Here is a 115,343-nt window from a genome sequence, read left to right as displayed (position 1 = left end):
CGATTGGCGGCGGATTACGGCTCGAATATATCCCGAATCCGTGGCCTCTTTTTGCTAAAACTTATACACCTCCATGTGGCAGATAACAGTTAAGATTAATTGAAAGATTGGAAGGTTTAATGTATTTGTAAATAATCGGCCTGCGTTCGAGTTTGTCGAGAATGTCTGTGCGGTTGAGGACTATTTCTACCCATCCCATTAACGGTCGCTCATGCAACTTTTTGGTATTTTGGCAGCACCGCGTCCCGGAAAGCCTCAGCCACAACGACGTAGGTTTGAGAATTTTAGCGGCGGGTGGTTGGTCTTTCTCGGACACGAACTGATCGATAGCCGATCGAGAATCTGTGTACAATTGCGCGATCGAGCGATATCCCGGCATTACCGCAGTCAAATCTACTACATCTATTGTTGCGTCCATATCGGCTGACCTCAACTCCGACATTAGCTTGACAAAACTTAGTGTATCTATCTTAGGGCATAAATCACCTAATTTTTGATCGCCAGATCGAAAATTCCAATTGTCTGTTAATGAACAACATTTTATACTTTGGCGATCGCGATTAAAGCTTTTTACTTACGTATAAGTTTCTGCTGTTAATCTCAAATGCGATTCAATGAACGCGAAATACCGTAGAAACACTGCCTTATCATATATTGAAAAATACAATGGGTAATTAATTGAATTTAATATAGCTCGATCGCCCAAATTTCCGTTACGTCGGTCAAAAAGTTTTTATCTTAAAAAATCCAAATACAATCTCTAGAAATTATAAAGAATCCGTCGTGAAAAAAGTGGCATTCCAGTCCCCCCTAGAAAAGGACAGGGACGTTGGATTGTGCTGAAACCCCCCTCCACTCTACTTCCGGCCTAATAGCCCTCCCAGGGGTTAAAACCCAATCCAATATTAATAGGCAGTAGTCTTCACATGGCCGAAAGCATCCAGGATACAAGCCCCCGGATTCCTTCCTTCGCAGACTCAGGATCCAGAAATAAAAAACGTGTATCCGATGAAACTTGCCCCCCGAATTTATCCGTGGGGTCAATGCTTCAATTCTTTAATCTAAAATCTAAAATCTAAAATCCATTGATTTTACCTAGATTCCGACAGGGGTTTTAACCCCTGTCGGAATCTAGCTTCCCGAAAAGGAAACAGCGTTATTTGAGATTAGTCGTCTGTCGCTTTTTCAGCCGCTCGTTGAGTTCAGTCAGTATCTCAATTCACTTTCTAGCAAATATTGTCTGAGGCATCTTGAGCATTCTATCTTGCATCTCGTGCTGCATCATTGATATTTTCTTGGCCGCCGCTGGTATTATATCTCAGAGACTCAGTACCCTCTGCTGCTCTTTCTTTTGCTCCCTGCGTGGCTTCTTTAACAACATCTTTTGCTCCCTTCAAGCCTTCGCGAGTGTTTTCTTTAAGATTAGAAAATCCTTGTTTGGTTTTGTCGCCAAAGTTATCAGCTTTGCGCTGGGCGGTGCGAGCATCTTCCTTCACCTTTTCCCCAATTTGGCCTAGTTTCTCAGGTGCGTCATCCGCTACCCGCCGCACATTTTCGCCTACATTGTTGCTAGATTTCGTGTCAATGCGGTGCTGCGCTTGCTCTTTGAGAAGCTCAGCTTTTGCTTCTGTTGTGGTCATCTTTTTGTTTCTGGGATCGACCTCGCTATAGTCGTTCATCCCGCCTTTGAATTCGGACGTTACAGCCCCTGAAGGCACTTCTTCTCTAATTTTGTCGGCAGTTTTTCCTACCCTCGCATCAGCCTGTCCTGCCATCACATCAGTTTTTCCTGCCGTCACATCAGGGCGGCTACAGGCTGTACTCACTAATACTAAAATGCCAGCCAGAAACACTGTTAAGATTTGTACAGCTCGAATTTTTTTCACAAATGCAGTTAGTCTGTTCATAAAAATGCTCCTTTCTATTGTGAGATCCTCAAATGCCTTGTGGCTTTGTAGATGTCTAGCCTTACCAAATTAGGCACTTAAACACTTTTTAAGTATACGAATAGAAACCGTAGCTTTTCATCTATCCGAAGTTACATTCCTCAAGTTATAGTAGAAAGAAGAAGGAAGAACGAAGAAGGCTCTTCGGCTTTTCGAGCGGATAGAAATCAGCAATCAGTAAGAAGGAATGGACAATCCTCAATCTTCTACCAATTATTAAAAGTCGCAGCACCCCGCACCGGAGAAGGCAAAGTCGTTTCCATACATAGCTGTTTGGTTCTCCATGCGCGCACTATGTTGAAATATTGTGCGTGTTCGGCTCCAAAAAAAACCTTCTAGTCAGGAACTAGAAGGAAGGTGGTGTATGATCTCAAGTACAACAAGGTCTTTAATCGCAATTGTGGCGGCACATCCCGATCGCACACATCTGTCTAATGGCTGAAAGTATGTGCACACTTACTAAGCATTTTGAATCGCTGTTTTTAAACTCTTGCAGAATTCCCCGATCGCCTCTAAACCCTGTTCTGGAGTTCCTTGGGCCAAACGTTTGACAAAAGCACTGCCAACAATCGCAGCATCTGCACCCCATTCTTTCACTTGGCGAGCGTGTTCAGGTTGCGATATACCAAACCCGACGCCGATGGGTTTGTCGGTGACGGTGCGGAGTTCTTGCAGCAACTCTTTTGCTCTCGTTTCTAAGCCTTCGCGTACTCCCGTAACCCCCGTCACACTGACTAAGTAAATAAATCCTTGAGACTGACGGGCGATCGCTTCTATACGACTTTTGGGACTGGTGGGAGCAACTAATAATGTTAGTTCAATCCCTAATTTCTTGGCAGGTTGGATGAGACTGTCTGCTTCTTCTAAGGGCAAGTCTGGTACAACCAATCCCTGAACTCCAGCACTTTTAATTTGCTGCAAGAAGGTTTCTATACCTCGGTACAAAATCGGGTTGTAGTATGTGAATAGAATGATGGGCGATCGCAAATTCGGACTAACTTTCGCTACCATTTCAAGCACCGCATCTAACGTCGTTCCCCGCTGTAGCGCCCTTGTAGCAGCGGCTTGAATCACCGGCCCGTCAGCTAGCGGGTCAGAATAGGGAACGCCAAGCTCGATCGCATCTGCACCGTTATCATCTAAAATTTGCAGTGCTTTAGCCGTTGTCTCCAAGTCTGGGTCGCCAGCAGTAATAAAAGGAATCAATGCACATTGGTTGCTTTTTCGCAACGTTTCAAAACAATTAGAAATAGTCATTAGTTATTAGTCATCAGTCATTGGTCATTGGTCATCATAGGATGTCCCCTCGATCGAGCGCAATTAAATTTGTTTGTAGTGAGGACTTCATTCCTCATAAAACTCCCTCGGACTGAAGTCCTCACTACAAACCTATCGCGCTTATTTTAGGGAACGTGATATCAATCATCAGTCATTAAATTAGCAGTCAATATTACTATTGATGAGTTGTTATTCCCCAGTCATTAGTTCAGAGTTTATTGCTAATGACTAATCATTAATAACTCACTAATAACTAATGACTGAGGACTAAAGACTATTGACTAATTATCTTTTTCTTGCTCTATTTCGGCTTGAAGTTGGGCTAATTCTTCAGGAGTGAGTGCATCTAGCTGCTTCTGCAAGACAGCTTCTTTGTAGTCTTGCAATTGCTGACTGTAGGTCATATTTTGAGTCAGTGCTCGAAATAAATAAGTCACCAGCCAGCCAATCAAGCCGGCGACCAAAAACAACTGACTCCAAATCCCTGCATTCATGCTGTCTAGTCCGGCAAATTGCAGTAGCAAGTAGACAAACCCACCTGCTACAAAAAAGCCGACACTGATTCCAATTACGTCAATACGTCGCATTTAGGCTTCTATCTGCCGCCGTTTGGGCCGAAAATTCAAAAATGGAGCTAGGAGAAACATACCTGGGAAGAAGAAGAACATCAAGAAGTACATGAAGCCGCGCTCAAAAGAGGTAGCGACGTACCAGCGGCTGTTCAGGTAAGCGTAGGTGGCCGCGGGTACTACCAGGAGGTAGGCTCCTGCCAAGACGGCGTAAAGCAGTAAGGTAATATACATAGATTTGCTTTAGGGGAATAATAACACGGGTAAGTCAGTTGACACGCTCCGTTGGCTGGTTAACTATTGTACCGCTTGCGGAGATCCAGCGCGACTTTTGGGAATTTTTTGATTAGGGGTTGCGTAAATTCGGGTTTTGGCTGTAGAATAAAAGGCTGTTGCTGCTAGTAGCTCAAAACCACAGCAGCTTGACCAAAGGGGGGCGTGGCGGAATGGTAGACGCTACGGACTTAAAATCCGTTGACCCGAAACGGTCGTGTGGGTTCAAGTCCCTCCGCCCCCATAAAAATTTCGGAATTATACCTTGCAAGCGAGCGTCCCCGCTCGCTTACCATCATTGCGAACGGCAAATGCGAGCGTCCCCGCAAACAAAAACGAAGTCGCCCCGCGTTATAAACTTTTGCCCATCTAACTTTTACAGTCAAGTTTGATGAAATTCTTGTGGGGTGGGCGTCCCGCCCGCCCAAAAATACAATCTAGATTCGTAACAGCTTATTACGCAGCAACTGGCAAAGTAATCACAAATTCCGTGCCCTGTCCTATTTGAGAATTTACCTCAATTTTGCCTTGATGTTTGGCAAGGATTTGATAGGAAATAGCCAATCCCAATCCAGTACCTTTGCCGATCGACTTTGTAGTAAAAAATGGGTCAAATATCTGTTGGGTACTGGCGGACGCAATTCCCGGCCCGTTATCCCGAATCTTGACGGTGACAGTATTGTCGGCCGTAACTTCCGTGTTAACCCAAATCGTTGGCGAATAGCCTTTGTCTTCCTTTTTCACCTCCTCCAGCGCATCTATTGCATTACTAATAATATTCATAAATACTTGATTCAGTTGCGCGGGATAGCACTCAAGCGCCGGCAACTTGCCGTATTGTTTAATAACTTGAATACCTTGTTTGAGTCGGTGATTGAGAATGACGAGGGTGCTATCAATTCCTTCGTGAATGTCGGCTGATTTCATTTTTCCGTCGTCGGATCGCGAAAAATTCCGCATGGATACGACAATTTCGCGAATGCGATCGGCTCCCATTTTCATCGAAGAGAGGGTTTTTGGTAAATCTTCTCTGAGAAATTCGAGTTCAATGTCTTCGATGCGCTCTAGAATGGCATCTGGTGGGTTGGGATAATATTCTTGATAGAGAGTTACCAAACCTGCCAAATCTTCGATGTATTGATTGGCATAGTTAATGTTGCCGCCGATGAAGTTGACGGGATTGTTGATTTCGTGGGCTATCCCTGCAACCATTTGACCGAGAGATGACATTTTTTCGGTCTGAATTAATAGGGATTGAGTTTGTTTGAGTTCTTTTGTATACTCGCTAACTCGCTGAATCAATTTATTGAAAGACGCCGCTAAAACTCCGATTTCGTCGTTTGTTGTGACTGGTACTTGCAGGTTAAAATTCGATTCGCGAGCGACTTGCTGAGCCACATTAGTAACGGTTTCGAGGGGTTGGGCGATCGCGCGGCTGGTTTTGTCCGCTAGGGTGGCGGCGATGAGTGCTGAAATTAGCATACTTCCGATAATAATTCGGTTTCGCAAACTTCCAGCTTCTTCTAATGCTTGGGTTCCTTGCTGTTTGTGAATTTCTACTGTAGAAATTAGGTCAGTTAAACTTTGAGCAAGGTTATCTAGTACGATCGCCTCTTGGCCGCTGCTAGTCCTCAACATTTGTAGCTGTGCGGACTCAATGCTGTTGGGTGGCAAGTTCCAAACATCCGCTTCTTTTAACTGCAATTTAATTAGCTTACCGTAGTAATCAATGACGAGGGCTGATTTCTTCAATATAGCGTGCAATGCTGCCTCTTCTGTTGCTAGTCTCTTGGGATTTTCTAGTGCGAAAGATTCAATTTCTGAAATCAGGACTTTGGCCTGATTGATTTGCCCGAAAAACCGATCTTGTTCGTATTGCAGCGCCACAGTGTTTCCCAAAACGACTGGCAATCTCGCCGCGTGCGATCGGGCTTCAAATACGGTATTTTGCAAATTTTGCAGCATTTGCTGCTGCTGCCCAGCAACATTCACCTGAACTAAAGCTTGCTTGCGAAAGTAGTCTCCCAATCTCAGTCCCGCACCAGTTCCCAAAATCGCTATGCCGATAGCTAAAGCATAGCCATAGCTAATTTTTTGGCCGATCCGCAAATGGTTGCATTCTGCCTTTAGCCCAGTTAGATTAATAGTTGAAGTCGGTAACAAATGTTTTTGAGCATAGTGCTTTTGCTCTACCTTGCTATTTTTGGACTGACTGTGGGTAAATAATAACATGGGAAGTTCCTCCCAAACAAATTAGGAGTAATTGAGCGAATAAAAGCAGAATGCACTTATGCTGAAGGCGGAAAGCAGTTTTGAGTGTTGAATTTTGAATTTTGAAATCTTTATCTCACAACTTAACTCTTCCTCTAGTATCTCTATTTTTATACTAGAGTGTTTGTGATCTATATCAACTATTTATGTGATTATACGCAGAATGGCCAAATTTATGGTAACAGCGATTAGTATTTTTAGTCAGTTGTGACACAAGGCCCAACTATGGGTTCTCCCCGTTTTTCTTTTTTTGCCAGTTCTAGGTTTAATTCCAGCACTTTTGCTAAAATATTGTCGCGGTCAGTGAGTTTAAAGAGCTGACTTGTTAATTATTTAAAAAACTTGTTGTAAATGGGAGTAATTCCCCAGTGTTTGACTAACATTTTTTAAGTGCGGTACAGTGAAGTAGTAAGAGCGAAGCGCGATCGCCTTTCTCCTTCCTAAACGTTTTCCCTTTTAATACTGTAGCAGCTTTAATATGACTTAAATTATTCAGTTTAGGATGATGTTATCTTGACAAAGAAATAAGTATAAAATACTTCCTTGGCTCGCCAGGGACTTAAGTCCCTGTCTAATAGCAAAAGTAAGTTGAAACCGACTGAAATACTAATTTTCCCGTCCTATGCAAGAGGACTTCAGCTTTGAGGCAGGGGTTGAAATCCCTGCTTGAGTGTCGGATTGGCTCAGTGACCGATCATCCAAGGTCGTCCCCCTCGGTGTTCGCGATTCCGCAGCGGTTTAGGTTCCTCAGAACGCTTAACTACCTGCGGTTCCCGATTTTCTTGACCTTTCAAGCGCAGCTTTCCAGTTAGAATCATCGGCGGCGAAAAGATGCGTTTAGCAACTGTTTCGCAACTCGGGCAAAGCACCGGTGTATCTGCTTCTGCAAGAGGGCGCCACTTATCAAAAGTGCCGCAAGTTTCACACTTAAAATCGTAAAGAGGCATATGAATTTTTGATGGTAAATTTGGCTGCAATGACTAGGCGGCGGGCAGCGCCCGCCCTACTAATTGAGGACTTACGCAAGAAAGCAATTTTTAGACTATTTGTGGGGGTAAGGTGCGCTTCGGCGCACCCTACAAAAGCGAATCTGTGCGTAAATCCTGTAATTAAGATGGCAGAATATCCATCTGGAAAATTTCTGTCGGTAAAGCAATCGTGCAGCAAGCATTGGGAATATCCACAATGCCGCTGATGCGACCCTCAACCGGAGCACAGCTTAATAGCAAATACGCTTGTTCTCCGGTAAAACCAAACTTTTTCAAATATTCGATCGCATTCAAACAAGCTCGGCGATAAGCAACGTGGGCATCCATATAATACTGCTGACCCGTAAATTCATCAACAGAAATGCCTTCAAAAACGAGGTACTCAGAATAGCGGGGTTCCACCGGCCCGGGTTTGAAAATCGGGTTAACGATCGCGTATTTATCCATGCCACCTTTGATAATATCAACGTGGAGGTCGATGTACCCCGACATTTCAATTGCCCCGCAGAATGAAATCTCCCCGTCTCCTTGAGAAAAGTGAATATCTCCCATCGAAAGTTTCGCGCCTTCGACATAAACCGGGAAATAAATTCTCGAACCCCGCGACAGGTTTTTAATATCGCAATTACCGCCGTGTTCCCGGGGAGGAACAGTGCGCGCCGCTTCTGCCGCAACTCGCTCGAATTCTGCCCCTTGCAGCGACCCCAAAACTGCATTCTTGGGGTTCGGCAGTGCTGCTAAAGGCGGCACTCTATCGGGATTTGTTGCTACTAATTCCGCTTCCCGTTTGTTCCATTTATTCAACAATTGCTGAGAAGGAGCGCAGCCGATTAAACCCGGATGAGTAATCCCAGCAAACCTAACTTTTGGTATGTGTCGGGAAGCGGTATAAATTCCCTGAAAATCCCAAATTGCTTTAGCAGCAGTCGGAAAATGTTCGGTCAAGAAACCGCCGCCGTTTTCTTTAGCAAAAATTCCCGTAAAACCCCATTCGTCTCCTTGCAAAGCTCCGATGTCGAGAATATCGACTACTAAAATATCCCCCGGCTGCGCGCCGTTAACGTAAATGGGCCCGCTTAAAACGTGAACTACTGTTAAGTCTACATCGCGAATGTCGTCGGGACTGTCGTCATTTTTAATTTGTCCGTCTGTCCAGTCTTTGCACTCGATGCGAAATACATCGCCGGGATTGACGGAAACTACTGCTGGAATATCTGGATGCCAGCGATTGTGACCGACTAATTCCTGTTCTGACATCGGTTTGGTCAAATCAACTTTGAAGAGAACTTGAGGCATATTCTGCGCTCCTCTAGTTACTGATTTTTACATGGTACGCGCATCTTCGCCGATCTGATGGTTGATAAATGTAAATTCTTATACTAATAAGTGCAGAAACCAAAAATATTTCAGATAACGATTATCATTATTTCTTTAATTGCAGGGCAGCGCCGCAGTCGTGGTATGTTTTAGATTGGGAATGTTTTTAAATTAAAAAATTAGTGACTGAAAATTTGACCAAACAACATATAGATCAAGTTGAAAATGGATGGCACGGCCACCTGAATTTAGTCTATGCCAACCGCAGCGGTGCAACTCAAATCATTCACAATCAAATGCAAGCGCCCCTAAAGGTGCAGCGTCCGTTTTATCCTGAAGGGAAAGAGATTTGCCACAGCGTCATTTTGCACACGGCTGGGGGAGTTGTCGGGGGCGATCGACTTTCCAGCCATTTTCACCTCCAACCCAACGCCAAAGCCTTGATTACCACGGCAGCCGCTGGTAAAATCTATCGCAGCAGCGGACTAGAATCACAACAAAATATCGACATCAAACTAGAAGCCGATGCTAATTTAGAATGGCTGCCACAGGAAACAATAGTTTTTGACGGCGCAATATATCGGCAAAATTTGCGGGTAGAATTAGCACCAACAGCGAGGATTTTACTGTGGGAAATTACCCGCTTTGGACGCAGTGCTAGGGGCGAAAAGTTCTTGTCTGGAGAATGGATATCGCACACCGAAGTCTGGCAACAAAACAGCCCCTTATGGATTGACAGACAATTGCTCAAAGGTGGAGAAAAAATGCTCGAAAGTCCTCACGGACTCGCAGGAAAACCCGTAGTCGCCACCCTCGCTTGGGTAGGCGAACCCGTCACCACCGAACTCGTGGAAAAAGTGCGAGATTTGCCATCTGAGGCAAAAATTTATCCTGGTAATTCCACCGTCGGCGTGACTCGTATTCCTAACGGTTTGCTGTGCCGATATCGCGGTACATCCACAACCGCAGCTAGAGACTGGTTTGTCAATATTTGGCAGTTGCTGCGCTTGTCTTTTTCACAACGCCCTTGCTGTTTGCCCAGAGTTTGGATAAAATAGTATGATCTTTGAGTTTCAATGTATAGTTGCCCTCCTAACTAGATTATTCATCTCTCTCTTCTCTTCCTCTGCGCCTTTTGCGGTTTAATCGTTCATTCAGAAACAACCGTAAACGATATCATAACCAAATAATGCGATCGCACTTACAAGAATAAAAATGCAACTCACCCCCCAAGAAAAAGACAAGCTGCTGATTTTCACCGCCGCCCTGGTAGCAGAGCGCCGGAAACAAAGAGGTTTAAAATTAAACTATCCAGAAGCACTAGCCTACATTTCTGCAGCCATTTTAGAAGGAGCCAGAGACGGTCTCACCGTCGCCGATTTAATGAGTTATGGAACAACTCTCCTGACGCGGGAAGATGTGATGGAAGGGATACCAGAAATGATTCATGAAGTCCAGGTTGAGGCGACTTTTCCCGATGGAACTAAACTCGTTACAGTACACGATCCGATCCGTTAAAAAAATCAACCACACAGACTCACAGGAGGAAAAAATGATTCCAGGAGAAATGATTGTTTTAGCAGGCGAAATAGAACTAAATGCAGCGCGGGAAACAGTGCGGTTGCTGGTAGGAAATAAAGGCGATAGACCCATACAAGTTGGTTCACACTATCACTTTTATGAGGCAAACGAAGCCTTAGAATTTAATCGAGAACAAGCAAAAGGAATGCGATTGGATATCCCCGCAGGTACAGCAGTCAGGTTTGAACCCGGAGATGAAAAGCAAGTGCAATTAGTACCTTTTGTAGGTAATCGTGAAGTCTACGGCTTTAATGGAAAAGTGAACGGTAATCTGGATGCTGAAGTATGAAGCCAGAAGGTAGTTCACGATTGTTGAGTTTTGAATTTGAAACTTTTTAACTTAAAAGTCCAAGCAGTTTCCAAAAATAATGCAACTGTAGGGAATCTCCACACTATGATAGTGATCAGTCATCCCCAATCCCCCATCGAAAATGGTATCAATTCCAGCCCTACGCCTGGAGAGTGCTCAAGTAATTTCAAAACTGTTTCTATGCCTTCTGTATAAGTCCCTTCTGCCTTTCTTTTGTTAGTTAAATCTCATACTTTTGAGCGAGTTAAAATCTGCCGTTTGGGGTATACCGTAGTTGTTAAAATTGCCAAGATATACAGCAAAAGTGCGTGATGAACCCAAAATTAGTTGACCAGATAAAACAGACTTTGAAGCAGAGCTTGCTTGCAACATCAAGGCGTGTCTGGAGAACCCCGTTAGACCGGCGCACCAGCATCAAATTGTTAGATGACAGCATCGTTTATAAAAAGCAGCATGAACCCATTAATATACCCGCATTAACCTCGGTAAATAAAGTACCTTCTCGCTTTTTTGCCACGGAAAAAACCGTGTCTTTTGACCCAGATTATGTTTGGAAGATTTCCCTGAATCAAAAAATAAATTCTCTAACTATTTGTACCTCTGGCAACACGCTTTTGAATAACAAGTTGCTTTTAGACTTGGATTTTCGGATTAGCGGTGCGGGCATTCTGGAATGGCCTTACAAACCTAACCAAATTACCTATCCGCTGGTAGTTGCTCCTTGGTCGCATTTGTGGTGCAGTTATTATGATTATGTGATTTTTGTGCTGGCTAAACTTTGTCGAATTGAGGAGGCTTTAGGTAAGGAAATTTGGCAAGAAGCCAAAATTTGTTATCCTTTACGACATACAGATTTTGAGTTGGGCTTTATGACCAAACTCGGTATTCCGGAAAGTTCACTAATCGACACTAGGGCTAGAGATACGGGATATCATGGAGAAAGTCTGGTGGTGGGAAACAATCAAGACTGGTATTTTCCCAGTCCTTACGATATAGAGCTTTTGCGGAAAAAATTCTGTCTTAAGGAAAAAGTAAAGCCTTATAGAAAACTTTATCTGTCGAGAAGCGGCCGGCGCAAGGTTAAAAATGAAGTACAAGTGCGAGAGGTTTTGAAAGAATTTGATTTTGAAATTTTGGAAGATATCTCGCGCACTGTTGATGAACAAATTCGTCTGTTTGCAGAAGCGGCGGTGGTTGTCGGCCCTCACGGGGCTGGTTTTACAAATTTGCTGTGGTGTCAGCCGGGAACGAAAGTATTGGAATTCTTTTATGGAGGGTACACTCCGCCATATTTCTATTACATTTGTCAGCTATTGGGAATAGAATACTCGCGTATCGTTGATGACAACAATGTAGCGGAAGATTGGAGTTTCATTGGCATGGATATGACGGTAGATGTGGAGATTTTGAAAAGGGAAATCCAGAAAATGCTGGAGTAAATTTGCCCCTTCATAGCATTTGCGATTTTCGAGGGGCAGAATTGAGGACGATCGGGGTTTTAAAGCTTGCCTAATGTGGTATTTTTTTTACTGTTGCAGATTGAGGAAGTCGGCACATACTATAATTCAAGTGGGTCTCAACTGCTAACTAAAAATTTATTAATATTAGGAGCAAGCATGAGTTACAGAATGGATCGCCGCGCCTACGCAGAAACCTTCGGACCGACTGTGGGCGATCGCGTCCGGTTAGCCGATACAGAATTATTCATAGAAGTTGAAAAAGACTTCACAACCTACGGGGATGAAGTTAAATTTGGCGGTGGCAAAGTCATTCGCGACGGCATGGGACAGTCGCCTATTTCTAATGCAGACGGCGCTGTTGACACGGTGATTACTAATGCTTTAATATTAGACTGGTGGGGAATTGTTAAAGCAGATGTCGGCATTAAAGACGGCAAAATTGACAAAATTGGTAAAGCCGGAAATCCTTATATTCAAGATAGGGTAGATATTATTATCGGGCCTGGTACTGAAGTAATTGCGGGCGAAGGAATGATTCTCACCGCTGGGGGAATTGACACTCACATTCACTTTATTTGTCCCCAGCAAATTGAAGTGGCGATCGCCTCTGGAATCACGACAATGATTGGCGGCGGCACAGGCCCTGCAACGGGTACAAACGCCACTACCTGCACTCCCGGGCCTTGGCATATGTACCGAATGCTGCAAGCAGCCGACGCTTTCCCCGTAAATCTAGGGTTTTTAGGTAAAGGAAATAGCAGTCAACCGCAAGGATTAATTGAACAAATCTTTGCCGGTGCAATGGGTTTGAAACTCCACGAAGATTGGGGAACTACACCAGCAACGATCGACACTTGTTTGAGTGTTGCTGACGAGTACGACGTGCAAGTTGCAATTCACACGGATACTCTCAATGAAGCGGGATTTGTGGAAGCTACAATTGCGGCTTTTAAGAATCGTGCTATTCACACTTACCACACTGAAGGTGCTGGTGGCGGACACGCACCGGATATTATTAAAGTGTGCGGACAAGCTAATGTTTTGCCCTCGTCAACTAACCCGACTCGCCCTTACACTGTCAATACTTTAGAAGAACATTTAGATATGTTGATGGTTTGCCACCATTTGGATCGAGGCATTCCTGAAGATGTGGCTTTTGCTGAATCGAGAATTAGAAGGGAAACTATTGCTGCTGAGGATATTCTCCACGATTTAGGTGCGTTTAGTATGATTTCTTCGGATTCTCAGGCGATGGGAAGAGTGGGAGAGGTGATTATTCGGACTTGGCAAACGGCACATAAAATGAAAGTGCAGCGGGGACATTTACCCCCCCTAAGCCCCCCTTACCAAGGGGGGGAAACAGAGGAAATTAACGATAATTTTAGGGTGAAGCGGTACATTGCGAAATATACAATTAATCCGGCAATTACTCACGGAATTAGTCAGTATGTCGGTTCGGTGGAAGAGGGGAAATTGGCGGATTTGTGTTTGTGGCGGCCGGCTTTTTTTGGGGTGAAACCGGAACTGGTAATTAAAGGAGGGGCGATCGCCTACGGGCAGATGGGAGATGCTAACGCCAGCATTCCGACGCCGCAACCGGTGCATATGCGGCCGATGTTTGGCAGTTTTGGCGGGGCGATTGGGGCGACTTGTCTGACGTTTGTTTCGCAGGCTGCGCGCGATCGAGATCTTGCCGCACAGCTCGGTTTGCAAAAGCCGACTGTAGCAGTTTCCGGGACGCGACAAATTAGCAAAAGAGACATGAAACTCAACGATTATTTGCCACAAATGGAAGTCGATCCAGAAACTTATGAAGTTAGGGCGGATGGGGAATTGTTAACTTGCGAACCGGCAACAGTTTTGCCAATGGCGCAGCGATACTTTTTGTTTTGATGCTAAATCTGTTGTAAATAGGTGATTCGCTCATCAACCTCTTATTTCTCGTAGAAACGGGGTTGATGAGCGTAATTACTAACAAATAAAATGTCCTGGAGTTCGCAGGAAGTGAAGCAAGTATTCTGAATATGATTTTATTTTGATAAATTGAGCGATCGCACTATCAAACCCTGGCACAAAAACCAAAAATAAAGTGCAATATTAATTCCGCTCAATAGCTTCGGAATTCCCTCCAGCAAGCTCGAAATTATCTCGTTTTTTAAAGGCAGCGCTTCTGCAAAAAAGGCAACAAATAACAAACCAACGCCGCTCAGCAGTAAAGGATAGGGAGTCGAGCGAATTTGTCTCCGAAAAGCTAATCCGTATGCAATTGCCAGCACGGCGTAAAATATGACAATTGTGACTTTCGGAAAGCCCGCACGTCCCAGATGAACGTGGGTGCGAAAAACTTCATTGAACAGAAAGCAACCTGCAAACAGTCCCGAATATAAAATAAATCGATTTTCTGGGCGATCGGGTTGAATAATTCTCAGCAATCCAAAGGTAAAAGCGCACACCATTACCGATAAATAAAATAACATTTGAAACGCCAAAAAAAAGAAACCTGCACCCGGATACGTGGCAGAGCAAGGCGGCAAAAATAACCCTTTTACCGAAGAACTAAATAAACTCAGACACGCCGTCACTAGCCCCACTAGCACTAAAGTTAAACTATTGAACAACAATACAGTTCTGTAATTTGCCATAATTAATAACTAAAAGCCAACAACAGTATATTGCGCGTCAAGCCATTTTTTGCTAGGGCTTGTGCACGCCGGTTCAGAAACCGGATTTTTTACGAAAATACTGCGTTGTGACCCGCAAATTCGGTAAAAAACCCGGTTTCTCTGTCGGAGTGCATAAGTCCCGATCGCGTTCTTTGAGTAAAGGTGAAATATTCGGTAAAAGGACGAAGCGCCGTGCTGTGTTTCTACAGTAGGCAATTGAGAATCGGCAGATATCTAAACAGAGAGGAAATCTTCAGGGCCGATGAGGTTCCGAGCAACGCCTGTCAAAGCAGCTAAAACTTCACCGCTGCTGGCTACTCTAATTAATGTGCTGTTAGTTCCAGGAGAAATTGATAGCTGTCCGAAGGTCAAGCCATTGATTAATTGAATGGTATCTTGAGAGTTGCCGAAATCAGAGATGATATCAACTCCCAATCCCGCACCTAAAACAAATACATCGTTGCCCGCGGCGCCGACTAGATTATCGTCGCCCAAACCGCCGTTGAGGGTGTCAAAACCTTTGCCCCCAGACAGGTTATCGCTGCCGTCGCCACCATTGATGATATCGTTGCCCCGCAAACCACTCAGCAGGTCATCGCCTGCCAAACCGTTGATGGTGTCGTTGCCGGGAGTGCCTGTCAGGTTGTCGTTGCCGTTCGTGCCGTTGATGGCGTTTGGAGGGTTATTGATGCCGCCTGAAGTGTTGCCGATGTCAGAAACAAAGATGTCGGCGGTATTGTTGGTATCCCCCGGCACGAGGTTGGATGCACCAGATGCAAACACCACAAACCGCCGGTCGGCTGATATTGAGGGCCCAAATAATGCGTCGTCATACTGCCCCCGATCGCCTGCTGAATCTACAGAGACGCGGGTGATAGTATTGGTTGACAAGTCCCGCACGAAGATGTCCTGTTTATTGTTAGTGTCTCCCGGCACGAGGTTGGATGCAGCAGAAGAAAACGCCACAAACCGCCCGTCGGCGGAGATGGAGGGGTTGAAGGAGTTTTCGTCCCCCTGAATGCCTGCTGAGTTTACAGAGACGCGGGTGGTAGTATTAGTTGACAAGTCCCGCACGAAGATCTTAACTTGGTTAAAAAAATTGTTAGTGTCTCCCGGCACGAGGTTGGATGCCTGAGATTGAAACGCCACAAACCGCCCGTCGGCTGAGATGGAGGGAATGGAGGAGTCGCTGTTCCCCGGATTGCCTGCTGAGTCTACAGAGACGCGGGTGGTGGTATTGGTTAACAAGTCCCGCACGAAGATGTCGTCGCGATTGTTCGTCTCTCCCAATCGGTTCGAGGCATAAGAAGTAAACGCCACAAACCGCCCGTCGGCGGAGATGGAGGGGGTGAGGGAGTCGCTGTTCCCCTGATTGCCTGCTGAGTCTACAGAGGCGCGGGTGGTGGTATTGGTTGACAAGTCCCGCACGAAGATGTCGAACCGATTGTTCGTGTCTCCCGGCACTAGGTTGGAGGCATAAGATTGAAACGCCACAAACCGCCCGTCGGCCGAGATGGCGGAATTGTTGGACAAGGAGTTCCCCTGATTGCCCGCTGAGTCTACAGAGACGCGGCTGGTGGTATTGGTTAACAAGTCCCGCACGAAGATGTCGCTTTGATTGTTAGTATCCTCCGGCACTAGGTTGGAAAAAGATGCAAACGCCACAAACCTCCCGTCGGCTGAGATTGAGGGATTGAAGGAGTCGTTGTTTCCCTGATTGCCTGCTGAGTTTACAGAGACGCGGGTGGTAGTATTGGTTGACAAGTCCCGCACGAAGATGTCGTTTTTATTGTTGGTGTCTCCCGACCCGAGGTTGGATGCCTGAGATTGAAACGCCACAAACCGCCCGTTGGCTGAGATGGAGTAAGCGTTGGAGAAGCCGTTCGCCTGATTACCTGCTGAGTCTACAGAGACGCGAGTAATGGTCATAAGTCCTCACACTAAACTTGCACGTTTGATAAATTGACGAGTGTTCGATCGCCCGAAGCTTCTGACAAAACAGATTCGCGCGCTTGTAGGGCGATCGACTAATGTTTCTGAATAGACTTCTCCAAAAATTATATTATTGTGGCACAGGCATCCTGCCTGTTCAAGATTTGCATTTCTGGAGTGGCATTCATAGCGGGATATTCTGGTGCACAATAGTTCGGACCATTCACTCAACACGCTCTAATTTAATCGCGACTCTCCTGGATTTGTGGTGGAAACAGTAGTTAGCGTTTCGCTAACCCAGGTAAAATGCCCCCACCAAAGCAAGTTTTATTTTTATTTATTATCACCTCAAACTCAGGAGAGTTTTAATCGCTCGGTAAACTCAATTTTAATACCTGTCCAACTGATACCTCGTGCTTGTGCGTCGCTACTACCACGGCACCTTCTAATCGCGGATCGTAACATCCAACCCAAGCCGCAGGATGACATTCGTGTACTAAATACCCGTAAAGCCAAATTGCTCCTCTACCTTCAATGACAATTCCTTGGCTCAATTGAACGTCTTGAGGAAGTTTCAAACCTTGTAAATCATTTGGCGTGATGATACCGTCTTGAGTTGTAATACGCAAGCGCAAATGTTGGTAAGCTAAACCGTCTTGAGTTTGATGGGGAATTATTTTTAATTCAATAGGATTCATTGGATGCACAAATGTTGAAGGCTGCGATAAAATCATATACCTTTTAGGGTAAATTGGGAATCCGATCGCCAACTTTCAGTCCCAATTGGGCCGCCCTTCCGCCTCTTAGTTCGATCACTCCGTCAACGGGAACATCCGGGCCGTAGTTGGGGCAGGTTTCGCTCAAACACGGCGGTACGTTAGGAATTATTGCCTGCACTACGCCTTCCCGCAGAAAAACCATATCGAGCTCAATAAACACGTTTTTCATCCAAAAACGCACGTTTCGCGCGGGTTCGATCGGGAAAAACATTCCTCTGTCCTCCGGTAATTCTGTCCGAAACATTAAACCTGTGGCTTGTTCTTGGGGAGTTTGCGCCACTTCCAGTCCGATCGCGCGATCGGCTATAATCGTGTTAACCGAAATTGGCAAAAGCTGACCCCTATCTAGTCCGCCAAACAGCGAAATAAAGTTGGATTCAGTCAGATTAGAATTTCCCGAAACAACTCCTAAATATTTGCCCGAATCTTTATCTTTCATAATAGTTTGGTTGTCAGAAACAGAAAGCTCTAAATCGCTAAACTTCATGCCTTCTGTCAAGACAATTTTATCATTGCCGTTGCCAAAATCTGTAATTATATCGGCTTCAGTAATAGTAGATGCGGCGACGGTTTTTTCCATCACAAATAAATCATCCCCCGCGCCTCCTGTTAAGACATCCCCGCCTTCGCCGCCTATTAGCAAATCGTTACCCCGATCGCCAAACATCCAATCGGAGTCTTGTTCTCCATAGATTGTATCGCTTCCCTGACCGCCAGACAGCGTATCAGCGCCTTCATTTCCTGCTAGCAAATCATTTTCCCGATCGCCAAAAATTCGGTCGTTTCCCCCCAAACCTTGAACAGTATCATTACCCGCAAATCCTCTAATCGTATCGTTGCTGAGAGTTCCCAGGAGAAAATCGAAGCCGAAACTACCGTCGATGTTAACCATTTTGCGTTTAATGATGCGTTTAATAGAATGAAGATTTGGCGATCGGCATCCGCCAACCGGTACCAAAAGCTCGATCGCTAATTTTCAAACCCGGGGCTGCTTGTCGCCGTTTAAACTCTGCTTGCCTCACTAATTTTACTACACGTTTAACCACGGCTTCCTCGTGTCCTGCAGCGACAATTTGTTGGGCAGATTCGTGATTTTCTATTAACCGCTGCAAGATGTCATCCAAAACATCGTAATCCGGCAAAGAATCTTGGTCAATTTGTCCCGGTTTCAGTTCAGCACTCGGCGGCTTAGTAATAATATTAACCGGAATAATGTCCTTTCCAAAGTCAGCCTGATTTTTAATTTTCTCACTCCCAGAATTCAGCCACCGACAAAGCGAATACACGCGAGTTTTCGGCACATCAGAAATCACCGCCAATCCCCCATTCATATCGCCGTAGAGAGTGCAGTAACCCACCGCCATTTCCGACTTATTGCCAGTCGAAAGCAGCAAATGTCCGAACTTATTAGAAATTGCCATCAACAGATTGCCTCGAATCCGCGATTGAATATTTTCCTCAGCAATCCCAAAAGTTGTATTGGCAAACAAATCGGCGAGAGTGCGATCGTAAGTTTTCATCAAATCGCCGATCGGCAATAGTTCGATCGCGATGCCCAGATTTCGGGCTAATTCCAAAGCATCATTAACCGAATGATCTGAACTGTAAGGAGAAGGCATCAACACCCCTAGAACATTTTCGGGCCCGATCGCGCAACTGGCGATCGCGGCCACCAAAGCCGAATCTATCCCGCCACTCAAACCGAGTACAACCTTAGAAAAACCGCATTTGCGAACATAATCTCGCACTCCCAAAACCAAAGCCGCCCAAATTTCTGCATCTCCCTCGGCAGGATAAAAACTCAACGGCGTCGCCTTAATTCCTGCTGCATTTTGCTGATGGCTGCCAACTAAATCTTGTTTAGTTGCGTCATATTCCAGCACCGCAAAACCCGTTTCAAAAGAAGCTAATACCTGAATTAAATCACCCTTGCAATTCACAGCAAAACTGCTGCCGTCAAAAATAATATCGTCATTTCCCCCTACCTGATTAGCGTAAATAATCGGTATCCCACAGCGGATGACGCTGTGCTGCAACATCGCCGATCGCACTCCCCGCTTCCCCGCAGAATAAGGCGATGCCGACAAATTCAGCACTAAATCTACACCCAATTTTGCCAAATCGGAAACAGGATCGCCTGCGTAACTGCGTTTACCCCAAAATTCCTCATTGTTCCACAAATCTTCACAAATTGTCACGCCGATTTTGAGTTCGCCAATAGAAAAGTAATTGCTGTTTTCTCCCGGTTCAAAATATCTATCTTCATCAAATACATCATAAGTAGGCAACAAGCGTTTATGAAAAACTTGTTTGACGGCGCCATTTTGCAACAAAACAGCGCTATTAAACAATGATTTTCCGCCGAGTTTAACAGCATTAGCATTAGGTAAGGCAGTACCTGCTATGACTGCCAACTCCGGCGGCAAAGCTTGCGCCAGTTGCAGCAACTGTGCACCTGCATCTGCAATAAAACTCGGATTGATTAACAAATCGCGCGGCGGATAACCGATCAGGGAAAGTTCCGGTGTTAGCAATAAGTTTGCGCCCTCAACCTCAGCTTGTTTCGCAGCCTCCAGAATTAGGTTGGAGTTGCCAAAGATATCACCAATAGTAGGATTGAGTTGTGCGATCGCAATTTTCATATCACCAAATCACTTAATAAATATTGCTAACAATCCGCCCGCGCGGACTCACTTTCCTATAGTCCTAGATTTGAATGTAGCGAAAAATCACTTAGATTTGTAATGTTTCAACTCTTCCTCAATATAATAATTTACCAAATCCCGGTAAATATTTTCAACCACATCAGGATTCAAACCCGATTCTTGAGCCCACTCGCGCCGCTGCTGTAACATAGCCTGAAAGCGCTCCGACGATCGAACGCTAGCTTCACTCGTTTTGAACCTTGCTGCCGCGATGACGTATTGAAATCTTTTGCTCAAAGCATCGATCACTTCTCGATCGATAATATCAATTTCCTCCCGAACTTCGTGAATATTAGCGCATTCATCAGGGTCTTTCATCGTCTGCACTCCTTAATAGCTTCTATTCTAATGTTACTAAATTGATCCCCGAATGTCATCCAAGGAACAGCTAGATAAACACCAGCGGCTTATTTTTGAAAGGAGCAAAAGCGGCCGCATCAAAGCGGTACAAACTAGCAGGGCGGCCAGCCCCGCGCGAAACCTTAACACCGGTATCGCACAAAAAACCCAATTTCAACAATCGAGATCTAAAATTAGAATAATCAGAAAAGCTTTCCCCCAAAATAGTTGTATAAAGTTGGTACAAATCGCTCAAAGTAAAAAGTTCCGGCAAAACTTCAAAAGCTACCGGACTGTATTCAAGTTTGTTACGCAGTCGCCGGTATCCGTATTCGAGAATTTGATTGTGATCGAAGGCAAGCTGTGGAACTTGTTGCACGGGATACCAAGCAATGCCGCCGACGCGGTGGCCCACACCCGCCACTACACTCCCAGCAATTAACTCAGCTTCCTCAAAGCGAACCAAAGCAAAATAACTCACCGAAAGATAGCGATCGCCCCTGGTATACTCTCGAGGATCGCGCCCCGGTTCTCCGAAAGTATACAATTGCTCCAGATACAAATTTTTTACCCGAATTTTCTCAGACAAAATCCGGTAAGCCGCATTTTCAAGAGACTCGCCCTGACGCACCAAAGTACCGGGAAGACTCCAAGAATCGATAAACGGTTCGTCTTGCCGCATTACCAACAGCACCAACAAGCGGTTCTGCACGGCATCGACGGAGAAAATCACATTATCTACTCCTACTTTAAAGTCAGCTAATGAGCAACCTTCGCCCTTTTTCGTGCCTCGTGCCATGCGTACAAATGCTCCCTATTTATGTAATCTTCGATGGTCGGAGTCAGAGCTTCCCTGTCTCCTGTTTCCCGATAGGAAGTAGAAGAAACATTGGGAGCACTCAAAGATGCGATCGCCACGTCTGCACCCAGGCGCCTCAACTGCCACAAATCTAATTGCTCTGACGGATAACCGGGTCGCGGTACTATCAGTAACTCCACTTGTTTTAACAATTGTTCAAATTTGTACCACCGAGACAGTTGCCCCACCAAGTCCGAACCTATTATCAGCGTCAAATCTGCATTCGGCCACAGCAATCTTGCTTGTTCCACAGTTTCCACCGTCCTCGGACTGCTGAGTTCTGGATGCAAGCAAAGATTGTGTCTGGGCGAATTAATTTCTTGAATCATTAACAGCAGCATTGCCGATCGGTGTTCTAGAGAAGTTTGGTGCGACTTAAAAGGATTGTCCGACGCCCAAACTGCTACCCAATCAAAATGTTGCGAAAGCCAACTCAGAATTGTTTTGTGTCCTGCTGTGGGTGGATCGGCACTGGTTCCAAAAAGAGCAATCTTCTGCATAGGGAATCGGTAATGAGTAATGGGTAATTGTTGACTGTTGACTTTTGACTAATGACTACTGACTCTTTTTGGTTTTTTGGGTGAGACTCTGCAAATCTGGAGAAATTTCCACCTGCGGCGAAATTGGGTTGTCAAGTTGGCGAGTTTCGGGTCGAAGACTGGCGACAGAAGCAGCAGTTCGTTTGGCGATATCGTCCAAACTTTCCTGGTTCTGGACTCGTTTGCCGTCCTTGACAACCAATTTCATTAATGGTATAGAATCGCAATTATTAATATTTTCTCCGGACAATGCCAAACAATCTCCGAGAATTTGCCCATTTTCAATATGTCTAAAAATTTGCTTTCTTCCTGGATATGTTACCTTGCCGCTTGCCTCTTTCATCACCGGAATTCCGTCAATTTCCACCAACTTATAAACACCGTTGACAGGGGAACCGCTGACCAACTTGGTTCCCAAACCGTAACCGTCAATGCAAGCGCCGCTACTTTTTAATTTAGCAATTTCTCGATCGTCCAAATCGCCGCTAGCAAAAATTGGAACGCCCGGAAGGATCGATCGAACTTCCCGAGACAGCACCCCCAAATCGCCCGAATCCAGCCGCACGCCTTCCAACTGCATTTCACCGCTGTTTACTCGATCTGCCAACATCCGCGCCGCCGCCACAGTATCATAAGTATCGATCAGCAGCGGCGCCCCCGGAAAATAGCGGTGAAAAGCTGCAAACGCCTGATTCTCGCTGCCTTCGAGGGCAGCCACAGCCATTACCAAAGCATGGGCGATCGTACCGACAGGCTTGCGGCCCAACTTCAAAGCAGCCAAAACATTAGAAGTTCCGTCGAATCCCGCAGCCAGGGCAGCCCTAGCCGCCCAAACAGCAGCTTGAGGCCCAAAAGCCCTGCGCGTCCCGAATTCAAGCAACTTAGCCTCCGGGCCCGCCACATCGCGCAGCCGCGCTGCCCGCGTCGCAATCAAAGTTTGATAATTTATGGCATTCAATAAATAAGTTTCCACCAACTGAGCCTGCCACAGAGGAGCCTCAATTCGCAGCAGAGGCTCGTTGGCAAACACCGCCGTCCCCTCCGGCACCGCCCAAACATCGCCAGTAAAGCGGGCTGTGGCGAGTAAAGTCCAAAATCGCTCCGGGGCGCCGGCAAAAATCCCACTGGACTGCAAAGCCTGAATTTGCGCCGGCGAAAACCGAAATTTCTCCAAATAATCGAGAACTTGAGCCAAACCCATGGCGATCGCGTAGCCAAAACCCTCTGGCAGCCTGCGCGCGAATAATTCAAAACTTGCTGCCCGCCCGTCGAGTCCTTCCCCGACATAACAAGCGGCCATCGTTAGCTGGTAGAGATCGGTCAAAAGGCTGTAATCTGCTGAAGAAACCGTTAGTTCCCGGTCTTCTAAGATTTCTTCAAAACCTGTGAGCTGCAGGCTTTCTGTCGCAGTTTCCATAAGAAAAACCCCGAACAAACTTCTTTTTTTTAATTATAGTGACAAATACCATATCTTTTTGTAAATATTTGATAAAGATTGCAGATATTTGTCGGAGAAATTCGCTGATTATGCCCTTTCATAGCGGATTTCGGTTAATTTGTACATTAATATTATGGTAAAACCAATATAAATATTTAATTTAACAAACTCAGGAATTAAGCACAAACACTCAAGCGTTCCGGGTTTTTTGCGAAAATATTTCCTTGCAGCCTTTGAATAGAGTTAGACAACCCGGTTTTTGAGCGTCGAGAGGGCGATCGCCACTGATTGAGTTGAGCAAGGAAAAATCTACCAGCAAAAGGTCGATCGTCCAAAAATGCGTAATTCCTAAAACCTTCAGCTTGCTTCAATGTTGCAGACCAATAAGTAATTCAAATAAATATTGCTAAACTCATCCACAGCCCAAAAATCAGGGTAATATTAAAAGTATCAGAACCCAGATAAGAGAGGCAGATTCTATGAATCTTTCTAAATCTTTGGCAAACGCGATGCGTTACGTTTCGGAAGCAGCGGTGCGGATTTTTAGCCCCAGTGATGACAACTATCCAAATAGTGGAGTTCAACCTTTTGAGGGTAAGCTCTCCAAAAGTTCTAAATCGAGAGAATGAACATCCATTCAGGCAGTTTCTAGCGAGTTCGGCAGAGGCATTCAGTTTAACAGTCAACAGTTAACAATTAATTGTTGACTGTTGACGTTTGGCTTTGAGTTTGACTGTTAATAGTAATTGTAGGTGGGGTTTCCCTTCCTTCTACCCCACCTACAATTACCAATCACCAATTACACTGAACTTCCCCAACTGACAAAAAGCATATTCAGTGTAGTAAGCTTTTGAAATAAAGATTTTTGCCCCCGGTTTACTGCGTATAAATTAGAGAAACACCAAGCAAAACTAGAACCTTTTGTTGCACTAGGGTGGGTTCAGTAATCTTATCAAAAATCAAACTATATAGGAATCCTTGCAGCAATCGTAAATGTTTTACGCCACCCCAACTCTCCTGGAACTCGCGGGGAGGGAGTAAGAAATTCACAAATGATTTAAAATTGCTATGTAGCTGAACAAAAAGAATTAGCTTTAGACTCAGTTGAGTATTTGGCTGAACCCCACAATCTGGATTTAGGAATAGTCCAGCGATCGCAAAAACCTAAAAATCGGCTAATTGTTTCCCCTTTTTCTGCTACTGGGCGAAGTCCTGAACAGCTTTTTTTCTAACCGCCTTGAACAAATCGCACCACATTTTAAGTTGCTACTTCGATAGCTTAGAGTAATTCTACTCATTGACAAAAGTGTTTTTAGCTTAACTGGTTACAATGTGTAGGCACTGGCTGCGGGCGATACCTAGCCGAAAGTTCTGGTAATTCCCCCGTCGGAAGATCGGCTGCAAGCTGGTCTTTTTGTTAGCTGAAAACTCTACTGTTAGTTAGGTCTTACGAGGGTTAATTGTCGTAAAGTGATTTTACAGGCAGGCTGCAAACAGGAGTGAGAAGATTCAAGTAATTGCACGGAAGCTTTGAAAGTTTGTTGGGAAATTGTTTGTGCCTCAATTGACTTGCAAGGAATTTCCCCTTCAAATACACCCCTGCTGACAGCGCGATCGCACTCTCGAAAGGAATAGCTGATGCAGGTAAAACAAAACAAACTTTTCACTACCGAAGCGATCGATCGCTTATCTTCACCGGAACGCCTCGACGAAATGATGCAGGTGGTTAGTCCTCGATCGTGGCTGCCACTAACTGCAATTGGCTGTTTAGTTGTTGCTGCGGGGGTTTGGAGTGCGATCGGGCGAATTCCGCTGACTGTTTCCGGTCAAGGCGTGTTGCTTCAACCCCGCCGCGTCGTGCAATTTCAAGCTGCTAGTTCCGGTCAATTGCTAAAGCTAAATATCAAGCCGGGAGATATTGTTAAACGGGGTCAAGAAATCGGCACAATAAATAAACTAGACCTCAAGCAGCAACTAGAACAAGAAAAAGCGAAATTAGCCCAACTGCAAGGGCAAAAACAAGATACTAATAAGCTGCAAAAACAGCAGATTGCCCTGGAATTAAAAAGCCTCGAACAGCAGCAAAAAGACCTTCAAGAAAGCTTGAAGAGGGAGTCAGTTGCGCCGATATTGCACCAGCAAAGTATGGCTGCATTAGAGCAAAAACGCCAAAGTTTGGAGGAAAGTTTGCGCCGCGAACAAATTGCGCCGGTACTGCGGCAGCAAACTCTGACAGCATTAGCAGAAAAACGCCAAAGTTTGGAAGAAAGTTTGCGGCGAGAACAAGTTGCGCCGATATTGCGGCAGCAAACCCTGGCCGCGATCGCCAAAAAACGCGACAGTCTTTTGCAGCGAAAACAGCACATCACTTCTTTGGTGGAAACATTACAGCAGCGGTTTGAAACTCGCCGCGTTCTTTACGAACAAGAGAGGGCGATCAGCGAGGATGTAATGCTGCAAGCGAGACAGGAATTTGCGGACTCTCAGATGCAACTGGCGGATATTGAAACGCAGTTAAAGGAACTCGACGTTCAGAAAACGAATAGCGATCGCGAATTCCTGCAAAATCTCAATAAAATTGACGACCTCAAAAACAGCCGGCAGCAACTCAAGGTAGAAGCTACCAATACCGAACGAGAGTACCTGCAAAATCTCAACCGCCTTAACGAAATTAAAAACAATCTCCAAGAACTTAAAGTTCAGAAAAGTAACGCCGAACGAGATAATCGGCAAAACCTGAACAAAATTGACGAAATCAAAACTAAAATTAAAGACATAGAAACCCAAGCTGTAAAACTAGCTCAACAAGATTTAGAGAAGTCGATCGCCCAAACCAATCAAATTCAGGAAGTTAAACGTAAGATTGCCCACTTGCAGAATCAGTTGAGCGCCGACAGCAAAATTACCAGCCAATATGACGGTCGCGTCTTAGAAGTTAGCGCCGTTGCAGGTCAAATGCTGAACATCGGTACAAGAATCGGGACAGTTGAATCTGAGAATTATCGCGAAAAAATGGTCAGTCTTGTTTATTTTGCTGACAGAGACGGCAAGCAAATTAAATCGGGAATGACTGTACAAGTTACCCCTAGCGTCGTCAAGCGGGAACGCTACGGTGGCATTGTCGGCAAAGTAACCCAAGTTTCTCCTTTTCCGGTTACTAATCAAGATATGTCGTCAATTATCGGCAATGAAAATTTGGCTGACAGCATCGCAAAAAGCATCGCTGGCGGCGGTGCTCCCGTGCAAATCTTTGTGGAATTGCAACAAGACCCGAACACTGTCAGCGGTTACAAATGGTCTTCCTCGAACGGGCCTCCTCTCAAGATTTCCCCCGGTACTACGGCGCTAGTTCGGGTTCAAATCGGGCAGTTAGCGCCGATTTCTTACGTGATTCCTATTTTTCGGTCTTTGACTGGGGTTTATTAACAGTTGACAGTTGACAGTTGACAGTTGACAGCGGTCACGCTCGCTTTCTCGTTCCCAGGCAGAGCGTGGGAATGCCGATCAAGAGGCTCTGCCTCGCACCATGCGTTCCTAGGCAGAGCCTGGGAACGAGAGTTAACGAGAGTATTAGTCAGCATTCATCAGTCATTTTACCCATTAATAGCCAATGAAAATTCCCTGGATTGACAAGTTTTTTACGCCGCGCAACTTAAGGCGAGTTCGTACTCCCACACTGCTGCAAATGGAAGCAGTAGAATGCGGTGCTGCTGCTTTAGGAATTATTTTGAGTTACTGCCAACACCCAGTACCTTTAGCCCAATTGCGGAGCGAGTGCGGCGTTTCTCGCGATGGCAGTAAAGCTTCTAATATCCTCAAAGCAGCCCGAATTTACGGCTTAGATGCTAAAGGGTTTAAAAAAACTGTCGAAGAGTTGAAAATTGTACCGCCGCCTTTTATTGTTTTTTGGAATTTCAATCACTTTTTGGTGGTTGAGGGGATGAAGAAAAAGCGCGTTTACCTTAACGACCCCGCATCGGGCCCGAGGACTGTTTCTCTAGAAGAATTTAAGTCTGCTTATACTGGCGTTGTTTTGACTTTTGAGCCTGGGCCGGAGTTTAAAAAGGGTGGGAAAAAACCGAGTATTGCCAGTGCTTTAGATTCCCGATTGCAAAGTTCCCGTTGGGCGATCGCATTTTGTTTAATTGCTGGTTTATTACTGACTGTTCCCCGTTTGGCTGGCGCGGCATTTACCCAAATTTTTGTGGATGAAATTCTCGTCGAAAACCGTCACGAGTGGCTGCGGCCTTTAATACTGGGAATGCTGTTGGCGGCGGCCGTCCAAGGGCTGCTAGCGCGGATGCGGCTTTTCTATTTGCGGCGGCTGGCAAACAAGCTTGCGATTTCGATGTCGGGACAGTTTCTATGGCATACTTTGCGCTTGCCTGTGGGATTTTACGCCCAGCGGTTTGCAGGTGAAATTAGCAGCCGCTGCCAAGTTAATGACAAGGTTGCTGAAATTTTATCTGGAAAACTTGCTGCAACTGCGATCGACGCGGTGATGATGGTTTTCTATGCAATAATTATGGTGATGTACGACTGGGTATTGACCAGCGTTGCCGCTGTTTTTGCAGCCTTAAACTTTTTGGCACTGCAATCTTTATCCCGCAGCCGCGTCGATGCTAACACCAGATTAGCTCAGGAAACAGGTAAGGTTGGCGGTGCTGCAATTGCAGGCATTCAATCTATTGAAACTGTCAAAGCTAGCGGTTTAGAATTCGATTTATTTTCTAAGTTTGCCGGGTACTATGCCAAAATGAGCAACGCCCAGCAAGAATTGGCTTTGCCCACTCAAATATTGTCAATATTACCAGCATTTTTAACGGCATTAGCTGCAACTGCTATCTTAGTTGTCGGGGGCTTGCGGGTGATGAACGGCGGTTTGAGTATCGGGATGTTAATTGCCTATCAAAGTCTCACTCAACAATTCCTCCGACCCGTCAACAATCTAGTCAACTTTGGCAGCACTCTGCAAGAATTAGAAGCCGATTTAAACCGACTTGATGACGTTCTGCAAAACCCGATCGATCCCGAAGCAGATCGCGATGCTTTTAATAGTAAAAACAGCCGCACCGCCATCGCACCAGATGCTTTTCACCTGCAAGGAAGCATTGAATTGCGCGGTGTCAGTTTTGGCTACAGCCGCTTGGAAGCGCCGCTAATTGACAACTTGAACTTAAGTGTAAAACCTGGTCAACGCGTAGCGTTAGTGGGGGGCAGCGGTTCGGGTAAATCTACTATTGCCAAACTTGTGACCGGGCTTTACGAACCAATGAATGGCGAAATTTTATTTGACGGGGTTCCTCGCAATTTGATTCCCCGTTCTATCCTACCAAATTCGCTGGCAATGGTCGAACAAGAGATATTTCTATTTGCCGGCACTGTTCGGGAAAATCTGACGCTTTGGGACCCGACAGTACCGGAATCTGATTTAGTGCAAGCGTGCATTGATGCGGCAATTCACGAACTTATCTTGAATATGCCGGGAGGATACGATGCTCAACTCACTGAAGGGGGTACAAATATGAGTGGCGGACAGCGGCAACGTTTGGAAATTGCGAGGGCGTTAGTAAGAAATCCGGCGGTGTTGGTGCTGGATGAAGCAACGAGTGCTCTGGATGCTGAAACCGAGTTAATTATCGATCGCAATTTGAGGCGTCGCGGTACTTCTTGTATTGTGGTTGCTCACCGTTTGAGCACGATTCGAGATTGCGATGAAATTATTATGCTAGCAGGTGGAAAAGTAGTTCAGAGAGGCACTCATGAAGAGTTGCAAAAGCTGGGAGGAGCTTATGCTCTTTTGGTTGGCAACGAACAATAAACAGAAATACCGAACTTTGCAGGTAAGGTACAGAGTCCTTGTAGGGACACGGCATTGCCGTGTACCTACGGGTATCGATCAATCAGATAGATGTGTACTTCATAAACTTGCAATCTGCTGTATAAGCAACTAACCAGACTTGATATTACTAATTACCAATTACTAGCTATGCTCGATCTAAATCCTGTTAAGAAACTGCACCGAATTAAAGGAAATGAACCGCTGCTGCTGAATGACCCGCATCAGGTATGGATTGTTCGATCGGGCGCGATCGCAGTTTTTGCAGCCCAGATACAAAGTGAGAAGCCTGCGGGAAACCGCTATTATCTGTTCAGCGTCAGTTCCCGCGAGGCTTTGTTCGGCGCAGCTACCCCCCCCAACCCCCCCTTGCTAAGGGGGGGAGAAGGAGAAGGGGGGGGAGAAAATTTAAAACCAGGTTGGGGACTTCTGGCGATCGCGATCGCCGAAACGGAACTGGAACCGATCGCGCTCGCAGATTGTGCCGCTTTAGTTGCTGCTGGTGACGGCAAAACGAGATCCCTTGTGGAAGGGTGGATACAGCATTTGGGAGAACGAGTAATTCCCTACGGGATAGATCCGCTTCACGCCCCCGATGAAAAAGTTGCGCCAGAAACTGTTGTTTTAGCAGCCTCGCAGCAGATATCGCTACTTCCCGGTCAAATTCTGCGATCGCCCCCGGGAACAGTTGTCTGGGTGCGCGTCTCGTCGGGTGATGCGAGTGTCGGGGAATTGAACTTAAATTCCGCTTCCCCAGCGTTTCCCCTGACTGGGAATATGCTGCTGGTGGCATCCGGGGAAGTTGAGGTGCAAATTTTCTCAACAGCAGAGGTGGAAAATGCCGACTGGCTGCGCCCGAGTTTAGCTTTGCTGCACGAGTATTTCTGCTGCTGCTTGAACTTGCTGGTTTCCCAACAAAAAGCAGAGGAATTCCGCCGGTTTCAGGAACGCGAACAGCTAAACCGCCAAGTGACTCAGACAGCTTTGGGAGAGTTAACTGAGGTGCTGCATCCCCGGAAAACTGAGGTGTCTGAGGAAGGAACGCCGCTGTTAATCGCTGCTGGGGCTGTAGGTAAGGCACAAGGTATAACTGTCAATCCTCCGGCGGGTTCGGAAGACTTCAGCCGAGTTAAAGATCCGATGGAGGCGATCGCGCGATCGTCCCAATTTCGCACCCGCCGCGTCCTCCTGGCTGGGGATTGGTGGCGGCAGAACTGCGGCCCGCTCTTGGCTTATACTAAGTTCGGCAACCGTCCTGTAGCTTTGTTGCCCGGTAAGGGAGATCGTTATACTTTGTTCGACCCGATCGACCGCAGCCGTCAACGGGTAACTAAAGCAATCGCCCAAGAGTTGTCGTCAGAAACTATCATGTTTTACCGACCCCTGCCGCTATTAGTTCGCAACGCTGCGGAACTGTTTCGGTTCGGAACAAAGGGCTACGAAAAAGATATTATCATTGCTTTCGGGCTGGGGATATTGGGAACGCTGCTGGGGATGGTGACGCCGCAAGCTACCTCGATTTTGGTCAATGATGCTATTCCTGACAGCGATCGTTTGTTACTGTGGCAGTTAGGGCTGGTATTGTTAGTTGCCGCGAGCGGACGGGCTGTATTTAGCATGGCCCAAACAATTCTGACACTGCGGATCGAAAATGCTGCCAGCAGCACTCTCCAGCCGGCAGTTTGGGATCGATTGCTGAGATTAAAACCGGCGTTTTTTCGCAGCTATTCTTCTGGCGACTTGCTGACTCGCTTATTAGCAGTTAATCAAATTCGCGCCCAACTCAGCGGCGCGACGCAGCGGACACTTTTGAGCGCCATATTTTCCCTGCTGAATTTGGGGCTGATGTTTATTTACAGTCTGCCGCTGGCTTTAGTCGGAATTGGTTTAACTTTTCTGGCGGTTATAGTAACAGTCACATCCAGCTTGCTCTTAATCCCAAAAGAGCGGCAGATGGAAACAGGAGAAGGGGACATTAACGGGCTGACTGTAGAACTAATTAACGGAGTATCAAAGTTGCGGGTAGCGGCTGCAGAAGGGCGAGCCTTTGCAGCTTGGGCGAAAAAATACAGCCAGCAAATTAAACTAAGAACAGAAATTAAACGAATTGACGACAGCGTTTCTGTGTTTAACGAAGCGCTGCCGTTAGTAAGTTCTATTCTGATGTTTTGGTTTGCAATTCAGTTTATGCAAACCCCTCAAACAGAAGGCGGCGGACTGAATATGGGGACGTTTCTTGCTTTTAATTCCGCCTTCGGAACCTTTCTTTCCGGCGTCACTGACTTGAGCAATACCCTAACTGATATTTTAGGAATTGTACCCCTGTGGGAGCGAGCCAAACCGATCGTCCAGGGCATCCCGGAATCTGACCCGACAAAAGCCGATCCCGGCCGCTTGCAAGGTCAAATTACTGTCGATAGGGCAACTTTCCGCTACCGGGAGGACGGCCCCCCAATTTTAGATGATGTCAGCATCAATATTCAACCGGGGGAATTTATCGCGATCGTCGGGCCGTCTGGTAGCGGCAAATCAACTTTATTTCGGCTGTTATTGGGATTTGAAATAGCACAAAGCGGCACTGTTTATTACGACAATCAAGATTTAGCAGGTCTCGACGTTCAAGCTGTGCGACGGCAGTTAGGAGTAGTGCTGCAAAACGGCAGAATTAATGCCGGTTCGATGTTTGACAATATTACCTGCGGGGCTATGGTAACGCAGGAGGAAGCTTGGGAAGCCGCGCAAATGGCCGGTTTAGCCGCCGATATCGAACAAATGCCGATGGGAATGCACACGGTTGTCAGCGAGGGCGGCACGAATCTTTCGGGAGGACAGCGGCAGAGATTGTTAATTGCCCGCGCAATGGTTGTCAAACCAAAGGTGATCCTGATGGATGAAGCTACGAGTGCTTTGGACAACCGCACGCAGGCGATCGTTACTGAGAGTTTGGATAAGTTGAATGTGACGCGAGTTGTCATCGCCCACCGCCTGAGTACGATTCGCAATGCCGATCGCATTTATGTAATTGAAGCCGGCCGTTTGGTGGAATTTGGCTCGTTTGAGGAATTGGTAAAACAGGGAGGATTGTTTGCTCGATTAGTGGCGAGGCAAATAGAGTAAAGATTCAAGGTAAAACCATTTTCAATAACGGGCAAGATGCCCGTTCCACAAGAACTTCACTCTTTGTGGAACGGGCATCTTGCCCGTTCATAAAATCCTTATTAAAAATGGTGCAACATCTCATTTACATCCGTTACATCCCGTACATTGCTCGTTGGCGAACTGGTTATTCTTTGGTTAGCAAATCTGGCAGCCACAACAAAATTAACAACAGCAAGCAGAGGATAACTAAGCCCACGCCAAATATTGTAGTGTTACCCATATCGGGGGCTTGCTGCATGAGGTAGAGTGGCTGTATTGCATCCATATTTTTAAAATATTTATATAATAATGATTTAGACGCGCTATAGAGGCAGAAGCGGGTTGACAAAATTATTACTTTTAGTCGATTTTAGTTAGCTAAAACCGCTCCTCTAGGAATTGCGCTCGCTTCACACGTACATAATATGAGGTAGATAAAAACCCAGTTTATTTAAGAAACTGGGTTTCCATTGATATTTTCCCCTTGGGTGTTTAAACTCAGCAGAAGCGCGAGCGCTTCTAGTTACAAGCCGCTCATTTCTTCTGTTAGCGATCGAAATTCCTTAATGCTTCAAAGAATCCCATATTCATAGCCGGGCCTGGACCAAAATTAGGTCTTGGGCCGCTGACTGTGATCACAGGCATACCAGCAGCCCGAGCTCGATCGGCCATATTGGAATGGCCACCCGCGATCGCCTCTAATTCCAATTCGTCCAATTCTTCATCGATTGAGTTTTCCGATTCGGATGCTGCGATTTGGGATAACTGGGGCGAGACTTCTTGCAAAAATTGATTGTTGGTTTCCATTTGATGTTTCCTCCTTATGTGGTTGAACTCAGCAGAATCTCGATCGCTTCTAGTTAGAAGACGCTCCTCCCATCCTCTCCGTACATGGAGAAACCACTAGCAAATTTGGGTCTTGGGCCGCTGGCTGTGATAATACGCATACCGCCCGCGATCGCATCGAGTTCCAAGTCGCTCAATTCTTCACCTGTTGAGTTGTCCGGTGCGGATGCTGTGATTGCGGACGACTCGGAGGGTACTTCTTGCAAAAATTGATTGTTGCTTTCCATCAGATGTTTACTCCTTAGATGTTTAAACTCAGCAGCAGCGCGATCGCTTCTAGTCACAAGCAGTTCATTTCTTCTGTCCGTAATAGGACTGCATTGCTTCAGAGAAATGGGGGATATTACTGTTATATTGAAACCCACCGAAAACACCGCCTGCGATCACATCTAATTCCTTATCGTTCAATTCTTGAGCAACAGAATTCAATTCTTCAGCAACAGAATGGGCTGGCGACTGTTGCTTTTGCATGGTAGAATCTTGCTCAAGTTCTGCGGAAAACTGATTGACGCTTTCAAATTCAAAAGACATAAGATTTGCTCCTTTATTTGTTGTTTCCAGCTAACCTAGTGCTGGTCTTTGCGTAAATTTAGTTTATGAAAATACCCCGCCGAAGTCGCTAGCTAAGAGGTCAGTTTTGCACCTATAAAAAAAGACCTGTTTTACCTAAACTTTAGTTTAGGAGATTAACTGAACTTTTGGCTAGGTATCGAATCTCGCACGTAAGTATATACTCGAAGCTGTTGAGTTAAATTTACAAAAGTTGCGCGTTAAGCCTAAAAAAACCGGGTTTTTTAACCGAGATTCAGGATTTTAAGCAAAAATTTCGTTAAAAAACCCGGTTTCTGACAACCCGTGCGCTGAAAATCTAAAATCTAAAATCTAAAATCGACTGATGGCTCACGCACCTCTGGTGTGAGGAGCAAATTTATGCTATGTTCGACTGCAAAGTTGATCGCAGGCTGAATATGCTCACTTTTCCTGGCGTTGAAGTCACAGAGCTCATCTACGAAAGCGTAAACTCCCTGGTTTACCGAGCCTTCCGACAACCCGACAGTCTCCCGATCATCCTCAAAATCCTCAAAGAAAATTATCCCACACCCCAAGAACTCGCCCGCTATCGCACAGAGTATAAAATTACACAATCTCTTAACCTGAGCGGCTGTATAAAAGCTTACGATTTGCAGCCATATCAAAACACGCTGGTGATGTTTGTCGAGGATTTTGGCGGCGAATCCTTGAAAATTTGGATGCTGCAGCAAAAATTTAGTATTGCAGAATTCTTGCGAATTGCGATCGCCACCACTGAAAGTTTACAAGAAATTCACAGCGCCCACATCATTCACAAAGACATTAACCCTTCAAATATTGTCTTCCATCCAGCTAGTGGGGAACTCAAAATCATCGACTTTGGCATTTCCACGCAGTTGACGCGGGAGAATTACACCATAAAAAATCCCAACATTTTAGAGGGAACTCTTGCTTATATGTCGCCGGAACAAACCGGCAGAATGAACCGCAGTTTAGATTACCGCACGGATTTTTATTCGCTGGGCGCTACCTTTTACGAACTGCTGACATACCAACTGCCTTTTGACACTGATGATGTGCTGGAATTAGTACACAGCCATCTCGCAAAACAGCCTTTATCTCCATCTGAGGTTAATCCCGAAATTCCGAAAATTATTTCGGATATTGTGATGAAGTTGCTGGCGAAAAATGCTGAAGAACGCTATCAAAGTGCTTTGGGAATTAAAGCCGACTTAGAATCTTGTTTGAATGAATTGCACAGCAATAATACCATATCAAGTTTTCCGTTAGCTTGTCAAGATATTTCAAATAAGTTTCAAATACCTCAAAAACTTTACGGCAGAGAGCGAGAAATTGCCACTATTTTAACTGCTTTCGATCGAGCTGCCGACCAAAGCCAAATGTTTATGATTGCGGGTTATTCTGGCATTGGCAAAAGCGCTATCGTGCAAGAACTCTATAAACCGATCACTCAAAAGCGCGGCTATTTTATTTCCGGCAAATTCGACCAATATCAGCGGAATATTCCCTACAGTGCTGTTGTCAGCGCCCTGCGAGAATTAGTCAAGCAACTATTAGCTGAAAGTGAAGCAAAACTCCAAGAGTGGCGGCAAAAATTATTAACAGCTTTAGGGATAAACGGTCAAGTCATAATTGATGTAATTTCCGAAGTAGAGTTAATAATAGGCAAGCAACCAGCCGTACCAGAAGTAGGAGCGAGCGAGAGCCAAAATCGCTTTAATTTAGTGTTTCAGAATTTCATTACAGTTTTTATTAAACCCGAACATCCTCTGACTGTATTTATAGACGATTTGCAGTGGGCTGATGGCGCTTCTCTCAAGTTAATCGAACTGTTAATGAGCGGTAGGAAACCTGGTTTATTTCTAATTGGCGCGTATCGAGATAACGAAGTTTCTCCCGCTCATCCGTTAAGCTTGACAATGGAAGAAATTATCCAAAATGGAGCCAAGGTCGATCGCATTTTTCTCTCGCCTTTAGATTTAGCCACCGTCACTCAATTGATTTCCGATGCGCTGAATTGCCGCGAGGAAAGAGTCACAGCCCTTGCTGAGTTAGTGCTGTTGAAAACAGGTGGCAATCCTTTCTTTATGAATGAATTTCTCAAAGCGCTTTATACTGAAGGGCTGTTACAATTTGACTTTACCCCCCTAATCCCCCCTTACCAACGGGAAACACAGGGGGGGTGGAAATGGGATTTAGGGGAAATTAAAGGCCGGCGATTCACTGATAATGTTGTCGAATTGATGTCGAGCAAGATTCAACAACTGCCGGAGAATACGCAGGAAACTTTAAAAATAGCCGCCTGCATTGGCAATCAATTTGATGTCAAAACCCTAGCTTCCATTTGTAAAAAATCGCTCCGAGAAACAGCGAATGATTTATATGCAGCAGTTGCGGAAAATTTAGTCGTGTTGCTGGGGAATATGGGAGATGTGGAATTAGAAATTGCCGGGAAATTACCCAGCAGCCAATCGCTAGAATACAAATTTGTTCATGACAGAATTCAGCAAGCTGCTTATTCGCTAATTGCCGAACAGGATAAGCCAATCTTCCACAAACAAATCGGGCAAATTCTGCTGCAAAATACTCCTTCCGAACAGCGGGAAGAAAAAATATTTGACATTGTTAATCAACTGAATTTGGCGCGTTCGCTCATGACAGACAGTACCGAGCGAGATCGACTTGCTGAGTTAAATTTGATAGCCGGCAAAAAAGCGAAAGGAGTAGCTGCTTATCAGCCCGCTTTTAACTACTTACAAACCGGAATAAAATTACTTGAAGCAGAAGACGGCAAGTTGATGTCTGAGAAATTGAGCTTAGAATTGCATCAAGAAGCAACAGAAGCTGCTTACTTTTGCGATGATTTGGTGCAAATGGAAATGTTAACTAGCTGGGTAATCCACCATGCCAAAACTGTACTAGATAGAGTCAAAGTCATTGAAGTCAATATTTGGGCAATCAATGCCCAACAGAAACCCCTGGAAGCCTTAAAACTTGGGGGACAATTATTGGAAGAGTTAGGAGTAAAACTCCCGACTAACCCGAATAATTTGACGAGTTTAAAGGAATTACTGGTAAGTAAGTGGGTTTTAGCAGGGAAACGCATTGAAGATTTAGCAAACCTCCCACCGATGAGCGACCCCTACAAACTCGCTGCTTTGCGTCTTCTCCCCACTCTCATGGTTCCAGCCTCAATTGCAATGCCCAAACTGATGCCGATTATTGCCTATAAACAGGTAAGTTTATCGGTGAAATATGGCAACTGTGCTGAATCTATCCCTGCCTATGGAATGTACGGCTCTATCCTGGGTGGTTTTCTAGGTGAAATTGAACGGGGTTATCAATTTGGGGAACTTGCATTGAAGCTTTTGGAGCAATCTAAAAACAAACAGTTTAAAGCCCAAGTAATTCACCCCATTCACGATTTTTTGAAGCATTGGAAAGCACCTGTGAAACAAATATTACCCGGTTTCTTAGAGGCTTATAAGAGCGGGTTAGAATCGGGAGATTTACAATTTGCTTGTGCTGCTGCTCACACCTATTGCGGTTACTTGTATCTAGCTGGCTGTGACTTGTCCCGAGTCAAACGTGAAATCACAACTTACAGAAATGAGGTGGTGAAATTGAAGGAAGAACAAGTTGCTTTTCAATTCCAACCATTTTATCAAACGGTTGTGAATTTATTAGGAGACTCCGAGCGTCCTTGCGATTTAAGCGGGGATGAAGGGAATGAGCAGAGGATGATTTCTCAGGCTATCGAAGCAGAAGACCAGCTTTATTTATTCATTTTTTATTTTTTTAAAATAATTATTTGCTACTTATTTGAAGATTATTCGGAAGCGGCAAATTATGCAGTAAAAGTGAAAGACTATATAGAAGTTTCGCTGGGAACGCTTCAGTATTTTTACTTTCATTTTATTGAGTCATTGATTCAGCTTGCTTGTTATGAAAATGCTCCCAATAAACAGCAGAGGCAAATTTTAAGGCAAGCTAAAGTCAATCAAAAGAAAATCAAGAAATGGGCGGAACACAATCCGTCAATTTATTTACATAAATACACTGTAGTAGAGGCTGAAATTTGTCGAATTCAAGGGAAAGATAAACAAGCGATCGACTATTACGATCTCGCGATTTCCCTAGCCAAAGAACACGAGTATATCAATGAAGCCGCCCTCGCTTACGAACTCGCCGCCAAGTTCTACTTATCTAGGGGGAAAGAACTAACAGCTAAAGCTTATATGCAGGAAGCTCGTTACTGCTATCAACTCTGGGGTGCGGTGGCAAAAGTCAAAGATTTAGAAACCCGATATCCGGAATTATTTAGGATTGATCGACCGGCAATTAAAGCTATTTCAACTACGACATCAACCACGGGCAGCCGTTCTAGTTATTCCTTAGACATTGCGACAGTAATGAAAGCTTCCGAGGCAATTTCCGGCGAAATTATGCTGGATAATTTACTGTCAAAACTGATGAATATTTTGATTGAAAATGTGGGCGCACAAACAGGTTATTTGATTTTAGAAGAGCAAGGTAAGTTGCTGGTCAAAGCTGAAGTTGGGGTAAATGACGCTGGAATCAAAGTATTGCCGTCCATTCCGATTGAAAATTGCCCGGAACTTTGCGAAGCAGTTATCAATTATGTTGCTCGCACTCAAGAAAATTTAGTGCTCAACGATGCTACCCGCGAAGGACAATTTACTAACGAACCTTACATCAAAACGCGCCAGCCCAAATCTATTTTGTGCACGGCTTTGATGAATCAAGGTCAACTGAGTGCGATCGTTTATCTAGAAAATAACCTCACCGCTCAAGCTTTTACTCCCGATCGCCTGGAAGTCTTACAATTGTTATCGGGACAAGCGGCGATCGCCATTACGAACGCTCAACTCTACGCCCAAGTCAAGGAACGCGAAAGCCGCCTGACTCAATTTATCGATGCTATGCCGATCGGGGTAGCCGTGCATGACACCACCGGACAAATTACCTATGCAAATCAGACAGCACATCAACTAAGTGCCATTCCTACAATACCCGAAGCAAATACTGAGAAATTAGCAGAAGCTTGTCAACTTTATGTCGCGGGAACTAACGAGTTATATCCCACCGCACAAATGCCAATCGTGCGTTCTTTGGGGGGTGAAACTGTCAAAGTAGATGATATCGAGTTCCACCGACCTGATAAGATTGTTTCTTTAGAGGTTTCTAGCACACCAATTGTTGACAAAACAGGTAAAATTAATTATGCGATCGCCACATTTCAAGATATCACCGATCGCAAACAAGCCGAAAAAGTTTTAGCCGATTACAACCGCACTTTAGAACAACAAGTGAGCGATCGCACTCTCGAACTCCAGCGAGAAATAATCGAGCGACAACGAGCCGAAGACGCAGCACAAGAAGCCAACCGAGCAAAAAGCACATTCCTCGCAAATATGAGCCACGAATTGCGGACTCCCCTCAACGCAATTCTGGGTTTTTCCCAACTGATGAATCGCGGTTCTAACCTATTCCAGGAACAACAAGAACACCTAAATATTATCACCCGCAGCGGAGAACATTTGCTCGGACTGATTAACCAAGTATTAGATTTATCCAAAATAGAAGCGGGGCGCACGACTCTCAACCAGACAAATTTTGACCTCCACAGCCTGCTGGACGACATCGAAAATATGTTTCAACTTCCGGCAGAAAATAAGGGATTGCAGTTATTAGTGGAGCGGATGCCAGACGTTCCCCAATATGTGCAAACTGATGAAATTAAATTGCGCCAAATCTTGATTAACTTGCTTTCTAACGCGATTAAATTTACCTCGGAAGGCGGGGTTTATGTGAAAATTAAAAATCACGAGCTTGATCATCAAATCTACTTTGAGGTTGAAGACACGGGAGAGGGAATTGAGGCTAGTGAATTAGACAAGCTTTTTGAAGCTTTTGTGCAAACCAAAACGGGGGAAGAATCGCAACAAGGAACAGGATTAGGTTTAACGATCGCACGTTCTTTTGTGCAGTTAATGGGAGGTGACATGACAGTCAGTTCTCGTGCGGGAGGCGGTACTATCTTCAAATTTGACATTAAAGTTAATGCAGTTGAAAGTGCCGATCGCCAACGCGAACAGCCAACCAGACGAGTTATTGCGATCGCGCCCAATCAACCCCGCTATCGAATTCTCGTTGCAGACGACGCTTTTGACAACCGCCAACTGCTAGTTAAACTGCTTTCCGCGATCGGTTTTGAAGTCTACGAAGCCAACAATGGGAGAGAAGCAATAGAAAAGTGGGAGCAATATTCACCGCACTTAATCTTTATGGATATGCGGATGCCGTTGATGGATGGGTATGAAGCAACCAAACAAATTAAAGCCACTATCAAAAGTCAACCTACAGCAATTGTTGCCATAACAGCAAGTAGTTTTGAGGAAGAGAAAGCCATTACCCTTTCTACTGGCTGCGATGATTTTATTCGCAAACCATTTAGAGAAGCAAACATATTTGATGCTCTGCACAAACATATCGGGGTGCAATTCGTTTTTGAAGAACTAAATGCTGCGCCCAGTTTCACAGAAAATGAAGTAAATGTATTGACAACCACCGCTTTTTCTGAACTGCCTCCTGACTTAGTAGCCAATCTTCAACAAGCCATTAGCAATCTCGATTTAGAACAGATGCAAATAGTCATCAATCAAATTCGCGAAATCAATCAGCCCTTAGCTAGGGCGAGCGCAGCTTGTATTAAAAATTTTCAGTACGAACAGTTGCTAAATTTAATACACACATTGAGGGATGAGACATGAACAAAAACCTCAGTTTTACCCGCGAAGAAAGTATTTTAGTTATTGATGATTGTCCTGAGAACTTAAAACTTTTAAGCGGGATACTATCGGCGGCTGGGTATAAAGTTCACCTGGCTCCCAGTGGGAAATTAGCTCTTAACTTTATCAATGCCAACTTACCCGACTTAATTTTACTGGATATTATGATGCCTCACATGGATGGCTACGAAGTCTGCGAGCAGCTCAAAGCTACTCCGAAAACTCAAAATATTCCAATAATTTTTATCAGCGCTTTGCAAGAAATTTTTGATAAAGTAAAAGCCTTTTCTGTGGGAGGAATAGACTACATTACTAAACCTTTTCAACAACAAGAAGTTTTAGTTCGCGTCGAAAATCAATTGCGTCTGAGAAGGATGTCTAAACAACTCATAGACCAAAATATTCTCGAAGAGCGCAACCGCATGGCGCGGGAAATTCACGACACTTTAGCGCAAACTTTTACAGGCATCATCATACATTTGGGAGCAGCAGAACGGGTAATAGCAGCGAATCCAGAACAAGCACAAGGACACATGAAAACAGTCTGCGAATTAGCTCGCTCTGGACTGGCTGAAGCGCGGCGATCCGTAGAATGTTTGCGCCCGCAACTGTTAGAAGATGGCGACTTGTATAGCGCTCTCAACCAAATTGCCAAACAAATGTCATCAGATACTGATACGCGCACTATTTTTGAAGTGGTTGGCACAGTCTATTTCCTACCATTAGAGGTAGAAAATAATCTGTTGCGGATCGGGCAAGAAGCATTAACAAATGCTTTAAAATATGCCAAAGCTACGGCGATAAAAATAGAGTTAGTATACGAAATCTCCCAGTTTATTTTGCGGGTGCAAGACAACGGACAGGGATTTGATACGGAAAGTATCGGTTTTAGGAATGGCTTTGGTTTATTGGGAATGAGAGAACGCGCCGATCGCATTAACGCGCAACTAATTGTAAACAGCAAGCCCGGAAACGGAACAGAAGTTATAGTTTCAGTTGAGCGGCAGTAAAGTAAGGTGCACATTTCGCACCATACATAGTAAGTTTGTAGTGAGATTTTCAGTTTTTTTTTATCAAATTAACAGGGTAAACATGATTAACCAATCAAATATTATTCGCGTTTTAATTGCCGACGATCATTATATTGTGCGGCAAGGTTTAGTGGCGCTGCTGGAGCATGAATCAGATGTTAAAGTTGTGGCGCAAGCAAGCAACGGCGAAGAAGCTGTGACAATGTTTCGCCAACATCAGCCCGATGTAACGCTGATGGATTGGCGGATGCCGGTGATGGATGGAGTCGCCGCCATTGCTGCGATTTGTGCGGAGTTTCCCAGCGCCCGGATTGTGGTGCTGACGACTTATGACGGCGATGAAAACATCTATCGCGGATTGCAAGCAGGCGCTAAGGGCTATCTGCTGAAGGATGCGGCACCAGAGGAGCTTTTAGCAGCAATTCGGGCTGTTTTTGAGGGGAAAAAGTACATTCCGCTGGCAGTGGGTGTTAAGTTAGCCGATCGCCTGAGTGGGCCTGAATTGAGCGATCGCGAATTAGAAGTCATCCGCCTCATAGTCGCTGGTAAAAGTAACAGCGAGATTAGTGAAGTTTTGCACATCAGCGAAAGCACTGTCAAGTTTCACATCAACAATATTTTGAGCAAAATGGGAGTTAGCGATCGCACGCAAGCCGCCATTGCCGCCTTAAAACGGGGGATTGTTAGCCTTTAGTTTAATCAGCAGTATTTAACTTTAGTCCTCTGTTATTGAAAGGGGGTATTACCAGTTGGTAGTTTGGCGCCATACCTAGCCAAAAGTTCAGGTAATCTCCTCAACCCAAGCTTAGCTAATTCTGAGCTTTTTTTATAGTTAAAAACTAAACTTTTAACCAGCTATCTTTGCGAATGAGTGTTATAAGCTTAAAACTTAATTGACCTTGCAATTTTACAATGCTAACCTAGCTTCAAGTTGAGTTTACCTACTTAGCAGTGAGAGTAAATTATGCAACTTTCAACGATAAATTTAGATACATTTTCTCAACCGAGTCTCCTGGGATTCGCGGCCTTAACAGCCTATATTCTCACACTACTTCCCACAAATTTGATAATTGTTTTCCCTCTCACCAAAAAAACTGGCTTTCCCCAATTGCTGCTGAAATATCGCCGTTTTATTGGTCTACTCTCTTTCTTTTTAGCTGTAGCTCACGGATTCCTCTTTTTCAAACAAAGAAACTTTGATGTCTTCGATATCAAAACTTATTTTGTTTACTTCCAGGGAGTAGCAACATTCATTATTTTTACTCTTTTGGCTATCACCTCTAACGATTGGAGCGTGAAAAGAATTAAGAAAAATTGGAAAAAATTGCAGCGTCTCACTTACCTCGCTATGTTTTTAGTAACCTGGCATATCTGGGACAAAATGGCCGAGCACTGGACATATTTAACGCCTGTTGGAATTGCCGCTATAACCGCCATCATAGTTTTATTCCTCTGCCGCACCTGGATTCAGTGCCAATCTAGACAACAAAAACATCAGCAAACCCCCGACAAAATAACAGTGCTAAATAAAAGTATTGGATAGTATTTATACAAGTGAGAATCCAGCCGAAACCTGGGCGCTAAATTTGTGGAATTGAAATCCGTAATTTTATTTTACATAAACTGAGTTTTGGAGGTTATGTTTATGATAGCAAAAGCAGTTAAATGGAATACTTTAGCATTGACATTGACAGCAGTTGTAACTGCGGCGGGTATCGGGTTATATAGGTATTTTGCGGAGTGGGAAACAAGTGTATCGCAGTTTAAATCGGGGTTGTTTACTAAATCTTATAGCAGTTTTAAATATAATTCAGGGTGGATTTATGCGATCGCACTCAGTCCTGACGGCAAAACTTTAGCCAGCGGCTGTTATGGCGGCATTATCACAATCTGGAACTTGCAAACCGGCGAATTGCTTTACACTTTAAAAGCACATAGCGATGCAATTGAATCCCTCGCCATTAGTCCTGACGGTCATCTTCTGGCTAGCGGGAGTTGGGATAACCGGATTAAATTGTGGAATCTCAAAACTGGCATACTCATCAATACCTTGAAAGGTCATGCGGATGATGTCAAGGCAATAAGTATTAGTCCTAATGGAAGGTTACTCGCTTCTGGAAGTACCGACAAAACTGTAAAAGTGTGGAATTTTCCCGATGGCAAACTACTCCGCACACTTCCAGATACAGACTGGATTAAATCTGTCGCTTTTAGCCCGGACAGTAAAATTTTAGCAAGCGGCAGCGAGAATGGAACTATTAAGATTTGGTGGCTTGATGATAGCGGCAACTACACCCTGACTGGGCATTCCGGGCCGGCTAACTCAGTTGCATTCAGTCCTGACGGCCAAACTTTAGCGAGTGGCAGTGCGGATAAAACTGTTAAGCTGTGGCAGTTTACAAATGGCAAAGTTCTACATACATTAACAGGGCATTCTGGTCCGGTGCAGTCAGTTGCTTTTAGCGCGGATGGACAGGCTTTAGCTAGTGGCAGCTACGACAAAACTATCAAGCTGTGGGAATTGAAAACCGGTGGACTTCTGACAAATTTTACGGAGCATTCTAAACCTGTTTGGTCTGTCGCTTTTAGCTCTCAAAATCCTGTTTTAGCCAGCGGTAGTGCAGATGAAACTATTAAGCTTTGGCCTGTACCTGTCTCGATAGGGACTCAGGTTAACTCTCCTGGGTCCGAGGTAGAAGCAACATCTTATGACATTATCTCGCCCGGTAAAATTGCACAGTTGAACCGGAAACTTTACGATGAAATTGACAATAGTTGGCGCTCGACTCCAACTTTCAACACTTCATTAGTTTATCGGGTTGCCGTGGATGAAGAAGGGGGAATTATAGATTATCAGCCACTGAACCAAGAAGCGGTTGGTTTTCTCCAAGAAACTTCTCTTCCTTCCTGTCGTAAAGCTGCTCACAAAGCAAAGATTTTTAGTCAATTTCAGGTAGTATTTCAACCCTCTGGTGTGCTTGAAGTTAACCCGTGGCAAGGGTGAAGTTAATGTTACTATTTATCGCAATAATTAGGTTTAATTAGGAGTTGATGAATTACTGAAGGACTCGGTGTTATTGTCTTCTGGTTCTTGCTTATTCCTCCTTTTATCTCACTCATAACTCTTGATGCAATTGATTGCGGTTGAAATCTTTGTACCGATCGCAGTACAATCGATCGATATTGCATCTGAGGAATCTCCCCATGTCAGAACCGTTTTCTACTGAGATTAGCGATCGCATCTGCACTCACATGAACGAAGACCACGCTAGTGCTGTCGTGCTATATGCTCAAGCATTTGGCGACCAACCGCAAGCAACGGAAGCTCAAATGCTCGCTATTGATGCCAACGGCATGGATTTAACCGCTAAAGTCAACGACGAAACAGTGCCTGTCAGAGTAAATTTTGATCGCACTTTAAAAGACGCCGAAGATGCTCACCACACTCTCATTGAAATGGTGAAACAAGCTCGAAAAGTTGCTAAGTAGTCAATTGCGTACTATTCTGTTATAATTTTAACGTTTGCAGTAGGGAATTTAGTCCGGTTAAATAGTGGCTAAGGACTAACTTCCTTACTACACACCTTTAGTTGGTTAAATTATTTTAAGGACTAAAATCCAGACTGCGAACAAAATATTTAATAAAGTTGAATTTCTCTCTAAAATATCCAATAAAATGACAGAAAATTACCCCAACTCCAAAGAATTAGATGTCGTCAAGGGCAGTAAAAATAACCATTTCGAGGAACTGGTAAAGCGACTAGATTTGATGATTCGCGCCCGCTATTCGCTGCTGTACATTGTCGGCGCGGAGGAGGAACCGGTCGAAGCCGTAATTGCCCAAGTAGCGCTGCAAGTAACTCCCCCGCGCCGAGTATTGTTCTGGGATCTCGTGCGCGGCTGGGAGGATAACGGTTCTGGGAAAGGTTCGGTAATGGCGGCGCTAGATCGCGTCAGCAAAACTGCTGTTGAAGAATATACCATATTTGTACTGCGGGATTTGCACCCAATTTTGAAATATCCATATAGCGAAAAAAGCGCGGCGGTAGTGCGAGAATTGCGGAATTTAACGCGAGAATTGAAGCGCAGCAAAAAAACTATAGTTCTTACTTCTCACACGCTGGAATTGCCGGAGGAATTGAAAGAAGAAGTAACAGTAATTGATTTTCCTTTGCCCAACGTCCAAGAAATCGACAGTTTAATTTCCCACGTTGTGGAAAAGCCGCAACAGTTGCAAGTTAGTGGTTTAGCAAGGGAACAGTTAGTTAAAGCTTGTCAGGGTTTGAGTCGCGCTAGAATCGGGCGGGTTTTGGCTAAAGCTTTGGCTGCCAAACAGCAAATTAACGAGTCAGATATTGACGGAGTTTTGGAGGAAAAACAGCAAGCAATTCGCCAAACTGGCATTTTGGAGTTTTTTAACTCCAGAGAATCCTTAAAAAGTGTGGGCGGCTTGGAGAATTTGAAACAGTGGGTAAAGATGCGACAAGATGCTTTTACTGACGAAGCGAGTCGCTACGGTATACCGAATCCGAAAGGAGTTTTGTTAGTAGGAATTCAAGGAACTGGCAAATCTTTATCTGCTAAAACAATAGCCTCAGAATGGCGTTTGCCACTGTTGCGATTGGATACTGGGAGATTGTTTGGGGGCGTGGTCGGGGAAAGCGAAAGTCGCGTCAGGCAAATGATACAATTAGCCGAGGCTATCGCACCTTGCGTTTTGTGGATCGATGAAATAGACAAAGCCTTCGGCAACATTATCAGCGGCAGCGACGGCGACTCGGGAACTTCGCGCCGGGTATTCGGCAGTTTGATTACTTGGATGCAGGAAAAAACCAGTCCGGTGTTTATCGTCGCAACTGCAAATAACGTGCGGATTTTGCCCGCAGAGTTGCTGAGAAAGGGCAGGTTTGATGAAATTTTCTTTTTGAATTTGCCCTCCGAATCGGAACGGCAAGATATTTTTAAAGTGCATTTGCAGCGTTTGCGGCCAACTAGATTGCGCGAGTTCGATTTGGGGGTTTTGGCGAAACGCGCTGAGAACTTTAGCGGTGCAGAAATTGAGCAAGTGGTAATAGATGGGTTGTATCGGGCCTTTGGCACTTTTGTCAACGGACAGCGCCGGGATTTGATGACGGAGGATATTTTGAGGTCGATCGAGGATACTGTACCTTTAGCTGCGATCGCGCGATCGCAAATTGAAGATTTGAAGCGCTGGGCGGCGGAAGCGGGCGCGAGAACAGCCTCCAACGATACTCATTTAATTGATGAATTGAAACGCTACAGCCAGCGGCGAAGGGATGCGATCGACAATTAACCCCACTTGTAGGCTGCGTCAGTTAATGTCTAATTAATTCTCGAAAAAATTACCTCTGACGCACCTTCCTAATCGCATGGTGCGTCAGTTCATGGCTGATTAATTAGCCCAAATATCTCCAGTTATGACGCACCCTACTACTACGAACCTAATTTAAAAATATCCGCAAAAATAGCATTTTGCTCAACCATTCTCCCCGCATCCGGCGAATCGTAAACCACTAACAGCGAATTCTCCTCCCCCAAATAGGGAAACAGACTCAATCCCTCAGCATTGTCAGTATTAACCTTAAAAGGCAAGTCAAACAATACCTCCAAATCTCCCCCCTCTTGCCCAGTAATACTGTCGCCCGAGCGCCCTAAAATCCCCTTTAACCGAAAAACCCTCATCGCCCCAGATAAAGTCATCGTCGGCCCCGCTAAAACAATCAAATCTTCCCCGTTCCAGCACAATTCTCGCACGCCCAAACCGTTCAAATCAACAAAATGTTTGTTGTACAATTTCCCTCCTTTCCCAATTTCCTTAAGCTTTAAAACTCCCGCTTGGGCCTCTTCAACTTCTATTTCTAAAATTATCGCCCAACCCCGCAGCACCGGCCCCCGCAAACCAAGAAAAATGCGATCGCCCCGCACCGCCAACCCTTCAATATCAAAGCCATTTTCTTTACTCGGAATCGGCACAGATAAATACAAGCCGAGGTGGGTGTCATCTTTGAGCGCGTCTGTCAGCAAATTGCCTGTTTCTGTCCGCTGCAGGCATCCCACTGTCAGTTGAATTTCGGGATTGTCTGAATCGGGAATTGACTCGCACAAAATCCCGTCTTTCATAGGAATGCGCGCCAGTAAATAGCGGTTGACCTCTGTCACGATTTGTGCTAATCTTTCAATGTCTTTGCCGGGGTCTTTGCCTTTAGCTTTTTTGCGTTTGGTGCTGTGAGAACCCACCACCCAAAGATAATCGCTGCTGAAATCAATTCCTTCAATATCGATTTCGCATTCTCCAGGTAGATCGATAAAATCTGCGATCGCAAATCTTTGATGTTCTCCAAAAATATGAGGCGCGACAGGCGACAAACGCTCGATTGAAGTCGTTTCATCGGAACCCAGCCACAAATGGCCATCAGGAGTTAAAGCAACAGCGGATAAATCTGTAATAATATCAGCGACTTCGCTGTTTAATTGCAGCATCAGCCGGCCGAGCAAAAAGGATTCTGGCATAATTATTAGAATCAAAACTATTCTTAGGGTAAGTCATTATAGTTAAACCTGCTTGAAACTGAGATCTTGCCACAGGTGTAATAGTCCGCCGGGAATTCCTTCTCCGTCTCAAAGCTTGCATTCAGTTAAAACTGAAATGTTGCACCATTCTCAATAAAGCTTTTATGGGCGGGCTAGGATCAACGGCCCACAAGAAAATTTAATTTTTGTGGAACAGCCCGGAAAGCCTGTTCATGACAGAGGTGCAAGATTTGAGTTAAAACCGACAGAAAACTAAAACAGAAAACTAAAACAGATATCCTCCTCAAGCCTCATAGCAAGAACTTCCGTTTTGAGATAAGGATTTTTAACCCCTAGCGGGTCAAACCCCAGTCGGCGGTTTATTCCGCAAACCGAACCTCCACAGACGGATAACACCCTAATTGAAGCATTAACATCGCCGTTACCTTTCGTTACGATAAGGAGACAGAGAGAAAAACCTCTCATTCGTAAAATCAGAGGTAGCCATTATGAACGGTACATTTCGCGTCGGCAACCTGTTTGGGATTCCCTTCTTTGTCAACGCATCTTGGTTTTTAGTTCTGGGTTTAGTAACCTGGCAGTACGGCGGCGCATTAGCTGCCCTGTTTCCCACATTGGGCCCCGTAGCGCCCTGGATGTTGGGATTATTCACAGCGTTACTGTTATTTGCTTCCGTCTTAGCCCACGAATTAGGACACAGTTGGGTAGCCATTAAACAGGGAATTGGCGTGAAATCGATTTCGCTATTTCTGTTTGGCGGACTGGCTAATTTGGAAAGAGAATCGAAAACCCCAGCCGAAGCATTTTGGGTAGCGATTGCCGGCCCGTTGGTCAGCTTATTGTTATCGGGTTTGTTAACAGCGATCGGCATCGGTGCTGGTCTCACAGGCCCCGCAGCCGCCATCGTCGGACTTTTAGCTTCCATCAACTTAGTTCTAGCCTTATTTAACTTAATTCCCGGTTTGCCCCTCGACGGCGGCAACATCCTCAAAGCGATCGTCTGGAAAATTACTGGCAACCCTTACAAAGGTGTAATTTTTGCTAGCCGCGTCGGTCAAATAATTGGTTGGATTGCCATTGCTACAGGCATATTCGGCAATATTTGGAATCTAGTAATCGGTTGGTTCTTACTGCAAAATGCCGGTCAATCTGCCCAATATGCCACAGTCCAAAATCAACTGGCAGGCCTGACAGCCGCAGATGCTGTGACTCCCGAAAGTCCGATCGTCTCCCAAGACTTGTCCCTCAGAGAATTTGCCAACAACTACGTGATCGGTAGCACTCAAACCTGGCGCAGGTTCCTGGCAACAGATGATGCCGGACAATTGGTAGGGGCGATCGACCTTGATGACCTCAAAACCATTCCTACCGGAACTTGGCCCCAAGTTTTAGTCAAAGAACTCCTGAAGCCGATCGAATTTTCCACAACCGTCAAACCAGAATTATCCCTCCTCGAAGTCGTCACCCTTCTCGAACAACTTAAAGTACAAGAACTCCCCGTCATTCGCGAAAATGGTGTCCTCGTCGGACTTGTAGAAAAAGCTGAAATTGCCCGCCTGCTACAAAGACGAGCCGAAGCGAACCCTGCTTGATATCCTCAGATACTTGACAAATAACAGTTAACCCCCTCGATTTCCCTTACCAAAAGGGCGATCGGGGGGGTTAACAATGGTTTCAAAAAAGTCACAGTCAAACACAAATAGTTCTAGATGCAACTGTCACAATAGTTAAAGATTTTTTGAGGTATGTTGTTGCCTCCAGGAATGGCTAAATTATTAGCTGCTAATCAAGAATAAAAATTATTATATAGCCTTTCTCAACTTTCGTGAGGTACGCAGGCGAACTATTCCCTATCTATTGCCAATAGCCCGCAGATATTGAAATTATCTGCGTTAATCTGTGTTCATCTGCCTTAATCTGCGGTTTGTCTATCAATCAAAAATTTATGCCCTCTTGTTTACTGATTACCTGACAATTCTCAACGGTACCGGACTGTTAATTAGAAAGGCTGTATAAGTTAATCTTCGATACACCCTACCGCTCAATTTCATCAATCAAATCTAGTATTTTTTGATAATCAAAATTATATAAATGATTCATCAGAACTTCCGCAAAAACATCATGATCGCTGCCGATTTCCTCAATAGTTGTGGCAATCAAGTCGAAGTCAGCCTCACGGACTGCCTGTTTTAGATTGCTCGTCCATTCTGGGGAAACTTTAGGCTTGGAGTCCAGCGTAAATATTGCCGCACTATCAGATATTTTTTCTTGTACCATACTTGAACTTTGCGATAAATCATTGACTTCAACATATTTATTGATGGCTTCACCAGCACCCGCTGCGGTAACAACTTGAATGTCAAACTTGAAGACTGTACCGTATCCCACTTCGCTCTCGACAGTAATGTCGCCCCCCATTAATCTTATGAACTCGCGGCTGATGTTTAATCCTAACCCCGTACCTGTTTGAACTTTCTTTTCTGATGAAGTTTGCACCAATAATTCAAATATGCTTTCTAATTTTTCCGGCAAAATACCAACTCCTGTATCGGCTATTTCAAAACCAATAAAAATATTTTGTTGCGGTTCTCCACTATTTAAAAATTTGTTTTTGGTAGGCTTAATTATTCCTTCTTGCTTGGAGCATACGGTGATTAAAACTGAACCATACTGGGTAAATTTAACCGCATTATCTAATAAATTAATCAACACTTGTCGCAACTTAACCTCATCATTTTGCACGTATTGGGGAACATCGGAAGAGCAGTCAATAATTACTTGCAATCCTTTATTTTTAGCCGGAATTTGAAACATATTTTGCACGTCCCCCAGCAAGCGGTACAAGTCAAAAATTTTGGCGTTGAGTGCCATCCGCCCACCTTCTATTTTAGATAAGTCTAAGACTTGATTGATCAGTTGGAGCAGGTGTTCTCCGCTGCGGCGAATAATTGTGATATTTTCTTTTTCTGGCAAAGTTAAATTAGCGCTGGGTTCCATTAATTGAGCGAAGCCGAGAATGGCGTTGAGGGGGGTTCGCAATTCGTGGCTCATGTTGGCGAGAAAAAGGCTTTTAGTTTTGTTGGCAGCTTCTGCGGCTTCTTTGGCTTGTTGGAGTTCTTGTTCTGCTTGTTTGCGATCGCTCGTATCAATGATTATGCCGTGCCAGACAATATCTCCATTTTCGCGCAATTCTGGTCGAGAATAACCTTGCAGCCATTTGAGTTTTCCCGATGCTGTCACAATCCGCCACTCGTGGGAAAATGGTTCGAGATCGGTCGCACTTTTGACAATTGCCTCGAAGTGACTGGAGCGATCGTCCGGGTGTATTTGTTCGTATAGTAAAGCAGAGTTGTTCTGGATTTCCTCCGGCTCTAATTCTTGAATTTCTCGGCACAGAGGACTGATATATTCCATCTTGACTGAGCCGTCGGGATGCTGCACGAAAATGTAAAGTTCTCCGGGAACAGTGTTCGCTAATTTGTGAAACAGAGCTTCGCTTTTTTGCAAGGCTAATTGTGCTTGTTTGCGATCGCCAATATCAATCCCAAATCCAAACAAGAAATCCAGGCTGCCACCTTCGTCGAGCACCGGTGTGCCGTGCCACTCGACTAACAAAGTCCGATCGTCCGAAGTGAGAATGCGATGTTCGTTAACCGTTTGCTCCCGCGCTGTTACACCAGTAAAAATTGAATGTAATCCGGCTCGATCGCTTGGGGGTACAAATGTAGCTAAGTAATCTTTGCCTGCAACTTCTGTGGCAGTATAGCCCACAGCTTCCAGCATACTGTTATTCGCCAGCAGGATTTTACCCTCAGAGTCGATCGCCACAAAAAAAATCGGAGAATTTTCGATAATCTTTAAGTTAAAGTCGCGCTCTTGACGGATAATTTTTTCAGCTTGCTTGCGCTCCTCAATTTCGAGCTGCAAGCGGGCATTCATCGAGGCTAGCTCGATCGTGCGATCGACTACTTCAATTTCCAGAGTACGGTTGTAGTCAGCCAATATTTGCTCTGCGTGTTTGCGAGCCGTAATATCTTTAAAAACAGTCAGAACATAAAGGATATTCCCCGCACCGTCAAACACCGGCAGCGCTCGCACTTCCAAACGAATATTTTTCCCGTCTCGGCGAATTTCCATATCTTCAACAATCACCTCCAAGCCGCTCAACGCCCGCACAAACGGCATTTGCTCGGCCGGGTACAGTTGATTAGTGCCTGCTATATAAATTTGATAAGCTTGTGGTAGCTCTTGTGCGGTAGCATCGGGCATTTCTCCCCTACCCAATATTTGCTCTCCCGCCGAATTCATGAAAATAACTGCGCCACCCGAAGTCATCGCCGAGACTCCAACGGGTAAATTTTCTACCAGTTGGGCAAATTTTTCTTCACTTTCTGCCAAAGCTTGAAAAGACTGTTTCAGTTGAGCTGCCATCTCGTTGAAAGACTCGGCTAATTCGCCGACTTCCTCAAGCCTACTGACACTAACAGCGCGATCGAACTCTCTGGCGGCAATATCTTTAGCTGCTTCGTTGAGCCGCAGCAGGGGCAGCGTTACCCACCTAGCTGTCAGCACTCCAGCAATTGTCGATAGCACCAGCGCCGCCCAACAAAGTAAAATTGTAGTGCGCGTATTTTTGTTAATTTGCCCCATGAAATCTGATTCGGGAACTGCGATCGCAATCAGCCAGTTCAAACCGTAAACATCAGAAAAGGGCAGCACTTCCACAAAATATTCCTGCCCGTCTCGGCTAAATTTCAGTTGCTGCCGCTGCTGAATGTCGCCAAAGCCCCCGAAGTTTTCGTACAAATATTTAGCTGCAGTGCGAATGACAGGAGTTTGGCTGTCTAAAACATTCACCCGCTGCAGTTGCGGCTTTCCAGACATCTTTCTAAAGGGTGATTCTTGACTCGAACTGGCAACCAGCAAGCCCGATCGTTCGATCGCGAAAATTTGTCCGGTTTGGCTCAGCTTGATGCGATGGAGATATTGCTGAAGCTCCGAGAGCGAAAAGTCTACTGCACTAACTCCCAGCAATTTACCATTTCGCTCGCGAATCGGTTGGCTGGCAGCAATAAAAACAGTCCCAGGAGTAAAACCCGGATAAATGCTCGTCCAAATCGGTTTATTAGCTGCGACAGCTTCCTTGTACCAGGGGCGGAGACGGGCATCGTAGGTTCTGGGTTCTGCCTTTAATTTAGCGGTGCGAGTGCCGTTGCCGTCTGTAGCGTAGTAAATGCTGTGAAAGTTGCTAGACTTGTTCGCCGCGACAATTTGCAAGCTGTTATGCGTGGGGTTGCGCCAAATGCCGAGATATTCTCCTGATTTTTCAGCACCGAAGGATATCCATTGAATGCTTTTAAAAGATCGCATTTGCTGCCAGAGGAACTTCTCTCCCCGAGGCTGGGGCTTTTCTAACTGTAAGTTTAATTCACCGCGCTCGATCGCTTCAGCGTTAAGTTGATTTACCCACTGGGTATGTTCGAGAAAAGAAATCAGCTTTTCTTCAACTCTCTTTCCCGTCTCGGCGATCAATTTCTCGGCGAGATCTTCGACTGCTTTGTCTCCGTTGCGAAAGGACAGATACCCGACAATCCCGACTGCTGCGACGATTTGCAGCACAAAAGAGGCCACTAGAAGGCTACGCAGGGAGATTTTTGGTTGGTGTTGAGAAGTTTTACTCGCGAATCGGGGCAACGGCATAGGCTGATGGCTAATTGCTCCCTAACACTTTAACTGTTCCAGCCTGTAATTTCACTTAGGGGCGATCGAGGTGTTTCCTTGTCCTCAAAACACCTCCCACACAGACACATAAAATTTTAGATTTTAGATTTTAGCTTAAATAATTGGGAATGAATGATCAAGCTCGTGCTTTCGAGCTTCGCTACAGTTGCATTCTTTCTTTTTTTCAACTGGTATGACGCACTGTTAGCTGAGAATACCTCTGCCATTTTCTTGCTTTGGTGGGTTTCCTAGCTCAACCAAACCTAATTCTTCCTTCAAACCTCTTCGGTTCATCAATTACATCCGTTAAATCCCGTACACAATTGGTGGCAGAACATCCATCCATTACATCCATTACATCCGTTAAATCCCGTACACAATCGGCGGCAGAACTTCTCTTTAACAGCTACGCGGAAAATCCCCCGCTTGTCCACACGGATATAGCGAGGGGCGAGAATAGGTATTCTCGGAAAATATAAAGTAGTGGCAGTGGCTTTTGTCCAGCCATTGCCATCTATAGAAGCCATACTGTTTGAGGCTCACAGAAAGATTTCAGAGCCAATTCTCTGCTTGCAGTCAATGCTTGAAGTCAAACCAACCTGTTCAAGCAAGAAGTCAAAGCAAGTCGTAAAGGCCTAGGCTACTTCTTCTTCTCGATCGATTTGGCGCAGGTGAATGTGCTTGCGTCCCAGAGAGATTTCAAATTCATCTCCTGGCTGGAGTTCCATCTGTTTGGTGTAGGCAGCTCCAATCAGTAAGTTGCCGTTAGATTGAACGCTAATCCGATAGCTGGCAGAGCGTCCGCCGCGTCCATTGCCGTTTTGCTTCCCGTCTAGCTGAATGCCTTCTGCATCAATCAGCGCATTCAGGAATTTCATCATGTTGACCCGTTCTACGCCGTTCTTGGTAACGGTGTAGTAGCCACAGGCTCTAGCTTTTTCTTCCTTGGTAAGGTTCTCTAGGTCTTTGACCTTTTTGATCAGATCTTCGCCTTCAAGGGGTTCGATATTTTTCTTTTTAGCCATTTACTGAGTCCTGAAATATTCAACTGGTGTACGGATTTTTTCTCGGTTGGTTTTTGGTTTGACCAAGAAACTTTAGCTTTATAGCTGGTCGTAAAACCATATTACACCGATCGGCTCAATTGTTAACCACTATTATCTAAATATTTTTAACAACCTGCAGTCTTTCTTGAGGAGTAGCCGCAGCCGGTGCGAGCAATCTCTAAACTCGGTAGCATAAGCTATCAGCTATCAGCTAGCTGAATATTTGCCCCGCTCTTAAAATCCCATGAAGTTAACCACACGCGGACACTACAGTGTCAAAGCATTACTGGATCTAAGTTTGCAACCTCGCTATGGCCCGACATCGGTGAAATCGATAGCTAAGCGACAGGAGTTACCTGCTCCGTATCTAGAAAAATTGCTGATTGAAATGCGACGAGCCGGTTTAGTCCAATCTGTTCGGGGTTCTCAAGGAGGATATCAATTAGCCCGCATGCCCGCTCAAATCTCTTTAGGACAAATCTTAGAGGCTGTAGGTGAAACTATTGAACCTTTACCTCGACATTTTCCCGACGCGACGCAAGCAGAGGACTGGGTAACATTCAGTTTGTGGAACCGATTGCACAAAAAACTTGCCGAAGCGCTGTACAGTATTTCCCTCGAAGACTTATACTATGATGTCCGCAGTTGGCAAGCGGCTCTTGGGGAAGAAACTAGCTTTATCATTTAAATGGTAAGTTCATTCATTCGATCGCCAGCAATCACACATGGACGCAACACTTGTTACTTACTTTGGCGGCTGTCACTGCGGAGCTGTCCGCTTCCGTGTCGCCGTTGACAAACACGAAGCATCTGATTGCAACTGCTCTATCTGTAAAAAGAAGGGATTTTTGCACCTCATTGTGCCGCCGGAACGTTTTACCTTGCTCAGTGGCCAAGATGTTTTGACCACCTATACATTTAATACAGGAACTGCTCAACATACTTTCTGCGGAATTTGCGGCATTCACTCGTTCTATCGCCCCCGATCGCATCCCGATCAATTCGATGTCAACGTCCGCTGTCTTGACGACGATGCCATCAAACACTTTGAGATTCTACCCTTTGACGGTGTTAATTGGGAGGAGAACGTACACTTGATCCGCGACTAAAGTAATCTCAGCATTTATAGCAACCACGCCTGATGATGATGAGGTTTTGAATTGCTCAAACCCTTGCCTTTATTGCTTCTTCCTTCTTCCTTCTACTATAAAATGGCCCCTCAAAAAATCAAAGTCCGCAATGGTAGCAGGAGTTAAAAGCTGCTCTCTGGGGCGATCGCTCCTGCTCTGACAATCAAGGAAGATGGTTCGGGCCCCCGGATTCATCCGTGGAGCGAGAAACAACCTCCTCGCTCCCCATCGCCAGCTCGCGGATTGATCGGTGGGGTCGCTTTCTTCAATTCTTTAATCTAAAATCTAAAATCTAAAATCTAAAATCGATTGATGGACTATCAAGTTTGACACAATATATAATGATGCCGGATGAATTTCCTGTTTTGATTTTAGCTGCGGTGTTGGATTATTCGATCGGCGATCCTTGGGGTTGGCCACATCCCGTGCAGGCGATGGGTTGGGCGATCGACCGTTATACTAGACTTGTCTTTAATATATGGAATAATCCCGCAGGCCAAATGCCTGAAGCAGAGGATCGTCCCGCTGGCGATCAGCACAAACAGCAGCTACGATGTGCTGGTACAATACTAGCGATCGGGCTGATTGTAGGCAGTTATACTGTCAGTTGGTCGATCGTCCAAGCTGCTAGTTGGGTGCATCCTCTTTTAGGTATTGCCATACAGACCATTTTGCTGGCAAGCTGTTTTGCAGGTCGCAGTTTGAGGGCGGCTGCGGAGGATGTGCTAACACCTTTAAATGTTGGAGATTTAGTCAAGGCGCGAGAAAGGTTGAGCCTTTACGTCGGCCGGGATACCGAAAACTTATCCGAGCCAGAAATTCTGCGAGCATTGTTAGAAACTGTAACAGAGAATGCAGTCGATGGCGTGACAGCACCGCTATTTTATGCCTTACTTGGGTTCGCTCTGCCGCATCTATTATTAAGTGTTACCGCTGCCCCGATCGATCCTAACTCGATGTGGGTGAGTGCTATAGTCCCCTTGGCGATCGCTTACAAAGCAGCCAGCACATTAGATTCTACGATCGGCTACAAAGAAGCGCCATACACTGATTTAGGATGGTTTAGCGCCAAACTAGAAGACGTGCTGACGTGGATTCCTTGCCGGCTAACAGTGATTACTTTAGCCGTTATATCTGGCAAACCGATTTACATTTGGCAAATTTGTCAGAGAGATGCTGTTAAAGATGCCAGTCCCAATTCCGGTTGGAGCGAGTGCGTTTACGCCGCCATCTTGGGAGTGCAACTAGGAGGTACTAATTCCTATCGCGGAGTTCTCAAACACAAACCGCTGTTAGGCGAGCCGGTTCACCCTATCACAGCGCCACTAATTTGCCAAGCCTTGCAATTAACTCGGTATTGCTTTCTGATTTGGTTGGGACTATCATTGCTTTTTTATACCTTATTAGGTTTGAGCCGCTAACTGATGATCTCACCCGAACACTCCAGGAGACATAAATAATGTATTTCTGTCATTGTTCGCCTTCGGCTAAGCAATCGCAGCATCTGCTTTTCATCCGTTCGGGGTAAGTCCTGCAGAAGACACAGATCAGCCACCGACAGCAGCAAAAAAAGTTTTGACCTTTGTTCAAACCCCCAGATTCATCTGTCAAGTCCATCTACAATCTAAAATCTCAAATTGTTCGATATGCCAACAGCCAACAATTAGCTCGCAGCAACCCATGACTAAAATTATCAAAATTTTATCCCCTGATGAAGTGAGGCGCACTCTCACCCGCGTCGCTTCCCAGATTGTCGAAAAATCAGGGAATCCCTCGGATTTAGTGCTGTTGGGCATTCATAGTAGGGGAGTGCCTTTAGCTCAAATTTTGGCCGATCAAATTGAAGTTCTCGAACAAGTCAAAGTACCCGTGGGCGCTTTGGATATTACCTTTTACCGAGATGACTTGGATCGAGTTGCGATGCGGACACCGGCTAAAACAGAAATTCCTTTCGATTTGACGGGCAAAACCGTGGTGTTGGTAGATGACGTTATATATAAAGGCAGAACGAGTCGAGCGGCTTTGAATGCGGTAAACGATTACGGGCGGCCGGAGAAAATTTGGTTGGCGGTATTAGTTGATCGTGGCCACCGAGAAGTACCGATTCAGCCGGATTTTACGGGTAAAAAGTTGCCGACTGCAAAGGAAGAACAAGTTAAGGTTTACGTTCAAGAGATCGACGGGCGCGACGGAGTGGAGTTAATTAAGGGTTGATATCCTTGACCTTGGAATCGGAATAATAATTTTTGGAGTGCAGTGTGAGCGTCGCCGCGCAGCGCCCGCTATCTCAGAAGCGAGCGGATATAATGTGGAATTGATTAAGCCTTGATATCGTTGACCTTTGCATCAGAATAATAATTTTCCGAGTGCAGTGCGAGCTTAACAGATGGCGATCGACCAAATTTCTAGTTGGCGATCGCACTTGCGACCTCACAAACCAGGTTTATTCGGATATTTTTCGTTTCTTGTCGCAAATTTTTCGTATAAACCTGGTTTCTGGCCCCCATCCGTCCAGGACTGGGATCTGGGAAGAAACCTGGTTTTTAGCCAGAGCGCGGAGCGTCGTGATTGATTTTAAATCGGCAGTGCAGGAGTTGAACCTGCCTGGGGCGAATTATGAGTTCGCTGCCTAAACCGCTCGGCCAACTGCCGTTAAATCTATTTCTTTGATCTAACTCAAAATGAATTATAACATAATTTCTCAGTCCGTGCTAGAACTAGAGAACAAAAATCAAAATTCTTAGATCTGCTGAGTTCCGATCGCCTGTTAGCCAATGTTAGGCAAGCCGATCGACGGGACAAAGCAGTTTCTAGGGCTCGGCATAAACTTATAGGCAATGGCAGTGAATTCGACGGTAGTGCTGACTCTTATTCTGCTGGCTCTGATGTTTGGAGCAGGCGTGACGAGTTCTGTTTGGGGATTTACTATAGGTCGCGAAGCCTTGCAAGGAACGACTCAACCCGATGTTCGTCCCAGCAACAATGCTGGCAGCGGCAAGCCTGGAACGACGGCTAGCAAAGACCAAGTGAGCATTTTGAAAGAAAAAGACATTCTCACCACCGTCAAAGCACGGGTAGAAGGTCGCGATCCTGAAAAAACGGCTCAAGCAAATACTAAAACAGAGAAGGCAAGCTCTAAACCAGCCGCAGCCAAAAAACCCGCTGCACAAAATGCTAGCGCCAAGTTTCCCCTGAACAGTCGCGACGGGGGAATAACTCTGGAAGTGAGCGCGGCCAGTCAGCGCAACAATTCCATGCTGCTAGACGTGAGCATGAAAAATGAAGGATCGCAAGCTGTGAGGTTTCTCTACAGTTTCTTGAACGTCACTGACGATCGTGGCCGGGCCCTGAGCGCGACTGCCGAGGATTTGCCGTCGGAACTGCCCCCCAACGGGCAGGTGTATTACGGTACGGTGAGTATTCCCACAGCTTTGCTAGAAAATGCTAAGGAAGTTTCGTTGACGCTGACAGATTATCCAGGTCAAAAACTTCAGTTGCAAATATCTGGCATTCCAGTGGCGAAGTAAAATAAAAAAAGACCAAACCTGCAGACAGATTCTCAGGTTTGATCGAGAAAGTTTTTTTAGGGAGCATTGTGTCACTTTTAGGGGCGAGAGTGCAGGAGATATCTGATTTACCCGCGATGAGTTCGACAGAGGTGCTGTCGCGGTTGCTGTCAGTGCTGTTGCTGATTGCGATTAATGCTTTTTTTGTGGCGGCTGAGTTTTCGATGGTGACGGTACGCCGATCGCGCATCAATCAGTTAGTGGAAGCTGGCGACGTTGCAGCTTTAACTGTGCAATCTTTGCAGCAAAGTATTGAGCGATTGCTCTCAACAATGCAGTTGGGAATCACTCTTTCTAGTTTAGCTCTGGGCTGGATTGGGGAAAGTACGATCGCTGTGCTAGTCCGAATGTCGATCGGCTATTTGCCGCTGCCAATTTACATCAAGTCGGCGATCGCCCATTCTTTTAGCATATCAATAGTAACTTTTTTGTTGCTAGCTTACGTGCAAATCGTACTGGGCGAACTCTTTCCCAAATCTGTAGCGTTACTGTATTCCGAACAGCTAGCCAGAACTTTAGGGCCTCCGAGTTTATTGATTGCCCGTTTGTTCAAGCCCTTTGTGTCGTTTCTCAATCAATCTACTCGATCGCTCTTGCGGTTTGCGGGCATCGAATACGATCTAAGGCATCGCCCGGTTACTCCCGAAGAACTGCAATTAATTATAGCTACTTCCAGCGAATCCAGCGGCTTGGAAGCAGAAAAACGAGAATTGCTCAACAACGTGTTTGAATTTGGCGAAGTTTGGGTAGAAGAAGTGATGGTGCCGAGGCCTAGCATTGTCGCACTTCCCAAAACAGCAACCTTTCAAACTTTGCTCGACGAAATGGCTATTTCTCACCATTCCCGCTATCCCGTGACGGGAGATTCTTTAGACGACATTATTGGGATTATTGGCTTCAAACAACTTGCCAAACCCCTAGCTGAAGGTTTGCTATCTCCCGACACGCCAATTGTAACTTGGATGGATTCGGTGAGGTTTGTGCCGGAGATGATGCTGCTGGGGGAACTGCTGCCTTTGATGCAGAGTTCGTCGGAAGAAATTGCGATCGTAGTCGATGAATTTGGTGGCATTTCCGGGTTAGTGACGCTGAGGGATTTGATAGCCGAAATTATCGGCCGCAGTTACGAGTCACCCGACAGCAAAGAAATTGCTTTGCAAGTATTGGACGATCGCACTTATTTAGTGCAAGCGCAGTTAAATTTAGATGATGTGAATCAAATATTGAATTTGGATTTGCCAGTAACGGACGAATATCAGACAATCGGAGGTTTTTTGAGCTATCAGTTGCAAAGAATGCCGGCTGTGGGGGAAGTTTGGCGCGGTGAAAATGTGGAACTTACGGTTGTTTCTGTGTCCGGGCCGCGGTTGGATCAACTTCAAATTCACTTGTTGGAAGGCGCTGCGGGCGATCGAGCTTTAGATCAAATTGCAGCAGCCGATGGGGAAATTGTGGGGAAAGGGCAAAAGAATAGCGGGTTGAGTGGTATGGCGAAATTTTCGAGTTAAGATTTGGATGAAAAGGGCGATCAAAATAGCGCAACTTTTTCTACCAAATCTGAGTTAGCAACCCCGTTTATTCTTTAGTCTCTTAGAGATGGACGAGAGTTTATGGAGGAGCGCTTTCAACCGCCGAGTCGGAATACTGTTTAAGCATAAGCCACCGGATCTTTTAATCCCAATTCCTCAAAAGCTGCCAGCCGCAGCCGACAAGAATCGCAAACGCCGCAGGCATTTTCCCCGCCTGCGTAGCATGACCAAGTTTGCTCCCAAGGTACTCCTAATTTGTTACCTAATTGAATAATTTCTGTTTTTTTAAGTTCGATCAAAGGTGTGATAATATTAATAGCATTTCCTTCTCTACCCTGCTTTGTTCCTAACCGAAATACTTCCTGCATGGCTTGGATGTAATCGAGGCGGCAGTCGGGATAGCCGGAATAATCTAAAGCGTTGACACCGATGTAAATGCGATCCGCTTCTAGAGTTTCTGCGTAGGCGAGGGCAAAGCTGAGAAAGATCGTATTTCTAGCAGGAACGTAAGTAATTGGGATGTTTTGGGACATTTCTGCAAGATTGCGATCGATCGGTAATGCCATCTCATTATCGGTCAAAGCGGAACCGCCCCACAGTGTTAAGTCAAAGTTTACTATCTGATGTGCCTTAACACCTGCAGCAAGTGCGATCGCCCTTGCTGATTCCAACTCCCGCCGGTGTCTTTGCTTGTAGTCAAACGAAATAGCGTAACACTCGCAGCCGTCGGCCTTGGCTTGATACAAAACAGTTGAGGAATCCAGCCCTCCCGACAATAAAATAACTGCTTTCACTTAAAACATCCTCGATCTAATCAGCTTTTATATTTATATCAAATCTCTTGTCAATTGACAAGATAGCACTGCTAAATGCTTGTTTAAAAAAATATTTAACGAACCGCGAAGACGCAAAGGACGCGAAGGAAGAAAAGAGAAGAGAAGAGAAACCTGTTGACAATGAAGGGTGCGCATTGCGCACCTTACGCTTGACATTTAAATTGCTAACAAGTCGTCTAGTTCCCGGTAATCGGGTAAAGTTGTATCAATTACTTTACCCTGTCGCAAAACTGTGCGATCGCGCTGCGACCTCGATAACAGTTCGCTGAAATTCCGCGCCTTAAACAAAATTAAATCGGCTGGTAAACCAACTCCTATTCGTCCAAGATTCGGCAATCCCATTAAGTCTGCGGGTGTTTTTGTGACTGTGCGCGGCCAATCTTCCCAAGGCCTATCTAAATGGGCAATGCGGACTGCCATATTAAAAACTTCCAAAACATCATGGTCGCCAAATCCGTAAAACGGATCGCGACAATTATCGCTAGCAACTGCAACAGGAATTCCGGCTGCTTTTAGTTCGTGCAGCAGTGTCACTCCCCGCCAGCGCGGTGTATGCTGAGATTCTCGGTCTTGCAGGTAAAGGTTGCACATCGGCAAGCTGACAATGCCAATATTTGCTTCCGTGACTAATTCCAGAGTTTCTGTTACTAAATCAGACGGTTGTACGGCTAAACTACAGCAGTGTCCGCAGATTATTTGACCCCCAAATTCATGGCGGATGGCGGTTTTTGCGACTTCCCGCAATGTTACTGAATCTGGATCGTCGTTTTCGTCGGTGTGGAAGTCGAGGTTTAAATTTCGTTCTTTGGCTAAGGCAAAAACTCGATCGAGTTGTTTGTCTAAGTCGGGATTCATATAGGCGACGCCGCCGAGAATGCCGCCAATTTGGGCAATGCGATCGGCTAATTTTTCGCCTGCAGGTGTCAGGTAATAGTCGAGGGAAACCAGGGAAACTGCTTGCAAGATCAGCCGATCGCCCCATTCGGCTTGCAGCGCTTCAAATACTTCTAAACTAACGGTTCCCTGTTCCCCGGCGCTGTCGATGTGAGTGCGGATGGCCTTGGTTCCGTGGGCGTAGCTGCACTTGAGGCCAAATTCCATTCGCCGGTAAACATCCTCTGCATTCCAGTTTTTTTGGGCATCAGCGCCTACCGCTTCGATCGCGCTGGCAAAAGTTCCATCGGGATTGGGCGATCGTTCCCAAATGTGACCTTTGTCTAAATGGGTGTGCATATCCACAAAACAAGGCCAAACTAAGCCGCCTTGCAAATCTACAACTGGGATATCTGCAATTGGGGATAAAGGTTCCGTACCTGTGGGGATGATTTGGGCGATCGCCCCTGCTGCAATTTCCAAATCCACCAAACAAAAATTGTTCTCACTCCCCGTTGTCGCCACAGTAGAAGCTGAGGGCGCGATCGATTTCATCTCTAGAAGAGACGCGGGTACGCGACCATTTTTGAGCAAATAATTAGATGTACTTGGCAACATTAATTTTGTGAGTTAGTATTTTGTTGATAATTACTGGCTACCAGTTGTAACTATAACAACCCTTGCAGGAATTGTGAACATCTCTCTTTTCCTCTTTCTCTCTTTTCTAGATTCTCTACGCCCTCTACGGTTAGTTAAACAAATATCATGCAGAAACAAAATATAAATGCTAGAGAAACTTGGATTAAATAGGTAGCTTTGCTGTTGGTACTGCCGCCCTGAGCACTGAAGCACAAATATAAAATTTTTATATTTTCAGGACAGCGCGAAAGTCAGCGTCACGAGTTTGCCTATGCCGGATACTTCCAGAGCCTGAATCCTTTTGCTATCATAAATCACTGCTTCAAATTGCAATTTCACTTTCAACTAACAGCAGCATCCATAGCAAGAGTCAAAAACAACTGTGTCAAAACCAAAGCATATAGTTTTAACATCCCATCCCGACAGATCCGGCACAAAACCTCATCCGATTTACTGGGGAGAAATCGATCCCCTGAAACGGGGGCCTGTGATCGGCAGCCTCACCAAATCGTCTCACCGGAACGCGATCGGCACTCATTCGGGTTCCTACTCTGTTTATCGAGCGCTAGCAGTTGCTTCCGGGGCACTGCAAGCCGATCACCGCCCCGATTTTACCAACACCTCTCCGGCCGCACACATCGGACCGCACCCGAGTTGGGGCGATCGCAATTTGATTGTTTCTCTCGATCCCTTTGGGGGTTTAATCAGCGAAGTTTATACTTCATTTATCCAGCAGGGATATGATATTCGCCCGACAATTGCGGTCACTAAAGCTCACATTAATATGCCGGAATTGCAAGATGCTATCGCTAAGGGGCGAGTGCAAATTGATGGCAAAATAGTCAAAGCAGGTGGCAATTTAGCAGTAACTAAAATTGCGATCGACCCGGTGTGGTATTTGCCGGGAATTGCTCGGCGGATTGGGGCTCAAGAAAGCGTCCTCCGCCGTGTCCTGTTCGAGCAAACAGGCGGAATGTTCTCGGATTTAGTGACGCGGCCGGACTTACACGTTTTCTTGCCACCAATTGGCGGAACTACGGTTTATATTATTGGCGATGTCGCGAATATTTCTGACCCGGATAAGCAGTTGGCGGTACGTGTACATGATGAATGCAACGGTTCAGATGTCTTCAGTTCCGATATCTGCACTTGTCGCCCTTATTTGGTACACGGGATGGAAATTTGCATCCAAACGGCACAATCAGGCGGTTCTGGGGTAATAGTTTACTTCCGCAAGGAAGGGAGAGCTTTGGGGGAAGTGACTAAGTTTTTGGTGTACAATGCCAGAAAACGGCAGGAAGGCGGCGATCGCGCTGATGCCTATTTTACGCGCACTGAATGTGTTGCGGGAGTTCAAGATATGCGGTTTCAAGAACTAATGCCAGACGTGCTGCACTGGTTGGGGATCTCTCGAATTGACAGTTTAGTTTCTATGAGCGATATGAAATACAATGCGATTATCAATTCTGGCATTCAGGTAATCGATCGCATCCCCATTCCAGAAGATTGGATTCCTGCAGACGCACAAGTCGAAATTGTCGCCAAAAAAGCCGCCGGCTACTACACGCCAGACCCGGTGCCAGATGCTACAATTCTTGCAGAAGCGATCGGACGCGATTTAGGAGATTAAGAGGGCAAAGACGCGACCGATGGGATGCGAACAATCGCGTCTTTGCTAAATAAAATTTATTGCTGGTTTTTGATCAGTCAGGGTAGGTTATGGCTAATTTGCGTTCTAGTGTGATCGTAAAAACAGATATTTGCGGATATACCGCAAGAGTCAAAAAATTATCTCAGTCGGACTTGAGTAGTTTGTTAAACGAGCATAAAAATTTTGTTTCAGATATTAGCGCCAGAAATGAAGGCAGCGTAATTAAAGGGGAAGGTGATTCATTTTGGATAATTTTCCCCAGCGTCACAGCAGCGGCAGTAGCAGCCATAGAAATGCAGCAAGAATTGAGAGCGCAACAATCTAGCAAGGCGAACGACGAACGATTGGCTATTCGCGTGTCAATTACATTAGGAGATGTCTTGCATCAAGATAAAGATATCTTTGGCGATACGGTGAATTTAACAGCGCGCATAGAATCAGTAACTCCGCCGGATGAAATATATTTGTCCCAAGCAGCATGGTTGGCGCTCAACAAAGCAGAAGTGCAAACGTCTTTTGTCAACGAGTTTTCTTTGAAAGGGATGAGCGAACCTGAAAAAGTATACAAAGTTGACCAAAGTTATAAAACGCGGATCATCAAAAATCAAGCAATAATTAAAGCAGATTTGAGAGGTTTTATTTCTTATCAAGAATCTAATTCCATCAAAGATGTTGAATATTTGCTCACCAATTTTGATACTTTTGAAAAAACAATTTGCGAAGAATACGGCGGCACAATTCGGAGTATTGTTGGGGATTCGCATTTGTTGACTTTCCCGGAAGCTCACTCAGCCTTAGCGGCAATGGAAAGTCTGTGTGAGAATTGGAAACTTTTTATTAACGCCAATCAAATACCTTGTGGCTTGTCGGTGGGAGTTGCTAAGGGAAATCTATATATATTTAGGTCTTGTACTTACGGAAAAGATATTCACATAGCCGACAGGCTGGAAGATTTAAGTAAAATAGTATCTCCGGGAAAAGAAAAAAACTCGGTGATAGTTTCCGATCACATAAAACGCGAAGTCAGCGGATCGAAGTGGGAATATAAGCTGATCAAAATCGATAAAAATGCGATTTTAGATAATCTTTTAGATTACAGTCAGTTTGACTTTTTTCAAGAAAACGATGTTTACCGTTGTTTGGTGGTATGACGTTGAAAAATATTGAACTTGAGACTGTAGAATATCTGAGAACGCCGATTGCTATTCGCCAAAAGTGCGATCGCCTTTTTGATTTAGCCCGCCTAGACCAACTCCGCTACTTCCGCGTCGATTTATCCCAACTCGACAACGCAGCAAATTATGTAATTGGCACAACGGGCCAACAGTATCCCGATTTTAACATTCCCTTTCACAGTCGCTGGCGACATTTTGAAGCTGGCAACCTGCCGCGACTCGCCGAATTGGATGCAGCTTTAGCAGACTTTGCACCGGTTGAAAAAGCTAAGATCAAATTTGATTTAGCAATTGTCAGCGTTTTGATCGATGCCGGTGCTGGTGCTGATTGGCAGTATTGCGAACTTGAAACCGGACAGGTTTACCGCCGTTCTGAAGGGTTAGCAATAGCCAGCTTGCGGATGTTTTGTCAAGGTGTTTTTTCCAGCAATCCCAATTTTCCTTGGCAAGCTGATTCTCGCGGACTTTCTCAATTAAAACTCGAAACCTTAGCTGCGGGATTTCAGGTAAGTCGAGACAATCCGCTAGTTGGTTTAACAGGCAGATTAGAATTATTGCAGCGTTTGGGAAATGCGATTTGCCCGCATCCCTTATTATTTGGCAGCGAGAACCCGCGTCCCGGAAATTTGGCAAAATACTTGCTCGACAGTCGGGTTTCTGGAGTCAACACTGTAAAGGCTGCTGAAGTACTGAGCGCTGTTTTAACAGGTTTTGGGGAAATTTGGCCGGGAAGATATGCAATTGGTGGCGTTAATTTAGGCGATGTTTGGCGGCATCCGGCTTTAACAGGAGAAAATTTGGGAGATGAATTCGTGCCGTTTCACAAACTGTCGCAGTGGTTGACTTATTCGCTGTTGGAACCGCTGCAAGAACTCGGTTTAGAAGTCGCCGGATTGGATGAGTTAACGGGATTGCCGGAGTACCGCAACGGCGGTTTGTGTTTGGATATCGGGCTGCTGCGGGCAAAAGATTCGGCTATTTTTGAGCAGAGTTACTTGCCGGGTTCGGAAGTTATAGTAGAATGGCGATCGCTGACTGTGAATCTTTTAGATAAAATTGCCACAGCTATTCGAGAAAAGCTGCATTTGAGTGCGACAGACTTGCCGCTGGTGAAGATTTTGCAAGGAGGAACTTGGGCGGCGGGGCGGAAAATTGCGGGCGAATTGAGGGCTGGTGGAGTGCCACCAATTCAGATTAAAAGTGACGGCACTGTGTTTTAGAAGGAAGAAGGAAGAAGGAAGAGGGAAGTTCGGCAACGGATTCTATAACGGATGTCACGGATGCCAGGAAGAAGGAAAAGGGAAGAGGGAAGAAGCAAGAAGGAAGAGGGAAAATTATCCCCTCTTCCAACTTAAAATTCAAAATTCAAACCTGAAAACTATACCTCACACTACACTCCCAACAAGCTGCTTAGCGACAAGTGCGATATTTGACGTGATAAACTAAACCGCGATGAGCCAAATCGAAGGAGTCAACGGTGGCCATGCCGGCACCGCGGGCTGTCATTGCAGCATTTACTCTCATATTTACACTGTCGCCGCAGCGAGACCAAACATTAGCTACAGTGGCTAAGCTATCTCGAACATTGTAGTTGGTTTCGCCGCTGAGATTCCGATTAAAAACGGGGCCGCGGGCTCCAGCGAAAAAGTATTCTGCTCGCAGGTTGCCTGTGGTTTTAGGAGCAACGTAGCCGCGGTAATCAGCATCGTAGATAGAAATTTGGTAGCCTTGGGGTACTTTGATGGGAATGCTCAGATTGCAGCTTTTCCGGCTTTCTGTTGAGACATTTCCCAGGGCTGCAAACTTGTCAAATAGGATGGTCAGTTCTTGACCGTCGGGGCTGACGCTGACGCTGGCGGAACGATCGGGGCAACCGCTACCGCCGTAGCTTGCACCTAAAATTTGAACCAGCGGATTAGCCAAGGCGGGGCTGATAGAAGCAGTCATTAATGCCGTAGCTAGCAATAGTTTTACAAACTTCATGGATGTTCTCCTTAATAAGTTCAGTTGTGTGTTAGGAGCACCCTAAAAAAATGGAACTGAATTTCGGTAATGCGTTTTAAAGTTGGATATAACCGCCTTCATGTTGAAAGATGAAAAGCCAGTCACGCCAAGCTTATGACCTCATGTGCAGTTCCTATTCAGGTTTTTTCGATTAGTGAATTAATCGAAAAAATAGGTTTTTTGTTGATACTTCTTAAGATTCATATCTGTTGGTAAAAGTTCCGGAAGATTTCGGGGAGAAACTCCGGATCTGTGTTAATCGGCTTGGATGGAGTGCGAGACAGCGAAACCAGTGGGGAGGGTTTTGGAGCCGGAGCTGCGTTCTTAGGAAGAGTGCAGAAAGGAGAGAAACGAGACAATGACATATTTGTCTATTTTCCAAACTCGCATACTTAGTGTCGCCCTGGGCGGACGAAAGGCAATTGCAGGAGCGAATTTTATTCGCGCGGTATTCGTGTTTTCAATAGGGGTTTGATATAAGTAGTCCAGGACGCAGAGACCGCAGAAATCGTTTTTTTTTTCGTCAAGAATTCCTCAATGGCTGATAAGTTAGAATAAAGCAAATTAATTATTCAAAAAAATGAGTGCTAAAGTTACTGTCATTGAGCATCCTTTGATACAGCACAAGTTAACTCTCATGCGGCAAACTCAAACGAGCACGGCGAAATTTCGCCAACTGCTGAAAGAGATTGGAATGCTGCTAGCCTATGAAGTGACGCGAGATTTGCCGCTAAAATACGAACTAATAGAAACGCCGATCGCCAAAATGAATGCACCGGTGCTGGCTGCGGAAAAGAAAATTGTTATTATTTCGATTATGCGCGCCGGTCAGGGACTGTTAGATAGTATTTTAGAACTGATTCCGTCTGCGAGGGTAGGACATATTGGTTTGTACCGCGATCCGACAACTCGGATGGCGATCGAATATTATTTCAAAGTTCCCCAGGATATCGAACAGCGAGATGTTTTAATTGTCGATCCGATGTTGGCTACTGGTAATTCAGCAGTCGCGGCAGTGGATAGGCTTAAAGAAGTTAATCCGAAGTCTATTAAATTTTTGTGCTTGCTGGCGGCACCGGAGGGACTTAAGCACTTTCACGAACAACACCCTGACGTGCAGATTTATACGGCGGCAGTTGACGAGTGTTTGGACGAGCACGGCTATATTGTACCCGGACTCGGAGATGCGGGCGATCGGCTTTACGGCACTCTCTGAATTCAATAAAATGATTTTGGGCTGTATATGCCAATACATTCATTAAAAAATAAGTTTACTAACATAAGTAGTGGTTTGATAGTGCCATACAATGTAAATTGTAAGATTTTAATGTCAGGAAAAGCCTATATAGAGCAAGGGTTGTAGGAGTTTCTTACATTAAATTCATAAATTGCATTATCTAGATGTATTTACTGCATCTTCTGGGTAAAATCTCTGCCTTTAGTGTAATTAATTGCAGGGATTACTTCATAAGATAGATGTATGATGCTAACCGTTTGCGATCGACTACTAACATTTTTTGACGAGGGAAAAAACAATGGAGACTACAGCACAGAAAGAAGCCCCAACTCAGCCTGTTGAGGAAGTGAAAATTCAGAATATCAACAGTTTGGAGTTTGAGCTTTGGGCTAAAGCAGTGAAACGCCAGATGATTGCAGCACTCTCTAAAAAGGGCGCGATTTGAGAGATCTGGGTTTTTCGCGTGCAAGTTGTGTTAATTAAATTAACCAAATTTTTGTCTGCATTGTTGTTCAAGAGCGATAAGTGGGGAGGGGAAGAGTTTTGAGATTGCGCCTCTCGATGAGTTGCCCAAGTGGAAGAAGAAAGCATTTTCCTTATTCCTAGTTTTGGACGCACGGGTGGAAGGAAACCGGGTTTTTTTACGAAAATACTTCTGTTGCAATCGGCAGAAATGGTAAAAAAACCCGGTTTCTTCGTGTCAAGAGTGCCTCCGGGACTGTTCTATCTGCCGATTGCTTTCTGCCAGATTACGATCGCTTGTCAACCGCCGCCAGCAAGCGCAGACTTCCGTCTTGAACCTGCACTGCTTTCACCGTTCCCACAGCAACTCTTTGTTGACCGTTAGCCATCGCTACCTCAATCTTAATCTTGGGGTCAGCCAGTAATCCCAGCCGCCCCCAGAGCCACTTAACTTGAGTAGCAGGAAAAGAGCGCACTTCTACATCTGAAAAGGGCGAATTAACCCAGCGGCTACCGTCGTAAAAACTCGCTACTTGCACCTGATACCAAACTTGTTCTCCCGCCAATTTTAACTCGTTGTTCGGTTCGGGTTCCAGCCACTCAGCGGGATTGACACTGTTAATTAAAGTAGCAGAACCCATAATTTGACTTTTGTGGGCTTCTAAACTTTCAGCCTGAGAAACTGCTTCCTGAAGTTTGTTGACCAAATTCCGAATTCGACTTCTTGTTTCGCTGTCAGTATCTGATTGCTGGTCGAGCCAATTCATCGCCTCGCGAGTTCCGTCTTGAGAAGCTACAATCAGAGCACCCCAAGCCTTGACATCGGCGTCAGCGGCATTCACTCTCAAGGCGGCGTCTATGCGGTTCCAGATCCGCCCGCTGTCATTTTTGAGGGTTGTGGCTATTTCGTTACTGTTGCTCGGATCGGCTTCAAATACTTGCAAAGCTTCGCTCCAGCGACCGTCGATCAATTCTGCGAGAACTTGTTGACCGGGACTGGCCCAAGATGCGATCGCCTGAGCCCGAGTAATTTTAGCGTGAAATTCGATCGTTTCTAGCTGAGCTTGCGCGACAGCAGGCCAATTTTTGCCCGCTTTCCCCTTCGCCAAACGCATGACATTTAATGCTGGAGACCACAGCCCGCTTTTGGCAAGTCGCAGCCCATTTTGGTAAGTCTCGTCATTGAAAGCAATTTCTTCTAAAGAAATCGCCGTTAACTGAACGGGGTTCGGCAAAAATTTGCGCGGCCCAATTTGATAAAGGGTAAATTGCGGCTCTAAACCAACTGTTTGGTCGATCGCCAACTGCGGGTTTTCCCCCTTAACAATTTGCTGCCAATTCGGCGGTTGTCCGGCCGCACTCGCCCACTCCAACAGCGGCATTAAATGATTTTGGCTGGGGTTGTAGCGAACGACTTGTCCGTAGGGAATTTTCCTGTCGCCCCGCTTTAGTTGACCGCTGACATTAAACCAAATGCCCGAGGCTGGGGGCTTTCCGTCAAAGCGGCGCAGTTCTGTTAGGGGTAGGGACTGATTCGAGGCTTGATTGTCAGATGTAGAGTCAGCTAAAGAAGCAATGACAAAAGATTCCGCCGGGCCTTCTACGTTCACAGAACTTGCTAACTGAAAATACTGCTCTTTATCGGAACTGCGATCGGGAAGCTGCACCCGCTTGTACACCCGAAGTTCGACTATTTGACGGCAAGGATTTTTGCAAACCGTAGAAGCCTTAACAGTTCTTTCTACCATCACCGGCAATAGCAAATCGGAAATAGAATTATCGCTGGATTGATCGACGGGAAGCGGCAGGGGTTCTCCGGTTACGAATCCCAATTTGCGGACGCTGGCTTTGATTTGATCGAGAGTTTGGATCGAATCTCTGCTACCTGTAGGCAGGCGCGACCATTCCGGCACAAACTGAGAGATCAACCTGTTGCCATTGGGATCGACAATTAGCTGATAACTCAGCCAAGCGCCGCCTCCCATCAAAGCTGCACAGCCAGCCAAGACGCTGAGGGCTGTCAAATTAGCTACCAGTCTTTTCCAGGGATATCTGGCGCGAGTTCGGGGAGTAGGTATGGGAAGTTGGGACTCTTGAAGATTTTTGGGGCGTCGGGTTTGGCGACGGCGTCTTGTCGGAGGAGGAGCAACTTGGCGATTTTCTGGGGGTTTGGCTCGATTTTTTGAGGGGTTAATTTTGTGTTCCATCATGCCATTTTAGAATTTAGATTTTAGAATTTAGAGTTTAAAATTGCAATAGCCGATCGTACTGCCGACCTATGATATCCCAAGTGTATTGGCTTTCCACGAGCGATCGCGCGCTGACAGAAAGATCCTGTCTTAGCTGCTGATTTTCAAACAAACTGGTAATCGCCTCAACATACTCGTGAACTTTGTTCGCCCGCAAGGCCGTTCTCGGTTGTGGGCCACCATCGACGGCTAAACCCTCCAAACCTCGATCGCTGGCAACGACGGGGGTTCCCGCAGCCATCGCCTCCAAAGTTTTATTTTTAATCCCAAAACCAATCCGCATCGGCACCACACAAACAGCAGCTTGATGCAAATATTCTGCCACCCTTTGCACCCGACCTACTACTTGAATTCCGGGGAGTTTCCCCAAGGCGAGGACTTCCGGGACTGGCGAAGCCCCGACTAGGGTGAGGGTGACATCAGGATAGCGCTGCTGCAAAGGCGGCAGTATTTGCAAACTGAGAAACCGCGCCGCGTCAATATTGGGCAAATTGTTCATTGCGCCTGCAAAAATTAAGGTGTGTCCTCCCGGATCGATCGACCGGTACGGGAATTGGGTTAAATCTACGCCGTTAGGAATTACATCTATGGAAGGTACAAAAAAATCTTGTTTTCCTCGCACCTGAACCGGAGGCAACAGTAATTCTAGGAGTTGCTCTCTGTCTGTGGATGTGGTCGCAACAATGCGGGAGAATTTGGAACAGTAGCGTTTTTCGTAGCGGGCGAGTAGCGGTAAATTTAGTCGATCGCGCAGGGGTTTTTCCGAGGTGCCGGTTGCTAACATTTCCCTGCAAGTTCCCCAAACGGAACTGTGAATGTTTGCCACTGTCAGCACTTTTTGCCGCCATTCTGGACGCACGTAAATCTCGTTAACGCTGTGTTCGCAGGTGACAGCATCGCATTTGCCTGCTGTTACCAATTCGTCTGCCCAATTCTGCATTGCTTGGGAGTAGCTTGAGAGTACGTTTGGAGGTGTTCCCGACTGCAAAAATCGACCCAATCTTTGGAATTTTCCTATTATTTCAGAGAACCCCCCCTCAGTCCCCCCCTTATTAAGGGGGGGAGGCAAGAAGCCCTCCTCAAGCCCCTGGTGCAGAGTTAGCCCCCCCTTGACAAGGGGGGGTTGGGGGGGTAATCGCGGGTTGGGAAAAACTGCTAATTCTGTGACTTGCTGGCGCAATGTGTCGATTTGTGCATCGGTGACATCGGGCGATCGTACAGTGCCGAGAATTACCTCATGCCGCTGGCTCAAGTATTGTAATAAATTAAACGTCCTTACCTGAGTTCCTCCGCGGCTTGGCGGATAGGGAAAAGTCGAGGAAAGCATCAAAATCTTCATGGGATGTGGAATAAATAAAGTTGCCGCTTGCGCGATAAAATTGATTGATAAAATCTTTTTAACAATCTTCGCACCTATGGACGAATTATCTGTTAAGGCGCTGCTCGAAGACTTGAAAAAATCCGACGAAAGCGTGCGCGATCGGGCAACGACAGAACTCTGGCGCACTTGGTTTAACCAGAAGGGTGACTATGGGATGCAAATTCTCAGGCGATCGCAAGTTTCGCTGGATGCAGGCGATGTTCGCCACGCTTTGGATTTGCTGACGAAACTGATTGCGGAAGCGCCGGATTTTGCTGAAGCTTGGAACCGACGCGCCGTACTTCACTATACCCAAGGAAATTATAAAAAGTCGATCGACGACTGCGAAATCGTCCTCAAACTGAACCCGGTGCATTTTGGGGCGTTGCACGGTCTGGGTTTGTGCTACGCTGCGTTGGGAGAATACATAAATGCTATTCAAGCTTTTCGTCGCGCTTTGGAAATTCAACCGTTTGCTTTGGTGAATCAAAAGTTAATTCTCGAATGTACGGCTCGTTTGAGTTAAAATCAACTGTGGAGTGAAGGAAGAAGGAAAAAGAAAGAAAATCAATGGTTTCAGAATTTTTTCGTAATCTCAAATCTCAAATCTAAAATTGTCTAAAGTACCCAAAATTAGCGTTTGCATTCCTACTTGCAATCGAGTGCATCTGCTGGCTTGTGCGATCGCCAGCGTGTTAGATCAAACTTATACAGATTTTGAATTAATTATCTGTGATGACGGTTCCACTGACAGCACTCCACTGTTGATGTCGGAATTTGTCGATCGCGGGATTCGCTACCTTCGCCACCCGCAGAATATTGGCAAGAGTAATAATATGCGATCGGGCTTTGCGGCAGCAAGGGGCGAATATTTTATCAAATTTGACGATGACGATCGCCTGAGCGCACAATTTCTAGAGCGGACCTCTGCTATTTTAGATAAAGACCCCAGTATCGATTTTGTCAGTACAGATCACTGGGTGATTGACATTAACAATTATATTGACGAAAACCAGACGAAACTCAATTCGCAGCGGTGGGGCCGCACCGAGTTGTCGGCTGGAATTATTGAAGATTTACTCTCCACAGTTTTTCTAAGACAGAGTTTGCAAATAGGGGCAACTTTGTTTCGCAGCCGCGCACTGGAAGAAGTAGGATTTCTGCGGCCGAATTTGCAAAATTGCGAAGATAACGATTTGTTTGTAAGACTTGCGATTGCTGGCAAAAAGTGCTATTACTTGCCGGAGCTGTTGATGGAGTATCGAGTTCATGCAGGACAGCAAGGAGTCGATCGGGCAATTCCGTATTTAAGCGATAAATTGCGCTATTTGATCGGCTACGAGTTTGAGTCGGAGAAGTTGGAAACAGTCAGGCTCCAAAGGATTGCCGAAACTCAATTAGCGCTAGGTTTGCGGCTGCTTGAGGTGGGTGAAACTGCAAAAGGGCGCCTGATGGTGCGGGCAGGAAAGTCGGTTTCTGCGGCGAAAATGTGGGCGGGTTTGGGATTGTCGTTGCTGCCAGTGGAGTTGCGTCCAAGGGCGTTTGAGTTTGTGCGAGAGTTGATGAAACGGGAGTTGTGAAGGCGGAGGATTTCTAGAGAATACGCGGCGGTTGAAACCGCGTCTATACACACAAAACTCACAAGGCAAGGGTTGAAAAGTCGGGGGTTAAAATCACGTTTATACAGACAAAACCCACCGACACAGGTTTGAATTCTTGATTTTCTTCTGTCAGCGCAGGCGGACGAGAGGTAAGTGTAGGCGAGGTTTTAACCGCCGAGTCTTCTGGCGTGTCGATTTACAACCAGAAATTATCCGATTTATATAGCGGGTAGCCACGGAATATCTGTAACGCCTGGGTCGTACCCAAGTTGTTTGAGTAGTGTGGTAATTTGCCCTCTATGGTGAGTTTGATGATTGAACATATGTGTCACCAGAACCCAAGTCGGTAGCACGCGGCATTTACCATCTACATTGCTTGTGTACTCAAACGGTTGACTCAACCAGTCAGAATTAAGGTGTCTAGACCATTCTATAATTTGCCGATCCGTTGTCTCCCGTTCTGCTCTCAAAACCTCAAAGTCAGCATACAGTTCTTGACCGATAACGGTACCCGAAAATGGGTGAAGAGTGAAACGACCCATCCATGCTTTGTCACCATACAGTAAGTGATTCAAAGTGCCATGAATCGACTTAAAAAAGGCACCCATATCCTGTTTGCGCTGTTCATCAGGAATTGCCGAGCAGACCGAATATAGATTTTGGTTCATCCAGCAATTGTACTCAGCCATTAGCTGGTAGTAGCTACCGTCGTACATACTCAAAACATAATCACATAGTTTGAACAACTTACATTATACAAATAGGTCTTTCACAATACTCCTGACTCTAATTGGTCTAGATAAATAAACTCAGGAGCTTTAACTCCGGCTTCTTCTCTAATTTTAACCAGTCTAGGCGACTCAAAAAACGCCCTAGCATCTGCGATTGATGTCCACGCGGAGAAATGAACAATTTTGTTCGGATCGTTGTCATACTTCAAGACCTGATAGGAGCGCTCGCCAGCTTCTTTTCGGATGCTTTCAGCACGATCGAATACCTGTTTCCAAGCTTCATAATTTTCTACTTCATGAATAATTAAGACATACTGCATAGTAATCAGATTCTCTGAGCGTTTCAAAACTTCAAACGACTAATTTGATTAGACTAACTCACTTGGTCTCCAAAGCAGACCACAGGAGAGGAGTAAATTATACCGTAGCGACGGTTGAAAATTCTCCCAACACCGAACAGAGCGATCGGCTTTCCACTAAAGTAGTAAAGAGTGCCTGATGTAAATAAGTTTTTCCTAAATATCGTGTCTATATTTTCTGAAATTCCGACTGTGTGGTTGCAAATTTCCCTCGTGGGAGTCTGGTTGGGTTTGATTTTACTGGTAGCTGAGGGCTTAAATCGCTTTACTTCTGTCGATGCTGAGGTATCGCGGAAGGTGGTACACATGGGTACTGGAAATGTGATTTTGCTGGCGTGGTGGCTGGAAATACCCGGTTGGGTGGGGATTTCGGCGGGAATTTTAGCAGGTGCGATCGCCCTAATTTCTTACCAAGTTCCGATTTTGCCCAGTCTTAACAGTATCAACCGCAAGAGTTGGGGGACTTTTTTCTATGCTGTTAGTATCAGCGTTCTCGTGGCTTGGTTTTGGCCGCTACAGCATCAGGAGTACGCTGCTTTGGGCATTTTAGTGATGACTTGGGGCGACGGATTGGCTGCTGTCATCGGCCAGAAATACGGCAAACATATTTATCGAGTTTGGGGAATACAGAAGAGTTGGGAAGGTTCTGCAACTATGTATTTGGTGAGTTGTGCTGTTAGCAGTTTGATTTTGCTGGCGGTTCAAGGCAATATTTGGCAAACTTGGGCTGTGTCTGCTGTTGTAGCTTTGGCTGCTGCTACTTTGGAGTCGGTTTCCAAGCTGGGAATTGACAATCTGACCGTGCCCATTGGCAGTGGGGCGATCGCCTTTTTCCTAAATCAATTTTTGATAATTGGTAATGTGTAATCTGAACTTCCTCCCACGGGGGGCGTTGCTGGATACAGGTATGAATTCAAGATTTCCCAATTGCTATAAACGAAGTCGGGTGAGTTTTGTAACTTCCGATCACAGGTGATTCATCCCGTGAATCAGCAACGCCAATTATCAATTGTCTAAGTCTCGTTAAAGCAGCCGACGTGCTTGTAAAATTTGTTGTTGCCATTGCTCGAAAGCGGGGATTTTTGAGCGATCGTCTGTTGGAAACATCGCCCTTATTTGCTCCATAAGCTCGATCGCCAGCGGTACGCCAAGCTGTAATTGTTCCAAGACATCCCGCTGAGCAAAAACGGTTTCCGGTGTTCCTTCTAAAATCAGTTTTCCCCGATCCATTACAAACACCCAATCAGCCCAGCGGTAGATGAAATCGAGGTCGTGACTTGCTAGAAGGATGGTGGTTCCGGCGCTGTGAATTTGTTGAAGTAAACCGATCAGTTGTCGGGTGTGACGCGGGTCGAGATAAGCGGTAGGTTCATCTAACAGCAGCAGTTTGGGCTTGAGAACCATGATATCGGCGATGGAAACCCGCTTTTTCTGGCCCAAACTGAGATTGTGAATTGGTTCGCGGGCGAGTTCGCTTAGATCGAATTGCTCGATCGCCTGCTGTACCTGTTGAGCAATTTCGGATTCTCTTAAGCCTAAATTGTACAATCCATAAGAAATATCTTCTTCTACCGTCGAAGCTACTAATTGATGTTCGGGATTTTGAAAGACGAGTCCGATTTGTTGGCGCAGTTGCATCAAAGATTTGCGATCGTAGCGGAATGGTTGGCCTTGCCAGCTAATGATTCCCTGTTGCGGTTGATATAAGCCATTTGCTAACAGAAAAAAGGTAGTTTTGCCACAGCCATTTTGACCGATCAGCCCGCACCGTTTCCCCGCGGGGACTTTTAGATTTAAACCCTGAATTGCCACTCGCGAACCGCAGGGATAGGAGTAGGAAGTGCCAGCGAATTCGAGAATCCATTCAGACATATTCGTTATTTTTTATTTTTTATAGCCTTGTTCCCAGGCTCGACCTGGGAAGAAATACTCGGAGGCTATGCCTCCAATTACCGATTCCCGATTAATGATTACCAATTACCGATTACCGATTTCCATTGTATAGCAATCCTTGCAGGAGTCGTAAACTTTTTACCCCACCCCAACCCTCCCCTTATCAAGGGGAGGGAGTAAGAAATTCACAAATGATTTAGGATTGCTATATTTTTGTCAGCCTCGATCTGATTTTGACAACTGCCAAAGTTGCATTTCATAACAGAGATGTTGCTCAAAAAGTTGGCCCGCTTCCAATCCTTCAACCACCAACTTCTTGAACCAGCGGCGAAATATCCAGCGCAGGAATTTGTGGACGGGGGGAACTGTGATCGCAATCAAATCGGCAACATAGATCATTGTATTTAGTCCATATCGGCGGAAAGTATCGACATACAAATCGATAGTCGGCAAAATATGGGCGGAAATATCCTCACTTTTTACTAAAGTGAATCCAGCCTGCTTTAATGCTGCATGAAGTTCCGTAACAACATGACAATTAGAGAACATTCCCTCTTTATAATTAGCATCAGATCGCAGCATATCGGCCAGCAAAACGTAACCGCCCTGATTGAGGATTTTAGCGGCACCGTTAGCAATATCAACAGCCGACATATACTGGCTACTTTCGCTAAAGAGAATAAGATCGTAGAAATGGGTTGCTTTGAAGTCTTCAAACCTCGTGAGGTGGAAGATTGCCCGATCGCCCGTACACTTAAGAAAGCGCTGTTGTTGGAACGGATCGGGTGCCAGCCCTTCCACTGCAAAACCTCGATCGAGCAAATAAGCCGCATTTCCGCCAATCCCGCAGCCCACATCGAGTATCGTATGAGTGCCTTTGGGGATCGCATCCAACAGTTTTACAGTATAAGCTTGCTGAGCCAGGCGCAATCGTGCGATCGTTAGTTCGTCAGCGGGCACAGGTAGGGTTTCCCAATAGCCGTAGTGAAGGTAGGGCGAATCTGTCAGGCCCAAATAGTAATTAAGCGCTGCATTTTGGTAGCGAGTTACCTTGGAAATTTCGATGGATTTTGGCTGCGACATTCGGAAAATTTAGTAAGTTTTAGGATTTCGGGCAGAGTTGAAATTCTTCCCAGCGCTTGCATACTTGTTCATAGCACTCAACAGGAGAAATTGCCAAGTTTTGCAACAAATTGATATCAATCTGACCGTTGGCGATCGACAAAAATATAATTGCTTCCTTGGGTTCGTAGCTATCAATGATTTGGAGCAAATTTGAAACAGTGTTTTCCTCTATTTCTAGTTGTGGCAAATAAACGCTTGCCTCCAAGTCGGAAATAAATTGCAGATCGTACTTGATAGTATCTACGCTCCAATTCACATAGCCGCTAATGGGAGTATTGATTTTGCAAGCAACCAAGCCCCGTCCTCGATGCAAAAAGCCATTCCAAGCAGTATGTCCGATCGGCAAAATATTTTGGTGAATAAACAAGTTTTGCCAGTAGCCAAAACTACCCTGCCAAACACTATCTTCGATTCGCATTTCTTTTCCATTAAAATAATATACGCTTCAGAACCCAGAGCGAATTACATCAGCGTTCATCTGTGTTTATCTGCTGATATCTGCGGTTAAAAAACCCCAATCCAATAATTAAAAAAATAATAAACTCACCATCATCCATACCTCGCAGATGAAAAACAACAGGTAAACAAATCGGCGGGCATCCTGACTCAGAGATCCAACGATCTCATTACAGTTGCGGGACAGCGCCGGATTCGCACCGAACTTTCCCCCTTGCGTCTGATGGCTGTTCTCCATCAGAGCCGATCGATATACGGGGATATTACCACTATTGGGGATATTTGACAAAAAAGCGATCGGACATCTGCAACAATTCTTGTGGGGAGTAGGGGTTAGGCCTCCTGCCGGCCCAAGACTTCCTTTTCAAGTCTATATTGTGATGGGGTGTGTCGCCACTCATCCGAACAATTTTTCCCTGGATAAATTCATGGATATCCTGAGAATTCACTTCAGCTTATAGATATTTTTCAGCCGTGTAGGTTGTAGTTTTACCTGGCGCGATCGTATACAACGCCCTCCTTTAATTTCCTCCTTTCATTTTCTCTTAAAAATCATGTTAATTAAACATAAAAAAAAATATTCATGCTAAAAAACAGGCAAGATGCCTGTTCCACAAAGAGTTAATTTGATTGTGAAGTGGGCATCCTGCCCGATCGCACTTAACAAAGTTACCGCAGCGGGACAAAGTTATAGCCAGTGCTTCCTCCTTGTTTAACTTGCACTAAAATCGGCTTACCAGCGCGATCGCCCGTGGGCAAAAACTTCACATCCTCGCTCGATCCTGCAGCCGAAAAACTCGCATTTCTGAGTGCTTGTTGCAATCCTTCCCGCGTATTGCTTTGCCGCAAGCCAGCGATCACAGCTTGAGTCGCATCAAAACTCGTGGCGGTTCGCCAATTCACAATTCCTCCCCAGCGGCGGGTGGCATTTTCTGGGAAACGGCTACCGGGATTAGTTTCAGGATGCCAGGGAACTGGCAAAACAAGCCCGTCAACGTCTTTTTGCCCATCTTTTAAAGTTTGAAAGGTGTAGAGCGTAGTGCTGCCGTAGAGTGGCAATTTGCCTCGATTGCTGCGAGCCAGAGAAATCGCACGGTCAATGCGATCGATGTGGGGTGCTACCATCAATCCTTGTGCACCTTTGCTGACAGCATCGGCAAGGGCATTTTCGGCATTAAAAGAGGGTAAAGAAAAGTCGCAAACAGTGGGAACTAATTTGCCACCAGCCGCAGTAAGAGAGGCAACAAATTCATCTTTAAATGATATATTATCCGGTGCTTGGGAGTCATAACAAACTGCAATATTAGTTTGGCGTTCTGTTTTAACTACATATTCTGCTAAGGGAGCCGCCATGACGCTAATATTGGGTACTGTCCGAAAGATGTAGCTGCCAAATCCTGATAGATTATTGGCAAAGCTCGTCGGTGTCAGCATTACCAGTTTTTCTTGCTGATATATGGGAGCAGCTTCAAGAGACGCATTGCTAGCGTTGTGTCCAATTACTGCTAGTATATTCTGATCTTGTGCCAATGTCTTTGCAACTTCTCTGACCACTTCTGGACTGTTGTCATCGTTGACAATTTCTACTTGCAGTTTTGCGCCATTGATGCCACCGCTAGTATTGATTTCATCCTGAGCTTGGGCGACACCTCGAAGGATTTCTTGGGCGACATTGGGGTTGCTACCAATGGGGACGCTGACCGCAATTTTCAAGTAAGAACCATTGCTGGCTCGGGCATTATTCAAATAAATAATGCTTTCCGGGTCGTTGCGATTTTGTTGCAGCGATTTCTCAAAAGATTCGGTGGCAGCTTGGTATTTTCCCTCAGCAAAAGCTTTAACTCCTGCTTGTTTGGCTGCTGTTGTTTGGGAGGCTACCAATATTTGATTTCCAAAACTGATGCGATTGGCGATCGTTCCGGGTGCGATCGTTGTCGATGTAGATGTAGATGTAGGTGTGTTTGAAGTTTTGGCTTTCAATAAACCGGGAAGGAACTTGTATGCGCCCAACCCAATTAAGCCGAGGGCAATAATAAAAAAAATGGGTGGCGGGCTGTTTCTTTTGTTAGTATTTTGATACATGATTTTTTTTCGGTATTTTGATACTGTAATTATTCATTCAACTACTGTCCACGTCAATTCATATAATTCATTAATTAAGTTCATAAAAGTCATATTTGTAATAGCTGTTGCAGGAAGTGCGATCGCCCTTATTCAAATTCGGCCCGCTAAACTAACGAGAATACGAGAATTATCAACAATAGTCTTGGAGGCGCGGGTGCTCAGAAACCGGGTTTTTTGCCCAGAAGACGCGTTACAACCCGCACATTCAGTAAAAACCCGGTTATGAAGGTTGTGATGCGTAAGTCCCGTTGATATTAACCACCGCCACCGCCGCCACCGCCACCGCCGCCACCGCCGCCACCGCCACCACCGCCACCACCGCCGCCACCGCCACCACCGGCACTGTCATTGCTAATGATTGGAATTACTTCTTCGTACTCGCGATGGTAAGAGCAGCTTCCGCAGTGATGGGTAACTTGCTGCTTTCCTGAACGGCTAGTAGTTGCAGGAATCAAAACTTTATAAGTTCGTTTGAGATTGAACTTTGTACACTCAGGGCAGCGTCGATTTGCAATGAATGTAATAATTCCTAAAGCTGGAAAAAGTCCGAACAACATTAGAAAAAAAATGGCTCCAGTGTCTATGAAAAAGCCTTCTTCTCCAGCAAAAGATTGAGATTGGTTTCCAGTTTGTTGCCAACCAGGTTGAGGTATATTCAGAATTTGCTGGGGAAATGCAATTTGCACTTCTAATTCTTGTTGGGGTTGAATAGGCTGACTTGCTACAAACTCAAATGTTTTAGGATCTACTTGACGCGGAACTGCGGCGGTACCAAAATTAGTAAACGAGAGAACTTGCCCTGACAAAGCTTCTGGTAATTGCACCGTAACTTTTCCCGTATTAATCGGAGCTTTGCGACCCGCTGCAATGGCTTTCCAATAAACTAGAGTATTCTCACCATCTACCTGCAATCCACCTACCACGCGGTATTTGATGACAAAAGTATGTGATTCTGGCGCTTTTAATTGATGTTGCCAACGAATCCAAAGTTCATTGTTTTCAATCCCCGTGCTACTCGGAATTATTTGATTATTTTCTTGAACGGTGACATCTTTAATTTCATCTACCTTACCTAAAGGAATATAGCGATATCGTTCAGTGTTGTAGTCGGCTGTGAACACATATTTTTGATTTTCCGTAACTAACATATCTCCGTTGGTCTGAACGTCGATTGTGACGTTGATGTTATCCCAGTAAAACGGTAGTTGTTGGGCCCGTGCCTGAGTGACTGTGACCAGAAAGACGGTCAAGGAGGTCATTAAGAAACAAAGTATTTTTTTGAACTGCCATTTTTTCATAATATAATTCCTACAAGAAATCTATTTATTACAATCATTCAATAGATTTCTGGTAAGGTCAATTCATAAAAGTCATTACTTTAGTTCATAAAAGTCATTATTTTAGTTCATAAAAGTCATTATTTTAGTTCTGCAGGGGTTGAAACTCGTACCCTTAAATAGTAACGGAGGACGCGGCAGTGCCATTTCCCTACCCCAAAATAATCGATCGCTCCCCTCGCATCTAACCATCACCCGATTAATTGTCGGAGGACACGGCAGTGCCGTTCCCCTACCTCAAAATCATCGCTCATCCCCGCGAAAGATGTAACCATCGCCTGATAAATTGTAGGGATACGGCAGTGCCGTGTGCTAACTGTGGGTTATATCAATATTCCTAATAAATTTAGCGTTGAAATACGACACTTAACAAACTTAAAACCGTGCAACCAAACACGGCTTCAAATGTATATCTTCGCGAAGGTTTGTAAGGGTAAGAATTCCAAACGCGCAGTTCTCCATTAAAGCCGCGCGACGCTAAACTCAACGAAACTTGACGGTAGTTTTCCAAAGTTCGCTGAAGCAATTGCCCGATTAAAATGCTTAAACTGTGCATTCCCCGCTTCCAAGTGCGGTAGCCACAGCGCGAGTTTTGAGCAATCCAAAGTTCATCGGCGATCGCCAATAAGCTAAAAATAAACCGATACATTAGTAATAGCAGTTCTGTGAGTAACTCTGGACAGCGTAATTGTCTGAGAATTTGCAAGATTTCGGTAAATGGAACCGTCAAGAGAATGAAATACATACAGCTTGTCGATGCGAAGGCGCGGGCAAATAGCAAGCTCACTTGGTATATCCCGCTGCGGCTCACATACAGATAAAAAGTGCCGATGCTAATGCCCCAACCTTGCCAAATATCCCACTGAATTGTAGGGATACGATCGCCCGCAACCGCACCCAGCGCCAAAGCAGGCACACTTGTCAGCAAAAACATCAACGGTAGCGACAGCAACCGCAAATACAGTTTCCCCGGAATACCCGCATAGACGACGATCCAGACGGCCAACCAAAGGGCGATCGACAATTCGACGATCGCCCCAGAAACTAGAGACAGAATTAAAAGGGCGATCGCAAAGGATAACTTGTGAGATGGCGGCAACCCCCGCAAGCGATTTGTATAAGCCAGACTATCAATCTGATGGTTCATTCCGACGATTTATTATCAGACTGCTGCCGAGATTGCGATCGGCCTTTATACAACCCAATGACGTATCCAACTACGCCAGCCCCGATCGCCGCTTGAGACGCAAACAATAGACTTGAAATTTCTCCGCTAGCCGGCTCAAACAAGTGATTGAACCAAGGTTTATAACCCGGTTGAATTTCGGTAATTGCTTTCTTAGCTTGGTCATCGGAACCGCCATATTCACCCCGCACAAAGACGAGAGGAAACGCTGCCAGAACAATCACAGCGCCAGCCAAAAGCCAATTTTGCCGCGAAGTAGATTGGTAATTTTTTGTAGGTTTTCGATTCACGGCTTATGACTCCTGTCTCAATAATTTCAAAGTTTCCAACTCCGGCTTCCCGTAAGAATGCAGCCAATTCCAGACCAATAGAGTCAGCAATCCCTCACTGATAGCCAGGGGTACTTGAGTGATAGCAAAGATGCCAGCAAACTTGAGAAACGAAGCTATAAAACCGCCATTTGCTGCCGGAAAAGCTAACGCTAATTGAATCGAAGTCGTCACATAAGTCAGTAAATCTGCCAAAGCCGCCGCACAAAAAATTGCTGCGCGCTGGCTGCCAGTTCGCAACAGCAATTGATAGATAAAATACGCAGCGAAAGGGCCGACAATCGCCATCGAAAACATATTCGCTCCCAGCGTTGTCAAGCCACCATGGGCTAACAGTAACGTTTGGAAAAGCAGAACTAAAGCCCCCAGTACAGCCATCACCGAAGGGCCGAACAAAATTGCACCCAAACCGGTACCCGTCGGGTGAGAACAACTGCCCGTTACCGAGGGAATTTTTAAAGCAGAAAGCACAAAAGTAAACGCACCCGCCAAAGCAAGCAATAGTTTAAGTTCCGGGTGTTCTTTTGTAATGCGAGTAATCGATCGCAACCCAAAGGCAAAAAAAGGCAACGCCACCATCCACCAAAATGCAGCCCATTGCACCGGCAAAAAACCTTCCGAAATGTGCATAGCTGCGGCGGGCGTTGCCGAACCCAGGACAATATAACAACTCAAGCCAGCCATCAATCCCAAGCTGACCAATTTCCGATTTCTGGTCTTCACGCTGAACCTCGCAGATGAGACTATGTAAACTAACACATCGGCGGGCATCCTGACTCAGAAAGCGACATGACTCTCATTACAGTTGCGGGACAGCGCCGGACTTGCACCGAACTTTCCCCGTTTCCTCTAACGGCTGCTCCCCATTAGAACCGACTGGTTAGACATAGTTTACTCGATCGTGTAAGTCTCAGCAAATCTTTTACAAAAATTACTTTAGATTAACTAAGTCAAAATTAGCTATCATCTTCTCTTCTCTTCCTTCGCTTCTTCGCAGTTCGTTCAATAAATACTATCGCTCAACAAATCAACGGTATAATATTAGTGAGTTTTGAGGAAAGCCGCAATGTTACAGTACAACTTGCCGAGGAACTTGCCCTCCGCCGATGAACTACCAGACTCGGATGAAACGCCTGTGGATAACGAACTGCAAGAGCTAATACCAGGGTTGTTAAAAGCAATATTGCTCATACTTTGGTCAGAACGCATGGACTGGTTTTTTGGCCGAGATATGGGTATCTATTATCACCCGGATAAACCTGCCATTGTGCCCGATGCTTTCTTGAGTTTAGGTGTAGAAAGGTTTTATGATGAAGAATTGCGTCCCAGTTACGTGCTGTGGGATGAAAATGTTCTGCCGACTTTTGTGCTGGAAGTAGTTTCCCCAACTTATCGCAAAGAATACACCACAAAGTTGGAGGAATATCAAGCTTTAGGCGTGCTTTATTACGTCATTTATTCTTCCCGCCGCCGTCGTAAACCTCGTTTAGAAGTACACAAGTTAGTCAATGGAAAGTATGAATTACAGCCAGGAAATCTAGTTTGGATGCCAGAAATTGGTTTGGGGATTGGTTGTGAAAGGGGAAGTTATTCTGGGGTGACAAGGGAGTGGTTGTATTGGTATGATGCGGATGGAAAACGTTATCTGACTCCTGAAGAACAGGTGAAAGAATCCACGCAGCGCGCCCAACAGGAATCGCAGCGCGCCGATCGACTGGCTGAACGTTCCGATCGACTAGCTCAGCGATTGCGGGAGTTGGGGATAGATTCTGATAATTTGAGCTGATGACAATCAAGAGTACCAGACTGACGGACTCTGGAGGGTCAGAAACCGGGTTTTGCAACCGAGATCGATCGTCCTCAACGAAAGATTTTCAGGAAAAAACCCGGTTTCTGCATCCAGGAATGTGTGAATATTATTTATCGCAAAAATCAGGAAAAATGGGGCTAGATTTGGGAAAAACAGAGAGTTTGACGGCAAACATTGAGATTTAGCTCCAAAACATGAAAATCAGGAAAGGTTATTAAATAATGGTCATGGATCTGCGTTCTTACGATGTCATCTGTTTTGGTGATGAAGTTCCAGGAGTTCTAGCTGTTGTCTCTGCCTCCAGAGAATATCTTCGCCGCACAAAGCGTTATCCGCGAATTCTACTGATGTCGAAAGCAAGCTTGCAAGAAGGAATTGGCGGACATTTGGTAAGAGGCGGTCTTGCTTATTTAGATAGAAGTCAGATTAGTGAAGAACTTCAACAATCTTTAAAGTTAGATACCTTTGGTTCACCGGCGACAATCTATAAAGAATTTTTACAAAAATCGGGCGTTAAGGCAATTGCACTTGACCCCCGCAAAGCCAGTGCAGCGCTGAAAGAAATGCTAGTACAAGCTGGGGCAGATCTCCTCAGCAAAGTAGAAATTAAATCAGTTCGTAAAGAAGGTCAAAAAATTGCCAGTATAACCACCTCTCAAGGCGTAGTTTATGCCGGCAAGCAATTTATTGATGCCACTGTCAATGCCGAATTAGCTCAAGCTGCAGGTGTGAGAAAGCTGAAGGGATTTGAAACATTGGGTCTGCCTAACTCAGAACTTCCAGTCACCCTCGTTTTTGAAACCCAAGGACTCAGTGCAAGAGCCCTGAAAGAATTCGATTATATTTATCTAAAACGCTTCACCAACCTGGCCGATTCAGAGAGTCAAAAATTTGTGCTGCACGCTGCCGACAAAGATGCCCAACTAGCAGAAGAACTCCGGCGGGAAATGAAGGACACTAAAGGCCATCTCAAAACTCTGTGGGCGGGTAACGATTACATCGATGTTCGCTCGCCGGCTCTGTCTGTAGCTTACCACTCCTTTAGAGGAATAAAACTATCTTTTTCTGAAAGCGGCACAATTTTAGATGAGGGAAATATAGCCATACTTCCAAATGACAGACTTTCGTGGAATGCACTTTTATTTGCCGTCACCGCCAGCGAAGCGGAAGCCTTAGCCAGAAGCGGGAGCAAACCCACGGCTAATATGCAAAGAGAGATGTTATTTATTACAACTTGGCTGAAGAGTTTGGGGGCTACTTCTGTTACTTCTGCCTCAGAACTTTATATCAGACACGCTGGCAATGTGACGGGAGTTGTAGAACCTTTAACTGGCGCACAAATGCTGTTAGGTGGCGTACCTGCTAATGAAGCCCTGGCAACATTTAGCTATCATTTTGATGTACGGGGAGGCATCCGAGGTATTCGCGATAAAGCAAATGGTCTAGGATGGTTTAAAAGTCTGAGTTTTAAACACCCTATCTTTAATATTGGCATCCGCCACGCATTAATTAAAAATGTTCCTAACCTGGCAGTGGTCAGTCCGTGTTCTGGATTTGAAGGGTTTGCTTGTTCTGTCGGCAGAATTGTGGAATTCAACGCTGCAGTTGGTCAAGGTGTGGGTATCGCTGCGGTTAATGCTATTCTAAATAACAAAAATCTAGCCGATGTATCTAACCGAGAAGTGAGACAAGTTCTCGCTGAAACAGGTCAGTTACCTAAAATTTTTGGAACTCCCAATAGTGGTGATGCAATGCTATTGGCGCAATTCGAGTCTCTTGCCAGTTCGGATGCTATTGCGTAATATCCATTCCGCTTGCACTCCTCATGATTATTGACTGTTGGCTGTTGAGTGTTGACTGTTTGCTGTTGGCTTTTGACTAAAATTATGCTTTCGGGACAACGGACTGTTTGGACATTTGAACAAATACCGATGCAACCGGAAACGATTTAATAGCAATTTCAATAAACAATTCAGTAGTATGTTTTGCAGGGGGAACGAAACTAAACCAAAAAGTTTTTAGCAAGAAATGAGTGAAATTGGTATTAATATTAGGTTCGCTGGAACGACAACAATCACGTTGGTTTGTAGTGAGGACTTTAATCCTCATAAAATTCTGAGCACTTCCGTCGTCACTACAAACCTATAACGGTGATTTTACCGGAAATTATATAATACCTCGATCGCCTGCACCGAATTATTGTGCTGGCTGGCACTAACCGGTGAAACAACTTCTCAACTTGAGACTTCACTAGATTTTTCCATCTTGGTTTCCCGCACAAACAAGAAAAGCGGGAAAGCACATGAAAACGAAACAAGCACACCCAGAAGTATGTACAGCCCTACAAAACTTATATCCAATCGTTTTGACTCAGCGTACATCCAAGTGCTTCCTGCTACAGTTGCGATAAACAAATCTAAACTTACCGATTTCGCAGCAAGATTAGCCGAACTCTCGTTTACAAAGTCGAGCAAGCCAGCATTGCTAAAAAACTGCAAGTTATAGTACCAAGGCAGCACAAGTCCCAGAATTGCTAGGATGAGATAAATGATTCGCTTAACGCTCATAATTACCCTACCTGTTCTTTGAGCGAGTGTATTACCCTACTCGCTAACAACCAATCCTTACTTCTTCTGCGGGCACTTCGGATGAATCCCCCCCTGCAAACAAATGTAAGCAATTTGACTTTTATCTAAATTCTTAGCCTCCGCAAAATCAACTCCTAGGAATCGACCGGATTTACTACCAGTCGGATTTTGAATAAATTGATCCGAAGCTGCTTTCCCCAGAAACACAGCGCCTTTAAAATTCGCTCCCGCTAAATTCGCACCCCTAAAATCAACCGAACTTACCTCCGCATTCCGAAAATTCGCATCTTGCAACCGAGCATCTTTTAAATTCACGTTGGCGAGTTTAGTCGAAGTCAAATCGGCATTTTGTAAGTTGGCGCCGCCCAAATCAGCACCGGACAAATCAGCACCTTGCCATTCCGATTTAGACAAATTTGTCAAGGACAACTGAGCGCCTTGAGCCTTCACTTTGGCCAAACGCGAACCAGACAAATCTGCTCCCGACAAATTCGCGCTTCCTATATCTGCCCCGGTAAAACTGGCATTTTTTAACTGCGCTTCCTGTAAATTTGCTCCTATTAAAATAGCACTGCTGAAATTAGCTGAATTCAAATTGCCGCTGGACAAATTAGCTTTGTTCATCACAGCGCGCACAAAAGTAGTCCGGTTCATTACAGCACTGTTCAAAGACGCCCCGACCAAATTTACTCCTTCCAAATTAGCGCCGCTCAAGTCAGAAATCCAATCGTCAAATGTACCTGGACGCCTGTCTTCGCCGGTGCCGTAAAAGCGAGCTCCCTGCAAGCTGGCATTGGTTAAATTGGCATTTCTCAACTTAATTCCCGACAAGTCAACTTTGTTTAAAACTAAAGTAAACTGAGACGGGCCGGCAGGACTTTGAGCTAAATCCGTGCGACTGAGATCCGCGCCGTTGAGCTGGCTGCTATACACTGTGAGAATTTTGCCGATCGCCCTTTGTACTGTTCGCTGGCGGGCGGCTGCTAACTCGCGTTCCGGGGCCTTGCCGCCAAAGCGCAGGGAATCGAGGTCGTTGCTGAGGGCTTGATTCAACCGCTGCAACTCAGGCAAAGCTTTCGGCCCGCTACTGACTAAAGCTTGCTGGATCGCGTCCAACATGGCGCGGTTGTCTTCTTGAGCTAGCAAATCCGCTAGCAGGGGTACGGCGCGGGAGTCTTCCACCGCCCCCAAAGCCAAAATGGCCGATCGCCTGCCCGATGCCCCGCTAGCCGATGTGGGAGACAATTTGCTAACTAAAGCTACAAATAATTCGTCGTTCCGCTGCCGGGAATCCCGCATATTTGCTTGACTTTGAGTGTAGATGAGAGTGCCGACAAACAAAGTTAAAATCAATCCCGCGCTGCCGACGGTAACTATCACTAAAGTTGTGCCTGGGTGTTGGCGCATCCAATTCCACAAACTGGCATTTGCTTTCAGGCCGCTTTGTGGAGTCACTACCAAAGCCGCAATCTGCGCGTCTTCCTCAGTCCAATCTTGAGTCGGGACAGGATCGGCAGACAGTTGATTCGATCGAGCATTGACGACCAAAGTATTGGCGAGGCGATCGTGTCCGGATTGGCGTTTGTAGCGCAATGCAAAAGCGCCGTCTGCGAGCACTGCCAAGCCGCTGAGTCCCCCTAAAATCAGCAAATCTGGAAACGCACCGCTCAAGCGCCAAATGCCGTAAGCGACGCCCAGAGGCACTCCCCAGCGCCCCAAACTTTCGCGAATTAGCACTGGTCCAAAACCCGGAGGAATACCCGACGCTGTGACAACTTTGACGCCAAACCAGCGTTTGGGGAGAGTTTGACCGGTTCTGGCAAGCAAAAACAGTTGCCACCCCGCTAAAACTGCCGGTGCCAGCAGCGCCCCTGACCAGAATAGATTAGTTAGGGGTGCGACTCTGGGGCTGCGATCGCGCACGGGTATGCCCAAAGTACGGGCGACGGTTTCCGATGCTGCTGCTATGGAGGAATTGAGCGGCACGGTTTGAGATTCCTTGTTGACCAATGCCCCGATACTGAAGGGAACGAGGGCGCTGGCGGCAATTAACGAAATTTCCACTGCCCAAGCGCCGCACCTGCGAACCAGCAGTGGCATTTGCTTGGATTGTGTTTGCCAAGACGGATCGGGTTGATTGATGCCGCTGGGCGCGGTGGGGTTAGCCATATTTAGAAATTCCTATTATTTGTCGTTAGTATTTGAGGACTGGGGGGAAATTGCCAATTTATACGCTATGTAGATTAGCACTCCCAGAACGGCAAGAGTCATCAGCGATGAAATTAGCTGTACGACGCTATTGAAGACTGTCAGGACAATTATCGCTCCGACGCCAAAGGCTGCCACCTGCCCGGGTTTGGGGAGTCTTTGAAACTTGTCCAATAATTGATTGTAGAAGGTTCCGACGGCTTGATAGCTGTCTGAATTTTGTGTGATGAGCGGCGATCGTTCTACTTTAGCTTTTAGTTCTCCGAACGCTTGCTGCCAATTGAAGTTATTTTGAGGATTCATAAAAAAATTCCGAAGTTATTTTAGATTAATGTGTTTGGAACAGCCGTTATCCCCTACCGTCAAAGAACTAGAACCAAATGTCATTGTGTGAGGAAACATGAAGAGCAATTATCCGGGCGATGGCGGCAAACTGTGGTTTAGCGCGATCGTGACCGTAGCCTTGGCAATGATTTTAGCGGATGCCGGTGCCCTTCGGAGCCAACCGCTACAAATTGCTCCAGGATTTCCCGAACCGCTGGGAGTTTCGGGAGTTTCCGGCGGCCCGAACAATAGCGGCGACTGCGGTTTTGTCTCCCAAGGACCGAACCACGTCATCGAAGTAACGCAGGATTTGCCTTACTGGCGGATTGCAGTACAAACCGCTGGAGCTCCGAGTTTGATGATTCAGGGGCCGAGGGGGCGTTTCTGCGTGCTGCCGGCGAATGCTGCTGCGGGGAATGTAGAATTTTCCGGTTATGGGGACAAGGGGACTTATGTTATTTTTGTGGGCGATCGATCTCAAGGTCAACACCCTTACTCTCTCTCTATTTCCCAAAAGCGAAATTAACAATACAACGGAATTAGGAGGCTGGCTGCCAGAAAATGGCTTTTTGGCGATCGTAAATAAGCCGGAGTTGTGACAGCAAGTGCGTTAACTAGGGATTTCCTATCCATTTTGTATTTGGTTTTTAACCCACTGGCGAAACAATCTGAGAGTTTGACTCGTGCCGACTGTTTGGCTTTGTTCGCAATATTGAGAAATAGCTTCAATAATTGGCAAATTGGGAAAAATAGGACTAATTTCCGATTCAACATATTTCCCATCTTGAAGCACATTAATCAGAAGCTTCTTATTTTCATAGCGCCATATTTCAGGGACTCCCAGAGCTTCGTAAGCGTCCAGTTGAGTTTGGGAAGTTAAATCGACTTCAATTGCTAAGTCAGGCGGCGGATCGACAGTTAAGTCAATCCGCTTTTTGCCAATCATTAAAGCGTAATTCTGAATGTAAAAACATTCATCAGGTTCAATTCCTAGTAACATACCTTTTCGCTTGAAAGTAGTCGAACCAAATGGTTCAAATTCGATTTCTAGTTCCTCAAATAAAATTTTTACTAAATAGCCAATAATGATTTTAGCTTTCTCGTGTTCGGGTAGTGGCAGCCTCATCTCCAAAGTTCCTTGACTGTAAGCTCTTCTAGAGGCACGGTGTTCTCCCAACTCTTCTAAAATTGCTTCAAATTCCTGCCAGTTGACATCATGGAACAGCACTCTATGTCCTGGGGGTACACTGATTTGTCTTAATTGCAGCGTTACCATTTCAACCTCCGATTTATTTAAGTTTATTATACCTGATACAATCTTTTAATTAGAGTAGGACACGGCGCCGCGTCAACTTAATTTACTGGTAACTGTAGCCAAAAATCTAGAAGTCTAATCTGCGTTTTTTTGCTGGTTGTAAAGTTCCTTAAACTTGCGCTGCTGGTGGTTGTGATCTACGACAGGAGAGGGATAATGAAGAAGTCTACGTTCTAAAGGTGAAAGATTTCCTGTTAGCAAAAGTTTCGTATCAACGCGGCGCAATTCGGGAACCCAGTGCCGAATATATTCGCCTTCCGGGTCGAATTTCTGAGCTTGACTCGCCGGATTGAATATTCGCAAAGGTTTCGGGTCCATGCCGCTCGATGCACTCCACTGCCAGCCGCCGTTGTTAGCAGAAAGGTCGCCATCTATCAATTTTTGCATGAAGTATTTTTCGCCCCACTGCCAGTTAATAATTAAATCTTTGGTGAGGAAACTGGCGACTATCATGCGGCAGCGATTGTGCATCCAACCTGTCTGATTTAACTGCCGCATTGCCGCATCGATAATAGGATAGCCAGTTTTGCCTTTACACCAAGCTTGAAAGAGTTTTTCATCGTTCTCCCAAGGAAAGTCTTTGAATGCTTGACGGTAGGGGCCGTCTGCTAATTCTGGAAAGTTATACATGGCGTGTTGGTAAAATTCCCGCCACGCTATTTCCTGTTGCCAAGTTTGGATGCTTGTACACGCTTCTTCGCTGCGGCAAGTGTCCATTACTATCTGGGTAGCTTGCCAAACAGTGCGGATGCCAATTGCGCCAAATTTGAGGGCTGCACTGAGTTGGGATGTGCCGTTAATTGCGGGGAAATTGCGCTGTTCTTGATATTCGTAAATTGCCCGATCGCAAAATTCTTCTAATTTTTGTTGGGCTGCGTCTTCTCCGGGTTCTATGACTAATGGATTTTCCCAAATAAATCCCAAACTAGAGGCAGTTGGCACTGTTTCCATTGCACCTGCTTGGTTGGCGATTGCTTGTTCTTCAGCAGTTAATCCGGTCATTGATTCCAGATAAGTTATCGGCAGTGTCTCTACGGGTTGGGCTTTGGGTTTACTATTCCATTTTTTCCAAAATGGTGTATAAACTGTGTAGGGAGTCCCTGTACCACTGCGAATTTGATCTGGGGCGTGCAGGACTTGATCCCAGAAATTTTGAACTTGAATTCCTGCTTCTTGGAGGGCGTTTGATACGGACTGATCGCGCTGTTTTGCGTAGGGTTCTACATCCCAGTTCCAAAATACTGCTTGAGCATTTATAGCTGTTGCTAATCTGGGTATTCCTAGAATCGGGTCATCTTGTATTATCAGCAATTGGCTGCCGGCTTCCCTGTAACGCGCGGAGAGTTTTTGCAAGCAGCCGATCATGTAGGTGACTCTAGCTGGCGCTACGTCATCCCGATTTAGGATATTGCGATCGAGACAAAAAATTCCGACTACTTTCGGGCTTTGCTGGCGCGCTGCTGCCAGTCCGATGTTGTCAGAAATACGCAAGTCGCGGCGGTGCCAAAATAAAATTAGATCGGACATTCGATTTTAGATTTTAGATTTTAGATTTTTAGATTTTAGATTTTACAGTCCTGGACACACGCGGGGTCAAAAACCCGGTTTCTAAGTTAAGATTTATCGGTTTGATGCACGATTTTTATAAGAAACCGGGTTTTTTTCGTCAGTCCTATTTAAGTCAAAAATGGACGGGCTAAGAAAAAGCTAGAAATTGATTTCGCGTCAATTGGTTCCCCAGCTAAAATAGCTTTTTCTAATTCTTCAGGGGTGAATAAAACTGTTTCAATGTCTTCATCATCGTCTTGTGCGGGTGGCTTTTCCAGTTTTTCCAAATCTTGGGCTAAAAAAGCATAAATGATTTCGTCGGAATAACCGGGGGCGAGAAAAAATTGCCCTAAGTTCTGCCATTTTCCGGCGCGATATCCGGTTTCTTCTTCAATTTCGCGTTTGATAGTTTCGGCGGGGCTTTCATTGATTTCGACTGTCCCGGCGGGAAATTCTAAAATTCGCCCTTTTGTGGCAAAGCGATATTGGCGTACCAAGACAAGTTTACCTTCGGGTGTGACGGGAACTGCAAGTGCTCCGCCCGGGTGGCGAATACATTCCCACTCGCCTTCGGAACCGTTGGGAAGACGGAGGGTGGCTACGTCAAAGTTGAATTTGCGCCCTTGGTAAAATAGGCGTTGTTTGAGGAGTTGGGGTAGTTCTTGACCGATCGACATAAGCGACAAGCGAATAATGTTTGAGTGCACCGATTTAAGACATCATAGGCGATCTCATAGGATTTTAGATTTTAGATTTTAGATTTTAGGTTGGGAATGACTGATAACTATCACAGTTTGGAGCTTACCTACGGTTGCATTTTTTGTGAAACTGCTACGATCCGTGAATTGTACTCAATTTTTACAGTTGCAATTTTTGCACTCCGGAACAGTCTGCGGTTTGCAGCAGTTGGACGATCGCACTTTTCGTCACCGGATGCACCCAATCTGGGGCAATTTCTGCCAAAGGTACTAATACAAAAGCTCTTTCGGTCATCCGGGGATGAGGTAGAGTCAGTGTCGGAGTTTCTAGGATTAAATTGTCGTACAGTAGCAAATCTAGGTCGAGGGTTCTTGGCCCCCATTTTTCTCTGCGAATTCGATTAAATTTTCTCTCAATTTCTAATAATTTTGCTAGCAATTGTTCTGGTTCTAGTGCAACTTCTAGGATGGCGCAGGCGTTGATGTAATCGGGTTGCGGCGGCCCTACGGGGGCGGTTTGATACCAGCTTGAATGAGATTTTACGGCTATTCCTGGGGTATTGTTGAGGGTTACGATCGCGCTAGAGAGTGTGGCGAGGGAATCGCCTAAGTTGCTACCGAGGGCGATCGCACATTTTGTTAGTTTCATAAAGAAGAAGGTTCGGCAACGGATTGTGTAACGGATGTAACGGATGTAACGGATGTAACGGATGTCAGGAAGAAGGAAGAGGGAAGAAGAGTAACGCGGGGGCGGGTTGATCGATCTCCTTTACTACCGACAAATATTTCGAGTAAAACCCGCCCCTCAAAGCCTAATTTTTGGTGGTAAATTGATCCTACAGGACACTTTTTTATGGAAATATGGTGACACAAAACATTATTTTAATCAAACATTAACATACTGTTAAATTTTATTAACTATCATTGACAAGTGTTAGTATTTAGTTTCAAAAATAATGAATTTGTACCTACGCTTATTGTCGGCTATCATTCTAGCAATTATTAGTTTAACAGCAAGTATATCGATAGCTTTGGCTGAAACCAAAGAGCGCTACATTACCCTAGATTCGGACGGCAGTCAATCTTTTGCGAGTTTAGTGCAGCAGGCTGAAGATTTAGCGAAAGAGTCGATCGCCCGCGAGTTTCAAGAAAATCCGGCATTAACAGAAGTTACAATCATCATTACAGCCGACCGCAGCCGACAAAGGGTTCCAGTTTTGCGATCGAGAGTATCCCGCCACGACTGGCAAAAAGATGCGAGAATCGAACAGTGGACTAGATATTTTGCCGATGCTCAATTGCTGCTGGGATTCAGAGACCGCAATATTTCGTCCGCAAATTCTGGGTCTTCGCAAGTGATTAATGTACCTCCGCCTAGTCGAGCGACATCCAGAGAAAATGATCCGGGTTTTCGAGATGATTGAAATCGGGCATCGGGCATCGGGCATTGGGCATTGGTAGCAAACAACAAATAACAAACAACCAATAACCAATTATTAACCCAAATATAATTCAACTTTAATTAACCTTCAGGTTAACTCCCCTTAATTTAAAAGTGATAGAGTTTCATACGGAATCATCAGATTAGGGATGTTGGTTTGAAAAGGAATTTATGTCTAAAATAACTCGCCGACAACTGCTAATTTTCTTCGGCAGCAGTGCGGCTACCACTGTGCTTGCCCCTCAACTAACTAAAACACTATTCGGCATCAATTCCACCTCGGCCGAAGCTGTAGTTCCGCTATCTTTCACTGCGTTAAGACTTCCCCACCCGCTGCCGATTTATCGAGAACTGCCCAGCTTTATGCCGACGGGCTTAAACGGACAGGGAACCGTGATGGCTGCCTCACAGGATACTAAATTAACGAGTTACAGCATTGTTGACGATGTGGTTGTGCCGCCGGAATACGAACGGTATGTGATTCTCCGCTGGGGCGATCGAGTTTTTCCCAATCCGGCAGACTATTTCGGCTACAACAACGACTACACCGGCTTCGTAGGCCTTCGCGGCAGCAATGACGACGGTTATCTCTGGGTTAACCACGAGTATGTAGGCTTTCCGATGTCGAAAGTGACGCCGGAAGCGCCGTCTGATCTGGCACCATTTCCAACCACCGATCGCGCCGTACTCGGTATAGACTTATCGGTAAAGAATCAGGCGACCCTCGGCGAATTTCTGTACAATCTCGGTGGTTCGATCGTTCGCATTACCAAACAGTCTAATGGTAGATTTCAGGCGATCGCCGGCGACCCCCTCAACCGCCGTATTCACGGACTTTCGGGCCTCGGAATCAACAGCCAGCGTACCGACAAATACAAAGATGTCACCTCCTGGGGAACCAGACAAGGGGATAACGAGTACCTCACGGGCACGGGCCCTGCAGCTACCCAAGTCTTCGCGCAAGTCAACACCGACGGACTCGGCAACCGCATCATCGGTACAGCTTACAACTGTTCCGGCGCCACAACCCCTTGGGGAACCATCCTCTCCGCCGAAGAAAACTTCCAAGGTAGCGAACTATTCTTCGTCGGGGTTCAGGAAAACATCAAACCCAACGGTGGCCAAACCAGCTACGCCAAGGGCACTATCGGTGAAGAATTCGGCTTAGTCGGCGAAAAATACGGCTGGATGGTAGAAGTCGATCCCCAAGATCCAAGTTTCCGCCCCCGGAAGCACACATGGTTGGGCCGTTTCCGCCACGAAAACGTCGCGATTCGCGCTGAAGCAGGCCGCAAGTTAATAGGGTACATGGGGGACGATCGGCGCGGCGGACACACCTGGAAATTTGTCAGCAACGGTACTGTTACCAATCCTGCAGATAAAAACAACAGCCGATTGTTTGAAGATGGGGTTTTGTACGTTGCCCAATATAACCGCAACGGTACTGGAAGATGGCTGCCACTGACATTAAATACCCCGACAAATCCGGTGCGTCCTTCTAAAATTGGCGAGGCAGAATTAGCAAGTTTTGGCAAAGCTCAAAGAGATGCAAATACTCGCTTGCCCAAACGCGCCGGAATTGCTGCTCAAACCGAAGAGGGCGGTTCTTTTGTAGTAGATACAACCAATGAAGCAACAGCACTTCCGGGCTACCAAAATAAAACTCTGGCTAACTTCTATAGCAGCCAAGGTGCGGTTTTAGTTGATGCTTTCTTAGCTGCTAATTTGATTGGTGGCACTCCGACGGCGCGACCGGAAGATTTGGAAGTTAATCCTACTACTAAGGAAGTTTTTATTGCTTATACTGACGCCGCACCCGGAAGCGACGGCTATCCAGATTCTCGCATTTTTACTGTTGCTAAATACGGTAGCGCAGTCAACAGCACCCAGCAGTCGGGAGGACTGTATAAGATAATTGAAGACAGTCCCGACGGTGCAGGTTTGACGTTCCGCTGGCAGCGTTTGGCTCAAGGTGGAGAAGCCGGTGCGGTAGCTGGGGCGGGATTTGCTAGTGTAGACAATTTGGCTTTTGACACTCAAGGCAATGTTTGGGGCGTCACTGATATGTCTACGAGCACGCACAACGGTTTTGATGTGGGTGCGAGTGGAAAGCCAACGACGATCGACCATAAAAAGACGGGAAATGTGTCAGATTTTACTGGAGTTTTCGGCAACAATTGGCTCTTTTATATTCCTAGTTCTGGGCCGAATGCAGGAACAGTAATTCCGTTTGCTTACGGGCCAAATCGGTGCGAAATGACAGGGCCGACTTTTGTGGGAGATACGCTGTTGCTTTCGGTGCAGCATCCTGGGGAAGATTGCCCGATCGATGATGGCACTGTACTGAGTCGGCAAATTGAAATGTTGGATTTGAACGGTGCTGTTTTCAATCAGACTCGTAGTGTTGCTCGCGGCAGTTTGTGGCCGAGTAATATTGAGAACGATCGGCGTCGTTCGCCGATGCCGTCGGTGATTGGAATTCGTCGCGTGCGATCGACTCCAACAGGTCAGTTTGTCTAGAGCGATGGGCTTCTTATTGTACGCAATATCAGTAGGGACACGATTGCCGTGTCCCTACTTTTCATCCTATTTATATCATTTGCGATCTATTACTATAATAAAAACCTTTGGTAGTGAGGACTTGAGTCCTCTCTCCGGCTGCGGACTCAAGTTCGCAGTACGAACCTTACTTATTACTGTGGAGCGATAGGCAATAGGTAAAATAGAATATGATGATTTTTGGAAATTAATGGATGCGGCTCGATCGCCAGAATCACAAATAAAGGGCTATAGACTATTTTGCGGTAGTGATTTTCTCTACTTATTATCTCTTTAGGTAGTTAATTATTTCCCACTATAAAAACAAGTTTTCCGTGCGACATTGCATTTATTTCATTGGCTAGCACTTCTATTTCAGGGGCAGTTAAATCAGAAAAATTTATAGTTTTATAAGATTTATATTGCCACCTAAAATCCTTGGCTTTCCGGATATACATAATTTTGGGACTAATATTTTCATGCACAAATGGAGCTACACGAAATTTACACCACGGGTATCGCTTAGTCACGGATATGTGTTTTCTATCGAGTTTTATTTTAGTCGTTTTGAAATAAGTTTGAATGTGTTGCGAAAATGTAGTAAGAAGTGAGCATAGCAAAACAATTGAAAAAATGAGTAAAAACAGCCCACCCACTAACATAAAGACTATATACCCGGTTTCAACCATGATTTTTATGAATTGAAAAATTAATAAAACTAACCCCAACTCAACCAACATTCCTGTCCGTATCCAGTAGCCTCTCCAAAAACCCAACTTTTTTGGGGGAATCAAAATCTCTAGCTTCTCCCCATCTTTCTTCAGTTTAATCCTGCTCCCGATCAGTTTTTGTCTCGCCGCCGAGATATCTGTTTTCGGGCGGGAATTTTCCAGCGCTTCCAGGGCCTCTTTTGCAGATGCAAGGCGGCGGTTCACACTCGGTTGTGTCATCCACTTCAGCCAATCGATTAAATCTCGGTTGAGATTAACTAATGACTCAAATTGAATTTGCAAATTACCTTGAGATAACTCGGCTGGATGCCTACCCGTTACTAAATAAATTAATGTTGCACCCAAACTGTAAATATCGGAAGCTGGAACATTCCGCCCGCCAAATTGTTCGGGCGGCATATATCCGTAAGTACCGACAACAGTAATTGTACCGCCTTTTCTAGCTGCTAGTGTCTGTACGGAACCAAAATCAACTAAATAAACATCACCGACACTATTGCCCAAGCTATTTGCCAGTAAAATATTACTCGGTTTGATATCTCGGTGAATAACTTGTGGCTGTTGCCCGTGGAGATAGTCCAAAATTTCCAGTAATGCTTTAGCTAGTTGCTTGACTTCTGCTGTGCTAAAAGTTCGCCCGCTTTTTAACCATTCTTCTAAGGATTTGGCTGGGATATAGCTTTGTACCAAGGCGAATCCTTTACCCGTTGGTGTATCCACCTCAAAGTAATCCAGATAGCGAGGAATTGCCGGATGAGAAAGCAGTTGTAAAGTTTGTGCTTCTCTTTCAAAGAGTTTCAAGTCATCCCAGCGAACATCTTCTCCAAAAATCAGTAACTTAATCGCTACTAACTCTTCTGTGTGCAAGTCGCGCGCCATAAACGTGCGCCTTCCCGCAGTTTGACTTAGCTGTCGCTCGATTACATAACGTTCTTTTAAAACTTCACTTGCCATTTTTTGCAAACCTCTTGAGGAGAGTTATTGTTAATTTCATTGGCCATCTCTACTTTATTCACTAATAGGCAAATTTAACCATTCGCTGAGTTCCCCTGCTATCCAATCAATCTCGTCATCGATGAGATGGCTGGTAATAAGTTGATATTCCCGCGTTCCGGCCCAAATTTGAATATTGCGCCCCAGGCTGGAGTATGTATATTCATCTCTTATGAATCGTAATGTACAGATAGCTTGCCTCGGACTTGGTGGCAGCATATTGTAACGCAAAAATCCCCACAAGTTGGAAGTAAAATAAATTTGTTCCTCATCGATTAGTAGTCGAGTGGCGATACGTCTAAGAAATACTAATTTTATGGGTTGAAAAAGTAAAAATAAACAAAAAATGCCCAAGTAAGTAACTCCGAATGCTGCGAATAATCCACCTAGAAAAGAACCCTTAGTAAACGCCCTAACAATCCAGGATATACTTACTAAAAGCACGTGGTACGATGCAATTAACGGAATTACTAAATAGACACTAACTAAAAAGAGAGGAGAAAAAGTAGAAATCACAATTTCCAAACTCTTTCTGTCTTTATTCAGTTTTACATTATTACTCGCCCTAGGGTTTCGCAGGAGCGATCGCCCCCTATGTTTCGGTTTTTCCAGTGCTTGTAACGCCCGATCGGCCGTGGTTAAGCGGCTGTTTAAATCTGGTTCGGTCATCCACTGCAGCCAGTCCACAAAATCCGAACTAATAGCGATTTTTGGCTCAAAATTAATACGCAAATCCTCCTGTGGCAATTCGGCTGGATGGACTCCAGTTACTAAGTAAATTAACGTTGCACCCAAGCCATAAAGATCCGAAGCCGGAACCGCGCGCCCGCCAAATTGTTCGGGCGGCATATATCCGTAAGTTCCGACTACCGTAACGGTGCTACCTTCTCTCGCTGCTAAGGTTTGAACTGAGCCAAAATCTACTAAGTAAACTTCACCCAACCAACTACCTTTATTAAGGGCGGAGTGTTTTTGTTTGAGGGGCGATCGCTCGGCTAGCAGAATATTACTCGGTTTAATATCTCGATGAATTACTGGCGGGTTTTGGTGTTGCAAATATATCAAAATTTTCAGCAAGTTTTTAGCGATTTGCTTTATTTCTTTTTCGTTAAAATTCCGTCCAGATTCAACCCATTCTGCCAAAGATTTCGCTTCAATATAGCTTTGTACCAGTGCAAGCCCTTTAGTCTTTGGCGTCTGGAATTCAAAATGGTCTAAGTAACTAGGAATTACCGGATGGGAAAGTGACTGTAAGGTTGTGGCTTCTCGTTCAAATAGTTTTAAATAGTCCCATTGGAAATCTGCACTAAAAGTAAGGATTTTGATGACGACTAACTCCTGAGTTTGTAAGTCGCGCGCCAGCAAAGTTTGTCGTCCCCCATTTTTTCCCAGGCCTTGCTGAATGGCATAACGTTCTTTTAACACTCGCTCTACCATATTTTTTCTATAAATATTGACAGCTTTTACTATACCTCAGCCTTAACGAAAGCTGCTAGGAAAAAGCTCCATTTGTTACAAACATTAATTATGATTATTATGATATGACTATAATGCGCTCAGTAGTTAACTAGAGCCTGCTTTAACTTCTGTTCTCATTCCATCCCGAACAACTTTTAGCTTCCAGCTCAATCAGTAGTGATAGTCCAAACACAGGCACGCTATATGTCAAGTGCCTGCGTAAGTCCTGAAATATTAGTTTAAGTAGCCCAAAACTAAACTACGTCTGAATGGACGAAAAAGCTGAATTTATCTCGCCCTCTCAAAACCGATATTAGAGGCTTTGATTCCTCTGATTTAGCTATTCCTCCAGCCTGCTGGGTCGGACGGTTTTTCACCCCGTCATGGACTAAATTCCTCTTGTAATTCACCGTAATTGATTAAGTGCGATCGTACCAACTTTGCAGCGCCAAGCGGTGAACTTCCCGCCAGCTAATATTTTTAAGTCTGGCAATTTCCGCGCAATCTTCGTATTCTGGGTGTACATTAACAATCGTTTCTCCAGACTTCGCAACTTTTATTTGCACTTCGCCGTATTCTGTTTTAACTGTCTGAATTTCTCTGTGTAAAATAGTTCTCTGTTGAGTCGATCGCCTAATTCCCAGAGTAGTAGTTTCGCGAAAGATCACAGCTTCGCAAGCATCCTCAAATTCTGGATGACAAATCGCAGTTAACAAAACCCCCAGCCGCGACTTTTTCATCACAATTGGGGCAGTGAAAACATCCAGAGCTCCGGCGGCAAACAAAGCATCAAAAACATAGCCGATCGCCTGCGGACTCAAATCATCAATTTGCGTTTCCAATACCGTAATAGTTTCTATGGAATTGGGCATTAGGAATTGGTTAAATATTTCCTTCTCCCCTATTCCTTCTTCCCTATTCCCTATTCCCTCTTCCTTCTCCCCTATTCCCTCTTCCTTCTTCCCTCTTCCCTCTTCCTTCTTCCCTCTTCCTTCTTCCTTGTCCCCAATCCAGAGGCGCAAAATATTAGGAATTGCCAGGTTTCGAGAACCTGCACCCAAACCGATCGCCTGAATTTGCATCGGCGGTGGCGGGCCGAAAGCAGAGGCTAGAGTACAGGCGATCGCAGTTCCCGTAGGAGTGCACAATTCGCGATCGATCCCGTTGCTATAAACCGGCACTCGGTGCGTTTCCCACAACCGCATCACCGCCGGCGTCGGCACCGCTAACTTACCGTGGGCCGCCTTCACCGTACCTGCACCAGTCGGCATCGCCGAAAAGTAAAACTCCTGAATATCCAACCAATCCAAACCCAAACAAGTACCGACAATATCAATAATTGCATCTGTAGCCCCCACCTCGTGAAAGTGAACCTCGCTTGCGGGGATACCGTGTACGGCACCTTCTGCATCTGCTAATTTGCCAAATACAGCCAAACTCCAAGCTTCCACTCGCGGAGGCAATTTTGCAGAAACGATGATTTGCTCAATTTGTGGCAAATTGCGGTGATGAGTGTGGCTAATTTCGGCATCTGCTTCGCCGTGACTGTGAGAATGTTCTTCCCCGTGATGATGGTGGTGGCGGGCGTCGAAAGTCGGGGATTCGGTTTCCGAGGGATCGAGTTCGGTAGCGGGATTTTCTGGTTTTAACGACAAATCCGCAGCTAAATCGACATAAAATTTAGTTGCTTGTTGAGTATTCCGGTGGACTAATTCCGTCCGCAACTGGTACTCTGTCGAAATGCCGAGCAAATTGAGTTTTTCGATTAGGTATTCTAAAGGAACGCCGGCGTGGATGAGAGCTCCGATGCACATATCGCCAGCAATGCCGGTTGGACAGTCAAAATAAGCTATTTTATTCATTGTTAACAATTAATTTTTAGCATTGATTGTTTCACTCGATATTTCGATCGCCCACTTAGCCTGCAATATCTTAACATGGCAACTATTTACGAAGTGCATCCAGTTGCACCCCAAAGAGACCGGATCGAGAAAATTCAAAAAGCTCTAAAAAATGGGGCAGTGATGCTTTATCCGACAGATACAGTTTATGCGATCGGCTGCGATATCAACTCCAAGTCTGCAGTAGAACGAGTCAGGCAGATCAAGCAACTATCTAATGATAAGCCTTTAACGTTCCTGTGTTCCTCTCTGTCAAATATCACCGACTATGCTACAGTCAGCGATGAAGCATACAGAATTATCAAGCGGTTAATACCGGGGCCTTATACATTTCTGCTGCCAGCTACCAAGTTAGTGCCACGGTTGGTAATGAACCCAAAACGGAAAACCACTGGAATTCGCGTTCCCGACCAGCGGCTTTGTTTTACACTGTTGGAAGCCTTGGGAAATCCAATTATTTCAACGTCCGCTCACATTACAACGGATGATGAAGGTGCAGCACCAGTGCCTGCATCTAAAGCAGAAAGCTTTGGCAAAGCTGAGCTGTTTGACTGTTTTTCCAAGCTAGTGGATGTCATTGTCGATGACGGTTCCGATCCGGGATATCAAGTTTCTACCATTCTCGATTTAACAGCAAGCGAACCGATTGTTGTTCGCCGTGGTTTGGGTTCGGAAGCTGTCGCCGTTTGGGAAAAAGATTAAAATTTTCAGGGGCAGGTTAAGCGCTCAATTGGCCCACAACCCGCCCCATTTTTTTAGTTATAAACTGCTTTAAGCCTCTACCTTAACTCCTTTCCAAAAAGCAATATATCCGGCAATATTTTTAGCAGCATCTTTCGGAGTAGGATAGTACCAAGCAGCATCTTTATTAACTTGTCCGCCGACTTCGACACTGTAGTAACTAGCAACACCTTTCCAACCGCAAGTAGTGTGAGTGCTGCTATCCTTGAAATACTCACGGTTAATAGCATCGGCGGGGAAATAATAGTTGTTGTCTACAATTTCGCACTTGTCGCTCTCGGCCAAAACGGCACCATTCCAAATTGCTTTCGGCATCAGTTTTTCTGCTTAAATTGAGATTCTCAATTATTGTAACTGTATTTGTGCTCAAAAGGCATAGAATAGTTGAGAAGCCAACAACCAACTACTGCAAATGTCAGCGTCTAATCCGCCAATATCTTCTGTGCCGCTGCCCCTGGAACAAGCACTCAAACATTTTTTTGGCTATGACTCTTTCCGCCCGGGGCAGCAGGAAATTGTCGAAGCTGCTTTACAAAAACGGGATATGATGATTGTCATGCCGACGGGCGGTGGCAAGTCTTTGTGTTTTCAATTACCGGCACTGTTGAAACCGGGATTGACAGTGGTTGTGTCGCCGTTAATTGCTCTGATGCAAGACCAGGTGGAAGCTTTGCAGGATAATGGAATTGGGGCGACTTTTCTCAACAGCACTTTGAGCAGTCAGGAAACGCGATCGCGCGAAACAGCGATTCTCGAAGGTAAGATTAAATTGCTTTATGTTGCACCCGAACGCTTGCTCGGTGAGAGATTTTTACCGTTTTTAGATATAGTAGCAAATAAGTTAGGAATTTCGGCATTTGCGATCGACGAAGCCCACTGCGTTTCGGAATGGGGGCACGACTTTCGACCAGAATACAGGCAAATGCAACGAGTGCGCGATCGATATCCCGATATTCCCATTATGGGACTAACCGCCACCGCTACCGAGCGCGTCCGCCAAGACATTATCCAGCAGCTAACTCTGCGAAATCCCTACATCCACGTCGCCAGCTTCAACCGCCCCAATTTATACTACGAAGTTCGCCCTAAAACCAAACACAGTTTTGCCGAAGTTTTGCAAATCATCCAAAAAAAAGGCGGTTCGGGAATTATCTATTGCCTCAGCCGCAAAAAAGTTGACGAAGTTGCCTATAAATTGCAACAAAGTGGCATCCAAGCCTTACCCTACCACGCCGGCATGAACGATGTTGATCGCGCCACCAATCAAACCCGCTTCATTCGCGACGACGTGCAAGTAATGGTAGCCACAATAGCCTTCGGTATGGGCATTAACAAACCCGACGTGCGGTTTGTAATTCACTACGACTTGCCCAAGAATCTCGAAGGATACTATCAAGAATCCGGCCGCGCAGGCCGAGACAACGAACCCGCCCATTGCAGCTTATTTTTCGGCTACGGCGATGTCAAAATGATCGACTACATCATCGAGCAAAAACCTGATCCACAAGAACAACGAATTGCCCGCCAACAGTTGCGTCGAGTAATCAACTATGCAGAATCAACCGATTGCCGTCGTACAATCCAGTTAAGTTATTTTGGCGATTCATTCCCCGGAAACTGCGGTACTTGCGATAACTGTTGCAACCAAAAACCCGTAGAAGATTGGACGATTGAGGCAATGAAATTTCTTTCTTGCGTCGCCCGCTGCCAAGAAAAATTTGGCATGAATCACATTATTGACGTGCTGCGCGGTTCAAAGAATCAAAAAATATTGCAATACCAGCACCACCAACTTTCTACTTACGGAATTGGCAAAGATAGAAGTGCTGATGAATGGAAAAAATTGAGTCGTTCGCTGTTAAATCAAGGTTTTTTAGACGAAAAAACAGACGGATTTCCCATTTTAAAACTGAATGAAAAAAGTTGGGAAATTATGAAACGTCAGCGCACAGTTGAAATCGCCATTGAACCCCAGCGGGAAGTACAGGGTAAAGTTCGTTCTTTGGCAGTAGAAGTAGAAGGTTTATTTACCATACTGCGGACGCTACGCAAGCAAATTGCCGACGAACAATTTGTGCCACCTTACGTAGTTTTTGCGGATAAAAGCTTGCGAGACATGGCAGAAAAACGCCCGCAAAATCTCACAGAATTCGAGGAAGTTTACGGCGTTGGCAGCAACAAGCGAGATAAGTACGGTAAGGTTTTTTTGGAGGCAATTCGCACTTTTTGCCAAGAACAAGGATTGCCAAGTGGTGCTGCATCTTCTGATGTCGCTAATCTTCCCAATCTTGCTAACGTTGCGTCTTATTCGCAGATGCAAACTTGGGAATTATACCGACAAGGTTTGACAGTTCAAGGAATAGCTAATGCGCGGGGTATGAGCCCTAATACTATTTCTGGGCATCTGATAGAATTGATGGAAATGGGCAGGGAAGTTGATATAAATTTGTTGGTGGAACCGGAACGTCAGCAGGCGATAGTGTACGCTATTGAAGTTATGGGAGATGAAAAACTGAGAGCCATTTATGATTTTTTGGAAGAACGTTATACGTTTGAGGAGATTAAGTTTGTCCGCGCTTGGTGGCGGCAAAATTATGTGGGTTTTTAACCGCAGATGTAGGCAGATGAACGCTGATGAACGCAGATAATTGATAGGATGGAGAAATGAAAATTAAAAAAGTAGCTTTTTGGGATAATTTACGAGAGTGGCGTTTTGAACCAATCTATTTTTCCAACTTGGCTTTATTAGTTGGTGTCTCCGGTGTCGGCAAAACACAAATTTTGAATGCTATTTTGAATTTACAAAAGATAGCAAATGGTGTTTCCCTAAACGGTTTAGCTTGGGATATTACATTTTCGACAGTAAATGATGATTTAGATGATGTCGAGTACCGCTGGCAAGGCGAATTTGAAACAAAAAAAAATCTGCCAAAGATTCTTAATGAGGAAGACGAAACTAATCAATTTAGAATTGTTAGAGAACATTTATTAATGGAGGAAGATATAATTATAGAAAGAACACCTAATGAAATTATATTTCAAGGTCAGAAAACGCCAAAATTGTCTCCGTTCCAAAGCGTAGTGAAAATCTTAAATCAAGAAGATGATATTTCACCTGCTTACTACGCTTTTTTGTATAAAATAATTAGCAATAATTCGAGTTCAATGGATTATTACGACATGAATTATACAGCGATATTAAACCTACCAAAAAGTGAGTCGGTATTAATGGCTATCAAGGAAACTGATGTGCCACTTCAGATAAAATTAGCTTTTATTTTTAGTCATTACTCAGATTTATTTAATAAAATTAAACGCATATTTATACAAGCTTTTCCTCAAGTGGAAGACCTAAAAATAGAACCCGTACAACATGAAGAATCATCATTTATTAGTTTTCCTATTCAAATCAAAGAAAAGGGTGTTAACGATTGGATTTTCCAAAACAATATTTCTTCAGGAATGCTGAAAACACTCATTCATATTAGCGAATTGTATTTGTCGCCCGAAGGCACGGTAATCCTGATTGATGAATTTGAAAACAGCTTGGGAATTAACTGTATCGATGTTGTGACAGATTTGATTGTGGAAAATAGAAATATTCAATTCATTCTCACCAGCCACCATCCTTACATAATCAATAATATTGGGATGGAACACTGGAAAATAGTCACTCGCAAAGGTGGGGTTGTAACTGTGATAGATGCTAAAGATTTGAATTTGGGAAAATCTAGGCATCAAGCTTTTATGCAACTGATTAATCTTGAAGAATATAGCGAAGGAATCAAAGTTGAATGAATCTGTATTTTTTGGTTGAAGGAACACAATCGGAGAGAAAAGTTTATCCTGCTTGGCTGGCTTATCTTTTACCGGAATTGCAGCGAGTTGACAATTGCGATGATGTGAAGGAAAAAAATTATTACTTGATTAGCGGTGAAGGATATCCTTCGTTATACAATTACATCCCGCCTGCGATAGAGGAAATCAACTCAAACGGAAAATACAGCTATTTTGTAGTGTGTCTGGATGCCGAGGAAAATACTGTTGCCGAACTTACAACTGAAATTGAGGATTTTTTAAGTCAGCAAAAATTGAAATTAAACAATGCAGAACTTGTACTGATATTTCAGAATCGCTGCTTGGAAAGTTGGCTGCTGGGCAATCGCAAGATTTATTCCAGAAATCCTCAAAACAAACCTTTATTAGATTATAATAAATATTATGATGTTTCAGTTAACTGTCCTGAAAACATGGGAAAATATCGAGATTTTAATACTCACGCTCAGTTTCACGGAGCTTATTTGAGATTGTTATTTGAAGCTAAAAATATTACCTATTCTAAGAAACGACCTGGAGATGTACTCAAGCAATTTTATTTAGAACAGCTATTGGCAAGAATTCAAGTTCACCCAGAACAACTTACTACTTTTCGACATTTCATCGATTTTTGTAATATAGTTAAATCCAAATTACAAAATTAAATGGCAACAATTATACGACTTATGTAGAACCTCTATATGTAGGGTTCCATGTACACCACACCTTAGCGCTATAAGTAGCGCGTCAAACCACTTAGGCTTCTCTGTGCTCCGCGCGCCACCTACACTTTAGAAGTGTACAATAAATGGTTGACTTCGTTAGCCAGCCATTCGTTAAACAGATTATGCAATATTTCTTGATACCGTTCAGGGGTTAATTCCGCCGGGAGAAACTTTTCAACCAGGAACAAGTGATATCCTAGCTCTGTTTCAATTGGACGAATCACTTCTCCGGGTTTAGCGCTAAATACGGCGACGGCTATGTCTGGTTTTAAACCCCACCGATAAACCTTGCCTTCGCAACCGCATATATGCCGACGATTTTCGTCAATATCGTAAAGGTGAGCAGCATCAAAAAAGCTAATTTCTCCTTCTTGAATTTGATAAAATAGTTCCTGAGCAAGCTGGCGGTTGGCAACAATTATTTGATAAAGAATTATTTGGTCGAATTGCAGTTTGTTTTGAACAAAAATCTTTTCTACTTCTTTGCTAAACAAGTGTTCGGCTAGTTTTTGGCTGAGGAGCCGATCGCAAATCCCGGCTTCTAAATCTTCTACAGAAATCATCTGATCGACCAGCCAAGCAATCGTGTCCGCCGCTTTCTCCAAACGCTTCTCGCGACGGAGTTGGTCGCCCACAGCTTGAATTTCGTCGGGAGTCACAGTTAACCCCCGTTCCCGGGCGGCTTTCTCAATAACTTTTTTCTGCAAAACCTTTTGACTAAATGTTTTTAATTGCATCTCTTGTCTGAGTTGTTCGATGATTTCACTTGCTTCAATCAATGGCCCGTAAAAGTCTTTCATCTGTCTCTCTCCACCTATATAACTTTATTAACTTCATCCCCGACGCTTCCTGCGGGGTAGTTGGGGTTAAGGGTTAACGGTTAGCTACAAGATGTTATTTGGCAAACTAATAAAATCAGCATTGCTCAAAGTTGTTGCACCCGCTGGGTTAACTGTTCCCAAAACAACAGCTAAAATTCGATCGCCATTATTTGAACTAAACTTGAGCAGAGTCGCGTCTGTCGTACCGTCACCATCCGTATCAAACGCGACGAGTGTCAAGTCTGTTACCGAAATTCCCCCTATCAGCCCAATTCGATCGCCTTGAGCAGGATTAAAATCAACGACTCGATCGGCTAACAATGGATTAGCTGCTGCACTCGCTGTTTCGGGTTGAAATGCAAAGGTATCAGCGCCGCTACCTCCAATCAATGTATCGGTGCCGAAGTTGCCACAAAGAAAATCGTCGCCGTTGCCGGCAATTAGCAAATCTTGACCTTTCCCTCCCCGCAAAGTGTCGTTTCCATCGCCTCCATCGATCGCATCATCACCTCTGTTAGCTTGGACAATATCGTCGCCGCTTCCTGCAAAAATTTGATCACTCCCGCTATCGCCAGTAATCACATCGCTGTCGTTGGTGCCCAGCCAATATCCGTCGCCGTTGCTGTCGATCCTACTCTCGTCGCCAGTACCCGTACTGTCTGGAGAGAAATTAGAAGGACTTGAATTGTTAGAAGTGCCACCAGTCACGGGGGTGAACGTTGAACCGTCATTATTTGACGGTGTGGGTGTTGGCGCTGTGGCGTTAGTAGTTGGGGGCGCCACTGTAGAAGCACTCGCTATCGCGCTGCCACTGCTAGATGTAGCCCCCACAGCGTAAGCAGTCTCACTACTTGTACTGCTTCCCATCGGGGAAGTTGCTGTCGCGCTGCTGGTACTGCCTGCACCGCTGTTATTTACAAAGGTACTAGATGTGCTGGAACTACTGCTGCTGCCCGCACCAGGGTTATTCGCCACCGAATTCAAGGTGTTTAAACTATTGCTGTTTCCAACAATATTATTTAAGGGCTCAGGAGCTAATGAATCGAATGGAGGCATCGCGATTTATCTCCTTTTACTTGTATGTAAAGACGAAAATCACTTGCACGAGCGCCGACATTGCGAATCTCAATGAATGCCAATGTAGGATTTTAAAGAGTGTGAAACAATTGCTTTTCACTTCAGACTAAAGACTGAAATGTTTTTAATAAATGAACCTTGGTGCATCCCGAAAATAGGACAGGAAAAAATAGTTACCAATACCAATCTGGGCGATCGGTACTGATTGCCAATGGCATTTGATTTAGCCATCACCATCACTCTCAAAAGGCTTGTATAAATTTAAACTGCACCTTCCTTGCACTCGCCCGTACTCAAAAAGTATTAGGGCGGACTGCTAAAGATGAGCAAAAACCGTGTTTTATTGCGATTTACCTCAATATATCTGGACTAATTAGAGGTATGTTGCCAATTTGGCAGATTTGTTTGAAATTATAAGACTTACGCAAGTTTTCAATTTTTACACTCTTTGTATCCGGGCGCACGCTTGCTGGTGTTGAGGACCGATCGACACACCGCTGCTCCCGTTCCTGAATTGTGATGAACAGAGCGGGGTTTGGCAGCAGTTTGAGGACTGTGGTTGAGCGGATGGGAGGGGACTTGGAACGGCCGTTGGAGGGGCTTGCATCAGCCGGGAAGGCGACGGATTTAGCCGATTTGAATACGATCGCGATCGAATGGATGCGGAGTCATGGCAGGTGCAGGGCGATCGCGATCGCCCTGCACCTGCCATGATGCGGAAGTAATTAGAATTGGCATTCAGCGAGTTGGGGCGATCGGCTCTTTCCTCCGCCAGAAACCGCTCGTACCCGTGATGAAGTGGTCAATCATTAAAAGCTAAAAAGGGCTTAAGCCTTTACTACAAGCCATCACAGTTAGTGTGGCAAGTCCATCGCCTTTACAGTAACCGTCTCATAAGCATAGTTTGCTCGTGTTCCTGAATTAATTTTTATTTTCACTTTATCAAAGCCTGCGTAGTAAACATCAACACCAGCTAGAGGATCAGTGCCCATCGCTATAGCTGTTCCCGTACCCGTTGCTTTCGTAACTTTGCCTTGGTTTCTAAAAATAATGTCTATAGCAGTCAAAGTGTTTCCACTGTCTACTGATGAAAAGGCATCTAATCCCAATGCAGTACCACCTAAAATCAACTTGTTTTCTGCAACATTTTCGATGTAGGACAAATCATATATCAACATAAGGTTCCTCCTTTGTAAACTAATCAAAACTCATTTGTGGACTAAGCAGGTATAGGAGTTTTTCGCTCGCAGGTACTTGCAGTTTGATATTCACCTTGTTCTTGCAGCACCAGATCCAAATTATAGTGAGCCTCTGCTAAATCTGGTTTCATAGAGATGGACTGGCGATAGTAGGCGATCGCTGTTTTTAAATCGCCTACTTGTTGACATTTGGAGCCTAAATCATTGTTCATTGCCGCGTAATGAGCTTGTTTCTCTAAGGAGAGCTTTCCTTGAGCATGAAGTGCATTGGCTAAGTTAACCTCAGCTTCAACGCAATCAGGCTTTAGTTCTAGTGCTTTTTGATAGTAGGCGATCGCATCTTCCCATTTGCCTTGCTGCTGTAGAGCATAGCCAAGGTTATTGTATGCGGCGATCGCCTCAGGCTGTAGAGCTAAGACTTGATGATAGGTTTCTATCGCCTCGGATAACCGATCTTGAGTTTGATATAAATTCCCCAAACCAAATAAAGCCTTGATAGAGTTTGGCTGCACCTGAAGCAGGTTTTTCAGTAAATTTTCTGCAGTTTTGTACTCGCCTTTTTGCCTCATCAACACCCCCAGTCCATAGAGTGCTTCTGGGTGATTTGATTGAGCTTTCAGAATCTGATGGTATCGCTGCTCAGCTTTGGTGAGTCGGTTCAATCGATGATCTCGAACAGCGATCTGAAGTGCTAAAGAAATAAGATCCCTAACATCCTGTTGTCTGTTCTGACCATTCTTGTATGTGGCTACGATATGCTGAATGTGGCGATCTTTAGCTCCAAAAGAATACTTATATTCCTCATTGCCCGTTAAAAAGTCGTACACTTTAAATCCATTTTGAATGGCGTATCGGAGCGCATCAGCATGGAGGATAAGCCCAGGTGGAGGATTTTTAAAGGTTTGATCGCGACCTGTAATCACAAATAACATGGATTTTTGCTGAAAATCAACAAAGTTGGCGATCGCCCCTAAAGGTCTGTCTCCTTTCCACAGAACCGAAAGATACAGACAGTTATTTTCAAAACAATGACGTAAAATAAGGCGATTGTAACCCAAAATTACCTCACAGGTATCTCCTTTTTGCGTTTTCCATCTGGACTCCCAGAATTTGAGTAGTATCTCAATATGAGATTCCAAATTCTCTGCGTCAACTTGGGTGATATAAAACTCGTTAGAGCTGTCAACTTGCCTTAAAAAGCGTCTTATTTTTTGGCGAGTATTGACACCGACGTAGTTTTGCAGATATTGCTCCCAGTCATCTGGTAATGAAACATAAGGAGCAAGATAAATATCGGGTTCTTCTTCATTCACACTTTGAATGCGGAGTTGACGGAGTTCAAAACTATCGGCAGAGAAATTACTCAAAAATAGAGACATCCGTGTATCTGTTTCTAGAATACTTTTTATATTGAAACTCGACCATACTAACTTTTTCTGGATGTAAGCAGCAAAAGCAGGAATTACTTCTGCTTCATAACCAGGCAGACAAATAAGTCCTGTGTAATCTGCCATGCTATTTCCGGCCATGCAGATTTCAGTTTCAAAGCCGCCTCCATCCTGGTGGGTTAATAAAGTTTTTAGAGGAAAAAAAGCCACATAGGATGAATCATGGGTATCTGGTTTTGCAGCTAATATGAACCACGGCTCATACACCATCTGCAACCATCCAGATAACCAAATCCAGGATAGGAAGAACTGAGCCTGATGATCAGCAGCGTATACAGAATTCCAATTTTCTCTAATTTTATTAAATGTTTCAAAATCATCAATTTTCTCAATCTGCATATGATTTTTCCCTCACCAATTATACTTCCCATATTTGTCCATTAAGACTAGATACTCCTAATTCTCCTGAGAGGAGGTCTAACAAGTATCTTGTGCAACATTAAAATCGCAGTATGGATCATCTTCCTATCGGGTGAGACTATTAACGCCCAAAAAATGAAATACAAGTACTGCGAATTGTAGATGAAGCACTTTGGTTTCCAGTCCTTGCATAGGCTGTGGCTGCTGCATTTGCTCTACTATACTCAAGACTACCCAAGTCTTTAACCGTTGTGTTGGTTACAGTATTTGTATAAGTTTGATTACCAATGGCAAATCCACCTGCAACAGCGATCGCATATCCAGGCTCTGCTTTTGTTGTGGCGAATGTATCCGCGTAAACATTGCCACCACCTACTATAACTGTGCTTTCGTTAATGGGTTCTAAATAACTTAAGTCAGAGATAATTAAGCAATATTTCATGGCAGTATCACGAAAACTTTTTAGCAGACAAATTTCATTATTAAATTGAAGATATACTAGAGTAACTAGATGTTGATGAAGTGCTGCTAAAACTAGATGAAGAAGAACTACTAGAACTCGATTTGGCGTAACTGCTGGAGCTATTAGCAGATGAAACTTTTACAGAAACGCTTTGACTAATTTCACCTCGATCATCGCCAGATGCTTGGACTACGCTTTTCGCCTCAGCAATAACTTTACCATCGGGTGAGACTAGGCGTTTGACAACAACTTTATAGTCAGTCATGAGTTTTACACCGATTTTTGTTGATTATAAAATTGGATAAATCCTAAATTTGTGAGTCGTAGATGGTAATTACCTACGGCTTCATTTAAAACAAGATTGCGTCAGTTAATTACTTGTATAAAAGCCAATTAATCAACTACGTAAATCATCTAAGTAAGGCGGTTAGAATCAAGCCAACTCTGTAATAAAACCTCAAGTCTCTTTATTAAGTTATTAGTAGGGCTTGAACTCTGAAGCC

100 protein-coding genes, 2 tRNA genes and 2 riboswitches are annotated in these 115,343 nt (G+C 45.1%); of the genes, 43 read left to right on the top strand and 59 right to left on the bottom strand.

Features of this window, described 5'->3' with window-relative positions:
* Nucleotides 1-61 precede the first annotated feature (61 nt).
* From QUA42_RS07195 to ndhL, 5 genes are all read right to left on the bottom strand, one after another.
* Nucleotides 62-418 carry a hypothetical protein gene (locus QUA42_RS07195; RefSeq protein WP_333136374.1) on the bottom strand — a complete coding sequence of 119 codons (357 nt, stop codon included), beginning with the start codon at nt 416-418 and terminating at the stop codon, nt 62-64.
* Between the two features lie 841 nt (nt 419-1,259).
* Nucleotides 1,260-1,907, bottom strand: a complete 648-nt coding sequence (locus QUA42_RS07190; protein WP_333040193.1) for a DUF6658 family protein — start codon at nt 1,905-1,907, stop codon at nt 1,260-1,262.
* 498 nt (nt 1,908-2,405) lie between these two features.
* Nucleotides 2,406-3,203 carry a tryptophan synthase subunit alpha gene (gene trpA / locus QUA42_RS07185; protein ID WP_333136372.1) on the bottom strand — a complete coding sequence of 266 codons (798 nt, stop codon included), beginning with the start codon at nt 3,201-3,203 and terminating at the stop codon, nt 2,406-2,408.
* A gap of 302 nt (nt 3,204-3,505) precedes the next feature.
* Nucleotides 3,506-3,811 (bottom strand): DUF3007 family protein, encoded by a 306-nt coding sequence (locus QUA42_RS07180; RefSeq protein WP_333040197.1) that lies wholly within the window; start codon nt 3,809-3,811, stop codon nt 3,506-3,508.
* Entirely contained in the window at nt 3,812-4,027 is a 216-nt protein-coding gene (gene ndhL, locus QUA42_RS07175; RefSeq protein ID WP_193972727.1) for an NAD(P)H-quinone oxidoreductase subunit L, read from the bottom strand. It lies immediately after the preceding gene.
* 198 nt (nt 4,028-4,225) lie between these two features.
* Between ndhL and QUA42_RS07170 the strand changes: the two genes are divergently transcribed.
* A tRNA-Leu gene (locus QUA42_RS07170) sits at nt 4,226-4,310 on the top strand.
* 212 nt (nt 4,311-4,522) lie between these two features.
* On the opposite strand, the gene QUA42_RS07165 is transcribed toward QUA42_RS07170, so the two are convergent.
* From QUA42_RS07165 to fmdA, 3 genes are all read right to left on the bottom strand, one after another.
* Nucleotides 4,523-6,298 carry an ATP-binding protein gene (locus tag QUA42_RS07165; protein ID WP_333136370.1) on the bottom strand — a complete coding sequence of 592 codons (1,776 nt, stop codon included), beginning with the start codon at nt 6,296-6,298 and terminating at the stop codon, nt 4,523-4,525.
* A gap of 722 nt (nt 6,299-7,020) precedes the next feature.
* The gene (locus QUA42_RS07160) at nt 7,021-7,284 is read right to left on the bottom strand and encodes a zinc ribbon domain-containing protein (protein WP_333136368.1); all 264 of its coding nucleotides are present in this window, start codon (nt 7,282-7,284) and stop codon (nt 7,021-7,023) included.
* 162 nt (nt 7,285-7,446) lie between these two features.
* Nucleotides 7,447-8,622 carry a formamidase gene (gene fmdA / locus QUA42_RS07155; protein ID WP_333136366.1) on the bottom strand — a complete coding sequence of 392 codons (1,176 nt, stop codon included), beginning with the start codon at nt 8,620-8,622 and terminating at the stop codon, nt 7,447-7,449.
* A gap of 203 nt (nt 8,623-8,825) precedes the next feature.
* On the opposite strand from fmdA, the gene QUA42_RS07150 reads away from it, so the two are divergent.
* The 5 genes from QUA42_RS07150 (at nt 8,826) to ureC (ending at nt 13,887) form a co-directional block, all read left to right on the top strand.
* Complete coding sequence (locus tag QUA42_RS07150) at nt 8,826-9,701, top strand: urease accessory protein UreD (protein ID WP_333136363.1); 876 nt, start codon at nt 8,826-8,828, stop codon at nt 9,699-9,701.
* A 157-nt stretch (nt 9,702-9,858) separates the two neighbouring features.
* A complete protein-coding gene (ureA, locus tag QUA42_RS07145) occupies nt 9,859-10,161 on the top strand; it encodes an urease subunit gamma (RefSeq protein ID WP_333077256.1) in 303 nt (100 codons plus the stop codon).
* A gap of 34 nt (nt 10,162-10,195) precedes the next feature.
* On the top strand, nt 10,196-10,513 hold the full coding sequence (locus tag QUA42_RS07140; protein WP_333136361.1) for an urease subunit beta: 318 nt from the start codon (nt 10,196-10,198) through the stop codon (nt 10,511-10,513).
* Between the two features lie 332 nt (nt 10,514-10,845).
* Nucleotides 10,846-11,973, top strand: a complete 1,128-nt coding sequence (locus tag QUA42_RS07135) for a glycosyltransferase family 61 protein (protein ID WP_333136359.1) — start codon at nt 10,846-10,848, stop codon at nt 11,971-11,973.
* A 177-nt stretch (nt 11,974-12,150) separates the two neighbouring features.
* The gene (gene ureC / locus QUA42_RS07130) at nt 12,151-13,887 is read left to right on the top strand and encodes an urease subunit alpha (RefSeq protein ID WP_333136357.1); all 1,737 of its coding nucleotides are present in this window, start codon (nt 12,151-12,153) and stop codon (nt 13,885-13,887) included.
* 137 nt (nt 13,888-14,024) lie between these two features.
* On the opposite strand, the gene QUA42_RS07125 is transcribed toward ureC, so the two are convergent.
* The 10 genes from QUA42_RS07125 to QUA42_RS07080 form a co-directional block, all read right to left on the bottom strand.
* On the bottom strand, nt 14,025-14,636 hold the full coding sequence (locus QUA42_RS07125) for a hypothetical protein (RefSeq protein ID WP_333136355.1): 612 nt from the start codon (nt 14,634-14,636) through the stop codon (nt 14,025-14,027).
* 255 nt (nt 14,637-14,891) lie between these two features.
* Nucleotides 14,892-16,586, bottom strand: coding sequence for a calcium-binding protein (locus QUA42_RS07120; protein WP_333136353.1), 1,695 nt, complete (start codon nt 16,584-16,586; stop codon nt 14,892-14,894).
* A 368-nt stretch (nt 16,587-16,954) separates the two neighbouring features.
* A complete protein-coding gene (gene crn3, locus QUA42_RS07115) occupies nt 16,955-17,287 on the bottom strand; it encodes a CRISPR-associated ring nuclease Crn3/Csx3 (RefSeq protein WP_333040230.1) in 333 nt (110 codons plus the stop codon).
* 43 nt (nt 17,288-17,330) lie between these two features.
* Nucleotides 17,331-18,260: a DUF192 domain-containing protein gene (locus tag QUA42_RS07110; RefSeq protein ID WP_333136351.1), complete on the bottom strand. Its 930-nt coding sequence runs from the start codon at nt 18,258-18,260 to the stop codon at nt 17,331-17,333.
* Nucleotides 18,261-18,279: 19 nt separating this feature from the next.
* Nucleotides 18,280-20,010: an NAD+ synthase gene (locus tag QUA42_RS07105; RefSeq protein ID WP_333136349.1), complete on the bottom strand. Its 1,731-nt coding sequence runs from the start codon at nt 20,008-20,010 to the stop codon at nt 18,280-18,282.
* An 87-nt stretch (nt 20,011-20,097) separates the two neighbouring features.
* Nucleotides 20,098-20,391: an isochorismate lyase gene (locus QUA42_RS07100; protein ID WP_333136347.1), complete on the bottom strand. Its 294-nt coding sequence runs from the start codon at nt 20,389-20,391 to the stop codon at nt 20,098-20,100.
* A gap of 70 nt (nt 20,392-20,461) precedes the next feature.
* Nucleotides 20,462-21,211, bottom strand: a complete 750-nt coding sequence (locus QUA42_RS07095; protein WP_333136345.1) for an NrtR DNA-binding winged helix domain-containing protein — start codon at nt 21,209-21,211, stop codon at nt 20,462-20,464.
* Nucleotides 21,172-21,771 (bottom strand): nicotinate-nucleotide adenylyltransferase, encoded by a 600-nt coding sequence (locus QUA42_RS07090; protein WP_333136343.1) that lies wholly within the window; start codon nt 21,769-21,771, stop codon nt 21,172-21,174. The genes QUA42_RS07095 and QUA42_RS07090 overlap by 40 nt, the downstream gene beginning before the upstream one ends.
* Before the next feature lie 55 nt (nt 21,772-21,826).
* Nucleotides 21,827-23,227 (bottom strand): nicotinate phosphoribosyltransferase, encoded by a 1,401-nt coding sequence (locus QUA42_RS07085; protein WP_333136341.1) that lies wholly within the window; start codon nt 23,225-23,227, stop codon nt 21,827-21,829.
* Nucleotides 23,228-23,424: 197 nt separating this feature from the next.
* On the bottom strand, nt 23,425-23,619 hold the full coding sequence (locus QUA42_RS07080; RefSeq protein WP_333136340.1) for a hypothetical protein: 195 nt from the start codon (nt 23,617-23,619) through the stop codon (nt 23,425-23,427).
* A 108-nt stretch (nt 23,620-23,727) separates the two neighbouring features.
* Here QUA42_RS07080 and QUA42_RS07075 point away from each other — a divergent pair, with 108 nt between their 5' ends.
* The 4 genes from QUA42_RS07075 to QUA42_RS07060 all read left to right on the top strand — a co-directional run bounded on the left by QUA42_RS07075 (nt 23,728) and on the right by QUA42_RS07060 (nt 32,204).
* Nucleotides 23,728-23,877, top strand: a complete 150-nt coding sequence (locus QUA42_RS07075; RefSeq protein WP_333049849.1) for an isochorismate synthase — start codon at nt 23,728-23,730, stop codon at nt 23,875-23,877.
* A gap of 1,009 nt (nt 23,878-24,886) precedes the next feature.
* A complete protein-coding gene (locus QUA42_RS07070; protein WP_333136338.1) occupies nt 24,887-26,674 on the top strand; it encodes an NHLP bacteriocin system secretion protein in 1,788 nt (595 codons plus the stop codon).
* A 184-nt stretch (nt 26,675-26,858) separates the two neighbouring features.
* Nucleotides 26,859-29,069, top strand: coding sequence for an NHLP family bacteriocin export ABC transporter peptidase/permease/ATPase subunit (locus tag QUA42_RS07065; RefSeq protein WP_333136336.1), 2,211 nt, complete (start codon nt 26,859-26,861; stop codon nt 29,067-29,069).
* A gap of 168 nt (nt 29,070-29,237) precedes the next feature.
* Nucleotides 29,238-32,204: an NHLP bacteriocin export ABC transporter permease/ATPase subunit gene (locus QUA42_RS07060; protein WP_333136334.1), complete on the top strand. Its 2,967-nt coding sequence runs from the start codon at nt 29,238-29,240 to the stop codon at nt 32,202-32,204.
* 166 nt (nt 32,205-32,370) lie between these two features.
* On the opposite strand, the gene QUA42_RS07055 is transcribed toward QUA42_RS07060, so the two are convergent.
* The 4 genes from QUA42_RS07055 to QUA42_RS07040 all read right to left on the bottom strand — a co-directional run bounded on the left by QUA42_RS07055 (nt 32,371) and on the right by QUA42_RS07040 (nt 33,602).
* Nucleotides 32,371-32,511, bottom strand: a complete 141-nt coding sequence (locus tag QUA42_RS07055; protein WP_333136332.1) for a hypothetical protein — start codon at nt 32,509-32,511, stop codon at nt 32,371-32,373.
* Nucleotides 32,512-32,771: 260 nt separating this feature from the next.
* Entirely contained in the window at nt 32,772-33,032 is a 261-nt protein-coding gene (locus QUA42_RS07050; RefSeq protein WP_333136330.1) for a hypothetical protein, read from the bottom strand.
* Nucleotides 33,033-33,085: 53 nt separating this feature from the next.
* Nucleotides 33,086-33,298 carry a hypothetical protein gene (locus QUA42_RS07045; protein ID WP_333136328.1) on the bottom strand — a complete coding sequence of 71 codons (213 nt, stop codon included), beginning with the start codon at nt 33,296-33,298 and terminating at the stop codon, nt 33,086-33,088.
* Between the two features lie 64 nt (nt 33,299-33,362).
* Nucleotides 33,363-33,602 (bottom strand): hypothetical protein, encoded by a 240-nt coding sequence (locus QUA42_RS07040; RefSeq protein WP_333136326.1) that lies wholly within the window; start codon nt 33,600-33,602, stop codon nt 33,363-33,365.
* Between the two features lie 437 nt (nt 33,603-34,039).
* Here QUA42_RS07040 and QUA42_RS07035 point away from each other — a divergent pair, with 437 nt between their 5' ends.
* From QUA42_RS07035 to QUA42_RS07005, 7 genes are all read left to right on the top strand, one after another.
* Nucleotides 34,040-40,417 (top strand): AAA family ATPase, encoded by a 6,378-nt coding sequence (locus QUA42_RS07035; protein ID WP_333136324.1) that lies wholly within the window; start codon nt 34,040-34,042, stop codon nt 40,415-40,417.
* Nucleotides 40,414-41,445, top strand: a complete 1,032-nt coding sequence (locus QUA42_RS07030; protein ID WP_333136322.1) for a response regulator — start codon at nt 40,414-40,416, stop codon at nt 41,443-41,445. Before QUA42_RS07035 ends, QUA42_RS07030 begins: the two co-directional genes overlap by 4 nt.
* An 85-nt stretch (nt 41,446-41,530) precedes the next feature.
* Nucleotides 41,531-42,160 carry a response regulator transcription factor gene (locus QUA42_RS07025; protein WP_333136405.1) on the top strand — a complete coding sequence of 210 codons (630 nt, stop codon included), beginning with the start codon at nt 41,531-41,533 and terminating at the stop codon, nt 42,158-42,160.
* 270 nt (nt 42,161-42,430) lie between these two features.
* On the top strand, nt 42,431-43,009 hold the full coding sequence (locus QUA42_RS07020; RefSeq protein ID WP_333136320.1) for a ferric reductase-like transmembrane domain-containing protein: 579 nt from the start codon (nt 42,431-42,433) through the stop codon (nt 43,007-43,009).
* Between the two features lie 102 nt (nt 43,010-43,111).
* Nucleotides 43,112-44,470 carry a WD40 repeat domain-containing protein gene (locus QUA42_RS07015; protein WP_333136318.1) on the top strand — a complete coding sequence of 453 codons (1,359 nt, stop codon included), beginning with the start codon at nt 43,112-43,114 and terminating at the stop codon, nt 44,468-44,470.
* A 200-nt stretch (nt 44,471-44,670) separates the two neighbouring features.
* Nucleotides 44,671-44,955, top strand: coding sequence for a DUF2470 domain-containing protein (locus QUA42_RS07010; protein WP_333136317.1), 285 nt, complete (start codon nt 44,671-44,673; stop codon nt 44,953-44,955).
* 187 nt (nt 44,956-45,142) lie between these two features.
* Nucleotides 45,143-46,780, top strand: a complete 1,638-nt coding sequence (locus QUA42_RS07005; RefSeq protein WP_333136315.1) for an AAA family ATPase — start codon at nt 45,143-45,145, stop codon at nt 46,778-46,780.
* Between the two features lie 140 nt (nt 46,781-46,920).
* Here QUA42_RS07005 and QUA42_RS07000 read toward each other — a convergent pair whose 3' ends face one another.
* Complete coding sequence (locus QUA42_RS07000; protein WP_333136313.1) at nt 46,921-47,997, bottom strand: DUF3616 domain-containing protein; 1,077 nt, start codon at nt 47,995-47,997, stop codon at nt 46,921-46,923.
* 509 nt (nt 47,998-48,506) lie between these two features.
* On the opposite strand from QUA42_RS07000, the gene QUA42_RS06995 reads away from it, so the two are divergent.
* Nucleotides 48,507-49,610 carry a site-2 protease family protein gene (locus QUA42_RS06995; RefSeq protein WP_333136311.1) on the top strand — a complete coding sequence of 368 codons (1,104 nt, stop codon included), beginning with the start codon at nt 48,507-48,509 and terminating at the stop codon, nt 49,608-49,610.
* A gap of 442 nt (nt 49,611-50,052) precedes the next feature.
* On the opposite strand, the gene QUA42_RS06990 is transcribed toward QUA42_RS06995, so the two are convergent.
* Together QUA42_RS06990 and QUA42_RS06985 are read right to left on the bottom strand one after the other, a co-directional pair.
* The gene (locus tag QUA42_RS06990) at nt 50,053-53,637 is read right to left on the bottom strand and encodes a PAS domain S-box protein (protein WP_333136309.1); all 3,585 of its coding nucleotides are present in this window, start codon (nt 53,635-53,637) and stop codon (nt 50,053-50,055) included.
* A 737-nt stretch (nt 53,638-54,374) separates the two neighbouring features.
* On the bottom strand, nt 54,375-54,764 hold the full coding sequence (locus QUA42_RS06985; protein ID WP_333060228.1) for an AbrB family transcriptional regulator: 390 nt from the start codon (nt 54,762-54,764) through the stop codon (nt 54,375-54,377).
* A gap of 265 nt (nt 54,765-55,029) precedes the next feature.
* Here QUA42_RS06985 and QUA42_RS06980 point away from each other — a divergent pair, with 265 nt between their 5' ends.
* The 4 genes from QUA42_RS06980 (at nt 55,030) to pyrR (ending at nt 58,129) form a co-directional block, all read left to right on the top strand.
* Nucleotides 55,030-55,473 carry an Rrf2 family transcriptional regulator gene (locus tag QUA42_RS06980; RefSeq protein ID WP_333041193.1) on the top strand — a complete coding sequence of 148 codons (444 nt, stop codon included), beginning with the start codon at nt 55,030-55,032 and terminating at the stop codon, nt 55,471-55,473.
* Between the two features lie 37 nt (nt 55,474-55,510).
* Nucleotides 55,511-55,894, top strand: coding sequence for a GFA family protein (locus QUA42_RS06975; protein ID WP_333136307.1), 384 nt, complete (start codon nt 55,511-55,513; stop codon nt 55,892-55,894).
* Nucleotides 55,895-56,256: 362 nt separating this feature from the next.
* Entirely contained in the window at nt 56,257-57,336 is a 1,080-nt protein-coding gene (gene cbiB, locus QUA42_RS06970; protein WP_333136403.1) for an adenosylcobinamide-phosphate synthase CbiB, read from the top strand.
* A 259-nt stretch (nt 57,337-57,595) separates the two neighbouring features.
* Nucleotides 57,596-58,129: a bifunctional pyr operon transcriptional regulator/uracil phosphoribosyltransferase PyrR gene (pyrR, locus tag QUA42_RS06965; protein ID WP_333136305.1), complete on the top strand. Its 534-nt coding sequence runs from the start codon at nt 57,596-57,598 to the stop codon at nt 58,127-58,129.
* Nucleotides 58,130-58,494: 365 nt separating this feature from the next.
* Here pyrR and QUA42_RS06960 read toward each other — a convergent pair.
* Nucleotides 58,495-58,567 (bottom strand) — tRNA-Ile (locus QUA42_RS06960).
* A 185-nt stretch (nt 58,568-58,752) separates the two neighbouring features.
* On the opposite strand from QUA42_RS06960, the gene QUA42_RS06955 reads away from it, so the two are divergent.
* A complete protein-coding gene (locus tag QUA42_RS06955) occupies nt 58,753-59,442 on the top strand; it encodes a hypothetical protein (protein ID WP_333136302.1) in 690 nt (229 codons plus the stop codon).
* Between the two features lie 68 nt (nt 59,443-59,510).
* A complete protein-coding gene (locus QUA42_RS06950; RefSeq protein ID WP_333136300.1) occupies nt 59,511-60,989 on the top strand; it encodes a hemolysin family protein in 1,479 nt (492 codons plus the stop codon).
* 140 nt (nt 60,990-61,129) lie between these two features.
* On the opposite strand, the gene queC is transcribed toward QUA42_RS06950, so the two are convergent.
* Both queC and QUA42_RS06940 read right to left on the bottom strand, forming a co-directional pair.
* Nucleotides 61,130-61,804 (bottom strand): 7-cyano-7-deazaguanine synthase QueC, encoded by a 675-nt coding sequence (gene queC, locus QUA42_RS06945; RefSeq protein ID WP_333136298.1) that lies wholly within the window; start codon nt 61,802-61,804, stop codon nt 61,130-61,132.
* 198 nt (nt 61,805-62,002) lie between these two features.
* Nucleotides 62,003-63,337, bottom strand: a complete 1,335-nt coding sequence (locus QUA42_RS06940) for a cytosine deaminase (protein WP_333136296.1) — start codon at nt 63,335-63,337, stop codon at nt 62,003-62,005.
* Nucleotides 63,338-63,740: 403 nt separating this feature from the next.
* Here QUA42_RS06940 and QUA42_RS06935 point away from each other — a divergent pair, with 403 nt between their 5' ends.
* The 3 genes from QUA42_RS06935 (at nt 63,741) to QUA42_RS06925 (ending at nt 67,404) form a co-directional block, all read left to right on the top strand.
* Nucleotides 63,741-64,988 carry a GTP cyclohydrolase II gene (locus tag QUA42_RS06935; RefSeq protein WP_333136295.1) on the top strand — a complete coding sequence of 416 codons (1,248 nt, stop codon included), beginning with the start codon at nt 63,741-63,743 and terminating at the stop codon, nt 64,986-64,988.
* 89 nt (nt 64,989-65,077) lie between these two features.
* The gene (locus QUA42_RS06930) at nt 65,078-66,160 is read left to right on the top strand and encodes an adenylate/guanylate cyclase domain-containing protein (RefSeq protein ID WP_333136293.1); all 1,083 of its coding nucleotides are present in this window, start codon (nt 65,078-65,080) and stop codon (nt 66,158-66,160) included.
* Complete coding sequence (locus tag QUA42_RS06925) at nt 66,157-67,404, top strand: URC4/urg3 family protein (RefSeq protein WP_333136291.1); 1,248 nt, start codon at nt 66,157-66,159, stop codon at nt 67,402-67,404. The genes QUA42_RS06930 and QUA42_RS06925 overlap by 4 nt, the downstream gene beginning before the upstream one ends.
* A gap of 190 nt (nt 67,405-67,594) precedes the next feature.
* Here the strand turns inward: QUA42_RS06925 and QUA42_RS06920 are convergent, their stop codons facing one another.
* A complete protein-coding gene (locus QUA42_RS06920) occupies nt 67,595-68,167 on the bottom strand; it encodes a DUF4360 domain-containing protein (RefSeq protein ID WP_333136289.1) in 573 nt (190 codons plus the stop codon).
* Nucleotides 68,168-68,768: 601 nt separating this feature from the next.
* Between QUA42_RS06920 and upp the strand changes: the two genes are divergently transcribed.
* Together upp and QUA42_RS06910 are read left to right on the top strand one after the other, a co-directional pair.
* Nucleotides 68,769-69,404: a uracil phosphoribosyltransferase gene (upp, locus tag QUA42_RS06915; RefSeq protein ID WP_333060218.1), complete on the top strand. Its 636-nt coding sequence runs from the start codon at nt 68,769-68,771 to the stop codon at nt 69,402-69,404.
* Nucleotides 69,405-69,723: 319 nt separating this feature from the next.
* Complete coding sequence (locus QUA42_RS06910) at nt 69,724-69,870, top strand: hypothetical protein (RefSeq protein WP_332946242.1); 147 nt, start codon at nt 69,724-69,726, stop codon at nt 69,868-69,870.
* 304 nt (nt 69,871-70,174) lie between these two features.
* Here the strand turns inward: QUA42_RS06910 and QUA42_RS06905 are convergent, their stop codons facing one another.
* Together QUA42_RS06905 and QUA42_RS06900 are read right to left on the bottom strand one after the other, a co-directional pair.
* Nucleotides 70,175-72,097, bottom strand: a complete 1,923-nt coding sequence (locus QUA42_RS06905) for a hypothetical protein (protein WP_333136287.1) — start codon at nt 72,095-72,097, stop codon at nt 70,175-70,177.
* Between the two features lie 34 nt (nt 72,098-72,131).
* Nucleotides 72,132-73,475 carry a glycosyltransferase family 4 protein gene (locus QUA42_RS06900; RefSeq protein WP_333136284.1) on the bottom strand — a complete coding sequence of 448 codons (1,344 nt, stop codon included), beginning with the start codon at nt 73,473-73,475 and terminating at the stop codon, nt 72,132-72,134.
* A 76-nt stretch (nt 73,476-73,551) separates the two neighbouring features.
* Between QUA42_RS06900 and QUA42_RS06895 the strand changes: the two genes are divergently transcribed.
* Both QUA42_RS06895 and QUA42_RS06890 read left to right on the top strand, forming a co-directional pair.
* On the top strand, nt 73,552-74,022 hold the full coding sequence (locus QUA42_RS06895) for a tetratricopeptide repeat protein (RefSeq protein WP_333136282.1): 471 nt from the start codon (nt 73,552-73,554) through the stop codon (nt 74,020-74,022).
* An 88-nt stretch (nt 74,023-74,110) separates the two neighbouring features.
* Nucleotides 74,111-75,076 (top strand): glycosyltransferase, encoded by a 966-nt coding sequence (locus QUA42_RS06890; protein WP_333136280.1) that lies wholly within the window; start codon nt 74,111-74,113, stop codon nt 75,074-75,076.
* Nucleotides 75,077-75,315: 239 nt separating this feature from the next.
* Here QUA42_RS06890 and QUA42_RS06885 read toward each other — a convergent pair whose 3' ends face one another.
* Complete coding sequence (locus QUA42_RS06885; protein ID WP_333136278.1) at nt 75,316-75,813, bottom strand: DinB family protein; 498 nt, start codon at nt 75,811-75,813, stop codon at nt 75,316-75,318.
* A gap of 53 nt (nt 75,814-75,866) precedes the next feature.
* Nucleotides 75,867-76,148 carry an antibiotic biosynthesis monooxygenase gene (locus QUA42_RS06880; RefSeq protein WP_333084020.1) on the bottom strand — a complete coding sequence of 94 codons (282 nt, stop codon included), beginning with the start codon at nt 76,146-76,148 and terminating at the stop codon, nt 75,867-75,869.
* A gap of 204 nt (nt 76,149-76,352) precedes the next feature.
* Between QUA42_RS06880 and QUA42_RS06875 the strand changes: the two genes are divergently transcribed.
* Nucleotides 76,353-77,054: a diacylglycerol/polyprenol kinase family protein gene (locus QUA42_RS06875; protein ID WP_333136276.1), complete on the top strand. Its 702-nt coding sequence runs from the start codon at nt 76,353-76,355 to the stop codon at nt 77,052-77,054.
* A gap of 156 nt (nt 77,055-77,210) precedes the next feature.
* On the opposite strand, the gene QUA42_RS06870 is transcribed toward QUA42_RS06875, so the two are convergent.
* The 9 genes from QUA42_RS06870 to QUA42_RS06830 form a co-directional block, all read right to left on the bottom strand.
* Complete coding sequence (locus QUA42_RS06870; RefSeq protein WP_333136274.1) at nt 77,211-78,059, bottom strand: ABC transporter ATP-binding protein; 849 nt, start codon at nt 78,057-78,059, stop codon at nt 77,211-77,213.
* 237 nt (nt 78,060-78,296) lie between these two features.
* Nucleotides 78,297-79,163 carry a methyltransferase domain-containing protein gene (locus QUA42_RS06865; protein WP_333136272.1) on the bottom strand — a complete coding sequence of 289 codons (867 nt, stop codon included), beginning with the start codon at nt 79,161-79,163 and terminating at the stop codon, nt 78,297-78,299.
* Between the two features lie 19 nt (nt 79,164-79,182).
* Nucleotides 79,183-79,623 (bottom strand): hypothetical protein, encoded by a 441-nt coding sequence (locus QUA42_RS06860; protein WP_333136270.1) that lies wholly within the window; start codon nt 79,621-79,623, stop codon nt 79,183-79,185.
* 156 nt (nt 79,624-79,779) lie between these two features.
* A riboswitch (cobalamin riboswitch) is annotated at nt 79,780-79,924 on the bottom strand.
* A gap of 6 nt (nt 79,925-79,930) precedes the next feature.
* Nucleotides 79,931-80,110, bottom strand: coding sequence for a hypothetical protein (locus tag QUA42_RS06855; RefSeq protein ID WP_333136268.1), 180 nt, complete (start codon nt 80,108-80,110; stop codon nt 79,931-79,933).
* A 220-nt stretch (nt 80,111-80,330) separates the two neighbouring features.
* Nucleotides 80,331-81,743, bottom strand: coding sequence for an ABC transporter substrate-binding protein (locus QUA42_RS06850; protein ID WP_333136266.1), 1,413 nt, complete (start codon nt 81,741-81,743; stop codon nt 80,331-80,333).
* 296 nt (nt 81,744-82,039) lie between these two features.
* Nucleotides 82,040-83,083: a DUF2207 domain-containing protein gene (locus QUA42_RS06845; RefSeq protein ID WP_333136264.1), complete on the bottom strand. Its 1,044-nt coding sequence runs from the start codon at nt 83,081-83,083 to the stop codon at nt 82,040-82,042.
* Nucleotides 83,084-83,468: 385 nt separating this feature from the next.
* A complete protein-coding gene (gene cbiQ, locus QUA42_RS06840; RefSeq protein WP_333136262.1) occupies nt 83,469-84,269 on the bottom strand; it encodes a cobalt ECF transporter T component CbiQ in 801 nt (266 codons plus the stop codon).
* Nucleotides 84,266-84,598 carry an energy-coupling factor ABC transporter substrate-binding protein gene (locus QUA42_RS06835; protein ID WP_333136259.1) on the bottom strand — a complete coding sequence of 111 codons (333 nt, stop codon included), beginning with the start codon at nt 84,596-84,598 and terminating at the stop codon, nt 84,266-84,268. Before QUA42_RS06835 ends, cbiQ begins: the two co-directional genes overlap by 4 nt.
* A gap of 3 nt (nt 84,599-84,601) precedes the next feature.
* The gene (locus QUA42_RS06830) at nt 84,602-85,321 is read right to left on the bottom strand and encodes an energy-coupling factor ABC transporter permease (RefSeq protein WP_333136401.1); all 720 of its coding nucleotides are present in this window, start codon (nt 85,319-85,321) and stop codon (nt 84,602-84,604) included.
* A 61-nt stretch (nt 85,322-85,382) separates the two neighbouring features.
* A riboswitch (cobalamin riboswitch) is annotated at nt 85,383-85,529 on the bottom strand.
* Nucleotides 85,530-85,703: 174 nt separating this feature from the next.
* On the opposite strand from QUA42_RS06830, the gene QUA42_RS06825 reads away from it, so the two are divergent.
* Nucleotides 85,704-86,423, top strand: coding sequence for a Uma2 family endonuclease (locus tag QUA42_RS06825; RefSeq protein ID WP_333136257.1), 720 nt, complete (start codon nt 85,704-85,706; stop codon nt 86,421-86,423).
* A 245-nt stretch (nt 86,424-86,668) separates the two neighbouring features.
* Nucleotides 86,669-88,249: an FAD-dependent oxidoreductase gene (locus QUA42_RS06820; protein ID WP_333136255.1), complete on the top strand. Its 1,581-nt coding sequence runs from the start codon at nt 86,669-86,671 to the stop codon at nt 88,247-88,249.
* 432 nt (nt 88,250-88,681) lie between these two features.
* Here QUA42_RS06820 and QUA42_RS06815 read toward each other — a convergent pair whose 3' ends face one another.
* The 3 genes from QUA42_RS06815 to QUA42_RS06805 are packed head-to-tail and all read right to left on the bottom strand — an operon-like array spanning nt 88,682 to nt 91,546.
* Complete coding sequence (locus QUA42_RS06815; RefSeq protein WP_333136253.1) at nt 88,682-89,014, bottom strand: DUF2834 domain-containing protein; 333 nt, start codon at nt 89,012-89,014, stop codon at nt 88,682-88,684.
* A gap of 57 nt (nt 89,015-89,071) precedes the next feature.
* Complete coding sequence (locus tag QUA42_RS06810) at nt 89,072-91,204, bottom strand: pentapeptide repeat-containing protein (protein WP_333136251.1); 2,133 nt, start codon at nt 91,202-91,204, stop codon at nt 89,072-89,074.
* Between the two features lie 15 nt (nt 91,205-91,219).
* Complete coding sequence (locus tag QUA42_RS06805) at nt 91,220-91,546, bottom strand: hypothetical protein (protein ID WP_333136249.1); 327 nt, start codon at nt 91,544-91,546, stop codon at nt 91,220-91,222.
* A 97-nt stretch (nt 91,547-91,643) separates the two neighbouring features.
* Between QUA42_RS06805 and QUA42_RS06800 the strand changes: the two genes are divergently transcribed.
* On the top strand, nt 91,644-92,093 hold the full coding sequence (locus QUA42_RS06800) for a hypothetical protein (RefSeq protein ID WP_333136247.1): 450 nt from the start codon (nt 91,644-91,646) through the stop codon (nt 92,091-92,093).
* 99 nt (nt 92,094-92,192) lie between these two features.
* Here QUA42_RS06800 and QUA42_RS06795 read toward each other — a convergent pair whose 3' ends face one another.
* From QUA42_RS06795 to folK, 4 genes are all read right to left on the bottom strand, one after another.
* Nucleotides 92,193-92,843, bottom strand: a complete 651-nt coding sequence (locus QUA42_RS06795) for a Uma2 family endonuclease (RefSeq protein ID WP_333136245.1) — start codon at nt 92,841-92,843, stop codon at nt 92,193-92,195.
* Between the two features lie 114 nt (nt 92,844-92,957).
* Nucleotides 92,958-94,409 carry an FAD-binding domain-containing protein gene (locus tag QUA42_RS06790; RefSeq protein ID WP_333136243.1) on the bottom strand — a complete coding sequence of 484 codons (1,452 nt, stop codon included), beginning with the start codon at nt 94,407-94,409 and terminating at the stop codon, nt 92,958-92,960.
* 149 nt (nt 94,410-94,558) lie between these two features.
* A complete protein-coding gene (locus tag QUA42_RS06785; RefSeq protein WP_333136399.1) occupies nt 94,559-95,107 on the bottom strand; it encodes an NUDIX hydrolase in 549 nt (182 codons plus the stop codon).
* Between the two features lie 181 nt (nt 95,108-95,288).
* Entirely contained in the window at nt 95,289-95,777 is a 489-nt protein-coding gene (folK, locus tag QUA42_RS06780; RefSeq protein ID WP_333136241.1) for a 2-amino-4-hydroxy-6-hydroxymethyldihydropteridine diphosphokinase, read from the bottom strand.
* A 307-nt stretch (nt 95,778-96,084) separates the two neighbouring features.
* Between folK and QUA42_RS06775 the strand changes: the two genes are divergently transcribed.
* Together QUA42_RS06775 and QUA42_RS06770 are read left to right on the top strand one after the other, a co-directional pair.
* Nucleotides 96,085-96,552, top strand: coding sequence for a hypothetical protein (locus tag QUA42_RS06775; RefSeq protein ID WP_333136239.1), 468 nt, complete (start codon nt 96,085-96,087; stop codon nt 96,550-96,552).
* Between the two features lie 188 nt (nt 96,553-96,740).
* A complete protein-coding gene (locus QUA42_RS06770; RefSeq protein ID WP_333136237.1) occupies nt 96,741-99,089 on the top strand; it encodes a PhoX family phosphatase in 2,349 nt (782 codons plus the stop codon).
* A 320-nt stretch (nt 99,090-99,409) separates the two neighbouring features.
* Here QUA42_RS06770 and QUA42_RS06765 read toward each other — a convergent pair whose 3' ends face one another.
* From QUA42_RS06765 to larC, 3 genes are all read right to left on the bottom strand, one after another.
* Nucleotides 99,410-100,792 carry a serine/threonine-protein kinase gene (locus QUA42_RS06765; RefSeq protein ID WP_333136235.1) on the bottom strand — a complete coding sequence of 461 codons (1,383 nt, stop codon included), beginning with the start codon at nt 100,790-100,792 and terminating at the stop codon, nt 99,410-99,412.
* Nucleotides 100,793-100,846: 54 nt separating this feature from the next.
* Nucleotides 100,847-102,268: a serine/threonine-protein kinase gene (locus tag QUA42_RS06760; protein ID WP_333136233.1), complete on the bottom strand. Its 1,422-nt coding sequence runs from the start codon at nt 102,266-102,268 to the stop codon at nt 100,847-100,849.
* Between the two features lie 440 nt (nt 102,269-102,708).
* A complete protein-coding gene (gene larC, locus QUA42_RS06755) occupies nt 102,709-104,151 on the bottom strand; it encodes a nickel pincer cofactor biosynthesis protein LarC (RefSeq protein ID WP_333136231.1) in 1,443 nt (480 codons plus the stop codon).
* A gap of 75 nt (nt 104,152-104,226) precedes the next feature.
* Here larC and QUA42_RS06750 point away from each other — a divergent pair, with 75 nt between their 5' ends.
* Complete coding sequence (locus QUA42_RS06750) at nt 104,227-104,892, top strand: L-threonylcarbamoyladenylate synthase (protein ID WP_333136229.1); 666 nt, start codon at nt 104,227-104,229, stop codon at nt 104,890-104,892.
* Nucleotides 104,893-104,961: 69 nt separating this feature from the next.
* Here QUA42_RS06750 and QUA42_RS06745 read toward each other — a convergent pair whose 3' ends face one another.
* Complete coding sequence (locus QUA42_RS06745) at nt 104,962-105,246, bottom strand: DUF427 domain-containing protein (RefSeq protein ID WP_190738299.1); 285 nt, start codon at nt 105,244-105,246, stop codon at nt 104,962-104,964.
* A gap of 97 nt (nt 105,247-105,343) precedes the next feature.
* On the opposite strand from QUA42_RS06745, the gene recQ reads away from it, so the two are divergent.
* The 3 genes from recQ to QUA42_RS06730 are packed head-to-tail and all read left to right on the top strand — an operon-like array spanning nt 105,344 to nt 109,412.
* The gene (gene recQ / locus QUA42_RS06740) at nt 105,344-107,539 is read left to right on the top strand and encodes a DNA helicase RecQ (RefSeq protein ID WP_333136227.1); all 2,196 of its coding nucleotides are present in this window, start codon (nt 105,344-105,346) and stop codon (nt 107,537-107,539) included.
* Between the two features lie 56 nt (nt 107,540-107,595).
* A complete protein-coding gene (locus QUA42_RS06735; protein ID WP_333136225.1) occupies nt 107,596-108,729 on the top strand; it encodes an AAA family ATPase in 1,134 nt (377 codons plus the stop codon).
* On the top strand, nt 108,726-109,412 hold the full coding sequence (locus tag QUA42_RS06730) for a hypothetical protein (protein WP_333136223.1): 687 nt from the start codon (nt 108,726-108,728) through the stop codon (nt 109,410-109,412). Before QUA42_RS06735 ends, QUA42_RS06730 begins: the two co-directional genes overlap by 4 nt.
* A gap of 119 nt (nt 109,413-109,531) precedes the next feature.
* Here QUA42_RS06730 and QUA42_RS06725 read toward each other — a convergent pair whose 3' ends face one another.
* Together QUA42_RS06725 and QUA42_RS06720 are read right to left on the bottom strand one after the other, a co-directional pair.
* Nucleotides 109,532-110,272 carry a peptidylprolyl isomerase gene (locus QUA42_RS06725; protein ID WP_333136221.1) on the bottom strand — a complete coding sequence of 247 codons (741 nt, stop codon included), beginning with the start codon at nt 110,270-110,272 and terminating at the stop codon, nt 109,532-109,534.
* 84 nt (nt 110,273-110,356) lie between these two features.
* Complete coding sequence (locus QUA42_RS06720) at nt 110,357-111,268, bottom strand: hypothetical protein (protein ID WP_333136219.1); 912 nt, start codon at nt 111,266-111,268, stop codon at nt 110,357-110,359.
* 618 nt (nt 111,269-111,886) lie between these two features.
* Between QUA42_RS06720 and QUA42_RS06715 the strand changes: the two genes are divergently transcribed.
* Together QUA42_RS06715 and QUA42_RS06710 are read left to right on the top strand one after the other, a co-directional pair.
* Nucleotides 111,887-112,084: a hypothetical protein gene (locus QUA42_RS06715; RefSeq protein WP_333136217.1), complete on the top strand. Its 198-nt coding sequence runs from the start codon at nt 111,887-111,889 to the stop codon at nt 112,082-112,084.
* Nucleotides 112,041-112,190, top strand: coding sequence for a hypothetical protein (locus QUA42_RS06710; RefSeq protein ID WP_333136215.1), 150 nt, complete (start codon nt 112,041-112,043; stop codon nt 112,188-112,190). The genes QUA42_RS06715 and QUA42_RS06710 overlap by 44 nt, the downstream gene beginning before the upstream one ends.
* 34 nt (nt 112,191-112,224) lie before the next feature.
* Here QUA42_RS06710 and QUA42_RS06705 read toward each other — a convergent pair whose 3' ends face one another.
* The 4 genes from QUA42_RS06705 to QUA42_RS06690 all read right to left on the bottom strand — a co-directional run bounded on the left by QUA42_RS06705 (nt 112,225) and on the right by QUA42_RS06690 (nt 115,105).
* Nucleotides 112,225-112,548, bottom strand: coding sequence for a hypothetical protein (locus tag QUA42_RS06705; protein WP_333136213.1), 324 nt, complete (start codon nt 112,546-112,548; stop codon nt 112,225-112,227).
* Nucleotides 112,549-112,589: 41 nt separating this feature from the next.
* Nucleotides 112,590-114,356 carry a GNAT family N-acetyltransferase gene (locus QUA42_RS06700; RefSeq protein WP_333136211.1) on the bottom strand — a complete coding sequence of 589 codons (1,767 nt, stop codon included), beginning with the start codon at nt 114,354-114,356 and terminating at the stop codon, nt 112,590-112,592.
* Between the two features lie 142 nt (nt 114,357-114,498).
* Nucleotides 114,499-114,819: a TonB-dependent receptor gene (locus QUA42_RS06695; RefSeq protein WP_333136209.1), complete on the bottom strand. Its 321-nt coding sequence runs from the start codon at nt 114,817-114,819 to the stop codon at nt 114,499-114,501.
* 40 nt (nt 114,820-114,859) lie between these two features.
* Nucleotides 114,860-115,105, bottom strand: coding sequence for a hypothetical protein (locus tag QUA42_RS06690; protein ID WP_333136207.1), 246 nt, complete (start codon nt 115,103-115,105; stop codon nt 114,860-114,862).
* Nucleotides 115,106-115,343: the final 238 nt, after the last annotated feature.

The sequence above is a fragment of the Microcoleus sp. Pol11C2 genome, assembly GCF_036701505.1.
GTDB lineage: Bacteria > Cyanobacteriota > Cyanobacteriia > Cyanobacteriales > Microcoleaceae > Microcoleus.
Note: the sequence above shows the minus strand (reverse complement) of the source record. Positions and strands in the feature narration are given on the sequence as shown.

Coding starts and splice junctions, on each gene's coding strand:
- QUA42_RS07195 (WP_333136374.1), bottom strand. CDS start 418: ATGGACGCAACAATAGATGTAGTAGATTTGACTGCGGTAATGCCGGGA.
- QUA42_RS07190 (WP_333040193.1), bottom strand. CDS start 1,907: ATGAACAGACTAACTGCATTTGTGAAAAAAATTCGAGCTGTACAAATC.
- trpA (WP_333136372.1), bottom strand. CDS start 3,203: ATGACTATTTCTAATTGTTTTGAAACGTTGCGAAAAAGCAACCAATGT.
- QUA42_RS07180 (WP_333040197.1), bottom strand. CDS start 3,811: ATGCGACGTATTGACGTAATTGGAATCAGTGTCGGCTTTTTTGTAGCA.
- ndhL (WP_193972727.1), bottom strand. CDS start 4,027: ATGTATATTACCTTACTGCTTTACGCCGTCTTGGCAGGAGCCTACCTC.
- QUA42_RS07165 (WP_333136370.1), bottom strand. CDS start 6,298: ATGTTATTATTTACCCACAGTCAGTCCAAAAATAGCAAGGTAGAGCAA.
- QUA42_RS07160 (WP_333136368.1), bottom strand. CDS start 7,284: ATGCCTCTTTACGATTTTAAGTGTGAAACTTGCGGCACTTTTGATAAG.
- fmdA (WP_333136366.1), bottom strand. CDS start 8,622: ATGCCTCAAGTTCTCTTCAAAGTTGATTTGACCAAACCGATGTCAGAA.
- ureA (WP_333077256.1), top strand. CDS start 9,859: ATGCAACTCACCCCCCAAGAAAAAGACAAGCTGCTGATTTTCACCGCC.
- QUA42_RS07140 (WP_333136361.1), top strand. CDS start 10,196: ATGATTCCAGGAGAAATGATTGTTTTAGCAGGCGAAATAGAACTAAAT.
- QUA42_RS07135 (WP_333136359.1), top strand. CDS start 10,846: ATGAACCCAAAATTAGTTGACCAGATAAAACAGACTTTGAAGCAGAGC.
- ureC (WP_333136357.1), top strand. CDS start 12,151: ATGAGTTACAGAATGGATCGCCGCGCCTACGCAGAAACCTTCGGACCG.
- QUA42_RS07125 (WP_333136355.1), bottom strand. CDS start 14,636: ATGGCAAATTACAGAACTGTATTGTTGTTCAATAGTTTAACTTTAGTG.
- QUA42_RS07120 (WP_333136353.1), bottom strand. CDS start 16,586: ATGACCATTACTCGCGTCTCTGTAGACTCAGCAGGTAATCAGGCGAAC.
- crn3 (WP_333040230.1), bottom strand. CDS start 17,287: ATGAATCCTATTGAATTAAAAATAATTCCCCATCAAACTCAAGACGGT.
- QUA42_RS07110 (WP_333136351.1), bottom strand. CDS start 18,260: ATGGTTAACATCGACGGTAGTTTCGGCTTCGATTTTCTCCTGGGAACT.
- QUA42_RS07105 (WP_333136349.1), bottom strand. CDS start 20,010: ATGAAAATTGCGATCGCACAACTCAATCCTACTATTGGTGATATCTTT.
- QUA42_RS07100 (WP_333136347.1), bottom strand. CDS start 20,391: ATGAAAGACCCTGATGAATGCGCTAATATTCACGAAGTTCGGGAGGAA.
- QUA42_RS07095 (WP_333136345.1), bottom strand. CDS start 21,211: ATGGCACGAGGCACGAAAAAGGGCGAAGGTTGCTCATTAGCTGACTTT.
- QUA42_RS07090 (WP_333136343.1), bottom strand. CDS start 21,771: ATGCAGAAGATTGCTCTTTTTGGAACCAGTGCCGATCCACCCACAGCA.
- QUA42_RS07085 (WP_333136341.1), bottom strand. CDS start 23,227: ATGGAAACTGCGACAGAAAGCCTGCAGCTCACAGGTTTTGAAGAAATC.
- QUA42_RS07075 (WP_333049849.1), top strand. CDS start 23,728: ATGAATCTTTCTAAATCTTTGGCAAACGCGATGCGTTACGTTTCGGAA.
- QUA42_RS07070 (WP_333136338.1), top strand. CDS start 24,887: ATGCAGGTAAAACAAAACAAACTTTTCACTACCGAAGCGATCGATCGC.
- QUA42_RS07065 (WP_333136336.1), top strand. CDS start 26,859: ATGAAAATTCCCTGGATTGACAAGTTTTTTACGCCGCGCAACTTAAGG.
- QUA42_RS07060 (WP_333136334.1), top strand. CDS start 29,238: ATGCTCGATCTAAATCCTGTTAAGAAACTGCACCGAATTAAAGGAAAT.
- QUA42_RS07055 (WP_333136332.1), bottom strand. CDS start 32,511: ATGGATGCAATACAGCCACTCTACCTCATGCAGCAAGCCCCCGATATG.
- QUA42_RS07050 (WP_333136330.1), bottom strand. CDS start 33,032: ATGGAAACCAACAATCAATTTTTGCAAGAAGTCTCGCCCCAGTTATCC.
- QUA42_RS07045 (WP_333136328.1), bottom strand. CDS start 33,298: ATGGAAAGCAACAATCAATTTTTGCAAGAAGTACCCTCCGAGTCGTCC.
- QUA42_RS07040 (WP_333136326.1), bottom strand. CDS start 33,602: ATGTCTTTTGAATTTGAAAGCGTCAATCAGTTTTCCGCAGAACTTGAG.
- QUA42_RS07035 (WP_333136324.1), top strand. CDS start 34,040: ATGCTCACTTTTCCTGGCGTTGAAGTCACAGAGCTCATCTACGAAAGC.
- QUA42_RS07030 (WP_333136322.1), top strand. CDS start 40,414: ATGAACAAAAACCTCAGTTTTACCCGCGAAGAAAGTATTTTAGTTATT.
- QUA42_RS07020 (WP_333136320.1), top strand. CDS start 42,431: ATGCAACTTTCAACGATAAATTTAGATACATTTTCTCAACCGAGTCTC.
- QUA42_RS07015 (WP_333136318.1), top strand. CDS start 43,112: ATGATAGCAAAAGCAGTTAAATGGAATACTTTAGCATTGACATTGACA.
- QUA42_RS07010 (WP_333136317.1), top strand. CDS start 44,671: ATGTCAGAACCGTTTTCTACTGAGATTAGCGATCGCATCTGCACTCAC.
- QUA42_RS07005 (WP_333136315.1), top strand. CDS start 45,143: ATGACAGAAAATTACCCCAACTCCAAAGAATTAGATGTCGTCAAGGGC.
- QUA42_RS07000 (WP_333136313.1), bottom strand. CDS start 47,997: ATGCCAGAATCCTTTTTGCTCGGCCGGCTGATGCTGCAATTAAACAGC.
- QUA42_RS06995 (WP_333136311.1), top strand. CDS start 48,507: ATGAACGGTACATTTCGCGTCGGCAACCTGTTTGGGATTCCCTTCTTT.
- QUA42_RS06985 (WP_333060228.1), bottom strand. CDS start 54,764: ATGGCTAAAAAGAAAAATATCGAACCCCTTGAAGGCGAAGATCTGATC.
- QUA42_RS06980 (WP_333041193.1), top strand. CDS start 55,030: ATGAAGTTAACCACACGCGGACACTACAGTGTCAAAGCATTACTGGAT.
- QUA42_RS06975 (WP_333136307.1), top strand. CDS start 55,511: ATGGACGCAACACTTGTTACTTACTTTGGCGGCTGTCACTGCGGAGCT.
- cbiB (WP_333136403.1), top strand. CDS start 56,257: ATGATGCCGGATGAATTTCCTGTTTTGATTTTAGCTGCGGTGTTGGAT.
- pyrR (WP_333136305.1), top strand. CDS start 57,596: ATGACTAAAATTATCAAAATTTTATCCCCTGATGAAGTGAGGCGCACT.
- QUA42_RS06955 (WP_333136302.1), top strand. CDS start 58,753: ATGGCAGTGAATTCGACGGTAGTGCTGACTCTTATTCTGCTGGCTCTG.
- QUA42_RS06940 (WP_333136296.1), bottom strand. CDS start 63,337: ATGTTGCCAAGTACATCTAATTATTTGCTCAAAAATGGTCGCGTACCC.
- QUA42_RS06930 (WP_333136293.1), top strand. CDS start 65,078: ATGGCTAATTTGCGTTCTAGTGTGATCGTAAAAACAGATATTTGCGGA.
- QUA42_RS06925 (WP_333136291.1), top strand. CDS start 66,157: ATGACGTTGAAAAATATTGAACTTGAGACTGTAGAATATCTGAGAACG.
- QUA42_RS06920 (WP_333136289.1), bottom strand. CDS start 68,167: ATGAAGTTTGTAAAACTATTGCTAGCTACGGCATTAATGACTGCTTCT.
- upp (WP_333060218.1), top strand. CDS start 68,769: ATGAGTGCTAAAGTTACTGTCATTGAGCATCCTTTGATACAGCACAAG.
- QUA42_RS06910 (WP_332946242.1), top strand. CDS start 69,724: ATGGAGACTACAGCACAGAAAGAAGCCCCAACTCAGCCTGTTGAGGAA.
- QUA42_RS06905 (WP_333136287.1), bottom strand. CDS start 72,097: ATGATGGAACACAAAATTAACCCCTCAAAAAATCGAGCCAAACCCCCA.
- QUA42_RS06900 (WP_333136284.1), bottom strand. CDS start 73,475: ATGAAGATTTTGATGCTTTCCTCGACTTTTCCCTATCCGCCAAGCCGC.
- QUA42_RS06895 (WP_333136282.1), top strand. CDS start 73,552: ATGGACGAATTATCTGTTAAGGCGCTGCTCGAAGACTTGAAAAAATCC.
- QUA42_RS06885 (WP_333136278.1), bottom strand. CDS start 75,813: ATGTACGACGGTAGCTACTACCAGCTAATGGCTGAGTACAATTGCTGG.
- QUA42_RS06880 (WP_333084020.1), bottom strand. CDS start 76,148: ATGCAGTATGTCTTAATTATTCATGAAGTAGAAAATTATGAAGCTTGG.
- QUA42_RS06870 (WP_333136274.1), bottom strand. CDS start 78,059: ATGTCTGAATGGATTCTCGAATTCGCTGGCACTTCCTACTCCTATCCC.
- QUA42_RS06865 (WP_333136272.1), bottom strand. CDS start 79,163: ATGTCGCAGCCAAAATCCATCGAAATTTCCAAGGTAACTCGCTACCAA.
- QUA42_RS06860 (WP_333136270.1), bottom strand. CDS start 79,623: ATGCGAATCGAAGATAGTGTTTGGCAGGGTAGTTTTGGCTACTGGCAA.
- QUA42_RS06850 (WP_333136266.1), bottom strand. CDS start 81,743: ATGTATCAAAATACTAACAAAAGAAACAGCCCGCCACCCATTTTTTTT.
- QUA42_RS06845 (WP_333136264.1), bottom strand. CDS start 83,083: ATGAAAAAATGGCAGTTCAAAAAAATACTTTGTTTCTTAATGACCTCC.
- cbiQ (WP_333136262.1), bottom strand. CDS start 84,269: ATGAACCATCAGATTGATAGTCTGGCTTATACAAATCGCTTGCGGGGG.
- QUA42_RS06830 (WP_333136401.1), bottom strand. CDS start 85,321: ATGGCTGGCTTGAGTTGTTATATTGTCCTGGGTTCGGCAACGCCCGCC.
- QUA42_RS06825 (WP_333136257.1), top strand. CDS start 85,704: ATGTTACAGTACAACTTGCCGAGGAACTTGCCCTCCGCCGATGAACTA.
- QUA42_RS06820 (WP_333136255.1), top strand. CDS start 86,669: ATGGTCATGGATCTGCGTTCTTACGATGTCATCTGTTTTGGTGATGAA.
- QUA42_RS06815 (WP_333136253.1), bottom strand. CDS start 89,014: ATGAGCGTTAAGCGAATCATTTATCTCATCCTAGCAATTCTGGGACTT.
- QUA42_RS06810 (WP_333136251.1), bottom strand. CDS start 91,204: ATGGCTAACCCCACCGCGCCCAGCGGCATCAATCAACCCGATCCGTCT.
- QUA42_RS06805 (WP_333136249.1), bottom strand. CDS start 91,546: ATGAATCCTCAAAATAACTTCAATTGGCAGCAAGCGTTCGGAGAACTA.
- QUA42_RS06800 (WP_333136247.1), top strand. CDS start 91,644: ATGAAGAGCAATTATCCGGGCGATGGCGGCAAACTGTGGTTTAGCGCG.
- QUA42_RS06795 (WP_333136245.1), bottom strand. CDS start 92,843: ATGGTAACGCTGCAATTAAGACAAATCAGTGTACCCCCAGGACATAGA.
- QUA42_RS06790 (WP_333136243.1), bottom strand. CDS start 94,409: ATGTCCGATCTAATTTTATTTTGGCACCGCCGCGACTTGCGTATTTCT.
- QUA42_RS06785 (WP_333136399.1), bottom strand. CDS start 95,107: ATGTCGATCGGTCAAGAACTACCCCAACTCCTCAAACAACGCCTATTT.
- folK (WP_333136241.1), bottom strand. CDS start 95,777: ATGAAACTAACAAAATGTGCGATCGCCCTCGGTAGCAACTTAGGCGAT.
- QUA42_RS06775 (WP_333136239.1), top strand. CDS start 96,085: ATGAATTTGTACCTACGCTTATTGTCGGCTATCATTCTAGCAATTATT.
- QUA42_RS06770 (WP_333136237.1), top strand. CDS start 96,741: ATGTCTAAAATAACTCGCCGACAACTGCTAATTTTCTTCGGCAGCAGT.
- QUA42_RS06765 (WP_333136235.1), bottom strand. CDS start 100,792: ATGGCAAGTGAAGTTTTAAAAGAACGTTATGTAATCGAGCGACAGCTA.
- QUA42_RS06760 (WP_333136233.1), bottom strand. CDS start 102,268: ATGGTAGAGCGAGTGTTAAAAGAACGTTATGCCATTCAGCAAGGCCTG.
- larC (WP_333136231.1), bottom strand. CDS start 104,151: ATGAATAAAATAGCTTATTTTGACTGTCCAACCGGCATTGCTGGCGAT.
- QUA42_RS06750 (WP_333136229.1), top strand. CDS start 104,227: ATGGCAACTATTTACGAAGTGCATCCAGTTGCACCCCAAAGAGACCGG.
- QUA42_RS06745 (WP_190738299.1), bottom strand. CDS start 105,246: ATGCCGAAAGCAATTTGGAATGGTGCCGTTTTGGCCGAGAGCGACAAG.
- recQ (WP_333136227.1), top strand. CDS start 105,344: ATGTCAGCGTCTAATCCGCCAATATCTTCTGTGCCGCTGCCCCTGGAA.
- QUA42_RS06735 (WP_333136225.1), top strand. CDS start 107,596: ATGAAAATTAAAAAAGTAGCTTTTTGGGATAATTTACGAGAGTGGCGT.
- QUA42_RS06730 (WP_333136223.1), top strand. CDS start 108,726: ATGAATCTGTATTTTTTGGTTGAAGGAACACAATCGGAGAGAAAAGTT.
- QUA42_RS06725 (WP_333136221.1), bottom strand. CDS start 110,272: ATGAAAGACTTTTACGGGCCATTGATTGAAGCAAGTGAAATCATCGAA.
- QUA42_RS06710 (WP_333136215.1), top strand. CDS start 112,041: ATGGCAGGTGCAGGGCGATCGCGATCGCCCTGCACCTGCCATGATGCG.
- QUA42_RS06705 (WP_333136213.1), bottom strand. CDS start 112,548: ATGTTGATATATGATTTGTCCTACATCGAAAATGTTGCAGAAAACAAG.
- QUA42_RS06700 (WP_333136211.1), bottom strand. CDS start 114,356: ATGCAGATTGAGAAAATTGATGATTTTGAAACATTTAATAAAATTAGA.
- QUA42_RS06695 (WP_333136209.1), bottom strand. CDS start 114,819: ATGAAATATTGCTTAATTATCTCTGACTTAAGTTATTTAGAACCCATT.
- QUA42_RS06690 (WP_333136207.1), bottom strand. CDS start 115,105: ATGACTGACTATAAAGTTGTTGTCAAACGCCTAGTCTCACCCGATGGT.